This is a genomic window from Enterococcus sp. DIV1444a (assembly GCF_051712125.1).
Lineage (GTDB): Bacteria > Bacillota > Bacilli > Lactobacillales > Enterococcaceae > Enterococcus > Enterococcus faecalis.
The window spans coordinates 1,881,516-1,996,858 of sequence record NZ_JBIOOG010000001.1 but is presented as its reverse complement, the minus strand read 5'-3'; the positions used below and the strand labels follow the sequence as shown (position 1 = coordinate 1,996,858).

General features: G+C 36.7%; 92 protein-coding genes, 1 other RNA gene and 1 riboswitch (2 of these 94 cut by a window edge). Of the genes, 75 read left to right on the top strand and 18 right to left on the bottom strand.

Annotated features, from left to right (window positions below; genetic code table 11):
• Positions 1–623, top strand: partial view of a glycine--tRNA ligase subunit beta gene (glyS, locus tag IGI87_RS09570; RefSeq protein ID WP_438736830.1) — the final stretch only. Its footprint begins 1,462 nt before the window's first position; the window shows 623 of its 2,085 coding nt (coding positions 1,463–2,085); its start codon lies beyond the left edge, outside the window; the stop codon is at positions 621–623.
• A 38-nt stretch (positions 624–661) separates the two neighbouring features.
• Positions 662–853: a DNA-directed RNA polymerase subunit alpha C-terminal domain-containing protein gene (locus tag IGI87_RS09565; RefSeq protein WP_113794407.1), complete on the top strand. Its 192-nt coding sequence runs from the start codon at positions 662–664 to the stop codon at positions 851–853.
• A gap of 34 nt (positions 854–887) precedes the next feature.
• On the opposite strand, the gene yidC is transcribed toward IGI87_RS09565, so the two are convergent.
• Both yidC and IGI87_RS09555 read right to left on the bottom strand, forming a co-directional pair.
• Positions 888–1,820 carry a membrane protein insertase YidC gene (yidC, locus tag IGI87_RS09560; RefSeq protein WP_104854768.1) on the bottom strand — a complete coding sequence of 311 codons (933 nt, stop codon included), beginning with the start codon at positions 1,818–1,820 and terminating at the stop codon, positions 888–890.
• A 166-nt stretch (positions 1,821–1,986) separates the two neighbouring features.
• Positions 1,987–2,262: an acylphosphatase gene (locus tag IGI87_RS09555; RefSeq protein WP_104854766.1), complete on the bottom strand. Its 276-nt coding sequence runs from the start codon at positions 2,260–2,262 to the stop codon at positions 1,987–1,989.
• 106 nt (positions 2,263–2,368) lie between these two features.
• Here IGI87_RS09555 and IGI87_RS09550 point away from each other — a divergent pair, with 106 nt between their 5' ends.
• The 24 genes from IGI87_RS09550 (at position 2,369) to asnS (ending at position 37,848) form a co-directional block, all read left to right on the top strand.
• Complete coding sequence (locus IGI87_RS09550) at positions 2,369–3,145, top strand: TrmH family RNA methyltransferase (RefSeq protein ID WP_438736828.1); 777 nt, start codon at positions 2,369–2,371, stop codon at positions 3,143–3,145.
• Positions 3,146–3,164: 19 nt separating this feature from the next.
• Positions 3,165–3,602: a GNAT family N-acetyltransferase gene (locus IGI87_RS09545; RefSeq protein ID WP_438736826.1), complete on the top strand. Its 438-nt coding sequence runs from the start codon at positions 3,165–3,167 to the stop codon at positions 3,600–3,602.
• A gap of 183 nt (positions 3,603–3,785) precedes the next feature.
• Positions 3,786–4,571 carry a 30S ribosomal protein S2 gene (rpsB, locus tag IGI87_RS09540; protein WP_002356759.1) on the top strand — a complete coding sequence of 262 codons (786 nt, stop codon included), beginning with the start codon at positions 3,786–3,788 and terminating at the stop codon, positions 4,569–4,571.
• Positions 4,572–4,676: 105 nt separating this feature from the next.
• Entirely contained in the window at positions 4,677–5,558 is an 882-nt protein-coding gene (gene tsf / locus IGI87_RS09535) for a translation elongation factor Ts (RefSeq protein ID WP_002356760.1), read from the top strand.
• A gap of 260 nt (positions 5,559–5,818) precedes the next feature.
• Complete coding sequence (pyrH, locus tag IGI87_RS09530) at positions 5,819–6,541, top strand: UMP kinase (RefSeq protein ID WP_002356761.1); 723 nt, start codon at positions 5,819–5,821, stop codon at positions 6,539–6,541.
• 3 nt (positions 6,542–6,544) lie between these two features.
• Positions 6,545–7,102 carry a ribosome recycling factor gene (gene frr, locus IGI87_RS09525; protein WP_002356762.1) on the top strand — a complete coding sequence of 186 codons (558 nt, stop codon included), beginning with the start codon at positions 6,545–6,547 and terminating at the stop codon, positions 7,100–7,102.
• A gap of 369 nt (positions 7,103–7,471) precedes the next feature.
• Positions 7,472–8,242, top strand: coding sequence for a Fe-S cluster assembly ATPase SufC (sufC, locus tag IGI87_RS09520; protein WP_002356763.1), 771 nt, complete (start codon positions 7,472–7,474; stop codon positions 8,240–8,242).
• Between the two features lie 14 nt (positions 8,243–8,256).
• Positions 8,257–9,543, top strand: coding sequence for a Fe-S cluster assembly protein SufD (gene sufD / locus IGI87_RS09515; RefSeq protein WP_002368983.1), 1,287 nt, complete (start codon positions 8,257–8,259; stop codon positions 9,541–9,543).
• Entirely contained in the window at positions 9,540–10,775 is a 1,236-nt protein-coding gene (locus IGI87_RS09510) for a cysteine desulfurase (RefSeq protein WP_156210124.1), read from the top strand. The genes sufD and IGI87_RS09510 overlap by 4 nt, the downstream gene beginning before the upstream one ends.
• Positions 10,762–11,229 carry a Fe-S cluster assembly sulfur transfer protein SufU gene (gene sufU / locus IGI87_RS09505; RefSeq protein WP_156210125.1) on the top strand — a complete coding sequence of 156 codons (468 nt, stop codon included), beginning with the start codon at positions 10,762–10,764 and terminating at the stop codon, positions 11,227–11,229. Before IGI87_RS09510 ends, sufU begins: the two co-directional genes overlap by 14 nt.
• A gap of 18 nt (positions 11,230–11,247) precedes the next feature.
• The gene (sufB, locus tag IGI87_RS09500) at positions 11,248–12,642 is read left to right on the top strand and encodes a Fe-S cluster assembly protein SufB (RefSeq protein WP_002356769.1); all 1,395 of its coding nucleotides are present in this window, start codon (positions 11,248–11,250) and stop codon (positions 12,640–12,642) included.
• 445 nt (positions 12,643–13,087) lie between these two features.
• Entirely contained in the window at positions 13,088–14,545 is a 1,458-nt protein-coding gene (locus tag IGI87_RS09495) for a type I restriction-modification system subunit M (RefSeq protein WP_202524640.1), read from the top strand.
• A gap of 10 nt (positions 14,546–14,555) precedes the next feature.
• Positions 14,556–15,722 (top strand): restriction endonuclease subunit S, encoded by a 1,167-nt coding sequence (locus IGI87_RS09490; protein ID WP_202524639.1) that lies wholly within the window; start codon positions 14,556–14,558, stop codon positions 15,720–15,722.
• Between the two features lie 30 nt (positions 15,723–15,752).
• A complete protein-coding gene (locus IGI87_RS09485) occupies positions 15,753–19,109 on the top strand; it encodes a DEAD/DEAH box helicase family protein (RefSeq protein WP_438736823.1) in 3,357 nt (1,118 codons plus the stop codon).
• Positions 19,110–19,201: 92 nt separating this feature from the next.
• On the top strand, positions 19,202–20,137 hold the full coding sequence (locus IGI87_RS09480; protein ID WP_438736821.1) for a DUF5655 domain-containing protein: 936 nt from the start codon (positions 19,202–19,204) through the stop codon (positions 20,135–20,137).
• A 613-nt stretch (positions 20,138–20,750) separates the two neighbouring features.
• The gene (gene rseP, locus IGI87_RS09475; RefSeq protein WP_002362168.1) at positions 20,751–22,019 is read left to right on the top strand and encodes an RIP metalloprotease RseP; all 1,269 of its coding nucleotides are present in this window, start codon (positions 20,751–20,753) and stop codon (positions 22,017–22,019) included.
• 71 nt (positions 22,020–22,090) lie between these two features.
• Complete coding sequence (locus IGI87_RS09470) at positions 22,091–23,809, top strand: proline--tRNA ligase (RefSeq protein ID WP_002356780.1); 1,719 nt, start codon at positions 22,091–22,093, stop codon at positions 23,807–23,809.
• 250 nt (positions 23,810–24,059) lie between these two features.
• The gene (locus IGI87_RS09465) at positions 24,060–28,415 is read left to right on the top strand and encodes a PolC-type DNA polymerase III (protein WP_431447710.1); all 4,356 of its coding nucleotides are present in this window, start codon (positions 24,060–24,062) and stop codon (positions 28,413–28,415) included.
• Between the two features lie 209 nt (positions 28,416–28,624).
• Positions 28,625–30,082, top strand: a complete 1,458-nt coding sequence (locus IGI87_RS09460) for an amino acid permease (protein WP_002356790.1) — start codon at positions 28,625–28,627, stop codon at positions 30,080–30,082.
• A gap of 218 nt (positions 30,083–30,300) precedes the next feature.
• On the top strand, positions 30,301–31,677 hold the full coding sequence (locus IGI87_RS09455; protein WP_438736819.1) for a hypothetical protein: 1,377 nt from the start codon (positions 30,301–30,303) through the stop codon (positions 31,675–31,677).
• A gap of 180 nt (positions 31,678–31,857) precedes the next feature.
• Positions 31,858–34,647 carry an ATP-dependent DNA helicase DinG gene (locus IGI87_RS09450; protein ID WP_438736817.1) on the top strand — a complete coding sequence of 930 codons (2,790 nt, stop codon included), beginning with the start codon at positions 31,858–31,860 and terminating at the stop codon, positions 34,645–34,647.
• Between the two features lie 75 nt (positions 34,648–34,722).
• Positions 34,723–35,241: a cell wall elongation regulator TseB-like domain-containing protein gene (locus IGI87_RS09445; protein WP_438736815.1), complete on the top strand. Its 519-nt coding sequence runs from the start codon at positions 34,723–34,725 to the stop codon at positions 35,239–35,241.
• Between the two features lie 38 nt (positions 35,242–35,279).
• The gene (locus IGI87_RS09440; RefSeq protein WP_438736813.1) at positions 35,280–36,479 is read left to right on the top strand and encodes a pyridoxal phosphate-dependent aminotransferase; all 1,200 of its coding nucleotides are present in this window, start codon (positions 35,280–35,282) and stop codon (positions 36,477–36,479) included.
• Between the two features lie 16 nt (positions 36,480–36,495).
• Positions 36,496–37,848, top strand: a complete 1,353-nt coding sequence (gene asnS / locus IGI87_RS09435; protein ID WP_002376912.1) for an asparagine--tRNA ligase — start codon at positions 36,496–36,498, stop codon at positions 37,846–37,848.
• A gap of 48 nt (positions 37,849–37,896) precedes the next feature.
• Here the strand turns inward: asnS and IGI87_RS09430 are convergent, their stop codons facing one another.
• Positions 37,897–38,856, bottom strand: coding sequence for a Gfo/Idh/MocA family protein (locus IGI87_RS09430; protein ID WP_113794384.1), 960 nt, complete (start codon positions 38,854–38,856; stop codon positions 37,897–37,899).
• Positions 38,857–39,022: 166 nt separating this feature from the next.
• Between IGI87_RS09430 and IGI87_RS09425 the strand changes: the two genes are divergently transcribed.
• The 10 genes from IGI87_RS09425 (at position 39,023) to clpB (ending at position 49,747) form a co-directional block, all read left to right on the top strand.
• Complete coding sequence (locus tag IGI87_RS09425) at positions 39,023–39,547, top strand: hypothetical protein (protein WP_002382789.1); 525 nt, start codon at positions 39,023–39,025, stop codon at positions 39,545–39,547.
• A gap of 59 nt (positions 39,548–39,606) precedes the next feature.
• The gene (locus IGI87_RS09420; RefSeq protein WP_002384259.1) at positions 39,607–39,786 is read left to right on the top strand and encodes a hypothetical protein; all 180 of its coding nucleotides are present in this window, start codon (positions 39,607–39,609) and stop codon (positions 39,784–39,786) included.
• A 99-nt stretch (positions 39,787–39,885) separates the two neighbouring features.
• A complete protein-coding gene (locus tag IGI87_RS09415) occupies positions 39,886–40,527 on the top strand; it encodes a glycoside hydrolase family 73 protein (RefSeq protein ID WP_002366997.1) in 642 nt (213 codons plus the stop codon).
• Between the two features lie 19 nt (positions 40,528–40,546).
• Positions 40,547–41,233, top strand: coding sequence for a hydrolase (locus IGI87_RS09410; protein WP_002356802.1), 687 nt, complete (start codon positions 40,547–40,549; stop codon positions 41,231–41,233).
• A gap of 146 nt (positions 41,234–41,379) precedes the next feature.
• Positions 41,380–41,477, top strand: a riboswitch (purine riboswitch).
• Positions 41,478–41,631: 154 nt separating this feature from the next.
• Positions 41,632–42,213, top strand: a complete 582-nt coding sequence (locus IGI87_RS09405; RefSeq protein WP_002356804.1) for a xanthine phosphoribosyltransferase — start codon at positions 41,632–41,634, stop codon at positions 42,211–42,213.
• A 2-nt stretch (positions 42,214–42,215) separates the two neighbouring features.
• Complete coding sequence (locus tag IGI87_RS09400) at positions 42,216–43,535, top strand: nucleobase:cation symporter-2 family protein (protein WP_162782511.1); 1,320 nt, start codon at positions 42,216–42,218, stop codon at positions 43,533–43,535.
• 327 nt (positions 43,536–43,862) lie between these two features.
• Complete coding sequence (gene purK / locus IGI87_RS09395) at positions 43,863–44,978, top strand: 5-(carboxyamino)imidazole ribonucleotide synthase (protein ID WP_438736810.1); 1,116 nt, start codon at positions 43,863–43,865, stop codon at positions 44,976–44,978.
• Positions 44,979–45,020: 42 nt separating this feature from the next.
• A complete protein-coding gene (gene purB, locus IGI87_RS09390) occupies positions 45,021–46,316 on the top strand; it encodes an adenylosuccinate lyase (protein WP_002356808.1) in 1,296 nt (431 codons plus the stop codon).
• A gap of 183 nt (positions 46,317–46,499) precedes the next feature.
• The gene (locus tag IGI87_RS09385) at positions 46,500–46,871 is read left to right on the top strand and encodes a DoxX family protein (protein ID WP_192189225.1); all 372 of its coding nucleotides are present in this window, start codon (positions 46,500–46,502) and stop codon (positions 46,869–46,871) included.
• Between the two features lie 269 nt (positions 46,872–47,140).
• The gene (gene clpB, locus IGI87_RS09380; protein WP_002356811.1) at positions 47,141–49,747 is read left to right on the top strand and encodes an ATP-dependent chaperone ClpB; all 2,607 of its coding nucleotides are present in this window, start codon (positions 47,141–47,143) and stop codon (positions 49,745–49,747) included.
• Between the two features lie 35 nt (positions 49,748–49,782).
• Here the strand turns inward: clpB and IGI87_RS09375 are convergent, their stop codons facing one another.
• Both IGI87_RS09375 and IGI87_RS09370 read right to left on the bottom strand, forming a co-directional pair.
• Positions 49,783–50,262 (bottom strand): nucleoside 2-deoxyribosyltransferase, encoded by a 480-nt coding sequence (locus tag IGI87_RS09375; RefSeq protein WP_438736807.1) that lies wholly within the window; start codon positions 50,260–50,262, stop codon positions 49,783–49,785.
• 23 nt (positions 50,263–50,285) lie between these two features.
• On the bottom strand, positions 50,286–51,506 hold the full coding sequence (locus IGI87_RS09370; RefSeq protein WP_104854750.1) for a GNAT family N-acetyltransferase: 1,221 nt from the start codon (positions 51,504–51,506) through the stop codon (positions 50,286–50,288).
• Between the two features lie 246 nt (positions 51,507–51,752).
• Here IGI87_RS09370 and lepA point away from each other — a divergent pair, with 246 nt between their 5' ends.
• Together lepA and IGI87_RS09360 are read left to right on the top strand one after the other, a co-directional pair.
• Positions 51,753–53,591 carry a translation elongation factor 4 gene (gene lepA / locus IGI87_RS09365; RefSeq protein WP_438736805.1) on the top strand — a complete coding sequence of 613 codons (1,839 nt, stop codon included), beginning with the start codon at positions 51,753–51,755 and terminating at the stop codon, positions 53,589–53,591.
• A 278-nt stretch (positions 53,592–53,869) separates the two neighbouring features.
• On the top strand, positions 53,870–54,703 hold the full coding sequence (locus tag IGI87_RS09360) for a hypothetical protein (protein WP_002400814.1): 834 nt from the start codon (positions 53,870–53,872) through the stop codon (positions 54,701–54,703).
• Between the two features lie 40 nt (positions 54,704–54,743).
• Here IGI87_RS09360 and IGI87_RS09355 read toward each other — a convergent pair whose 3' ends face one another.
• Positions 54,744–55,805: a LacI family DNA-binding transcriptional regulator gene (locus tag IGI87_RS09355; RefSeq protein ID WP_002356832.1), complete on the bottom strand. Its 1,062-nt coding sequence runs from the start codon at positions 55,803–55,805 to the stop codon at positions 54,744–54,746.
• Between the two features lie 175 nt (positions 55,806–55,980).
• On the opposite strand from IGI87_RS09355, the gene IGI87_RS09350 reads away from it, so the two are divergent.
• The 8 genes from IGI87_RS09350 to trpS all read left to right on the top strand — a co-directional run bounded on the left by IGI87_RS09350 (position 55,981) and on the right by trpS (position 64,509).
• Positions 55,981–56,367 (top strand): hypothetical protein, encoded by a 387-nt coding sequence (locus tag IGI87_RS09350; RefSeq protein ID WP_002356835.1) that lies wholly within the window; start codon positions 55,981–55,983, stop codon positions 56,365–56,367.
• A complete protein-coding gene (locus IGI87_RS09345) occupies positions 56,348–58,147 on the top strand; it encodes a DUF2264 domain-containing protein (protein ID WP_438736802.1) in 1,800 nt (599 codons plus the stop codon). Before IGI87_RS09350 ends, IGI87_RS09345 begins: the two co-directional genes overlap by 20 nt.
• Positions 58,148–58,162: 15 nt before the next feature.
• A complete protein-coding gene (locus IGI87_RS09340; RefSeq protein WP_002362143.1) occupies positions 58,163–59,305 on the top strand; it encodes a glycoside hydrolase family 88 protein in 1,143 nt (380 codons plus the stop codon).
• Between the two features lie 49 nt (positions 59,306–59,354).
• A complete protein-coding gene (locus IGI87_RS09335; RefSeq protein ID WP_438736799.1) occupies positions 59,355–60,632 on the top strand; it encodes an ABC transporter substrate-binding protein in 1,278 nt (425 codons plus the stop codon).
• Between the two features lie 149 nt (positions 60,633–60,781).
• A complete protein-coding gene (locus IGI87_RS09330) occupies positions 60,782–61,684 on the top strand; it encodes a carbohydrate ABC transporter permease (protein WP_002356840.1) in 903 nt (300 codons plus the stop codon).
• Positions 61,657–62,574, top strand: coding sequence for a carbohydrate ABC transporter permease (locus tag IGI87_RS09325; protein WP_438736797.1), 918 nt, complete (start codon positions 61,657–61,659; stop codon positions 62,572–62,574). The genes IGI87_RS09330 and IGI87_RS09325 overlap by 28 nt, the downstream gene beginning before the upstream one ends.
• Positions 62,575–62,586: 12 nt before the next feature.
• Positions 62,587–63,249, top strand: a complete 663-nt coding sequence (locus IGI87_RS09320) for a DUF624 domain-containing protein (RefSeq protein WP_438736795.1) — start codon at positions 62,587–62,589, stop codon at positions 63,247–63,249.
• A gap of 255 nt (positions 63,250–63,504) precedes the next feature.
• The gene (gene trpS, locus IGI87_RS09315; protein WP_113794378.1) at positions 63,505–64,509 is read left to right on the top strand and encodes a tryptophan--tRNA ligase; all 1,005 of its coding nucleotides are present in this window, start codon (positions 63,505–63,507) and stop codon (positions 64,507–64,509) included.
• Positions 64,510–64,562: 53 nt separating this feature from the next.
• Here the strand turns inward: trpS and IGI87_RS09310 are convergent, their stop codons facing one another.
• Entirely contained in the window at positions 64,563–66,341 is a 1,779-nt protein-coding gene (locus IGI87_RS09310) for an ABC transporter ATP-binding protein (RefSeq protein ID WP_104854748.1), read from the bottom strand.
• 52 nt (positions 66,342–66,393) lie between these two features.
• On the bottom strand, positions 66,394–68,121 hold the full coding sequence (locus IGI87_RS09305) for an ABC transporter ATP-binding protein (RefSeq protein WP_438736792.1): 1,728 nt from the start codon (positions 68,119–68,121) through the stop codon (positions 66,394–66,396).
• 66 nt (positions 68,122–68,187) lie between these two features.
• On the opposite strand from IGI87_RS09305, the gene IGI87_RS09300 reads away from it, so the two are divergent.
• Together IGI87_RS09300 and IGI87_RS09295 are read left to right on the top strand one after the other, a co-directional pair.
• Complete coding sequence (locus tag IGI87_RS09300; protein WP_438736790.1) at positions 68,188–69,003, top strand: MerR family transcriptional regulator; 816 nt, start codon at positions 68,188–68,190, stop codon at positions 69,001–69,003.
• Positions 69,004–69,481: 478 nt separating this feature from the next.
• Positions 69,482–74,803 carry an isopeptide-forming domain-containing fimbrial protein gene (locus tag IGI87_RS09295; RefSeq protein WP_438736788.1) on the top strand — a complete coding sequence of 1,774 codons (5,322 nt, stop codon included), beginning with the start codon at positions 69,482–69,484 and terminating at the stop codon, positions 74,801–74,803.
• Between the two features lie 93 nt (positions 74,804–74,896).
• Here the strand turns inward: IGI87_RS09295 and IGI87_RS09290 are convergent, their stop codons facing one another.
• On the bottom strand, positions 74,897–75,484 hold the full coding sequence (locus IGI87_RS09290; protein WP_104853763.1) for a CPBP family intramembrane glutamic endopeptidase: 588 nt from the start codon (positions 75,482–75,484) through the stop codon (positions 74,897–74,899).
• A 351-nt stretch (positions 75,485–75,835) separates the two neighbouring features.
• Between IGI87_RS09290 and IGI87_RS09285 the strand changes: the two genes are divergently transcribed.
• From IGI87_RS09285 to IGI87_RS09260, 6 genes are all read left to right on the top strand, one after another.
• Entirely contained in the window at positions 75,836–76,792 is a 957-nt protein-coding gene (locus IGI87_RS09285) for an ABC transporter permease (RefSeq protein WP_164982847.1), read from the top strand.
• An 11-nt stretch (positions 76,793–76,803) separates the two neighbouring features.
• Complete coding sequence (locus IGI87_RS09280; protein WP_104853700.1) at positions 76,804–77,727, top strand: carbohydrate ABC transporter permease; 924 nt, start codon at positions 76,804–76,806, stop codon at positions 77,725–77,727.
• A 23-nt stretch (positions 77,728–77,750) separates the two neighbouring features.
• On the top strand, positions 77,751–79,217 hold the full coding sequence (locus tag IGI87_RS09275) for an ABC transporter substrate-binding protein (protein ID WP_104853701.1): 1,467 nt from the start codon (positions 77,751–77,753) through the stop codon (positions 79,215–79,217).
• A 70-nt stretch (positions 79,218–79,287) separates the two neighbouring features.
• On the top strand, positions 79,288–79,923 hold the full coding sequence (locus tag IGI87_RS09270) for a YesL family protein (RefSeq protein ID WP_113794369.1): 636 nt from the start codon (positions 79,288–79,290) through the stop codon (positions 79,921–79,923).
• Positions 79,877–81,607: a sensor histidine kinase gene (locus tag IGI87_RS09265; protein WP_438737421.1), complete on the top strand. Its 1,731-nt coding sequence runs from the start codon at positions 79,877–79,879 to the stop codon at positions 81,605–81,607. Before IGI87_RS09270 ends, IGI87_RS09265 begins: the two co-directional genes overlap by 47 nt.
• Positions 81,608–81,618: 11 nt before the next feature.
• A complete protein-coding gene (locus tag IGI87_RS09260) occupies positions 81,619–83,100 on the top strand; it encodes a response regulator transcription factor (RefSeq protein WP_438736785.1) in 1,482 nt (493 codons plus the stop codon).
• 40 nt (positions 83,101–83,140) lie between these two features.
• Here the strand turns inward: IGI87_RS09260 and IGI87_RS09255 are convergent, their stop codons facing one another.
• On the bottom strand, positions 83,141–85,282 hold the full coding sequence (locus tag IGI87_RS09255; RefSeq protein WP_438736783.1) for a GH92 family glycosyl hydrolase: 2,142 nt from the start codon (positions 85,280–85,282) through the stop codon (positions 83,141–83,143).
• Positions 85,283–85,454: 172 nt separating this feature from the next.
• Between IGI87_RS09255 and IGI87_RS09250 the strand changes: the two genes are divergently transcribed.
• Entirely contained in the window at positions 85,455–86,552 is a 1,098-nt protein-coding gene (locus IGI87_RS09250; protein WP_438736781.1) for an FUSC family protein, read from the top strand.
• 387 nt (positions 86,553–86,939) lie between these two features.
• Positions 86,940–94,298, top strand: coding sequence for an LPXTG cell wall anchor domain-containing protein (locus tag IGI87_RS09245; RefSeq protein ID WP_438736779.1), 7,359 nt, complete (start codon positions 86,940–86,942; stop codon positions 94,296–94,298).
• Positions 94,299–94,347: 49 nt separating this feature from the next.
• Here IGI87_RS09245 and IGI87_RS09240 read toward each other — a convergent pair whose 3' ends face one another.
• The 3 genes from IGI87_RS09240 to gloA2 are packed head-to-tail and all read right to left on the bottom strand — an operon-like array spanning position 94,348 to position 95,243.
• Positions 94,348–94,521, bottom strand: a complete 174-nt coding sequence (locus IGI87_RS09240; RefSeq protein ID WP_438736777.1) for a hypothetical protein — start codon at positions 94,519–94,521, stop codon at positions 94,348–94,350.
• Between the two features lie 14 nt (positions 94,522–94,535).
• Entirely contained in the window at positions 94,536–94,835 is a 300-nt protein-coding gene (locus tag IGI87_RS09235) for a hypothetical protein (protein WP_438736775.1), read from the bottom strand.
• A gap of 27 nt (positions 94,836–94,862) precedes the next feature.
• Positions 94,863–95,243: an SMU1112c/YaeR family gloxylase I-like metalloprotein gene (gene gloA2 / locus IGI87_RS09230; RefSeq protein ID WP_104853709.1), complete on the bottom strand. Its 381-nt coding sequence runs from the start codon at positions 95,241–95,243 to the stop codon at positions 94,863–94,865.
• Between the two features lie 208 nt (positions 95,244–95,451).
• Here gloA2 and treP point away from each other — a divergent pair, with 208 nt between their 5' ends.
• Complete coding sequence (gene treP, locus IGI87_RS09225) at positions 95,452–96,918, top strand: PTS system trehalose-specific EIIBC component (RefSeq protein WP_104853710.1); 1,467 nt, start codon at positions 95,452–95,454, stop codon at positions 96,916–96,918.
• A 128-nt stretch (positions 96,919–97,046) separates the two neighbouring features.
• Positions 97,047–98,051: a nucleoid-associated protein gene (locus IGI87_RS09220; protein WP_192190392.1), complete on the top strand. Its 1,005-nt coding sequence runs from the start codon at positions 97,047–97,049 to the stop codon at positions 98,049–98,051.
• Between the two features lie 37 nt (positions 98,052–98,088).
• Here IGI87_RS09220 and IGI87_RS09215 read toward each other — a convergent pair whose 3' ends face one another.
• Positions 98,089–98,442, bottom strand: coding sequence for a YxeA family protein (locus tag IGI87_RS09215; RefSeq protein WP_104853712.1), 354 nt, complete (start codon positions 98,440–98,442; stop codon positions 98,089–98,091).
• Between the two features lie 198 nt (positions 98,443–98,640).
• Between IGI87_RS09215 and IGI87_RS09210 the strand changes: the two genes are divergently transcribed.
• Positions 98,641–99,345 (top strand): zinc metallopeptidase, encoded by a 705-nt coding sequence (locus IGI87_RS09210; RefSeq protein WP_002384290.1) that lies wholly within the window; start codon positions 98,641–98,643, stop codon positions 99,343–99,345.
• A gap of 83 nt (positions 99,346–99,428) precedes the next feature.
• On the top strand, positions 99,429–99,767 hold the full coding sequence (locus IGI87_RS09205; RefSeq protein WP_002356871.1) for a hypothetical protein: 339 nt from the start codon (positions 99,429–99,431) through the stop codon (positions 99,765–99,767).
• Between the two features lie 26 nt (positions 99,768–99,793).
• On the opposite strand, the gene IGI87_RS09200 is transcribed toward IGI87_RS09205, so the two are convergent.
• Positions 99,794–100,639, bottom strand: a complete 846-nt coding sequence (locus tag IGI87_RS09200; RefSeq protein ID WP_438736771.1) for a PhzF family phenazine biosynthesis protein — start codon at positions 100,637–100,639, stop codon at positions 99,794–99,796.
• Between the two features lie 55 nt (positions 100,640–100,694).
• Positions 100,695–101,546, bottom strand: coding sequence for a PucR family transcriptional regulator (locus IGI87_RS09195; RefSeq protein WP_438736769.1), 852 nt, complete (start codon positions 101,544–101,546; stop codon positions 100,695–100,697).
• 77 nt (positions 101,547–101,623) lie between these two features.
• Between IGI87_RS09195 and tadA the strand changes: the two genes are divergently transcribed.
• Positions 101,624–102,145: a tRNA adenosine(34) deaminase TadA gene (gene tadA, locus IGI87_RS09190; protein WP_002362126.1), complete on the top strand. Its 522-nt coding sequence runs from the start codon at positions 101,624–101,626 to the stop codon at positions 102,143–102,145.
• A 39-nt stretch (positions 102,146–102,184) separates the two neighbouring features.
• An RNA gene (gene ffs, locus IGI87_RS09185) (signal recognition particle sRNA small type) lies at positions 102,185–102,271 on the top strand.
• Positions 102,272–102,358: 87 nt separating this feature from the next.
• Here the strand turns inward: ffs and IGI87_RS09180 are convergent.
• A complete protein-coding gene (locus tag IGI87_RS09180) occupies positions 102,359–103,597 on the bottom strand; it encodes an aminopeptidase (protein WP_010817478.1) in 1,239 nt (412 codons plus the stop codon).
• Between the two features lie 250 nt (positions 103,598–103,847).
• Between IGI87_RS09180 and IGI87_RS09175 the strand changes: the two genes are divergently transcribed.
• Positions 103,848–104,420 (top strand): TetR/AcrR family transcriptional regulator, encoded by a 573-nt coding sequence (locus IGI87_RS09175; RefSeq protein WP_002356883.1) that lies wholly within the window; start codon positions 103,848–103,850, stop codon positions 104,418–104,420.
• Positions 104,421–104,575: 155 nt separating this feature from the next.
• On the top strand, positions 104,576–105,049 hold the full coding sequence (locus IGI87_RS09170) for a TspO/MBR family protein (RefSeq protein WP_104853717.1): 474 nt from the start codon (positions 104,576–104,578) through the stop codon (positions 105,047–105,049).
• Between the two features lie 72 nt (positions 105,050–105,121).
• Here the strand turns inward: IGI87_RS09170 and IGI87_RS09165 are convergent, their stop codons facing one another.
• Positions 105,122–105,565, bottom strand: coding sequence for a flavodoxin (locus IGI87_RS09165; protein ID WP_104853718.1), 444 nt, complete (start codon positions 105,563–105,565; stop codon positions 105,122–105,124).
• 174 nt (positions 105,566–105,739) lie between these two features.
• Here IGI87_RS09165 and map point away from each other — a divergent pair, with 174 nt between their 5' ends.
• The 11 genes from map to IGI87_RS09110 form a co-directional block, all read left to right on the top strand.
• Positions 105,740–106,504: a type I methionyl aminopeptidase gene (gene map / locus IGI87_RS09160; protein WP_002356886.1), complete on the top strand. Its 765-nt coding sequence runs from the start codon at positions 105,740–105,742 to the stop codon at positions 106,502–106,504.
• 15 nt (positions 106,505–106,519) lie between these two features.
• Complete coding sequence (locus IGI87_RS09155; RefSeq protein WP_002383768.1) at positions 106,520–107,428, top strand: YihY/virulence factor BrkB family protein; 909 nt, start codon at positions 106,520–106,522, stop codon at positions 107,426–107,428.
• A 110-nt stretch (positions 107,429–107,538) separates the two neighbouring features.
• Positions 107,539–108,675, top strand: coding sequence for an MraY family glycosyltransferase (locus IGI87_RS09150; RefSeq protein WP_002366956.1), 1,137 nt, complete (start codon positions 107,539–107,541; stop codon positions 108,673–108,675).
• Positions 108,676–108,796: 121 nt separating this feature from the next.
• On the top strand, positions 108,797–109,585 hold the full coding sequence (locus tag IGI87_RS09145) for a glycosyltransferase family 2 protein (RefSeq protein ID WP_002359892.1): 789 nt from the start codon (positions 108,797–108,799) through the stop codon (positions 109,583–109,585).
• Positions 109,585–110,412: a glycosyltransferase gene (locus IGI87_RS09140; protein WP_070416117.1), complete on the top strand. Its 828-nt coding sequence runs from the start codon at positions 109,585–109,587 to the stop codon at positions 110,410–110,412. The genes IGI87_RS09145 and IGI87_RS09140 overlap by 1 nt, the downstream gene beginning before the upstream one ends.
• A gap of 3 nt (positions 110,413–110,415) precedes the next feature.
• Entirely contained in the window at positions 110,416–111,129 is a 714-nt protein-coding gene (locus IGI87_RS09135; RefSeq protein ID WP_438736766.1) for a glycosyltransferase family 2 protein, read from the top strand.
• 121 nt (positions 111,130–111,250) lie between these two features.
• Positions 111,251–112,117 (top strand): glucose-1-phosphate thymidylyltransferase RfbA, encoded by an 867-nt coding sequence (gene rfbA, locus IGI87_RS09130; RefSeq protein WP_104853725.1) that lies wholly within the window; start codon positions 111,251–111,253, stop codon positions 112,115–112,117.
• A 12-nt stretch (positions 112,118–112,129) separates the two neighbouring features.
• The gene (gene rfbC, locus IGI87_RS09125) at positions 112,130–112,702 is read left to right on the top strand and encodes a dTDP-4-dehydrorhamnose 3,5-epimerase (protein ID WP_104853726.1); all 573 of its coding nucleotides are present in this window, start codon (positions 112,130–112,132) and stop codon (positions 112,700–112,702) included.
• A 24-nt stretch (positions 112,703–112,726) separates the two neighbouring features.
• The gene (rfbB, locus tag IGI87_RS09120; protein ID WP_438736764.1) at positions 112,727–113,755 is read left to right on the top strand and encodes a dTDP-glucose 4,6-dehydratase; all 1,029 of its coding nucleotides are present in this window, start codon (positions 112,727–112,729) and stop codon (positions 113,753–113,755) included.
• Positions 113,756–113,845: 90 nt separating this feature from the next.
• Positions 113,846–114,688 carry a dTDP-4-dehydrorhamnose reductase gene (gene rfbD, locus IGI87_RS09115; protein ID WP_438736762.1) on the top strand — a complete coding sequence of 281 codons (843 nt, stop codon included), beginning with the start codon at positions 113,846–113,848 and terminating at the stop codon, positions 114,686–114,688.
• Positions 114,689–114,746: 58 nt separating this feature from the next.
• Positions 114,747–115,343 carry the 5' portion of a glycosyltransferase family 2 protein gene (locus IGI87_RS09110; protein ID WP_438736760.1) on the top strand. Its footprint extends 129 nt past the window's final position, so 597 of the gene's 726 nt are visible here — the first part of the coding sequence; its start codon is at positions 114,747–114,749; its stop codon lies beyond the right edge, outside the window.

Sequence of the window (115,343 nt, the reverse complement as noted above, 5' to 3'; positions counted from 1 at the left end):
GAATTATTGAAGATAAAGGCTGGACCTTCCCATTAGTCCAATTACAAACAGAAGTTGATGAAGCAGTGAATCAAGATGTTGAAAAATATGGCGTTCTACTAAACGAAGGACAAGCAGAAGTCGTTGAATTTGTAAAAGCTCGCTTACGTCAATTATTAATGACGAAAAACGTTCGCCATGACATTATCGATGCAGTGGTGTCTGCTGAGCAAGCCGATTTATCGAAATTATTTGCTTCAGCGAATATTTTAAAAAGCCGTTTTGAAGATCAAGATTTTAAACCATCAATGGAAGCCTTAACGCGTGTTATTAATTTAGCGAAAAAAGGGCAAGAACTTTTAGGCGATGCTGAAGAAGGGATTGATCCAAGTCTGTTTGAAAATAAGGCAGAAAAAGAACTATATCAAGCGGTTAACGATTTGTCAGAAGCTTTTGCGACACGCACGATTGCAGAAAACTATGAAGCACTAGTAAACCTACGTCCGTTAATTGATGCGTACTTCAATGAAACGATGGTCATGGTTGAGGATGAAAAAGTCAAACAAAATCGATTAAAACAATTAATGCAAATTGCTAAAATGGCGTTATCAATTGCTAGCTTAGATTTATTAATTGTAAAATAAAAAGCGTTGCTTTCGACCGCTAAGGAGGAACCACCAGCATGTCAGAAACAACGTTGGAACAAATTTTAACGCAATTATCAAAGCCAGCTGTTCGTGCGCTAACGAATGAAAAAATCGATAGTGTGGATGAACTCTATGCACGAGGCCGAGAAGCGTTACTTTCGTTGCACGGCTTTGGTCCTAAGTCTATTCGAACCATTGAAGAGATGACTGGCAAAGAATTGAAATAAAAAAAGGATCGCCTCTCAAACGGCGATCCTTTTTTTATTTACGTTTTTGTTTTCCAGCATTGCGACCTTTATTGCCGTTTGCTTTTGGTTGGTTCGTTTTTTGCGTTACTTTGTTTGTTTCTTTGGGTGTCACGTCCTTAATAGGAGTAACCACTTGTTTTGGTGGGTTATTTTTCAATTCTTCTTGTACTTGTTTTTTAATTCTTGGACGTAAGAGGATATTTGTGATGGCAGATTGAATACATGTGAAAATACCACCAACTACCCAGTAAAGCGCTACGCCTGCAGGTGAGCTAAAGGACATGAAAACAATCATTAATGGTGAAACAATCAGCATTGATTTCATTGTTTTCTTTTGTTCTTCAGGAATACCAATCATTGAAATATAGCCTTGAGCTAAATAGGCTAAACCAGCTAATGCCACTAAAATCATACTTGGTTGCCCTAAATTCATTCCTAAGAAGCTTGCTGTGGCAATACCTTTTGTATAACGAGCAGCAAAGAACAGAGAAGAGAAAATAGGCATTTGAATTAATAAAGGCAAACAACCAATTCCGCCAACCATACTCACATTGTTTTCTTTATAAATCTTTTGTAGTTCTGCTTGTGCGGCCATTTGTTCTTCACGCGTACTTGCTTGTTTCATTTTTGCTTGTGCAACATCCACTTGAGGTTTGATTGCTTGCATTTTTTCCGTTTGGATAAAGCTTTTTTTCGATTGATGTAAGCCTAACGGTAAAATAATGATCCGTACGATAATGGTGATAAAAATAATCGCCCAACCATAGTTCCAATTAAAGTTATCGACAAGATAAGTAATTGCATTACTCATCGGTAAAACAAGGAAGTTATAGACAAAACCTTCACCAGTTGGTTGTCCATCTGCTCCTGTTTTCACACAGCCTGATAAAAACATTACTAAAAATAGTAAGCCAGAGCCGTAAAGCCATCGGTTTAATTTACGCATGTAATTCGGTCCTTTTCTAAAAAATTTTTACATGGTTAACTATACTTGAAACAGCGCTCTTTTTCAATCAAAATCGCAAAGAAGCTCTCACAAAAATCAATAAAAAGCAGGAACTACTTGCTGTTCAAGGCTTCTTTCCAAAGGAATCAATTGTTAGAAAGTGAGTTTATTGGATCACTTTAAATTGTTCCGTCTCTTCTAACAAAGGGTCATCTTGAATATCAACATACGTTACACGTCCCGCTGGACTGGGGGAATCTTTGATTTTTTTGATAAATGTTTCCATTATGTCTTCAGGTGCAATTGCTGTGATTGAAACGGACCCGTCGTCTTCGTTCTTCACTGAACCAGTGACACCTAATTGATCTGCCACCATTTTGGTCATGTAGCGGAAGCCAACACCTTGGACACGCCCTTGTACATTCATTCTTAGTTTTTCCATGAGAGACACTTCCTTTGCTTTTTTCTTTATGATAGCGATTTTTCTTGGTTCTAGCAAGTATCCAAGCAAGCTAGAAGCATGCTATAATACAAAGGCGAGGTGACTTATGAAAGAAATTACATCAACGAAAAATAACCAATTAAAAGAATGGAAAAAATTACACAAAAAGAAGTACCGAGAAGAACTGAACCAATATATAATAGAAGGATTTCATTTAGTTGAAGAAGCCGTGAAGGCCAATGCCAATGTCCAGTGGATTTTGTTTAATCAAAGAGGTCAACAAGAATGGGGAACTTGGTTAGCTGAACAAGAAACAGAAAAATTAATTTTTGTAAGTGATGAGGTTTTAAATAGTTTGTCGGAGCTGCCAACTTCACAAGGGATTTTGGCAATTGTCACCTTGGAAACGCAACAAGAGCAGTCGCTTTCTTTTAAAGGTGGTTGGTTACTTTTAGATAATATCCAAGACCCTGGTAATGTTGGTACGATGATTCGCACAGCTGATGCAGCAGGTTTAGCAGGCGTGATTTTAGGTAAGGGCACAGCAGATATTTACAATACAAAAGTGTTACGCTCAATGCAGGGAAGCCACTATCATTTACCAGTTCTCCAACGAGAGTTGACTGAAGTGGTTCAGGCATTCAAGAAGCAAGGTCTACCAGTTTTCGGTACAGAACTAAATGAAGCTGCGATTGCTTATTATGAACAAGAGGCAGTGGAAAATTATGCGTTGATTTTAGGCAATGAAGGTAGCGGGGTTTCGCCAGAATTGTTAGCAGAAACCACGAAAAATCTTTATATTCCAATGAAAGGTCAAGCAGAATCATTGAATGTCGCTATCGCAGCGGGTGTGTTAATGTTTTATTTTGAAAATAATCAATAACAGAAACGAGTGTCAAAAAATGCTGACTATCAAAAAGACAACCCAGTTAACAGAAAAAGAATTAGAAACCATTATGGCTATTTGGCTGCAAACGAATCTAGAAGCTCATCCATTTGTCGCACCAACTTATTGGCAAGAAAATAAGGCATTAGTCCGCGCTGCGTTACCAAAAGCAACACTAATCTTAGCAGAAGAAGCGGGTCAGATAATTGGGTTTTTAGGCTTAATGGATAACTATATCGCAGGAATTTTTATAAAAAAAGCGTTTCAAGGTAAGGGCATCGGTCAGAAATTACTGGAAGTAGCAAAAGAAGAACAGGATGTCTTATCTTTGGCTGTTTACAGGGAAAATCAAGCAGCTTATGCTTTTTATCAAAAACAAGGCTTTGTCCAACAAAAGCGAACCACCGATGAAACAGGAAACGAAGAATGTCAGCTTGTTTGGCAAGCGCAGTAGGAGCGATATTTCTAGTTTTAAGACTTGCTATTTTTCTGAAAATATCTTATACTGTTAAAGGTGTGATTTTCACACACGAAATCCACATTCTTTTCCATCTGCGAAGTGGTGCTACTACGGTAGTTCTTCAAGGAGTTGACGAAAAGAAGAGGAAAATAAAAACCAAACTGGAGGAAACACAACATGGCAGTAATTTCTATGAAACAATTACTAGAAGCCGGCGTACACTTTGGTCACCAAACTCGTCGCTGGAACCCAAAAATGAAGAAATATATCTTCACAGAAAGAAACGGTATCTACATCATTGACTTACAAAAAACAGTGAAATTAGTAGATGCAGCTTACGATTACATGAAAAACGTTGCAGAAGAAGGCGGCGTTGCTTTATTCGTAGGAACTAAAAAACAAGCACAAGAAGCAATCAAAGATGAAGCAATCCGCGCTGGTCAATACTATGTAAACCATCGTTGGTTAGGTGGTACGTTAACTAACTGGGATACAATCCAAAAACGTATTGCTCGCTTGAAAAAAATCAATGCAATGGAAGAAGACGGCACTTTCGAAGTTTTACCTAAGAAAGAAGTTGCTGGCTTAAACAAAGAACGTGAACGTTTAGAAAAATTCTTAGGTGGTATCGCTGATATGCCAAGAATTCCAGATGTAATGTACATCGTTGACCCACGTAAAGAACGCATTGCTGTTCAAGAAGCACACAAATTAAACATTCCAATCGTTGCAATGGTTGATACAAACTGTGATCCTGATGAGATCGATGTTGTAATCCCTTCAAATGATGATGCAATCCGCGCCGTGAAATTAATCACTGCTAAAATGGCTGACGCTTTCATCGAAGGTAACCAAGGGGAAGACCAAGCAACTGAAGAGTTATTCGTTGAAGAAACACCAGAAGCAACTTCAATCGAAGAAATCGTTGATGTTGTTGAAGGAAACAACGAATCAGCTGAATAATAATGATTACGGAGCTGTCTCAAAGGCTAGGCGACAAAAAGCCTGATTCTCCTTTGAGATAGCTTTTTTAAAAAGAATTGATAATATCCGAGGAGGACACAAATAATGGCAGACGTTACAGCTAAAATGGTAAAAGAATTACGCGATATGACTGGCGTTGGAATGATGGACGCTAAAAAAGCATTAGTAAAAGTAGAAGGCGACATGGAAAAAGCCGTAGACTTTTTACGTGAAAATGGTATGGCTAAAGCAGCGAAGAAAAATGACCGTATTGCGGCTGAAGGTTTAGCAAACGTAGCAACTGTAGGTAACGTTGCAGCAATCGTTGAAGTAAACTCAGAAACTGACTTCGTTTCTAAAAATGAAATGTTCCAAGATTTAGTTAAAGATATTGCGACTAAAGTTGCTGAAAACAAACCAGCTACGATGGAAGAAGCAATGGCTATTAAAACTGAAAAAGGCACAATCGAATCTGATTTAATCGAAGCAACAACTGTTATCGGTGAAAAAATCAGCTTCCGCCGTTTTGAAGTTGTCGAAAAAGCTGACAATGCTGCATTTGGCGCTTACTTACACATGGGTGGCCGTATTGCTGTATTAACAGTTATCGATGGCACAACTGACGAAGAAGTAGCGAAAGATGTTGCTATGCACATCGCGGCAATCAACCCTCGCTATGTCAACGAATCTCAAATTCCTCAAGAAGAATTAGAACACGAAAAAGCTGTGTTAACTGAACAAGCATTAAACGAAGGTAAACCAGCAAATATCGTTGAAAAAATGGTTGTTGGTCGTCTACAAAAATTCAAAGCAGAAATCGCTTTGGTTGACCAACCATTTGTTAAAGATCCAGATATGACTGTCGAAAAATTTGTTGCTTCTAAAGGCGGCGAAGTGAAATCATTCGTACGTTTTGAAGTTGGCGAAGGTATCGAAAAACGTGAAGATAACTTTGCGGATGAAGTAATGAGCCAAATGAAAAACTAAGAGCATCAAACGCTCGGTTGAAAAGCCGTGAATCATAAGTATCTAAACAGACAGCGATCCCCAAAGGAAGCTGCATAAATTGATTACTGCTTGATTCAAGGCAGTCTTTCAGCCATTTGGGAACGCATAACTTTGATATGCGCTCCCTTTTTTTAGGCAAAACCAGTGGATCGCACTGCTTGGTCTAAAAAATCATTTTGGTGAAAAGTCATCTAAATGAGGAATTGAATGATTTTTAGAGAATCTTGGAGGGAATTATGATGGTTAAACCTAAGTATCAACGTGTCGTATTAAAGTTAAGTGGAGAAGCGCTAGCCGGAGAAGACGGTTTTGGCATTAAACCACCAGTCATTAAAGAAATCGTCCAAGAAATTAAAGAGGTCCATGAATTAGGTATCGAAATGGCCATCGTGGTTGGCGGCGGAAACATCTGGCGTGGACAAATTGGTGCTCAAATGGGCATGGAACGTGCACAAGCAGATTATATGGGCATGTTAGCTACTGTGATGAATGCCTTAGCATTGCAAGATACATTAGAAAATCTTGGTGTGCCTACACGTGTTCAAACATCAATTGAAATGCGTCAAATTGCAGAACCATACATTCGTCGTCGTGCAGAACGTCATTTAGAAAAAGGCCGCGTTGTTATTTTTGCCGGAGGAACAGGAAATCCTTACTTCTCGACAGATACAACGGCTGCGTTACGAGCTGCAGAAGTAGATGCGGACGTCATCTTAATGGCGAAGAACAATGTTGATGGTGTTTATTCTGCAGATCCACGTGTGGATGAAACAGCGACAAAATTTGAAGAACTAACACATTTAGATGTTATTTCTAAAGGGCTGCAAGTAATGGATTCAACAGCAAGCTCATTAAGTATGGATAACGATATTCCTTTAGTTGTCTTTAACCTAAATGAAGCAGGAAATATCCGTCGTGCCATCCTTGGTGAAAATATCGGAACAACTGTAAGGGGGAAATAAAGAATGTCTAAAGAAGTTTTAGCAACAGCCAAAGAAAAAATGACAAAAGCGGAAGAAAGCTTACGCCGTGAATTAGGTCAAATTCGTGCTGGTCGTGCGAACGCAAGTCTATTAGACCGTATTCAAGTAGAATATTATGGTGCACCAACACCAGTTAACCAATTAGCAAGTATCAATATCCCAGAAGCACGTGTATTAATGATTACACCGTTTGACAAAAATTCTATCGCTGACATTGAAAAAGCTATTCAAATGAGTGATATCGGCATTAGCCCAACCAATGATGGAAATGTCATCCGTTTAGTGATTCCACAATTAACGGAAGAACGTCGGAAAGAATTAGCCAAAGACGTGAAAAAAGAAGCGGAAAACTCAAAAGTTGCTGTTCGTAACGTTCGTCGTGATGCAATGGATGAGTTGAAAAAAGCTCAAAAAAATGGCGACATCACTGAAGATGAATTACGTTCATTTGAAAAAGATGTTCAAAAATTAACAGATGATAGCATCAAAAATATCGATGCGATTACTGCTGAAAAAGAACAAGAACTTTTAGAAGTATAAAACCAATCACTAATAAAAATTATTGAATCCAGAGAAGCAAATGCTCTGGATTTTTTTGTATAGATGAGGAAGGCGTATCTCAACGCTCTCTTTGCGAAAGTCATTCTAAAGTAATTATTTAAGAAAACGCTTTCTTGAATAAATTTTTTTATTCTACCAGAATTTTTTTCTTTGTGTAGGGAGGATCACTTAAAAATATAGAGAAACTTTGAAATATCAGCCTTTTAAAATTTTTCTTCACAAATTGAATCCTAAAATTTGATGATAAGAGTTGTTATTTTTAGCAATTGTAATTTGCGATTCATTCTCAATTAGGCTAAAATGAGTGAGAACGGAAAAACGATTAAAACAAGTTGGAGGGAATTGTACATGTCTGTGTTAGAAATCAAAAATTTACACGTATCAATTGAAGATAAAAAGATTCTAAAAGGAGTCGATTTAACAATTAATACTGGAGAAATCCATGCAATTATGGGACCTAATGGAACTGGTAAATCTACTTTATCAGCAGCAATTATGGGAAATCCCAACTATGAAGTCACAGAAGGAGAAATTCTATTTGACGGCGTCAACGTTTTAGATTTAGAGGTAGACGAACGCGCTCGCTTAGGCTTATTCTTAGCAATGCAATACCCAAGTGAAATTCCAGGGATTACCAACGCTGAATTCATGCGTGCAGCAATCAATGCAAAACGTGACGAAGACAACAAAATGTCAGTCATGCAGTTCTTAAAAAAATTAGATAGCAAAATGGAATTATTAAATATGCCTGAAGAAATGGCTGAGCGTTACTTAAACGAAGGTTTTTCTGGCGGCGAGAAAAAACGAAATGAAATTTTACAATTATTGATGTTAGAGCCAACGTTTGCCATTTTAGATGAAATTGATTCAGGCTTAGATATCGATGCGTTAAAAGTTGTTTCTAAAGGGGTTAATGAAATGCGCGGCGAGAACTTTGGTGCGTTAATTATTACCCATTATCAACGCTTATTGAACTATATCACGCCAGATGTTGTTCATATCATGATGGAAGGCCGCGTTGTGAAAACCGGTGGGGCTGATTTGGCAAAACGTTTAGAAACAGAAGGCTATGCTGGTATCAGCCAAGAATTAGGTATTGATTACAAAGAAGAAGCGTAAGGAGGACAAGATAAATGAAAAAAGTAAATCTAATGGATTATCTTGACGAAGTCACCGCTTTTTCACTAGAACATGAAGAACCAGCTTGGATGACTGAATTGCGAACAACGGCTTTAAAAAACGCTGACGAAAGTGAGTTACCACATATTGATCGTGTGAAATTTCATCGTTGGCCTTTATTAAATGTTCACATGGAAAGTTATGTGCCTTCTGAAGGAAATGTCGCAAGTTTTGATCAAATGAAAGACAATCCTTTAATTGTTCAACAAGGATCTTTTCATGCTTTTGAGCAATTGCCAGCCTCATTAGCGGAACAAGGGGTAATTTTTACAGACATTTTTACTGCTTTACAAGAGCACCCAGAATTAGTTAAAGAATACTATATGACTAAAGCTGTATTACCAGAAGAAGATAAGCTGACAGCAGCTCATGCAGCTTTCATGAATAGTGGCGTTTTCTTATACGTTCCTAAAAACGTAGTGATTGAAGAGCCCATTGAATCTTTGTTTATTCAGGATTCAGATAGCAACCAACCTTTCTTTAAACATGTTTTAATCGTTGCAGATAATCATAGTGAATTCAGTTATTTAGAACGTTTTCAATCAACTGGTCATCACGCAGAGAAAGCTTCTGGAAATATTGTTGTGGAAGTGATTGCGAAAGATGGCGCAAAAGTTAAATACTCAGCTGTGGATCAATTAGGGCAAACTGTAACGACTTATATGAATCGTCGTGGCTATATTATGCGGGATGCCTCTGTTGATTGGGCTCTAGGCGTCATGAATGATGGCGATGTTGTTGCTGATTTTGATTCTGATTTAGTTGGCGAAGGCGCTCATTCAGAAGTTAAAGTCGTTGCAATTAGTGCAGGTAAACAAACACAAGGCATCGACACACGAGTGACAAACAAAGCGCCACATTCGATTGGTCATATTTTACAACATGGAGTTATTCGTGAACGTGGTACTTTAACGTTTAACGGAATTGGCCACATTTTAAAAGGAGCAAAAGGAGCCGACGCACAGCAAGAAAGTCGTGTTTTAATGCTGTCTGATAAAGCTCGTGGTGATGCCAATCCAATTCTTTTAATTGATGAAAATGAAGTGACTGCCGGACACGCAGCCAGCGTTGGTCGAGTAGATCCAGAAGAAATGTATTATTTAATGAGCCGCGGCTTGCGTAAAGAAGAAGCGGAACGTTTGGTGATTCGTGGCTTCCTAGGTTCTGTCATTACAGCAATTCCAGTTAAAGAAGTACAAAATGAATTTGTAGAAGTAATTGAAGGGAAGTTAAACGCATGATGGATGCAGCAATCATTCGTCAATCGTTTCCTATTTTATTTCAAGAAGTTAATGATGAACCGCTAGTTTATTTAGACAATGCTGCGACAACCCAAAAACCAACGGCGGTGTTAGATGTTTTACGACATTATTATGAAACCGATAATGCCAATGTTCATCGTGGGGTGCACACGTTAGCCGAACGAGCAACGAAGGACTATGAGGCCTCCCGCGAAAAGGTTCGCCAATTTATCCATGCCAAAGAAACAGCGGAAGTTTTATTTACACGAGGAACAACAACCAGTTTGAATTGGATTGCCAAAAGTTATGGTGACTTGGCAGTTACAGCCGGGGATGAAATCGTCATATCTTACATGGAACATCATTCAAACATTATTCCCTGGCAACAATTAGCTCAACGTACAGGGGCCATTTTGAAGTATATAGACGTCACTGAAGACGGCTTTTTAGACATGGCAAGTGCACGTCAACAAATTACAGAAAAAACGAAAATTGTTTCGATTGCTCATGTTTCAAATGTGTTAGGGGTCATTAATCCAATCGAAGAATTAACACAATTAGTTCATCAAAATGGCGCTGTGATGGTGGTAGACGGCGCGCAAGCAGTTCCTCATATGCCTGTGGACGTTCAAGCCATCGATGCTGATTTTTATGCATTTAGTGGTCACAAAATGTGTGGACCAACTGGAATTGGTGTCCTTTATGGCAAACGTCATTTATTGGAACAAATGGAACCTGTGGAATTTGGTGGCGAAATGATTGACTTTGTTCATCTTCAAGAAAGTACTTGGAAAGAGCTTCCTTGGAAATTTGAAGCTGGCACACCTAATATTGCCGGGGCAATTGCCTTAGGTGCCGCCATTGATTATTTAACAGAAATTGGTTTAGAGGCCATTCATCAACATGAAGCAGCCCTTGTTCACTATGTTTTGCCGAAGTTGCAAGCTATCGAGGGCTTGACGATTTATGGTCCACAGGATCCAAAAGACCACACAGGTGTGATTGCTTTTAATATTGAAGGTTTACATCCACATGATGTGGCTACGGCGTTAGATATGGAAGGGGTCGCTGTCAGAGCGGGTCACCATTGCGCGCAACCGTTATTAAACTATTTGAGCGTGCCAGCAACCGCACGGGCAAGTTTTTATTTATACAATACCAAAGAAGACGCAGATCGCTTAGTTGAAGCGATTAAAGCGACAAAGGAGTTTTTCCAGCATGGCACTTTCTAAATTAGATAACTTATATCGCCAAGTCATTTTGGACCATTCTAGCCACCCACATCACCACGGAACGCTAGATGCGTCTAGCCAAACAATTGAACTGAATAATCCTACTTGTGGAGATGTGATTGAACTGGATGTGGCCATTGAAGACGGTGTGATTAAAGATATCGCCTTTCAAGGAAGTGGCTGTTCCATCAGTACAGCCAGTGCTAGTATGATGACTGATGCGGTCTTGGGAAAAACAATCGCCGAAGTAACGGCCTTAGCAGAGGATTTCTCTCAACTTGTTCAAGGAAATGAAGTGGCCGAAGATGAAAAATTAGGCGATGCAGCAATGTTAAGCGGCGTAGCTAAATTTCCAGCTCGGATTAAATGTGCAACCTTGGCTTGGAAAGCCTTAGAGCAGGCTGTTGATAATAACGGCCAAGGGGAAGCCGGTCATTTACATTGTGAAAAATAAAGAAAGGGTGACGACGAATTGAGTACAGTACCTGAATTAGAAGAATATAAATTTGGCTTTCACGACGATGTGGAACCAGTCTTTAGTACCGGAGACGGCCTAACAGAAGACGTCGTTCGCGAAATTTCTCGCGTGAAAGGCGAACCAGAATGGATGCTTGACTTCCGTTTAAAATCGTTAGAACAATTCAATAAAATGCCCATGCAAGAATGGGGTCCAGACCTGTCAGATATTGACTTTAGTAAAATTAAATATTACCAAAAACCGAGTGACAAACCCGCACGCGATTGGGATGATGTACCTGATAAAATCAAAGAAACCTTTGAAAAAATTGGGATTCCCGAAGCTGAGCGTGCTTATCTAGCTGGGGCTTCTGCTCAATATGAATCAGAAGTTGTTTACCACAACATGAAAGAAGAATTTGAAAAATTAGGCATCATTTTTACAGATACTGACTCTGCTTTAAAAGAATATCCTGACTTATTCAAAGAGTATTTTTCAAAACTTGTGCCACCAACAGATAATAAACTGGCTGCTTTAAACTCAGCTGTTTGGTCAGGTGGAACCTTTATTTATGTACCAAAAGGCGTTCGAGTTGATGTACCATTACAAACATATTTCCGAATCAACGCTGAAAATACCGGCCAATTTGAACGGACCTTGATTATTGTCGATGAAGGGGCCAGCGTTCACTATGTTGAAGGTTGTACGGCACCCACGTATTCAAGTAACAGCTTGCATGCGGCCATCGTAGAAATTTTCACTAGAAAAGATGCTTATTGTCGTTATACCACTATTCAAAACTGGTCAGATAACGTCTACAACTTAGTAACCAAACGTGCTAAAGCTTACGAAGGTGCCACTGTCGAATGGATTGATGGGAACCTAGGAGCTAAAACAACCATGAAATACCCAAGCGTTTACTTAGATGGCAAAGGCGCCCGTGGCACGATGTTATCGATTGCCTTTGCTGGTGCTAACCAAATCCAAGATACTGGGGCCAAAATGATTCACAATGCGCCAAATACCTCTAGCTCAATTGTTTCAAAATCAATTGCTAAAGACGGCGGCGAAGTTAACTACCGCGGCCAAGTGACTTTTGGCAAAGACAGCGCAGGCTCGATTTCCCACATCGAATGCGACACGATTATCATGGACGAAAAATCAAAATCAGATACGATTCCGTTTAACGAAATCCATAACAGCCAAGTTTCCTTAGAACACGAAGCCAAAGTTTCAAAAATTTCTGAAGAACAATTATATTATCTAATGAGTCGCGGCTTATCCGAAGCCGAAGCGACAGAAATGATTGTTATGGGCTTTGTTGAACCATTTACGAAAGAATTACCGATGGAATATGCGGTTGAGTTGAATCGCTTGATTAGTTATGAGATGGAAGGGTCAGTCGGATAGTTTTTAAATATAGGCTATAAATGTTGGTATAACAACGTTTATAGCCGTTTTTTTTTTAAAAAGAAAAGTAGGGGTTTTAAAGAAAGTGTTGAAACCTTTTTAGTGTGTGTAATTTAATTATATTAAAGTAAAATTAAGTTGATTTTATGTTACTATTTTGTAGAATGCACTGTAGAAAAATTGATGATTAGAGATGCCCATTAATAGAGATAAGTAATAAAGAACCTTGTAGGTAATAGAAGATAAAAAAATGGGGATTTTCATGGAGGATTTTCTTCTATTGAAGAATTAATAAAAGTGCTTTTCTAAACTAAAGACTAAATGTATTTCTTGTTTAATTGATGTTATAATTGTAGGGAATATATAACTAGAAGAAGTAATATGAAAAATATATGTGCCTAATAGTTTTTAGCAATTGTAAATATTAGATAAGGAGAAATAAAAAATGATTACAGGAACGATTAAGAGTAAAATTGACAATATTTGGACAACATTATGGACGGAAGGAAGTACTAATCCATTAACTAATATAGAACAGTTGACTTATTTACTGTTCATGAAAGATTTAGATCGTGCAGAACTAGAGAAAGAAAAAAATAGTAAAGTATTGAATTTAGAATACAAATCAGTATTTCCTGAAAAATACCCAGAATATCGTTGGCATACATTTAAAGACTTAGGGGATGCACAAGAGATGTTCGATTTGATGCAACAAAAAATTTTTCCTTTTATAAAAAATTTGAATGGTGAAAATGATGATACTGCTTTTTCAAGATATATGAAAGATGCAATTTTTCAAATTAATAAACCAGGAACATTACAAAAAGTGGTTGAAGCTTTAGAGGAATTGCCTACCGAAGATCGAGATATGCAGGGGGATATTTATGAGTATCTTTTATCTAAACTAGCTACTTCTGGAACGAATGGACAATTTCGTACGCCACGTCATATTATAAAAATGATGGTAGAGTTGATGGCACCTACCCCCCAAGATATAATCAGTGACCCAGCTATGGGTTCGGCAGGTTTTCTAGTTGCAGCGAGCGAGTATGTTAGAAAACATCATCCAGAATTATTTTTAGATTCAATATTAAGTAAGCATTATCACAATAATATGTTTCATGGAAATGATATGGATAGTACGATGTTAAGAATTGGTGCAATGAACATGATGCTTCACGGAGTGGATAATCCACAAATTGAATATCAGGATTCTCTTTCACAAGATAATTTGGAACGAGAAAAATATTCTCTGATATTAGCTAACCCACCATTTAAAGGTTCTTTGGATTATGAAACAACAGCAAATGACTTGTTAGCTTCTATTAAAACGAAGAAAACTGAATTACTCTTTCTGGCTTTATTCTTGAGAACGTTAAAACCTGGAGGAAGAGCAGCAGTGATTGTTCCTGATGGCGTATTATTTGGTTCATCTAAAGCTCATAAAGATATTCGGAAAGAAATTGTTGAAAATAATAAATTAGACGCAGTCATTTCAATGCCAAGCGGAGTATTTAAACCTTATGCTGGAGTTTCAACAGCCATCTTAATTTTCACTAAGACTGAAATTGGTGGTACAGACAATGTCTGGTTTTATGACATGCAGGCTGATGGTTATAGTTTAGATGATAAACGTAATCCAATAAAAGAAAATGACATACCTGATATTGTGGATCGTTTCAAAAATCGTGAAGAGGAAATGGAACGTAAACGTACAGAACAATCATTTATGGTTCCGGTTGAAGAACTGGAAGAAAATGATTATGACTTAAGTATTAATAAGTATAAAGAGATTGAATATGAAGAAGTGGAGTATGAAGAACCAGAAAATATTATCAAAAAAATAAGTATATTAGAGAAGCAAATTTTAAAGGGGTTAGAAGATTTGGCTGAGAGGATATGAAGGTATGGAAATGTCGTTAGAAGAAGTATTTGAGTTTATTAGAAATGGAGCTTCAATAAAGCAGTTCAATGGTTCTGGTGTCCCGATTACTAGGATAGAGACAATTGCTACTGGAAATATTGACCTTGATAAAGTCGGATATGCAGATATATTTGATTCTAAATACGAATCGTATTATTTAAAAGATGGAGATATTCTAATGTCTCATATCAACAGTTTAAAACATTTGGGAAAAGTAGCTATTGTTGAAAGTCTCGAAGATAATGTCATCCATGGGATGAATTTATTATGTTTGAGACCAAAAAAAATGGTTTGTCCAAAATTTTTACTCAATTACTTTAGAACTCAACAGTTTAATGCTGAGATATTGAGAATATCTAAAAAATCTGTGAATCAAGCAAGCTTTAATATAACAGATTTAAAGAAAATCAAGATTAACTTACCCAATTTAGAAATACAAAATAAAATAGCTGATACACTCGATTTATCTTCAGATTTGATCGAAAAACGCAAAGAACAAATTGCTGAAATGGATAAGTTAATCCAAAGTGTATATTGTCAAATCAATAAGAATGAGACCTTCGATACTATGAAAGTTTCTGATGTTGTGGAGAAAATTTCAACTGGAAAAAGCTACTATTCAGAAGAAATCAGTACTTTTAAAGTTTTGAAGACAAGTGCAGTCTCTTACGGATATTTTGATGATTCTCAATATAAAAATTTGCCTCGCGAATATGATCCACCTGAAAGTACGTTTGTAAAAAAAGGTGATGTTTTGGTTAGTAGAATGAATACAGAAGAATTGGTGGGGGCATCAGCTTATGTTTGGAAGGATAGCGATTTTTTAACGTTACCTGATAGACTATGGAAATTACATGTTATGGAAAATGTAGATCCAATTTATTTATGGAAAACATTACAGCAAAGTTATTTTAGAGATTCGATTCGTAGAAACGCTTCAGGGACTAGTGGTTCAATGAAAAATATATCTCAGAAACAGTTTATGTCTTTAAAAATAAACATTCCTAATATTTTGATTCAAAAAAAATTTGCTTCCATAGTTGAAGAAATCGAAGCGCAAAAGAAACTCATGGAAGAAAGCTTACATGAAATGGAAAATAATTTTTCTGCTTTAATGAAAAAAGCATTTCGTGGAGAGCTTTTTCCAGAAGAATAATTTCAGACATTGAATGAAAGGAGGAAGAAGATGGGGAATTTTGATTTTTTGTTAACAGATAAAGATTATCAAGGCTTTGCCCAAGCTTGTATTGATACAGAAAAAGCAATGAATTTCAGCACGATTATGGCAGCAATTTGCTGCCGACGTGCGCTTGAACTTTCAGTTAAGTGGGTTTATCAATTTGATAGTGAGTTGAAAGTTCCTTATCGTGATAATCTATCTTCATTAGTCAATCATCGTGAGTTTCAAGATATACTTCATCCCAATTTACTGCCTGCTATTCGTTTTATTATTAAACTCGGAAATGTTGCTGTACATAATAATGCTACAGTCAAAAGAGAAGAGGCTGTATTAGCTATAAAAAATCTATTCCAATTTATTTTATGGATTGATTATTGTTATGGCGAAAATTATCAAGATAGGACGTTCAATGAGATTGTCCTTAATTTATCAACAACTATCAAAGAAAAAGAATCACCGCGTCAACTAGGAGAGCTAACAGAAAAAATTAATGTGACTGATCCGCCACTTAAAGAATTGCAGCAAGCTCTACCAGATGAAACACGTGTAGATTTCATGAACAAACGAAAAAGTACAGTTGAATCAGGAAACTACAATTTTCATGTTGATAAAATTTCTGAAAGTGAGACACGTAAACGGTATATTGATATTGAGTTACGACTTGCTGGTTGGAAATTCGATGAAACTATTGAAATTGAAGAGAAAATTGAAGGAATGCCTAATAAATCTGGCTTCGGGAAAATTGATTATGTTTTATATGGGAAAAATGGGCTACCTTTAGCGATTGTCGAAGCAAAAAGAACGATGAAAAGTCCTAAAGAAGGGCGACAGCAGGCAAAGCTTTATGCTGAGCTTTTAGGAAAAAAGAAAGGTCAAAAACCTATTGTTTTCTATACAAATGGGTTTGAAACGTGGATGATCGAAGATCCCTATCCAGCTAGAGAAGTATCTGGTTTTTATACACAAGATGAACTGCAACTAATCATTGATCGAAGAGAAACAAAACGATCATTAAACTCGATAACTATTAACGATGATATAACGAATCGTTTTTACCAAAAAGAAGCAATTATTAATACTTGTGAAGCATTTGAGCAAAGGCAGCGTGAATCACTACTAGTGATGGCAACAGGAAGTGGAAAAACAAGAACGGTTATTTCTATTGTTGATGTATTAACACAAGCAAATTGGGTTAAAAATATTTTGTTTTTAGCCGATCGCACATCTTTAGTAAAACAAGCTTTTCGTAACTTTAATCAGCTGTTGCCAAATCTTACGTTATGCAACTTATTGGAAGCGAATACGGAGAAGAATAATCCACGTACCAGTCGAATGATTTTTTCGACATATCCAACAATGATGAATGCTATTGATTCAGTTAAACATGAAGCAAATCGACTGTTTACGGTTGGGCACTTTGATTTGATTATTGTTGATGAAGCACACAGAAGTATTTATCAAAAATATCATGCTATTTTTGATTACTTTGATTCCTTGGTTGTGGGGCTTACCGCAACACCGAGAGAAGACATTGATAAAAATACCTATGAACTTTTTAACTTAGAAGATGGTGTTCCAACATATGCTTACGATTTGGACAATGCAGTAGATGATGGCTTTTTAGTAAAATACAAAACGATTGAAACAGAACTAAAAATTCCTAGTGAAGGTATTCATTATAAGGATTTAACCGAGGAAGAAAAACAAGCTTTTGATGATACATTTGAAGATGAACCAGAGGTTAAAGATATTGATCCTGAAGCAATTAATGAATGGCTGTTTAATAAACATACAATTGACCTTGTTTTAAAAGAAGTAATGAACAAAGGAATACAAGATTCTAGTGGTGACGAGATTGGAAAAACGATTATATTTGCGAAAAATCATCGTCACGCAGAAATGATAAAAGAACGGTTTGACCTCCTTTTTCCTTATAAAGGAGACAGTTATGCTGATGTTATTGACTATAGTGTCAATTACTACCAAAGTTTGATTGATACTTTTTCAGTGAAAGAAAAGTATCCTCAAATTGCTATTTCTGTTGATATGCTTGATACAGGTATTGATGTGCCAGAGGTAGTGAATTTAGTTTTTTTCAAAAAGGTCAGATCGAAAATCAAATTTTGGCAAATGCTGGGGAGAGGGACAAGACTTTGTGAAAATCTATTTGGTCCAGGGCAAGACAAAGAAGGGTTTCTAATTTTTGATTATGGTGGAAATTTTGAATTTTTCCGAGAAGATAAGGAAATAGGAGAAGCTAGACTTGTGACTCCATTGACTCAAAGGCTCTTTAATTTAAAAGTTGAATTGATTTATGAACTTCAAGCCATACAGTATCAAGAATCTTCATTTATTTCATATCGCATCGAACTAGTTAATCAGTTGTTTTCATTTGTCCAACAGCTAGATCAAAATTATTTTATGGTTCGTATGAAAATCAAATATGTGGATAAATTCTCGCAATTAGATTCATGGAAAACACTAACCATTTTAAATGTTAATGATTTAAAAAAACATATTTCACCTTTGATTAAACCGGAAAAGGATGATGAACTTGCTAAGCGATTTGATTTATGGCTATTTACTATTGAATTATCAACATTAACAAAGAGCAATGCAACACGAGCAATCCGACAAGTAATGGAAAGTGCTCAAGAACTTCAAAAATTAGGAACAATCCCTCAGATTTTGGAGCAAAAAGAGTTGATTAAAAAAATTCAAGAACCAGAATTTTGGGAGCAGCCAACTCTTGAGGCGCTAGAAGAAGTTCGCTTAGCATTAAGAGAGCTAATTCGTTTTATCCCTAAGTACACACAAAAAGTCTATTACACTAATTTTGAAGATGTAGTTATCTCGCTACATGAAGATGATGCACCGCTTCTAAAAGTAAATGACTTGCGTAGTTACAAAGAGAAAGTCGAAAATTATATCAGAACACATTTGGATAATACTGCTGTCTACAAATTACATCACAACCGTCCATTGACCAAGAAAGATGTAGAAATGCTAGAAGAAGTTCTCTGGGAAAAACTAGGTTCAAAAGATCAATATGAAAAAAGTTATGGAGAAAAATCAGTGACTCTCTTAGTAAGGGAGCTGATAGGATTAGATAAAGGTGCTGCCAAAGCTGTATTTTCCGATTTTTTATCTACTGAAAATCTGAACTCACAACAATCAGAATTTATTAAATTGATTATAGATTATGTCGTTCAGAATGGTTATCTGGAGAAGGCGCAACTTCTGGAAGATCCTTTTAAGCGTATTGGAACGATTGTCAATTTATTTGGAGATAATCAGGGACAAGTGGATAGTTTAATTCAGTCAATAGATTTAATTAATAACAATGCTAAGATTATTAATTAACATATCTGTTACTAGCTAATTTAGGAAATGTACTTTATTAGATAAGTTCAATATGAAATTCTATGTAGTATCTTAAAAATGGAGGTGTTCTATTGGTTCTCTATCACATTAATAAACATGAAATGATAGAAATTCAAGAAGTACCATTTGCTAAAGAAAAGGAATTACAATTTTTAGTAGAATCGAATTTAGAAAAGTTGTTCAATTTAAAATTTGTGGCTACTGAATTTTCTGTAGATAATTTTCGGCTGGATACGGTAGCTTATGATGAAGAAACCAAGAGTTTTGTAATCATTGAGTACAAAAAAGGGAAGCGGTTCAGTGTAATTGATCAAGGTTATGCATATCTAAACTCATTATTAGCTCATAAAGGGGAATTCGTTTTGAATTATAATGAGCAGTATCCAGATCAACTAAAGCGTATTAGTGAAATCGAATGGTCACAAACGAGAGTCATTTTTATAGCGAATGATTACACTAATTATCAACAGGGAGCAGTTAATAATCCCGATTTACCTATTGATTTGGTGACAGTTAAAAAATATGAAAACGGCTTGATAGATGTTGAAACGTTAAACAAAACTAATTTAAAGCAGGCTAAAGTTAATAAGCAGAGTAATCAGGGAGAAGCAAACAAGAAAGGTTTATCTAAAGAAATTATAGTTTATACAGAAGAAGAACACCTTGAGAGAGGTTCAGCAGATGTTCAAGAGCTTTATGAAGAATTAAAAGAAATTATTTTGAGCTGGGATAGTAATATTCGAATCAAGCCTGTCAAATTATATAATTCTTTTAAATTAAAACGTAACATAGTAGATATTCAAATTCAGAAAAGAGCTCTAAAAATTTGGATTAACCTAAAACATGGAGAACTAAATGATCCTGAAAATATAACTCGAAATGTAAGTGAGACAGGTCATTGGGGAAATGGTGATTATGAAATTATTATGAAAAACAATCAAAATATTGAGTATATTGCTAGTTTAATTAAGGAATCTTGGCGATATCACAAGCAGCAATTAAGGTAATTACTAACACCCAAACTAGCACCAATCCCGAAAAATCATCAGAATTTCATGGTACCGCCCAAAACAACGGATGTTGAGCTAATAGCATTTAGAAGCTGTTGAAACTTGTAGAAACCACTAACCCGTTGCTGAAAGGTTCAGTCCCCTAAAACCTCAAACCAACAACATACTTCAAGAAACCAGCGTCTAACGCTGGTTTCTTTCTTTAACAACTACCGTTCTGCCTTGCAAAAAACAAATAAGAAATTCCCTTATCTACTCAAAGATATTTCTATTAGAACCAATCAACTATAGCTTATATTTTTTTCTATAACGAGCTAAACAAACCACATTCTTATTGAATTTTTAAAGCAACGTTCTCAAATTAACGGATTTTCTAAAAAAACACAAAATATCCAGACGAACTGGTCAAGTCCAATGGTTATTTATGAGTGAATATGCTAAAATAAAACTTGTCTTACATAAGGAAAGATTTGTTCACTAACAGTGGCGACTGTTCTCAGTAAACAGTTGCACTGGTTTATCGGGAAGGGAACAGAGCAAGTTTTACGAGACTTTCCCATGTAATAATAAAAAACACTGAACGTCAGTGAATGAAGGAAGAAGGACATCTATGAAAACAATTATCACATTCATTATTGTCTTCGGTATTCTTGTCCTCGTACATGAATTTGGCCACTTTTATTTTGCAAAACGAGCGGGTATTTTAGTTCGTGAGTTTGCAATCGGAATGGGACCAAAGATTTTTGCGCATCGTGGAAAAGATGGCACCACTTATACGATTCGCTTATTGCCAATTGGTGGCTATGTGCGAATGGCTGGGATGGGCGAAGACATGACAGAAATCACACCAGGTATGCCTCTATCTGTTGAGTTAAATGCCGTGGGTAATGTGGTTAAAATTAATACAAGTAAAAAAGTACAATTACCTCATAGTATTCCGATGGAAGTCGTTGATTTTGATCTTGAAAAAGAATTATTCATCAAGGGCTATGTCAATGGAAACGAGGAAGAGGAAACCGTTTATAAAGTTGACCATGATGCAACGATTATTGAAAGTGATGGAACCGAGGTGCGGATTGCGCCACTTGACGTTCAATTTCAATCAGCGAAATTATCGCAACGCATTTTAACGAACTTTGCGGGGCCCATGAATAACTTTATCTTAGGGTTTATTCTGTTTACGTTAGCGGTTTTTCTACAAGGAGGCGTTACTGATTTAAACACGAATCAAATTGGACAAGTGATTCCTAATGGCCCAGCCGCAGAAGCTGGGTTGAAAGAAAATGATAAAGTCTTATCGATTAATAATCAAAAAATCAAAAAATACGAAGATTTTACAACCATTGTGCAGAAGAACCCCGAAAAGCCGTTAACGTTCGTAGTTGAGCGTAACGGCAAAGAAGAGCAACTAACAGTGACACCAGAAAAACAAAAAGTGGAAAAACAAACGATTGGTAAAGTCGGCGTTTATCCTTATATGAAAACCGATTTACCGTCAAAATTGATGGGCGGTATTCAGGATACTTTAAATAGTACGACACAGATTTTTAAAGCACTCGGCTCACTATTCACAGGCTTTAGTTTAAACAAACTAGGTGGGCCAGTCATGATGTTTAAATTATCGGAAGAAGCATCCAATGCTGGAGTAAGTACAGTTGTATTCTTAATGGCCATGCTGTCAATGAACTTAGGGATTATTAATTTGTTGCCGATCCCAGCTTTAGATGGCGGGAAAATTGTTTTAAACATTATTGAAGGTGTGCGTGGAAAACCAATTAGTCCTGAAAAAGAAGGCATCATTACGTTAATTGGCTTTGGGTTTGTCATGGTGTTAATGGTGTTAGTTACTTGGAACGATATTCAACGCTTTTTCTTTTAAGGAGAAAGCTTAAGTAAAAAAGTGTGTAAAGAAATCAAAAATAATTGATTTTAAAATAGAGGAGAGTTTTAATGAAACAGTCAAAAATGTTAATTCCAACGTTAAGAGAAGTACCAAATGATGCAGAAGTCTTAAGTCATCAAATTCTTTTGCGCGCAGGTTATATTCGTCAAGTCGCTGCAGGGATCTATTCTTATTTACCTTTAGCCAATCGTGTTTTAGAAAAATTAAAAACGATTATGCGAGAAGAATTTGAGAAAATTGATGCAGTTGAAATGTTAATGCCTGCGTTATTACCCGCAGAACTTTGGAAAGAATCAGGCCGTTATGAAACTTATGGCCCTAACTTGTATCGCTTAAAAGATCGCAATGATCGTGACTATATCTTAGGCCCAACGCATGAAGAAACCTTTACAGAATTAATTCGTGATGAAATCAATTCTTACAAACGATTACCTTTGAATTTATACCAAATTCAAACAAAATATCGTGATGAAAAACGCCCTCGTTCTGGCTTATTAAGAGGCCGTGAATTTATCATGAAAGATGGCTATTCTTTTCATGCCGATGAAGCTAGTTTAGATCAATCATACCGTGATTACGAAAAAGCTTACTCACGCATTTTTGAACGCTGTGGACTAGAATTCCGTGCCATTATTGGGGACGGTGGTGCCATGGGTGGTAAAGATTCTAAAGAATTTATGGCGATTTCTGAAATTGGGGAAGATACTATTTGTTATTCAACAGAAAGTGATTATGCTGCCAATTTAGAAATGGCAACAAGTCTTTATACGCCGAAAAAATCACATGAAACGCAATTAGATTTAGAAAAAATTGCAACACCAGAAGTCGGTACAATTGCCGAAGTGGCAAACTTCTTTGAAGTTGAGCCACAACGTATTATTAAATCAGTACTATTTATTGCCGATGAAGAGCCAGTAATGGTCTTGGTTCGTGGCGATCATGATGTCAATGATGTCAAATTGAAAAACTTCTTAGGCGCTGATTTCTTAGATGAAGCAACGGAAGAAGATGCCCGCCGTGTCTTAGGAGCTGGCTTTGGTTCAATTGGTCCAGTTAATGTTTCCGAAGATGTTAAAATTTATGCAGATTTAGCTGTTCAAGATTTAGCCAACGCCATTGTTGGAGCTAACGAAGACGGCTATCATTTGACAAATGTAAATCCAGATCGTGATTTCCAACCAATTAGTTACGAAGATTTACGCTTTGTTCAAGAAGGCGATCCTTCTCCTGATGGCAATGGTGTCTTAGCCTTTACCAAAGGAATCGAAATTGGTCATATCTTTAAACTAGGAACGCGTTACAGTGATGCTATGGGCGCAACAGTTTTAGATGAAAACGGTCGTGAAAAATCAGTGATCATGGGTTGCTATGGCATCGGCGTTAGTCGTTTACTTTCAGCAATCGTTGAACAAAATGCAGACGAGCGTGGTATTAATTGGCCAACAGGAATTGCGCCATTTGATTTACACGTGGTCCAAATGAATGTGAAAGATGAGTACCAAACAAAACTATCACAAGAAGTTGAAGCAATGATGACCGAAGCGGGCTACGAAGTATTAGTTGATGACCGCAACGAGCGCGCAGGCGTAAAATTTGCTGATGCTGATTTAATTGGTTGTCCAATCCGTATCACAGTCGGGAAAAAAGCAGTCGATGGTGTGGTAGAAGTCAAAATCAAACGTACTGGTGAAATGTTGGAAGTACGCAAAGAAGAATTAGAAAGCACACTTTCTATTTTGATGAACACAACATCAGAAGCGGAATAATAATGAAAAGGGCGGACAGAATGATTAGGATAAACTGTTTCCGCCACTTATCAGCGTTTAAGCTTGAAGCAAAAATCTAAAGTGATTTTTGTTTCAAGCTCTTCTTAGCTCTTTTTAGAAAAGAAACAAGATTGTTTTTTTACAAAAAACGAGTATACTTAATAGAGAAGCGAATGCAGAGAAACCGAAAAAAGGCACTTGACAGATTTGTCTGAGGGCCTTTTTTCAATGATAGAAGGAGGTTCATTTTGTGACAGAAAAAGCACGCGATTTATTTGATAAACTGATGACGCAAATTCAGTTAGATGACACAGCGAAAGAACATCCCTTAATTCAAAATGGCCGGATTGACAAGGTCATTGTTCACCAACAAAGTCGCTTATGGGAATTTCATTTAAGTTTTGATGAATTGATGCCAGTGATGTTATATCAAACATTTATGCAACAATTGGAACTAGCTTTTCAACAAATTGCGCAGGTTTCCGTTCAAATAACCACAAATCAGACAACATTTACAGAGGAACAATTAACGGATTATTGGCAATTGGCCTTGTTAAATAGTCAATGCAATACCCCGTTAGTTCAGAAAGTCTTAAAAACACAGACACCACAATTTGAAGATCGGAAAATTATCTTACCTGTTGATAATGAAGCAGTTATTCCTTATTTGAAGCAACAATATTTACCAATTATTGAGAAACTTTATTTCTCTTACGGGTTTCCTAAGTTTCATATTGAACCAAAAATGGATCAACAGCAAGCTGCAGAAGTGCTGAAAAAGTTTGAAGAGCAAAAATTAGAACAAGCCGCAGCCTTTCAACAACAAGCTGCTGAATCGCTTGTTAAACATGAACAAATGAAAAAAGAAAAACAACAACAAGCGCCTGCGTTTGATGGTCCAATTCGTTTAGGTCGGAATATTCCCAATGATGAACCCATTATGCCAATGGGAAACATACTGGAAGAAGAACGTCGGATAACGATTGAAGGCTTTATTTTTGATAAAGAAGTGCGTGAATTGCGTTCCAAACGAAAAATTTTAATTTTGAAAATAACTGATTATACTTCCTCTTTCGTGGTGAAGAAATTTTCGAATGGGGAAAAAGATGAGCAAGTTTTTGATGCGATTCAACCACAAAGTTGGATTCGTGTTCGTGGTAGTGTACAAGAAGATACCTTCATGCGTGATTTAGTCATGAATGCCCAAGATTTGATGGAAGTCGCCCATGCGCCAAGAAAAGACTACGCGCCAGAAGGTGAAAAACGTGTAGAATTACACATGCATAGTAACATGAGTACAATGGATGCGACCAATAAAGTCGGTGACTTGGTGGCGCAAGCGGGGAAATGGGGTCATAAGGCCATCGCAATTACGGACCATGGCGGAGCCCAAGCGTTTCCTGATGCCCATGCTGCAGGTAAAAAAGCAGGCGTTAAAATTTTATACGGCGTGGAAGCCAATATTGTTGATGATGGTGTACCTATTGCTTACAACGAAGAACATATTGAATTAACAGATGCTACCTATGTGGTCTTTGACGTGGAAACAACGGGGCTTTCTGCTGTTTATGATACAATTATCGAATTGGCCGCTGTCAAAATGCACAAAGGAAATGTCATTGAGACATTTGAGCAATTTATTGATCCTGGCCATCCATTATCTCAAACAACGATCAATTTAACTGGGATTACAGATGAAATGGTGCGCGGTTCAAAATCCGAAGAAGAAGTTTTACGCATGTTTAAAGAGTTTTCAGAAGGAACTATTTTAGTGGCCCACAACGCTTCTTTTGATATGGGGTTCTTAAATACAAGTTATGGCAAACATGGAATACCTGAAGCGGCTAATCCCGTCATCGATACATTAGAATTATCCAGATTCTTGTATCCACATTTCAAAAGCCATCGTCTAAATACCTTATCGAAAAAATTTGGCGTCAACTTAGAACAACATCACCGCGCCATCTATGACTCGGAATCAACAGGTCATTTGTGCTGGATTTTCTTAAAAGAAGCGAAAGAGAATCATGATATGCATTTCCATGATGATTTGAATCGTCATATTGGCGAAGGAGACTCATACAAACGAGCTCGACCTTTCCATGCAACGATTTTAGCAACAACTCAAGCAGGATTAAAAAATCTTTTTAAATTGATTTCCATGTCCAATGTCGATTATTTTTTCCGAGTACCACGGATTCCTCGTTCGCAATTATCGAAGTTAAGAGAAGGGCTTTTAATCGGTTCCGCATGTTCAAACGGAGAAATTTTTGAAGCGATGATGCAAAAAGGTGTCGAAGAAGCAAAAAATCGTGCCAAATTCTACGATTATATTGAAGTTATGCCCAAACCAGTTTACGCGCCATTAATTGAACAAGAATTGGTGAAAAATGAAGCAGATTTGGAAGAAATTATTAGTAATCTAGTGAAAATCGGTGACGAACTTGGCAAACTGGTTGTCGCCACTGGAAATGTTCATTATTTAAATGAAGAAGATGCCATTTATCGGAAAATTTTAGTCGGGTCTATGGGTGGCGCTAATCCGTTAAATCGCCATAGTTTACCAAAGGTTCATTTCAGAACCACCGATGAAATGTTAACGGAATTCCAATTTTTAGGACAAGACGTCGCTAAGCGAATTGTAGTAGAAAATCCCAACAAAGTCGCTGATTTATGTGAAGAAGTTATTCCAGTAAAAGATGATTTGTATACGCCAAAAATTCCTGGGTCTGAACAAGAGATCACTGATTTAAGCTACAATCGTGCGCGCGAATTGTATGGCGATCCTTTACCAGAAATTGTCGAAAAACGGTTAGAAAAGGAACTGAATTCGATTAACGGGAATGGTTTCTCGGTCATTTATTTAATTTCTCAAAAACTGGTGCATAAAAGTAATGAAGACGGCTATTTAGTTGGTTCACGGGGCTCTGTCGGTTCGAGTTTTGTTGCGACAATGACAGGGATTACTGAAGTAAATCCTTTAGCGCCACATTATTATTGTCCTGAGTGTCAATATTCTGAGTTCTATGAAGATGGTTCATATGGTTCAGGGTTTGATATGCCTGAAAAAGCCTGTCCAAAATGTGGCGCTCGATTGTTTAAAGATGGCCACGACATTCCTTTTGAAACGTTCTTAGGGTTCCATGGCGACAAAGTTCCCGATATCGATTTGAACTTTTCTGGCGATTATCAAGCCGAAGCCCATAACTACACGAAAGTTCTTTTTGGTGAAGAATATGTTTACCGGGCAGGAACCATTGGTACAGTAGCCGACAAAACAGCGTATGGCTTTGTTAAAGGATATGAAAGAGATCATAATTTACATTTGCGCGGCGCTGAAATTGATCGCTTAGCCAAAGGTTCAACAGGGGTTAAACGGACGACTGGGCAGCATCCCGGCGGTATTATTGTAATTCCTGATTACATGGATGTTTATGATTTTACGCCAATCCAATACCCTGCAGATGATCAAGAGGCAGAATGGAAAACGACGCACTTTGATTTCCATTCTATTCACGATAATATTTTAAAACTTGATATTCTGGGACATGATGATCCAACCGTGATTCGGATGTTACAAGATTTATCTGGGATTGAACCAAAAACCATCCCAACAGACGATCCAGAAGTGATGCGTATTTTTGAAGGACCTGATGTTCTAGGTGTGGATGCAGAGCAAATTTATTCTAAAACAGGAACTTTAGGAATTCCTGAATTTGGGACACGTTTCGTTCGAGGTATGTTAGAACAGACCCATCCATCAACTTTTGCAGAATTACTTCAAATTTCTGGACTGTCTCACGGAACCGATGTGTGGCTAGGGAATGCAGAAGAGTTGATTCGCCGTGGCGAAGCCAATCTTGCTGAAGTAATTGGTTGTCGGGATGATATCATGGTTTATTTAATTCATGCTGGTTTGGACAGCGGGATGGCCTTTAAGATTATGGAAACGGTACGTAAAGGACAATGGAATAAGATTCCTGATGAACTACGGGATACGTATTTAAATGCGATGAAAGAAAACAACGTCCCTGACTGGTATATTGATTCTTGTTCTAAAATTAAATATATGTTCCCGAAAGCCCATGCGGCAGCATACGTATTAATGGCGTTGCGGGTCGCTTACTTTAAAGTTTATTTCCCAATCTTATATTACTGTGCGTTTTTCTCCGTTCGGGCGGATGACTTTGACTTAGTGGCAATGTCACAAGGGAAAGAAGCTGTGAAAGCACGAATGAAAGAAATTACGGACAAAGGGATGGACGCCTCCACTAAAGAGAAAAACTTATTAACGGTTTTAGAATTATGTAATGAAATGTTGGAACGGGGCTATAAATTTGGCATGATTGATTTGTACAAATCGGATGCTGAAAATTTTGTGATTGAAGGGGATACCTTGATTGCACCTTTCCGAGCAGTGCCAAGTTTAGGCCTCAACGTAGCGAAAGCCATTGTCGCTGCGCGAGAAGAGCAACCGTTCTTGTCGAAAGAAGATTTGGCAACACGAGGCAAAGTTTCTAAAACGTTGATTGAATACATGAATGAAAATGGTGTCTTAAAAGACTTGCCAGATGAAAACCAATTATCATTATTTGATATGTTATAAAAGAAAAATCTCTTAGAAAAAGGCCGGTGAAGCAACTTATTCATCGGCCTTTTTTAGTCATCAAATAAATTAGAAAATCATTGCTAGAAGCGTTTTAATTACTTATTAAAAAGCCATCTTTATTTAATTATGTTGAGCTTGTGCATAAAAAGTAAAATGCTTATGATAAATGAAGAGCTTTATTTTTTTATAAGAAAGGAATTGGTTATATGGACAAAAAGCAATTACGATGGTTCACCGTCGGGTTAATTGCCTTTAACATGGTCTGGGGCCTTGGAAATGTTGTGAATAATTATGCACAACAAGGGATTTCAGTGGTCACTTCATGGCTTTTGATTTTAGTTTTATATTTTATTCCCTATGCGTTAATCGTAGGACAGTTAGGTTCAACATTTAAAGACAGTAATGGTGGGGTTAGTTCGTGGGTGCAAAATACCAGTACTAAACGTCTAGCCTATTATGCAGCATGGACTTATTGGGTAGTGCACATTCCTTACTTGGCACAAAAACCACAAGCGATTTTAATTGCTTTAGGTTGGGCAGTTCAAGGGAATGGAAACTTAGTCAATACGATGCCAATTGTAACGGTATCATTTATTTCATTAATAATTTTCTTGGTTTTCTTGTTATTATCAACAAAAGGGTTAACCACCTTAAAAGTTATTGGTGGTTTAGCTGGAACCGCCATGTTTGTGATGTCTATTTTATTTATTTTATTAGCGGTAGGCGCACCATTTATTAATTCAACGGTTGAATTTGCGACACCGAACATGTCACAAGTCAGCACCTACATTCCTAAATTTGACTTTAGTTATTTTACAACCGTATCGATGTTAGTTTTTGCGGTAGGTGGCGCTGAAAAAATTTCTCCTTACGTAAATGCGACTAAAAATCCAGCCAAAGAGTTCCCTAAAGGAATGATTTTCTTAGCAGCAATGGTTGGTTTATCGGCTGTTTTAGGTTCATTTGCTATGGGAATGTTATTCTCAAGTGACAATATTCCTAAAGATTTAATGGCAAATGGTGCCTACAGTGCCTTCCAAAAATTAGGCGCGTATTATGGTGTCGGTAATCTCTTAATGATTGTTTATGCTTTAACGAATACAGTGGGCCAAGTGGCTGCGTTAGCCTTTTCAATTGATGCTCCACTGAAAATTCTTTTAGCTGAAGCAGATCCAGAATTTGTTCCAAGTTGGTTACGTAAACGTACGAAAAAAGGTACGTTAATTAATGGTTACCTATTAACAGGTATTTTAGTAAGTATTATTATCGCTTTACCAATGTTTGGGTTGAAGGACATGAACGAAGTGGTTAAATGGCTAACCAACTTAAATTCTGTGGTTATGCCAATGCGTTACTTATGGGTCTTCTTTGCCTATATGCTTCTAAACAAAGCCTACAAACAATTTAATTCAGAATATAAATTTGTTAAAAATCCTAAAATTGGTTTTGTGTTTGGTCTTTGGTGTTTCTTATTTACAGCCTTTGCTTGTATTCTAGGAATGGTGCCTAAATTTGAGTATGCCTCAGACCCTCAAGGCTGGTTGTTCCAATTAGCATCTAATATTGTGACACCAATCGTCTTAATTCTATTAGGAATGATTTTACCAGCAATTGCACGTCGCGAGAAAAAAGACACGATTTTGCCAATTGATTCAGCAGAATAATTGGTTGCATGTGCCAAGGATAAAATAGTCAGTTTAAGTATTTTACGTGAGATAAATGGTCAATAGGACTGTTTATCTCACGTTTTTTTCTGTCGAGTTTTCTCTAAAATTTCTGTTGACTCTTAAAAACATGAGAAAACCAGAAGAATTTCTCCTGTATACTAAAGGTATCTATCATTAAAAAATGGTTATTAACGGAGAAAAAGGAAGTGAACCTCATGACTAAAACACTTGAAACACAACCAGAAGAGAAAACAGTCTTTCTTTGTAAAGAAACGAATCCAGATTTTTTAGGACGAGAAATTTATGCGGATAATGTCGAAACACCGTATAATTTTTACTTAATTCGCAAGCTTTATTTAGCGAAAGAGTACCAAAATTTAGCAGAAGGGGAACAATTTTTTGAGGCTTTATGTGAAAGCTGGGATGAATCAGAACAGTTCGAAGAGTTAATTGTTAAAAAGATTTATGTCTATGTTGAAACGGAGTTAATGTACTACACTGTTTATTTTGGAAGCTTTGAGCCGACCACTCGTGACTTACGATTCGCGCTGAAACAATGGATGCGCGAAATACCGACAACTAAAAATAAAAAAACAGTCCGTACGAATGAAGCTAATGTGCAAGTAGTGCCACAAGAAAATCAATTAACGGAATTAGCTGGTGAAATTGCTGTCTTACGGGAAATGTTGACACTTTTAAAAGAGAATTTGGCCTCCTTAAATAATGCCGTTAATCAAACGAGAAATCCCGTCATTTCTAGACAAATAAAAACGATCCATTTGAAAAGAGCTTCTCCTGTGATAGCCGCAGAACAGGCATCGCTGAAAATATCAGAGGATACTAATCTGGAACAACCAGACGTCAATCTCTCGCCTAATAATCTGGAAAAGCAAGAAGTTGAAACAACTGTAGCACCAAGTGAAGCAGTGCTTCCTGTTAACAAACCAGCGCTTGAAGAATCAGCGAAAGAACCAGTGTTATCTGAACCAGCGCCATTTGAAGAAGCGCTGCCAGAAGAACCTCAAGAAAACCAGCAGAGCACCGCGGCAAAACCTTTATTTACTTTTCTACAAGAAACAGAAAAAAGCTCGCTAAATTCAGTGAATGAATCTGCCGAAAAAGAAGAGGAGCAGAAGCTAGAAAAAGAAGCTGTCTCTATGGAAAGTGAGGAAGAAAATTCATCAAGTCGGACAATTCCTGCAGACTTTCAACGACAATTGGACGAATTAGAAGAGGAAATTTATCGTCGCTTTATGAGTCGCCAGTTAGAGGATACTGATGGAAATCAAGCAGTACCGAAAATAACGATTGAAAAAAGACAGTTAGAAGCACAAATGTTTGAAGCAAAAGCATTCTCACAATCATTTAAACAAGTTCAAAAGAAAAAGGCAGGAGACGTGCGAATTTGCAATCAGTTAAGTTGTATGAAACTAGAAAAAGGATTAGATAAATTTTTAGACGAAGTTACAGAATATGTTGAAAAGCGGACACTATTTAATAAAAAGGTTCGTTGTCCGCTCCCAGTAATCAGAGAATTGGAAGGCTATGGGCAATTAAACCAGTATATGCAGAAAATCCTTGACTGTTATTAATCGTTTATTTAGGAGAAGGTAAGACAAAACCGTTAAGTTTATCAGCTTTTAAGCCTGAAACAAAAATCACTTTGGATTTTTGTTTCAGGCTCTTTCTTATTATCTCTGGAAAAGATTTCAAGAGAATTTTTGAAATACTAGTGAAAATCCTATAAATTGTAGTATAATTTTCAAAGATGAATGAAAGGCGTGAAGTCATTGAAAGACAAACAAGTGTATGCAGTAGTTGACCTTGAAACGACTGGAACAGATCCTACAAGTGATCGGATCATTCAGTTTGGATGCGTTCTCGTTCAAGATGGAAAGATTATTGCGAACTTTGCGACAGATGTGAATCCCAATCAAGTAGTACCAAAACAAATTCAAAGTTTAACGGGGATTAGTAATACGCAAGTTCAAAAAGCGCCTTATTTTGAAGATGTAGCACATACAATTTATCATTATCTGGAAGATACTATTTTTGTGGCGCATAACGTCCACTTTGATTATAATTTTTTAGCTCGTGAACTGGTACGGTGTGGCACGCCGCCACTTACTATTCCAGCCATTGATACAGTGGAATTGGCACAGATTTTTTTACCGACAGAAAAAAGTTTCCGTTTAAGCGATTTGTCCGAAAGCTTAGGTTTATCTCATGAGAATCCCCATCAAGCAGACAGTGATGCGCAGGTTACAGCCGAACTTTTGTTATTAATTCAAGAAAAAATGAAATCTTTACCATTAGTCACTATGGAAAAAATTGCGGAATTAAGCCAACAGACAGCGCGGGAAACCAGTGCCTTTATTCAACAAACATATGAACAAATGAAAAAACAAGTGACACCATTAAATCCAGCTTATCAAGTGGTCAGTGGCATTGCTTTACGCAAAAAAGAAGTCCCTCTTTTTGAAGAAACGTTCTATCAGACTAGTACGTATCCCAAAACTAAAAAAGCCAAAGAAAAACTATTTGGCGAACGTTTCGCTTATCGTACGGAACAGAGTCGGATGATGAATTTAGTCTATGATCATTTTACAGAGGGAACGACAAAAGATTTATTTATTGAAGCAGCGACTGGAACGGGAAAAACATTAGGCTATCTGTTGCCAATGAGCTATTTAGCAACGCCAGAAAAACCAGTCATTATTTCAACTGTTTCGATTGTTTTACAAAATCAATTAGTGGAAAAAGATTTACCGTTAGCTAATCAAATCTGCCAAGGAAAATTACGAGGCATTGTTATTAAAAGCCATCGACATTATCTTGATTTACAACGCTTTAAGGCAACCTTGAATCAGCCAACACCGCAAAAACAATACGCTCTTTATCAAATGGGCGTTCTCGTCTGGTTGCTAGAAACAGAAACGGGCGATTTAGATGAACTACAATTGACGAATTTAAATCATTTATTCTGGAAAGAAGTTACACATCGCGGGTTGGATTTTCTTTCAAAAAAAGATGAACTTTATGAAGTTGACTTTTTAAGACATCTGTATAAAAAAGTCGCTCAAAGTAACGTGTTGATTGTTAATCATGCATTTTTGGCGCAAGAGTCGCTAAGAAAACAACCGTTATTACCTGAAAGTCCGTGGCTAATTATTGATGAAGCACATCATTTACCAGACATCGCTAGTCGGATGGCAAGCGAACGAGTAAACAGTGTGATACTAAAAAAACAAATCACGCATTTTATTGAAAAAGAACAACTTTTTGTTGCTTTACAGCAAATTTTTCAACAGTTTTCTGAAGAGCAGCGGTTTGTAAAAATTTATCAGCAAGGTTTACTGGATTTTGTGGATGAATGGCAAGATTTTCTTTTTGAATTGCATCGTTTATTTAGTAAAACACAGAAGCGGATAGACCATCAGGAGTTGCTTTTAACCAAAGAACGCATTGATTATTTATCTGCTGCAGGAGAAAAACATAGTCAAACGCTCCAGCTTTTACTGCAGGAGCTGTTAACTATTCAAAGTAAGTTACAGCAAACAATTATGAGTCAGTTGGAAACCTTTAGTTTGGCTGATCGCATCGTTTTTGTTCGCTTATTTCAATTTTTTGATGAAATTGAACGTATTCAGCACTGTTTTACCATTTATCTTGATGATTGGCGTCCACGTTGGGTAAAAGAATATTTACCACAAAATGAAGACCATGGCTTGATTGAAATTCATGACTTAGAAGCTAGTTTGCTTCCTGAAACAAAGTGGTATCCGCGGTATGAACGAATTATTTATACAAGCGGCACATTGAAGTTTGGCAACAATAAAAAGTATTTACCGCAACGGTTAGGTTTAACAGAGGTGACGTTCAAAACCCTGCCAACGCCATATAACTATGCAGAAAATGCGCGAGTCTATGTACCGGAAGAAGCAGTAGCCATTCAAAATGCCTCTTCCTATGAAATGGGTCAATACATTTCAGATACCATTGAAAAATTGATGGCGCAAGAGGAACGTTCGATGTTGGTTCTTTTTACTTCGCATGAATTATTGTCCACCGTGTATCATCAAGTCCAGCCAAGATTATTGGAAAAAGGACAAGAGGTCCTCGCCCAAGGGATTAGCGGCAGTCGTGAAAAAATTCTTAAACGGTTCTCTAATGGAAAACCAAATGTCTTGCTAGGAGCCGATAGCTTTTGGGAAGGTGTGGACTTACCAGGAACAACTTTACAGTTATTGATAGTTACGCGTTTGCCTTTTGAAAACCCGAAACGACCACTTGTGCAAGCAAAATATGCGTATTTAGAAGCAGAAGGGATACAACCATTTGCTCAAGAAGCGGTACCGAAAGCAGCCTTACGTTTGCGACAAGCACTGGGCCGTTTAATCCGTTCTGAAGAAGACAGAGGGGCATTGCTGATTCTGGATCGTCGTTTAGTCACTGCAAAATATGGCAAACGATTAATCAAAGCGTTTCCCAAGGGACTCTCAGTAAAAGAAGCGCCCATGCCTGAAATTTTAGAAGAATTAAAGGAATTTTTAAACAAATAATCGATTATTTTTAGGTCATATTTGTGAAAGGCCGCTATTTTTCTGCTATAATAAGACCCAGTAAGTTTAGAGAGGATGGAAGGATTTTTGGAGGAATTAGAAGAAAAGAAAGAGAAGAAACGGATTACTGTCCTTTTAACCCTATTGGCAATCCTTTTAGCAATTCTTGTTACAATAATTATCTTTTTTGTACGAACCAATCAACCAATGGCTCAAGCCAAAAAAGAAGCAACCGCAATTGCCAAAACTTCTGCTAATTTAGAAACAGTTGATAAATTTTACTGGTTTACACGCAAAAATACGTATTTTACTTTAACCGGCAAAAATGATAAAGGCACAGAGATTGTCGTGATTGTCCCTAAATCGGGAGAAAAAGTCACGGTCTTAAATCAAAAAGATGGTCAAACAGAACAACAAATAACAGACATTGTTGCTAAAGCCCATCCCGATGAATCGGTAATGAAAGCTACGTTGGGTCTTTATGATAAGCGCCCTGCATGGGAAGTGGTCACCGAAAATGATCAAGGAGTCCTGACGTATTATCTTATGAGCTTTGATAAAGGCGAAGAGATCAACGTTATCAAAGATATTTAATTTAGATAGGTTTTGATGAAAGTGGGAGTGAAAGGTGTATGAACGTATCAAATCGAGCACAGCAATTGACTCCTTCTGTTACATTAGCAGCTGCCGCCAAAGCGAAAGCATTAAAAGCAAAAGGTGTAGATGTTTTAAGCTTAACGGTCGGGGAACCAGATTTTGTAACCCCAAAAAATATTCAAAAAGCAGCAATTGCTTCAATTGAGGATGGAAGAGCAAGTTATTACACACCTTCTGGCGGCATTCCTGAATTAAAGCAAGCAATTGTTTCTTATGTGGAACGAGAATATCAACTTCGTTATCAACCCAATCAAGTTATTGTGACAGATGGTGCCAAATATGCGCTGTATCTATTATTTCAAGCCATTTTAAACGTTGGGGACGAAGTGATCATCCCTGTCCCTTATTGGGTAAGTTATGGTGAACAAGTCAAGTTAGCAGAAGGCAAGCCAGTATTTGTATCAAGCACGCAAGAGCAATCATTTAAAGTGTCAGTCGCACAATTAGAAGCTGTACGAACAGACCAAACAAAAGCAATCATTTTAAATTCACCATCTAACCCAACTGGCGTTATTTATACGGAAGAAGAATTACGCCAAATTGGTGAATGGGCAGTTGCCCATAATATCCTCATTATTGCAGATGATATTTATGGTCGTTTGGTGTACAATGGACATCGGTTCACACCAATTGCAACCATCTCAGAAGCAATTCGTCAACAGACAATCATTATTAATGGCGTTTCCAAAACATATGCAATGACAGGCTGGCGCATTGGTTTTGCAGTTGGGGATGAAAAAATTATTCAAGCAATGACACAACTCGCTTCACAATCCACCAGTAATCCAGTCGCAGTTAGCCAATATGCGGCAATTGAGGCTTTAACAGGTGAACAGTCGACAGTCGAAGACATGCGTCAGGCCTTTGAAAAACGCCTGAATCATATCTATCCAAAAGTAGCAGCTTTGCCAGGTGTATCGCTAATAAAACCTGAAGGAGCCTTTTATTTATTCCCGAATGTCAAAAAAACGTTAGAAATTTGTGGGTATGATAACGTGACTAACTGGGTGGAAGATTTATTACAAGAAGCGCATGTTGCTCTGGTAACGGGAGAGGGCTTTGGTGCGCCAGAACATGTGCGGATGAGCTATGCGACAGATTTATTGACGTTAGAAAAAGCGATTGAGCGAATGAACGACTTTATAGAAAAGAAACGAATTCAGCACAACGCCTAAAAGAATAAACTAAGAAATGAACGGAGAGACAAACGTGGAACAAATTCAAATTATTGATTCAAACAAACATGTTGGAGAAACAGTAAAAATTGGCGCTTGGATTGCTAACAAACGTTCAAGCGGAAAAATTGCTTTTTTACAATTACGTGACGGGACAGCCTTTTTCCAAGGTGTCGTGTTCAAACCAAACTTCATTGAAGCCTTCGGTGAAGAAGCTGGTACAGAAAAATTCCAAGAAATTAAACATTTATCACAAGAAACAGCAGTCATGGTTACTGGTGTTATCAAAGAAGATAGCCGTTCTAAATTCGGCTATGAAATGGATATCACTGATTTAGAAGTTGTTGGCGCTTCAGAAGATTACCCAATTACGCCGAAAGAACACGGCACAGACTTCTTAATGGATCATCGTCATTTATGGTTACGTTCAAGCAAACAACATGCGATCATGTTAGTTCGTAACGAAATTATTCGTGCTACTTACGAGTTCTTTAACGAACAAGGATTCATTAAAATTGATAGCCCAATTTTAACAGGCTCAGCACCAGAAGGCACAACAGAATTATTTGAAACAGATTACTTCGGACAACCAGCCTTCTTATCACAAACAGGTCAATTATATGCAGAAGCTGGTGCGATGGCATTTGGCAAAGTCTTTACTTTTGGACCAACCTTCCGTGCGGAAAAATCCAAGACTCGTCGTCACTTAACGGAATTCTGGATGATTGAACCAGAAATGGCATACACAACTCATGAAGAATCACTAGATATTCAAGAAGCCTACGTAAAACATTTAATTAAATCGGTATTGAAAAATCAACAATATCCATTGGATGTTTTAGAACGTGATACAGCGTTACTAGAAAAATATGTTTCGGAACCATTCAAACGTATTACTTACGATGATGCGATTGAGTTATTACAAAAAGAAGAAGCAAACAATGATTATGATCACATTGAATGGGGCGAAGACTTTGGTAGTCCACATGAAACCTTTATTTCAAATTACTATGGCGTCCCAACGTTCATTTTAAACTATCCAAAAGCAATTAAAGCCTTTTATATGAAACCACATCCAACACGAGAAGATGTTGTAATTTGTGCCGATTTAATTGCACCAGAAGGTTATGGTGAAATTATCGGTGGTTCAGAGCGTGCAACTGATTATGATTATTTGAAAGAAAAAGTAGCTGAGTTTGGCTTATCAGAAGAAGAATACAGCTGGTATTTAGATTTACGTAAATACGGTTCTGTGCCACATTCTGGCTTCGGGTTAGGTTTAGAACGTGCTGTTACGTTCATTACTGGTAATGAACATATTCGTGAAGCGATTCCGTTCCCACGTATGTTAAATCGTATTTATCCATAGAGAACAAATAAAAAAAGAGAACTTCAGCTTTTGCTGAAGTTCTCTTTTTTACGCCTGCCATAATTTTTGCATCTGGTCCAAAATATCAATGACTTCTGTCGTGAAAAATAAGGAACGGTTGGGTTGTGTACCTTTGATTGCTTCAACCATATTGTAGATTTCGTAATTCATGGCTTCAGCTGAGTACCCAGAAACAATGGTCTCAACCGTACCGTCGTTGTAGTGAACAATCGCTTCATCTGCGCGTGGATAATCTGTAATGGTAATATAGGCATCCTCAAAAGCAACAATTCCTTGCTTTGGCATTTTTGCTTGGAATGTTAATGAAATAGTAGCCAACTCATTTTCTTTATTGCGAAGCAACGTCACCGATTGTTCATCAACGCCAGTAGAGAAGGGAACCATGCTAGAAGCTAAAACGTCTGGCTGTGAGCTGAGAAACCAACGAGCAAACGAAACCGCATAAGTACCAATATCTAACAATGCGCCGCCTGCTAGGTCAGGATTAAAAAAACGATTTTTAGGATCGGGTTCTTTGTAACTTCCAAATGGTGCTTGAATCATTTTTAACTGACCAAATTTGCCAGCATCCATCAAGCGACGTAATTCGTCGTATAGTGGCATGTTAAAAATAGTCATGGCTTCTGCTAAAATAAGGTTATTTTTTTCTGCAACTGCCAAGGCTTGTTTTAATTCTGCAGCGTTCATCGTAATAGCTTTTTCACACAACACATGTTTTCCAGCCTGGAGCGCTTTTAAAATGTGTTCAGCATGTTGTTTATTTGGCACTGCTATATAGACAACATCGATCGTTTCATCTGCTAGTAATTCTTCATAAGAACCATAGGCTTTAGGGATTGAATAATCAGCGGCAAATTGTTCTGCTTTAGCCAATGTCCGTGAAGCAACAGCTGCAAGTTGGCTAGTTTCTTGTTTAAACGTTGAAGCAAATTCGTGGGCAATCCCACCTAATCCTACGATGCCCCATTGATATAATTTTTTTGTCAAAAGAAGTCCTCCTAATCTATGCAATTTCTTCAAATCTTCTTCATTATTTATTATACTGTAAACAAGAGAAATTAGAAAACAAGGACAATTTTGTAAATATGATAAAATCCAGAGATAAAAAGATGCTTTTTTTAGAGAATTTCAGTAAAATAGAAAATGGAGGCGAATGATTATGCATCAAGTTTATGTAGATATTATTGTTGACGCAATTATTGAACAGTATCAAACAGAAGAAAATTTTTACTCCGCTTATCAAATTCAAGCAGCCGATTGGCAAGCTTGGAAAGAAGGCCAATTTGGTTTGGACAATGAAGTCATGCAAAAAATTAAGAATTTGTTTACGGATTATGAGTGGATGCTGACTCAAAAAATACTCCGTCAAACCATCTTATTTCCGGAAAAACGTAACCTAGCTGTTTCGGAATATAAACGGCTAAAAACAACAATTGCCAAAAAATGGCTGCAATCTGATTTGGGCGTTGTAGAATTGATTCCTAACAATAAACAGGAACAAGAAATTGCCGCTGGTTATATCGATTTGAAAGTGACACTGGCCTATGGGGAATGGGGTTTTGATGATATTATTACATTCCGGTTACCCGCTACGATTCAACGACAATTAGAAGGCTCAAAAGTTGAATTATTAGATTGGGTCAATGAAAATCTGATGGATACTTACGTAGGTGAATAACGAATAGGAAGGATGGTCTTTTGAAATACACAATTGCTGGGATTTTATCTGTGATTATTATGTTTGGTGCGGTAATTTTTGTCTTTTTTGGCAAAAAGCCAGTTGAAGAATCTGTTCACACATCAACTGAAACAACAGTGAAATCATCCACTAAAATTTCTGAAAGTAGTACAGTTTCTTCAACTGCTACCACTGAATCAAGTACTGAAATCACGAGCGTAAGCAGTGATGAAAGTTGATAATTTTCTGTGAAAATGATACAATTATTCGGTTATAGTAACAAATGAAATCAATCACGAAAGTGAAAGATAGTGAAACATTTTATCGGAAAATAAAAGATGAAGTGGGGAATTAATGAAGTGAGCAACTATCAGAAAAAAAGAAAAAAGCAGCTGAATTTGCCAAAGTTATTCTTAGGCGTAGTTGTCGTCGGTTTGGCCTTTGTCTTTTCGTTATCTGTCCTTTCTGATTCAGATAAGGGACAAAGCGAGTCAGTCAATCGCCAAAATGAAAACATCTCAAAAGAAGAATTTGTTGCTGAAATCACACCGTATGCACGTGAATTACAAGAATCTTACGGGGTGTTACCAAGTATTATTATGGGGCAAGCAGTTTTAGAATCAAATTTTGGACAAAGTCAATTAGCATCGAAATATAACAATCTTTTTGGGATTAAAGCATATGGCAATCAACCAAAAGTCAATTTAGAAACAAAAGAGTATGTCAATGAGGTCTGGATTACGATTCAGGGTGATTTTCGAGTTTATGACAATTGGGAAGAATCCATGCGAGATCATACCAAGTTATTTGTTGATGGGGTCGATTGGGATCCAAATTTATATGAAAAAGTCTTGTTAGCCAAAAATTATAAAGAGGCTGCACAAGCGCTTCAAGATGCTGGATACGCAACGGATCCTACATACGCTGATAAGATCATTCATGTAATTGAAGAATACAATTTAAATAAATACGACCGTTAAGCATGGAGGAACGATGACAATGAGCGAAAAGTGGATTCCAGAAATTATGACGCCGCTGAAACAAGATATTGTAAAAATGCCAGAGATTATTCGGCAAGCCAGTGGCATTAAAATTTTTGGCCGTAAAATAAAATCAATTATTTTTACGACAGATATTGCGATTATCCGCAATACGGATGCACAGGCAGTGATTGCTGTATATCCTTTTACACCGCATCCAGCGATTACAAAAGGCATTATTGAAGCAGCGGATATTCCTGTCTTTTCAGGAGTCGGCGGCGGTTTAACGCAAGGCATGCGTTCTGCTTATATGAGTTTATTTGCAGAAGCACAAGGCTCAATGGGTGTCGTTTTGAATGGTCCTACACCAATTGAAACAATTAAAATGGTGGATGAAGCAATCGATATTCCTATTATCAGCACAGTAACTTCTATTCATACGCCAATTGATGAAAAACTTGCGGCTGGCGTGGATATGATTAATATCAGTGCAGGAAAAGACACTGCAGCCACTGTACGCTATTTCCGCGGCAAGTATCCAGAATTACCGATTATTGCAACAGGAGGACCAACTGAATCGAGTATTCATGAAACCATTATCGCCGGAGCGAATGCTATTACATATACGCCCCCTAGTAACGGTGAATTATTCAGCAAAAAAATGAAAAAATATCGTGAACAAGAAAAAGCAACCGATGAAGAATAAAAAACGCTTTGGCAGTCTATCCTGCCAAAGCGTTTTTGGCTATTTAATGTTCGCTTTTACGGAACAATGGAAGAATGAACCAATTATTTGAAAATTCTAATGAAAAAAAGTTGTTAAACCATTGAAAGTTAGAGATTTTTGTACTATCCTAGAGAAACATAGAAGCTTGTATAAGGTCAAAATACGGTTGACCGTCTCTACCCAGCACCGTAAATGCTGGTCTATAAGTGAAGAAGAGCGGATAGCCCTTTTTTGCTTTGGCAAAATGGGCTTTTTTCTTTTGTTAGAACACGAATATAAATAGCACTTTGTTTTATTTCGTTCGTTTTTAACGAACCGTCCTTTCCTCAGGATGAGAACAAAGCATCTATCGAAAAATAAGTAAAGGAGTTCATATTGTGAAGGAATTAGTCGAACGTATTAAAAATGATGGCCGTGTATTAGGTGAAGGTGTTTTAAAAGTAGATAGTTTTATTACGCACCAAGTGGATCCAGAATTGATGGAGGCTATGGGTAATCGTTTTGCTGAGGTTTTCGCAGAAGCAGGCATTACCAAAGTAATTACAATTGAAGCATCAGGAATAGCTCCTGCCTTATACGCAGCGCAAAAATTAGGCGTGCCAATGATCTTCGCTCGTAAGGCAAAAAGTTTAACCATGGATGAAGAGCTTTTAACGGCTTCAGTTTATTCATTTACAAAACAAGTGACAAGTCAAATTTCAATTTCAAGAAAATTTTTATCTGATGCTGATAAAGTGTTGATTATTGATGACTTTTTAGCTAACGGACAAGCTGCCAAAGGATTGGTAGAATTATGCCAACAGGCTGGCGCGAAGGTTGAAGGAATTGGTATCGTAATTGAAAAATCATTCCAAGATGGTCGTCAGTTATTAGAAGACATGGGCTTAAATGTAGTCTCTTTAGCACGTATTGCTTCATTAAGTGAAGGAACGGTGACGTTTTTAGAGGAGGATGCATAATCTTGGAAACAAAACAATTGAATACACCACAACAGACGGAAACACCAAATGGGAAAGCCGCCGTTTTAGGATTGCAACATTTATTAGCGATGTACGCTGGAGCAGTTGCCGTTCCTTTATTAATCGGAACCGGCTTGAATTTTGATTCGCAACAAATGACGTATTTGATTTCAATCGATATTTTTATGTGCGGCGTTGCGACACTTTTACAATTAACGGTGAATAAGTTTTTTGGGATTGGCTTGCCAGTCGTTTTAGGTTGTGCCATTCAAGCGGTTGCGCCTTTAATCATGATTGGTACGAACAAAGGAGTTGGTGCAATTTACGGTTCAATTATTGCTTCGGGCATTTTTGTCGTTCTGATTGCAGGATTTTTCTCAAAAATTAAACGTCTATTTCCGCCTTTAGTCACCGGCACAGTCATTACAGTTATTGGTTTGACCTTAATTCCTGTTGCTGTTGAAAAAATGGGTGGCGGCTTAGCAACGGACAAAAGTTTTGGTGATCCTAAAAACTTGCTCCTCGCATTTGTAACAATTGCCTTAATCATTGTTGTGCAAGTTTGGGGACGTGGCTTTATCAAGTCAATTGCCGTGTTAATCGGCCTAGTCGGCGGCACAATTTTAGCTGCGTTTCTGGGATTAGTGGATTTGTCTCCTGTTGGTCAAGCTACGTGGTTTCATTTTCCGCAACCATTTTATTTTGGCAAACCAACGTTTGATCTTTCTTCTATTGTGTTGATGATTATTATTTCAATTGTTAGTATGGTTGAATCAACAGGTGTTTATTTTGCCTTAGGAGACATTACAGGGAAGAAAATTGGCGAAGATGATTTACGTCGTGGGTATCATGCAGAAGGTTTAGCCGTTATTTTAGGTGGGATTTTTAATACTTTTCCTTATACAGGTTTTTCTCAAAATGTCGGGTTAGTTCAATTATCTGGCATCAAAACACGTCGACCAATCTATTTTTCTGCTTTTTTCTTAATTATTTTAGGCTTATTACCAAAAATTGGTGCGATGGCCCAAATTATCCCAGAGCCAGTTTTAGGCGGCGGAATGCTGGTTATGTTTGGAATGGTGGCTGTCCAAGGAATGCGCATGTTGTCAAAAGTTGACTACTCAAATGACAAAAATTTATTAATTATTGCCATTTCGATTGGCTTTGGTTTAGGCTTTAATATTATGCCGACGCTCTTTAATAAAGTACCAGAAACTGTTAGCATGTTTACTGGTAATGGGATTGTCATGAGTAGCATTACCGCGATTGTTTTAAATCTTTTATTCAATGGTTTAAAAGAAACCCCAGAAAGTAACGAATAGTTTCAAAAAAGTATGATAGATAAGGTCAGGTGGCTTTTCTTTCATACTTTTTTGGCCTAATCATCGTTTAGAAAAATTTAATGTTTTCATCAATTTGAAGAGAATAAGAGAAAAAAGCTTGGTTCCAAAGAGAAGAGTAGTAAGTTACCGCTGTTTTATCCTAAAGTACGTTAATAAATTCTGATGAGAAAACCTAAGGGAAACACTACTGGCACTTGAAGTTGAGCCTTTTTCCTTGTATCATGTAAAAAGAGCACTCTTAAAGGCTAGACTGCGACGAGAAACCGCAGAAGGATTTTAAGGATAAAACTGTGATGGAAAGTTGTGATGAACTTGGATAAACCACTATTACCTGGTCAAGTGATTGGTATCATTGGTGGCGGACATTTAGCAAAAATGATGGCCCTTAGTGCAAGAGAAATGGGGTTTCGAGTGGGTGTGCTAGATCCACAAATTGATTGTCCAGCTGCACAAGTTGCCGATTGGCAATTATTAGGAGCATATAATGATCCTGAAGCGTTAGAGAAATTGGCAAAACGTGCCCAAGTGATTACGTATGAATTTGAACATGCAGATGTTGATGCGTTAACAGCGATTCAACATTTGGCGAATATACCACAAGGAACAGACATTTTAGCGATTACGCAAGATCGCTTAATGGAAAAAAGTTTCTTGGAAGATAATAATATTGTGATTGCACCTTATGCAACGATTGTTAGTCCGACTGATATTCAGGAAGCAATTGATGGCATTGGCTACCCGTGTATCTTGAAGAACACGCGAGGGGAAGGTCGTTATGTACTACATAGTACTTCAGACTTAGCGCCATCCATGAATCTTCTGAGAGAAGGAACCTGTGTCTTAGAAGCTTGGATTCCTTACGAAAAAGAATTATCTGTTCTGATTTCTGGTAATGGTCGTGGCGAATTTGCGACATTTCCAGTTGTGGAAACAATAAAAAAAGAGCGTAAGCTACATGAAACGATTGCGCCAGCCCGAATTGATGAAGAAGTCAGTAGCGAGTTGCAACGAATTGCTAAGGTGATTGCTAAAGCAGTTGGTTTAGTCGGTACTCTTTCAATTGAAATGTTTTATACAGAAACAGGCGGGATTTATGTAAATAAAATTTTACCTCGTCCAGAAGATGCCGGGAATTTTTCAATAGATGCTTGTTCTTTTAGCCAATATGATACGCATATTCGTGGTTTATGTAATTGGCCAATGCCAACGATTCAACTGTTGTCTGAAGCAGTCACGGTCAATGTGCTTGGAAATGAAGCCTATGAAACGATGGACATTATTAATGAACATCCAGATTGGCATTTCCACTATTATGGCCATAGTGAAGCAAAAGCGCAACGAGCGATGGGGCATATTACTATATTAACCAAAGAAATCGATGAAACACTGGAAGAAATTAAAGAAACAAAGATTTGGTCGTAATTATTTTTCAAAAATTGAGGAGTAAAGAGGGGATAAGGCACAATGATTGATCGTTATACAAGACCCGAAATGGGCGCAATTTGGACAGATGAGAACCGTTATAAGGCATGGCTAGAAGTTGAGATTTTGGCGGATGAAGCTTGGGCAGAACTTGGCGAAATTCCTAAAGAAGATGTACAAAAAATCCGAGAAAATGCATCATTTGATGTTGCACGTATTTTAGAGATTGAAGCAGAAACACGTCATGATGTTGTCGCTTTTACTCGTGCCGTTTCAGAAACGCTTGGTGAAGAGCGAAAATGGGTACACTATGGGTTAACCAGTACAGATGTTGTGGATACTGCCTATGGTTATCTATTGAAACAGGCGAATGATATTTTACGGAAAGATTTACAAACATTTACGGAGATTGTCGGAGCCAAAGCCAAAGAGTATAAACATACGGTCATGATGGGAAGAACGCATGGTGTTCATGCAGAACCGACTACATTTGGGTTGAAATTAGCGTTGTGGTATTCTGAAATGAAACGCAATATTGAACGTTTTGAACATGCAGCCAAAGGTGTCGAAGCAGGTAAAATCAGTGGAGCCGTAGGTACCTTTGCCAATATTTCACCATTTGTTGAAGAATATGTTTGCGAACATTTGGGGATCCGTGCTCAAGAGATTTCGACACAAGTTTTACCACGTGATTTACATGCAGAATATGTTTCTGCCATGGCATTAATTGCGACAAGTATTGAAAAATTTGCGACAGAAATTCGTGGTCTACAAAAATCAGAAACACGTGAAGTAGAAGAATTTTTTGCAAAAGGACAAAAAGGGTCCTCCGCAATGCCGCATAAACGGAATCCAATTGGTTCTGAAAATATGACTGGTTTGGCACGTGTGATTCGTGGTCATGTCATTACTGCCTTTGAAAATGTGAGTTTGTGGCATGAACGAGATATTTCTCACTCGTCTGCTGAACGGATTATTATTCCCGATACGACGATTTTGCTAAATTACATGTTGAATCGTTTTGGTAATATTGTCAAAAACTTAACGGTCTTCCCAGAAAATATGAAACGTAACATGGATGCGACCTATGGACTAATTTACAGCCAACGTGTCTTATTAAAATTGATTGACCATGGCATGACACGTGAAGAAGCGTATGATCTGGTCCAACCAAAAACAGCTTACGCATGGGATCATCAAACGGCGTTCCGTCCGTTGTTAGATGCGGATGAAAAAATTACTTCTGTCTTATCAAAAGAAGAGCTAGATGATGCCTTTGATTACCATTATCATTTAAAAAATGTTGACACGATTTTTGAACGTGTTGGTTTAGGATAACAAGAAAGCGAGAAGAAGGAGGATTCTTCTCGCTTTTCTCTTATAATGTTATAAACTGAAGGATTAAAAAACAAACGTATTGTTAAATACGTTTGTTTTTTGCTATACTTTTTTCTATTTATCCTTTACAATGTAACTTGAATAGTTACATTAGCTATTTAATGCAAACAAAGGAGGAGAAGTATGGATAAACAACAACGAGGCATTCAAGTGATTAGAATTTGGCTAGGGGTGACGATGCTAATTCATGGAGTGATGAAAGTAACGTCATTGGAAGATACTTTAGCATTTTTTGCTAGTATTGGTTTGCCAAGTCTTTTTGTTTATGGTGTAGCGGCAATTGAATTAATTGGTGGATTATTTATGATTATTGGCTTTTTAATTCCATTGGTATCAGTAGGATTCATAGCAGTTTTAGTCGGAGCTATTTTTTCTTTTGGTTTGGCAAGTGGTTTTAGTGGTTATGAGTACGAATTATTTTTAGCAATAACCAGTTTGGCTATTTTGGTTAGCCATGCCGATAAAAAGTATCTTACGTTAAAACTTTATTTTTAATAAATCAAAACAATGGAGAGTTGATCAAACTAGTTGTTATTGCGAAAAAGGCCCTAAAACAGTGATAGTTAGCTGTTTTAGGTTTTTTTATTAAAAAGGTCAAAAAAGGTCAATTTAGTTATTGACCTTTACTGACCAATAGAGTATAATAAATTTATAAGGTTTACGAATACCTTAACTTTTGAAGAAATCCATCAAAAGTCGGATAATAATAATTGTAAAGAATGTTAAAATAAAAAAGACAAAACAATAAACGGGAGGGATCGTTTATGAATATTGAAAAAATGACAACCACGCTACAAGAGGCGATTGCTGAAGCTCAAAAAGTTGCGGTGACACGGCAACATCAAGAAATTGATATCGCACATTTATGGAAAATTTTTCTTCAACCAAACCATTTTGGGCGTAATTTTTACACTGATGCTGGTTTAGATGTTGACGCATTTGAACGAGAAGTAGATAACGCGTTAGATGAATATCCAAGTGTGGCGGGCGGTAATGTGCAATATGGTCAAAATTTAAGTCAAAATTTGTTCCATTTATTGCAAGAAGCTGATTCACTTCGAGAAGAATTTCAAGATGAATTTTTATCAACCGAAATTGTACTTTTAGCTTTAATGAAATTGAAAAATTATCGTTTAACAAAATATTTAATGCAACAAGGCATTACTGAAAAAGAGTTAAGAAAAAATATTGAAGAGATGAGAGGAGGAGATCGTGTGACTTCTCAAAACCAGGAAGAACAATATAAAGCACTAGAGAAATACGGTGTCGACTTAGTACAACAAGTAAAAGCAGGAAAACAAGATCCAATTATTGGTCGTGACGAAGAAATTCGTGACGTTATTCGGATTTTATCAAGAAAAACTAAAAATAATCCAGTCTTAATTGGTGAACCAGGTGTTGGTAAAACAGCGATTGTTGAAGGATTAGCACAACGAATCGTTCGTAAAGATGTTCCTGAAAATTTAAAAGATAAAACCATTTTTTCTTTAGATATGGGCGCCTTAATTGCGGGAGCAAAATTCCGTGGCGAATTTGAAGAACGGTTAAAAGCTGTTTTAAAAGAAGTGAAAAAAAGTGATGGCAAAATCATTTTATTCATTGATGAAATTCATAATATCGTCGGAGCTGGTAAAACAGAAGGCAGTATGGACGCCGGGAATTTATTAAAACCGATGCTAGCACGTGGTGAATTGCATTTAATCGGTGCCACAACGCTTGATGAATATCGCCAATATATGGAAAAAGATAAAGCCTTAGAGCGTCGTTTCCAAAAAGTATTAGTCAAAGAACCAACAGTAGAAGATACAATTTCTATTTTGCGTGGCTTAAAAGAACGGTTTGAAATTCACCACGGTGTGAATATTCATGACAATGCTTTAGTTGCTGCTGCTACTTTATCCGATCGCTATATTACTGATCGTTTCTTACCAGATAAAGCGATTGATTTAGTCGATGAAGCAAGCGCAACGATTCGAGTGGAAATGAATTCGATGCCAACAGAGCTCGATCAAGTAACACGTCGGTTAATGCAACTAGAAATTGAAGAAGCGGCCTTGAAAAAAGAATCGGATGACGCAAGTAAAAAACGGTTAGCCAACTTGCAAGAAGAATTAGCAGATTTGCGTGAAGAAGCCAACTCAATGAAAATGCAATGGGAAACGGAAAAAGAAGAAGTTAATGCGGTTTCCAACAAACGTGCAGAGATTGATAAAGCAAAACACGAATTAGAAGATGCTGAAAATAATTATGATTTAGAACGAGCTGCTGTTTTACGTCATGGAACAATTCCGCAATTAGAACATGAATTGAAAGAATTGGAAGAAAAGAACGCCAAGGATAACGTCAAAATGGTACAAGAATCGGTTACTGAAAACGAAATTGCGCAAGTGGTCGGTCGTTTAACCGGCATTCCTGTGACAAAATTAGTTGAAGGCGAACGAGAAAAATTAATGAAACTGAATGAAACATTACACAAACGTGTGATTGGTCAAGATGAAGCTGTGGATGCGGTTAGTGATGCGGTGATTCGTTCAAGAGCAGGCTTACAAGATCCAAATCGCCCACTTGGTTCGTTCCTTTTCTTAGGACCAACTGGGGTTGGTAAAACAGAACTTGCTAAAGCTTTAGCTGAAGATTTGTTTGATTCTGAAGATCATATGGTACGGATTGATATGAGTGAATACATGGAAAAACATGCCGTATCTCGTTTGGTGGGTGCCCCTCCAGGCTATGTTGGTTATGAAGAAGGTGGCCAGTTAACGGAAGCTGTTCGTCGAAATCCATATACAATTGTCTTATTAGACGAAATTGAAAAAGCGCACCCAGATGTCTTTAATATCTTATTACAAGTTTTAGATGATGGTCGTTTAACAGATTCTAAAGGTCGGGTCGTCGACTTTAAAAATACAGTTTTAATTATGACAAGTAACATCGGTTCTCAGCTTTTATTGGAAGGTGTGACACCTGAAGGAACAATTCCAGAAGAAGTTGAAAATCAAGTCATGAATATTCTAAAAGGACACTTTAAACCAGAGTTCTTAAACAGAATTGATGATACCATTTTATTCACACCATTAAGCTTGGATAATGTGAAAGGAATCATTGGTAAAATGACCGCACAACTTGCTCATCGTTTAGAGCAACAAGAAATTGTATTGGAAATCACTGATGAAGCTAAAACATGGATTGCTGAAAATGGGTATGAACCAGCTTATGGGGCTCGTCCATTAAAACGTTTCATTACTCGTGAAGTCGAAACACCATTAGCAAAAGAAATTGTTTCTGGTCGAGTAATGCCAAAAACGAAAGTCACGATTAGTCTATTAGACAATCAATTAGTTTTTGAAAATGAACCGATAGAAGAAGTGTAAAAAAAGAACGAGCGCATGCGCTCGTTCTTTTTTTATTATGACAATCGTTGCTTAATTTCTTCCAACAAGTCCTCTTCTGAAGAAACTACCCGACCATTCAATTTAATCAAACCAACTGTGTAAAGGTTTAAATAATGAAATTGATTTTCAGCGACTTCGTTCAAAGCGGCAAGCTTTTGGTGATTATCAGCACCTTGTTGGCGGCTGTCTGTGTAAAGGGCAACCACCGGGATCCCTTTGGCATAAGCAACACCAATTTCGGAAGCTACGCCCGCATCAATGGTTGGGCCATCTAATAAAGCAACCAATAAGTCGCTAGCAAGGACGTTTTCTGTATCTGCTAAGGCAATCATTTTACTATCGGCATAAGCAGATTTGTCGTTAATCGCCGCATTTTCTTGTGGTAAATAAAGATCGATTGTTTTATCCAATTGTCGAATTTGTTCGACTAAATAAGCATTATAACGTAAGTCAGCTTGCGAAAATAAAGGTCCTGCAAAATAAATTTTTGTCATTTGTCTGTCTCCAATCCAAGGGTTTAGAAATAATCACTGAAATAAGCTTCTTGGTCAGGAAAAATCCGTTCCAAAGAATTTAAAGTTTCTTTATCTGTATCAATGCGCTCAATTCGATGTAAGTACGAAGGGCGTCGGTAATTCATGACTAAACAAGTTAGTGTTTGAATATCTAAGTGAACGGAGGTGCCTAGAGGTTCATCCGTAATGGTTACTTGATCATTTTCATCCCAAATTAAGCCAAAAATACCATTATTCCACTCAGCGACAGGATCTTTAACGACAAAATGGAATGGCTTAGCCGTACTTTCAAAAGGAAAATTTTCTAAAAAGGCTTTGACATCAACAATTCGAGCCATATAATAGGGCTCAATGCTTTCTTTAATTTGACTATCTTCTAAAAGAAAGGCTAATGGTTCGTTTTTATAGATATCGCCCTTGACCCAATAAACCATCGAAAAATGCGCAGTAATAAAATTCCACAAGCCATTTCGGGCTTCTTGGTTTAAGTAAAACATTTCCTTAATATGGAACACCTCATCGGCCACCCAATAGAAAAGTACTCCTAAAGGTTCTTGATTGGCACCATAATAGACAGCAGCAGTCCGTTCTTCCTCGTTTTCGAAACGCCAATATTCTTCCCAGTTGAAGGCACTACGAATGAGCGCGCCGTGATTTTGACGAGCGAATCGTGCATAGACATCAAAGACATCCGGGTGATCGACTGCTAACCGTTCAATCATTCCTGGAACGGGAACGGTTTTTGGTAATTGCGTATCCCGAATTTTAAAAGATAACTTGTCAGACATGATTTCCCAACCTTTACGTCGGTAATAAGGAATGTTGTAAGGGAAAAGATAAGAAATCCACTGTTTATCTTGGCGCATTTCTTCTAATGCCGTTTGAATCAAATCTTTCATTAAACCGTGGTTGGCATATTCAGGATAGGTACCGACACCAGTAACGCCGCCCATTTTATACAAAGCACCATGGATATTGACTTCGCATGGATAGATAGCAATTTGTGAAATTAATTGATTTTCGTGAAACCAGCCAAATACTTTTGAAAGTTCTAAAATCGGTTGTTTTGATTTGATAAATGCGCGTTTGTTTTCAAAACCACTTTCTTCAATATCTGCTTCAGTCACTTGAAAAACATAGGAAAGAAGTTCATTAAATTGATCAATGTGTTCTTCCTCAACAGGCTTTAAGGTCAGTTGCTTGCGAAATTCTTGTTCATCCATTTTTCCATCTCCAATAAATTTACTGTTTTTAGTATACCAAATTTTTCGAAACTCTGTCAGCCTTTCGATACCAAAAGAATAAAAGGGAAGTGCTTTAAATCTTCTTCAAAAATTGGTATAATGAAAAGTGCTGATTATCCTAGACCTTTAAACATGATAATTTGATAAAAAAGGCAACTAAAATATAACAATTGATTGATGAAGCTAGCAGGGAGCTAGCTTTTCTTAAAAGAAATGAGGCAAAAAATGAACAGTAAAGAAATGAAAGCAAGACAAGAGAAAATTCGTAATTTCTCGATCATTGCCCACATTGACCATGGGAAGTCAACTTTAGCCGACCGGATTTTGGAAAAAACAAATACAGTTAGCAGTCGAGAAATGCAAGATCAATTACTTGATTCAATGGATTTAGAGAGAGAACGCGGCATTACCATCAAATTAAACGCAATTGAATTAAACTATACAGCCAAAGATGGTGAAACCTATACTTTCCATTTGATTGACACACCAGGGCACGTCGATTTCACCTACGAAGTTTCTCGTAGCTTGGCAGCTTGTGAAGGGGCTGTTCTAGTTGTTGATGCGGCGCAAGGAATTGAAGCGCAAACGCTAGCAAATGTCTATTTGGCATTGGATAATGACTTAGAAATTTTACCTGTTATTAATAAGATTGACTTACCCGCCGCTGATCCCGAGCGTGTTCGGACAGAGATTGAAGACGTAATTGGAATTGATGCATCGGAAGCTGTTTTAGCAAGTGCAAAAGCAGGGATTGGGATTGAAGATATTTTAGAACAAGTGGTGGAGTATGTACCAGCTCCATCAGGCGATATTGAGGCTCCTTTAAAGGCTTTGATTTTTGACTCTATTTACGATAGTTATCGGGGGGTCGTTTTAAATATTCGTGTAATTGACGGTGTCGTTCGTCCTGGGGATAAAATCCAAATGATGAGTAACGGTAAAACTTTTGATGTAACAGAAGTCGGCGTTTTTTCACCGAAACCAATCGCTCGTGATTATTTAATGGTTGGCGATGTGGGTTATATCACCGCTAGCATTAAAACGGTTCAAGATACACGGGTCGGGGATACAGTGACTTTGGCCGACAATCCAGCAGCAGAAGCACTACCAGGCTATCGCAAAATGAATCCAATGGTATATTGTGGCTTATATCCAATTGATACATCGCGCTACAATGATTTACGGGAAGCATTAGAAAAATTACAATTAAATGATGCGGCGTTACAATTTGAACCGGAAACATCGCAAGCTTTAGGGTTTGGTTTCCGTTGTGGTTTCTTAGGTTTGCTACACATGGATGTTGTTCAGGAACGTTTGGAACGAGAATTCAATTTAGAGTTAATTACAACAGCACCGTCTGTAATTTATCATGTTAATAAAACCGATGGCACAACCGTCGTTGTTGATAACCCAGCTGAATTTCCAGAACCAGTAACAATCGAATCTGTGGAAGAACCTTATGTTAAAGCACAAATCATGGTGCCAAACGATTATGTAGGAGCAGTAATGGAATTATCACAACGTAAACGTGGCGAATTCATTACAATGGATTACTTAGATGATTATCGTGTAAACGTAGTTTATGAAATTCCGTTATCTGAAATCGTGTTTGACTTTTTCGATAAATTGAAATCAAGTACAAAAGGGTATGCATCCTTAGATTACGAAATGGCTGGCTATCGTACCAGCCGTCTAGTGAAAATGGATATTCTATTAAATGCTGAAAAAGTGGATGCGTTAAGCTTTATTGTTCACCGAGATTTCGCATTTGAGCGTGGGAAAGCGATTGTTGAGAAACTGAAAAAACTAATTCCACGTCAACAGTTTGAAGTCCCAGTTCAAGCGGCGATAGGTCAAAAAATTGTGGCTCGTTCAGATATTAAAGCCTTACGCAAAAACGTACTGGCTAAATGCTATGGTGGCGATGTTTCTCGTAAACGTAAATTGTTAGAGAAACAAAAAGAAGGGAAGAAACGGATGAAACAAATTGGGTCCGTGGAAGTTCCTCAAGAAGCCTTTATGGCGGTTCTGAAAATGGATGAAGATGATCAGAAAAAATCATAAATTTATTCTTTTTTAATTGAAAGTGGGACATAAGTCATTTCGACTTGAGCCGACCTCCAAAAGTTAGATTTCTAGGTCTAACTTTTGGAGGTCGGCTCAATTTTATGTCCCACTTTCTAAATCTTAAGATAATCAGTTGAACAAAAGAAGACTTTTAAGAAAATCCTTTTTATTTCTTAAATCTAAACATTTATTCTTTAACCATACATTATTTTAGTAAAAAATAGATTAATTTACTAAAATAATATATAATAAAGGTAAAATTAGGAGGGAAGCATATGACGTGTATTTCATTATCGATTTTAAATCAAGAACAAGAAGTTAGAAAAGCTAAGATAGATGATTCAGATTCTTTGAAAGAGTTAACTATTACAGGAAAAGATTTTGTTTGTTTAGCTGCTCGGGATTGTCAATTACAAGACGGCGATGTGATTCAAGTTTGTTTAGATACGCCCAATACTTATTTAATGGTGAAGTTAGATGCTACGCTTGATAGCAGTTTAATTTATGTTCCAGAACAAAAATGGACGTTTCCAATCACAAAAAATGAAAACGCTATCGAAGCGCGAGCAGCGTATCGTTTTGAAACCAAGAAACCTTATATAAGTGTGCGTGTTGCCACTAAAGAAGAAATTAAGAGTTATCGTAATTGGGCGTTAAATCCACATGATTTACAACATTTTACTGGTGCGTATCCTCATGCATCTGCCAACGTGGAAACGCGAAATGATGCCACTTTTTTTGCTTGCAATGCGATTGACGGTACCTTCGCTAATCTTTATCATGGACCGTATCCTTATCAATCATGGGGGATTAATCAGCAATTAGATGCCGCATTAAAAATTGAATTTGGGCGTGAAGTCTTGTTGGATAAAGTGATCTTAACATTACGAGCGGACTTTCCTCATGATAATTATTGGCAACAAGTGACTTTAAAATTTTCCGACGGTACACATGAGGTCTTTAAAACTGTTAAGACTGAGCAACGCCAGAGCTTTACCTTTGCGAAACGGGCAGCGGAGTGGGTGATACTAACAGAGTTAATTCAAGCAGATGAACCATCACCATTTCCAGCATTAACACAAATTGAATTATTTGGTCAAAACAAATAAAAAATAAGGACGGTTCCTTTATAGGAGCGGTCCTTATTTTTTATTTCTGGCGTGGGCTAGTTGTCGATTGGCGGACAACCAATTCTGTGTTTAACAGGACTCTACGAGGAATGCTAGGCATTTGAATTCGTTTGTGCAATAAATTAATGCCTGTCTCGCCCATTTCTTCAGTAAAGGCATGGACAGAGGATAGCGGCGGTGAGACATATTGAGAAATAGAGATATCATTGATCCCCATGACACTAATTTCTTCAGGAACCTTTATACCGTGTGCGGCTAACGTATGTATCACACCGATTGCAAAGGCGTCATTATAAGCAAGAATCGCAGTAGGTAAATCATTTCCCCATTTTTCTAACGCTTCTTCTGTCAATTGTTCCCCCGTTTTGACATCCAACATGCCATTTTCTTTTAAGATAAAATAATCTTCGTTAAACAAGTGATAATGCTGCATAATGTCAAGATAAGCGTTGGTTGTCGGTGTTTTATAGCGACGGAAACCATACATATTTTCGCTTTCTTCGGCACCAATAAAGGCAATTTTTTCGTGGCCCAATTCCAAAAGATGGGTTAAGGCAATCTCGGTTGCTTGATAAAAATCAGTATTTACAGAATCAAATTCTTCCAGGGGAAAATTACTGCCAATTACACAAAGATTGGGATGTAGTTGCTGCAACTCTTGTAACGTCTTTTGAGTGAATTTACCAATTGCCAAAATGCCATCAATCCCTTGAAGGTTATGTTGTTCCAATTGAGAAACTTTTAGAATATTGTAACCTAACTCTTCGGCCCGTTTTTCAGCGCCTAAACGAATCGACATATAGTAAATATCCGTTAGTTCTTCGTCATCTGAACGCCACTGAACGACGGCAATCGAAGGCTCTTGCGGAGCTGTTTGTACGGAAAGGTTAGGTGTCAGTTGCTCCTGCTGTTTGTTTTTATTTTTAGTTTTATATTTCGTATAATTCAGGGTTTCTGCTGCTTCAAAAATTTTTCGCTTGGTTTCCTCTGTAACGGATAAGTTTGGATCATAGTTCAGAACTCGCGATACAGTTGAAATTGAAACATTCGCGACTTTTGCGATATCTGTGATAGTTGCCATTCTAAATGCCTCCTTCTCAAGTACTATTATAGCATATAGTATATTTCTTTTTAGTAAAAAAAAGCAAGAAAAAGCTTTTTTTACTTTTTTTTAGCAAAAACTATTGATTTTTTGACTAAAAAAATATACTATAAAGTCAAAGAAAGCGCTTTAATTCGATGGAGAAGGTGGTTTAGTGAAAAGATTTTCACTTTTTTTACTAATTTTACTTGCTTTAACAGGTTGTAAATCCGGTGAAAAAGAATTTGATGAAGAATCTCTTCAAAATCTAAAGGAAACGGCACAGTCTTATTCAGAAACAGAATTACAAAATGGTGACGTTCGTTTAAATGAATATATTTCTTTGAAAGGGGAGATTGTTGAGAGCGACAGCCGTTCCAGTTTAATAAAAAAAGGTGATCGTTTTATTTTGAAAAGTGGTTCTAGTAAATATCAAGTTTTTAATGAGCAAAAGAAAAAATTGAAGATTGGTGACGAAGTGACAGTTTACGGAGAATATTACGGCTTTTTGAAAGGGACATTAATTGAAAGTGAGGAGAATCATGATTCAGCCACGAATTAGACAGAATTCTTTTGAAACATACGAAGAAGTTGCAGAAGGATTTGAAGATTTATTAGCGCCACTGGAATTGTTTTTTGATCGAGAGTATCAAGGTCATCTGGATTTAGGGACACACGGGACAGTTTATTCTAAAGGAACACGTGATGCGGAGGCATTTTTACGACCATTATGGGGACTAGGTCCTTATGTAACGCAAAATGAAAGTGAGTATTTGAATGACTTTCTAACGGGAATTATCGAAGGAACCGATCCTGAGAGTTCATCTTATTGGGGAAAAACAAAAGATTATGATCAATTGATTGTTGAGATGGCAGCATTAAGTACATTTCTTTTGTTAAACAAAGAAAAAACGTGGGACCAATTAACAAAAGAACAGCAAAACAATTTACACAGTTGGCTGATACAAGCCAATGAAAACATTATTCCGCCAAATAATTGGCATTTCTTTAGAGTGTTGCTGAATTTAGCGATGAAACATTGTGAAATGCCGTATTCAAAAGAACAGATTGCTGTTGATTTGGCTGTAATTGATCGTTTTTATGTCGGTAATGGTTGGTATTATGACGGAGTCGAGACACAAGTTGATTATTATGTTTCTTTCGCTATTCATTATTATAGTTTATTGTATTGTCGTTTTGCCCCGGAAGATACCACAAGAGTGGCTATTATGAAGGAACGAGCAACTTTGTTCGCGCAAGAGTTTAAATATTGGTTTACTCAGCCAGGAGAAGCGATTCCCTTTGGACGTAGCTTAACGTATCGTTTTGCTCAAGTGTCATTTTTTAGTGCCTTAGTTTTTGCAGATGTTGAAGCATTGCCGTGGGGTGAGATCAAAGGTCTAATCAGCCGACATCTTCATCAATGGATGAACAAAGATATTTTTACAACAGATGGATTATTGTCGGTAGGTTATGATTATCAAAATATGGTCTTTGCCGAAGGCTATAATGGTCCTGGTTCACCTTATTGGGCCTTTAAAACATTCATTTTGTTAGCGGTTCCAAAAGATCATCCTTATTGGCAAGCAGAAACACAGCCTATTAGCTTTCCAGAAAAACACTTACCTTCACCAGAAAGTCGGAACTACTATCAAGTAAATGATGCAGGGACACATGGTTTAATGTTTCCAGCGGGACAATTTATTAATTATCAAGCTCATGCGCATGATAAATATAGTAAATTTGTTTATTCTTCCCATTTTGGTTTCAGTACTATAAAGAGTGATTATTGGTATTACGAAGGTGCTTATGATAATTGCTTGGCTTTAGCTGAAGACGACCATTATTTCCGCACGAAAGGATTAGATGATCAGTACGAAATTCTTGATGATCGTATCATTCATCAATGGCATCCTTGGTCCGATGTAGCAATCAAAACGACAATTGTACCATTAGAAGGCCAACATTTACGGATCCACGAAATTGAGACACAACGTGCATTAGTGGCTTATGAAGGTGGCTTCTCAATCCCGCTCTTCGATGAAAAGGTCACTTGTGTTTCTGATCAAATGGCTGAGGTAAAAAATGCAAAAGGTGTGTCAAAAGTAGAAAATATCAACGGTTTTTCTGAAGCTGCGATTATTCGGACAGAACCGAATACAAATTTACTTTATCCGTTAACGGAGTTGCCATATTTGAAAACAAACTTGTCGAAAGGGAAACATCTTTTAATTTCATTGGTGACAGGCGTACTACCGAATGAACAAATTGAGTCAGTTAAAGTTAGGTTAAAAGAAAATCAGCTTTTAGTTGAAGAAAAAGTTGTAATTTTGGGGAATTAGGGGGAGAAATACACAATGACAGAAAATGGACAGATTGAGTGGTTGCCGAAGCAAATCAGTTTTGCTTTAAACAAAGTTCGAGGAAATTTAGAGACATTTAAAGAATTAGTTCCACCCGCGGCAAGTTTAAATCAAATTTATTATCCTGAAGAAAATATTGACTGGACGGCCAGCTTTTGGCCAGGAATGTTATTTTTAGCAAAGGAATTAACAAATTCAACAGAGTTCGATGAGGTGATTGCCACACAGATGGCTTCTTTTCAACATCGCTTGGATGAACAAATTGAGCTGGAAACACATGATATAGGCTTTTTGTATATTTTAACAGCCATTGCTGATTATCAAGTCAATGGTCATGAGGCCTCAAAAGAAATGGCCTTGCAAGCTGCGGACTTATTAATGAAACGTTATTCACCAAAAGCCAAGATTATTCAAGCTTGGGGGAATTTAGACGATCCAGAGCAACGAGGTAGAATGATTATTGATTGTTTAATGAACTTACCATTATTATACTTTGCAGCAAAAATGACCGGCAAGCAAGAGTATTATGAAGCTGCCTACAATCATGCGAAACAAACACAAAAATATATTGTGCGAGAAAATCACACCACGTTCCATACGTATTATTTTGATACGGAAACAGGCGAAGCCTTGTACGGAAAGACACAGCAAGGATATTCAGATGATTCTTGTTGGGCTCGCGGCCAAGCCTGGGGAATTTACGGCTTTACGTTAAGTTATTTATATACAGGAGATAGTAGTTTTCTGGAAACAGCAAAAAATGTTGCTGATTACTTTATTCAAGAATTACCAGAGGACAAAATCTGTTACTGGGATTTAATTTTCAATGAAGGGAGTGAAGAAGAACGTGATAGCTCATCTGCTGCAATTGCTGCATGTGGCTTACTAGAATTATCTCGTCAGCTTCCATTAAATGATGAAAAACATGGCTATTATGAAAAGGTTGCGCTAGAACTATTACAAGCATTAGCGGAAAAGTATACAACGGTTTTACGACCAGAGTCGAACGGCCTATTGCTTCATGGTGTCTATGATAAAAAAACAAATACAGGAGTCGATGAATGCATGATTTGGGGCGACTACTTTTATTTGGAAGCGTTAACTCGTTTAGCGAAAAGCTGGTATTCTTTTTGGTAATTCATGGAGGAAAACTCCTAAAAAATAATAAATAGCGGAGGTAGTACAAATGAAATTTTGGAAAAAAGGCCTAACAGCGGCAGCGTTGTTAGCGGTGGCGGCAGTAACTTTAACAGCATGTGGAGGTTCAAGTGAAAAGAAAGCAACTGAAAAGAGTGAAGATGGCAAAACAAAATTAACAGTAACTACTTGGAATTATGACACGACCCCAGAATTTGAGAAATTATTCAGAGCTTTTGAAGCGGAAAATCCTGATATCACTATTGAACCGGTGGACATTGCTTCAGATGATTATGACACAAAAGTAACAACGATGCTTTCATCAGGAGATACGACGGATATTTTAACCATGAAAAATTTACTTTCATATTCTAATTACGCGCTACGCAATCAATTGGTGGATTTAACCGATCACGTTAAAGATTTAGATATCGCACCTGCCAAAGCAAGTTACGAGATGTATGAAATCGATGGCAAAACCTATGCTCAGCCTTACCGTACAGATTTCTGGGTATTGTATTACAATAAAAAAATGTTTGATGAAGCCGGAATTGCCTATCCCGATAACTTAACTTGGGACGAATATGAAGCGTTAGCGAAAAAATTATCTAAACCAGAAGAACAAGTATATGGTGCCTATCAACATACTTGGCGCTCAACCGTTCAAGCGATTGCTGCTGCTCAAAACAATGCCAATTTGATTGAACCAAAATACAATTATATGGAAACTTATTATGATCGCGCATTGAGAATGCAAAAAGATCAATCACAAATGGATTTTGGAACAGCAAAATCAACAAAAGTAACGTATCAATCACAATTTGAAAATTCAAAAGCGGCGATGATGTACATGGGTAGCTGGTACATGGGGACTTTATTAACCAACATTGATGATGGCAAAACAAATGTGGAATGGGGGATTGCCGAAATACCACAACAAGAAAAAGGCAAAGCAACTACTTTTGGCTCACCGACAAGTTTTGCAATTAATAAAAACAGTAAAAAACAAAAAGCTGCTCAAAAATTCTTAGACTTTGCTTCAGGTAAAGAAGGTGCAAAACTTTTAGCAGAAGTAGGAGTGGTTCCTTCTTATAAAACAGATGAAATTGACAAAATCTACTTTGCAAGAAAAGGAATGCCTTCAGACGAAGTCTCACAAAAAGCCTTTAACCCAGATACAATTAATTTAGAATTCCCATCTGATAAAAACGGTGCCGCAATTGATAAAGTATTACAAGAAGAACATGACTTAATTATGGTCGGTGATGAAAAACCAAAAGATGGTATTGCTAACATGGAAAAACGTGTCAAAGGAGAGATAGACTAACTATTATTTCCTGCAAAAACACAAAGGATTGATGAAAAAATAAGCTGAAATGAGTAACCTACAATGAATTTCGGCTTATTTTTTTAAATAAAGAATGTAGCTTGAGTTTGGAAGGAGGGCCTGTTAAGTTTACTTAACAGAATACAATTATGGAAATTACTTCAAAAACAAAAACAGCAAATAAATTGAGACGAAAAAATACGTGGACTGCGTTATCTTTTATCGCACCAAACTTTATTGGCTTTTTCCTCTTCACTTTAATCCCGGTTATCTGTTCACTGATTTTAGCTTTTATGAGTTGGGATTCTTTTTCAACTCCTGAATTTGTTGGAATGAAAAATTTCACCAAAATGATTCATGATGATACGTTTTGGATTTCGTTAAAACAAACGTTCATCTATACGATTGGTGTTGTTCCGTTAACATTGATTTGCTCATTAGGACTAGCGATTTTGTTGAATCGTAAAATTAGAGGGATGAAATTTTTTAGAACGGCTTTTTTCTTTCCTTATGTAACGTCATTAGTTGCGATTGCGGTCGTTTGGAATATGCTATTTCATCCAACAATGGGACCAATTAATCAATTTTTGAAATTGTTTATTGAAAATCCTCCTGGCTGGACATCTAGTTCTACTTGGGCTTTACCAGCAATTATCATCGTTAGTGTGTGGCGCTTTATGGGGTATTATATGATTTTGTATTTAGCTGGTTTACAAAGTGTGCCAAGAGAATTATATGAAGCAGCGTCAATGGATGGAGCGGGTAAATGGAATCAATTTTTAAATGTTACCTTACCTTCACTACGACCAACGACCTTTTTTGTGACTATCATGCTTGTAATTAACTGTTTTAAAGTGTTTGACTTAGTTCAAGTTATGACTGGTGGTGGACCAGGACGTGCAACGAATGTGTTAGTTTATGAAATTTACAATGAAGCCTTTGTGAAATTTAATTTTGGTTATGCATCAGCCATTGCGATGGTCTTATTCATCATCGTTCTAGCGATTACTGTGGCTCAATTTAAATGGAATCAACATCAAGAGAAAGTTTAGGAGGAGAAAAGATGGAAGCAACTTTTTCAAAAAAAGAAAATACTCGAAAAGCAAAAACGAAAAAAGCAGAAAAAGTCACACTTGGTGGGATCCTTGTAATCATTCTCTTATCTTTACTTGCGTTAATTACTTTGGTGCCTTTCATTTGGATGGTTTCAGCATCATTTAAAACAAACAATGAAGTTTTCACTATTCCAATTCAATGGATACCTAAAAGTTGGCATCCCGAAAACTATTCCGTTATTTGGGAACGCATTCCGTTGTTAACTTTCTTTAAAAATACGTTATTTTTAAGTATTGTGATTACAATTATTCAACTATTTACTTCAAGTTTTGCGGCATATGGCTTTTCAAAAATGAATTTTAGAGGAAGAGATACACTTTTTATTACGTACATCGCAACAATTGCTATTCCTTGGCAATCGTATATGATTCCACAATTTATTATGATGCGTCAATTAGGTTTGACTGACACGTTATGGTCACTTGTTTTATTACAAGCATTTAATGCATTTGGGGTCTTTTTACTGAAACAATATTACAGCAGTATTCCAGATTCACTATGTGAAAGTGCGCGGATTGATGGGTTAAGTGAGTGGGGAATTTATTGGAAAATTATTTTACCATTAACCAAACCAGCTTTAGCCAGTCTCACGATTATTACTTTTGTGAGTACATGGAATGACTACATGGGCCCCTTCATTTATTTATCTTCTACTGAGAATAAAACGATTCAGTTAGGTTTGAAAATGTTCGTCGGTTTATTTGATGCCGAATATGCCTTAATCATGGCCGCATCAGTGGTTTCTATTTTACCAGTAGGGATTGTCTTTTTAGCAATGCAAAAATACTTTGTTGAAGGCATTGCTACATCTGGAATGAAGAATTAGGAGGAAGTTCGAATGTTTACTAAGCAAACCTTTGATAATAATATCTATATGAAAATCTTTCGCTGGCTTTACATTTTATTTATCGGTAATCTAGGGCTTCTCTTAGTGAATATTCCTTTTTTTATAGCGGTGATTAGCTTAGACATTGATCCACGAAACCTCCCCCTTTTTGTAGTAACGTTGTTGCCGATGGGGGCAGGGATGATTGCACTTTTAGGCTTAATCGATACTTTTAAAGAAGAAAAGGAGCTGGATCCGTTTAAAACTTTTTTCCAAAAGTTTCGTCAGTTTGGGTTAAGAGGCTTTCTTATCAGTTTGCTTGGCTTAGGAAGTAGCATTATCAGTGTGACAGATATATTCTTTTTTGCCAAAACAACGATTGGTAAATGGTTTATTCCATTAATGGTCCTTCTGCTAATTTTTGGATTAGCTATTATGCTGAATGCTTGGTATTTTCAAGTACGAAACCCGCAAGCTTCTTTTAAAGATGTGTTTCGAATTTCTGTTTACTATGGACTGCGAAAATGGTATGTCAGCTGTCTAAATATTTTTTTACTATTTTCAATGTTTGCAATGATGTTTTTGAAGCCACAGTTTGGATTTGTTGTAACCCCTGTCCTTTTCCTAGGGATTATTTATTTAAACACTGGGAAATTGCATGAAAAGCAACAGTAGTGAATCTATAATGAATAAAGGTAATTCGACAAAGAAAACGGTATACCTCTTTTAAAGATTAAGCTATGGCAAATACTTGTGATAAAAAGTCAAATTTGGCTGTTTGAAAAGACTAAAGCAAGAATTGCTACTTTTCCAAATTTACTCAGTCTCTTCAATTGTCTATAATCAATAAATATTCTATTGCCTACTATTCATTCTTTTTAAAACAAGGTAAAATAATAAATGAAAGTAAATGATAAAGGTGTGTAGACAATGAATACTATCTTAACAGGTGATCGTCCAACTGGTAAATTGCACTTAGGACATTACGTAGGTTCTTTAAAAAAACGAGTAGAAATGCAAGCAGACCCTACAAATCAATTATTTGTCATGATTGCAGATTTACAAGCATTAACAGATAATGCAAAAAATCCTGAAAAAGTTTCAGCCAATGTTTTAGAAGTTGCTTTGGACTATTTAGCAGTTGGTTTAGATCCTACGAAAACAACAATTTTTATCCAATCGCAAATTCCACAGTTAGCTGAATTAACGATGTACTATTTAAATTTAGTGACCACATCACGTGTTCGGCGGAATCCAACGGTCAAAGCAGAAATTGAGCAAAAAAAATTTGGCGAAGGTGTTCCGACAGGATTTTTTATTTATCCCGTTTCACAAGCTGCTGATATTACTGCCTTTCAAGCGAGTTTAGTCCCAGTTGGGGAAGATCAAAAACCAATGTTGGAACAAGCGCAAGAAATTGTGCATAGTTTTAATCAGACCTACGGTGAAGTTTTAGTTAGACCGGAAGCAGTTTTACCACCAAAAGGTATGGGACGCTTGCCAGGAATTGACGGCAACGGAAAAATGAGCAAGTCTTTAGGCAATGGTATTTATCTTTCAGATCCAGCTGAAGTGGTCCAGAAAAAAGTAATGAGTATGTACACCGATCCAAATCATATTCGTGTAGAGGACCCAGGACAAGTTGAAGGAAATATGGTCTTTACTTACTTGGATGTTTTTGGGAAAGATAAAGAATATATTGAAGAATTAAAAGAACACTATCGTCATGGTGGTTTAGGTGATGTGAAAATTAAACGTTACTTAATTGAGGTCTTAGAAGAAGAACTTGCACCGATTCGTCGACGTCGTGAAGAGCTAGCTAAAAATCCAGAAGCAATTATGGAAATGTTGCATAAAGGGAGTCTTGCTGCTGAAAAAGTGGCAGCACAAACCTTAACGGAAGTCAAAAAAGCAATGGGAATTCAATACTTCTAAGCAACAAAAGAACTGGAACGAGTCAAAAGAAGAATGACTCGTTCCAGTTCTTTTTAAGTGGTTTGAAATTGACTATTATATAAGCTGGCGTAAAGAGTTGGTGCTTGTAATAGTTCCTGATGCGTTCCTTTTTCAATAATATCGCCATTTTTCATCACTAAAATTAAATCAGCATTTTCAATAGTGGATAATCGATGAGCAATGACGAAGCTTGTTCGATTTTCTGTGACAGTTTCCATAGCTTTTTGAATATGAGCTTCTGTTCGTGTGTCCACACTCGAAGTTGCTTCATCTAGAATAACAACAGGAGGATTTGCTAAAATGATTCGGGCGATGGTTAATAACTGTTGTTGCCCTTGTGATAATGCGCCATTTTCACTAGAAATGATTGTGTCATATCCTTGAGGTAGAGTCCGAATAAAATGATCACATTGGGCAATTTTAGCCGCTTCAATTATTTCTTCACGAGAAGCGTCCTTTTTGCCATAGGCAATATTATCTGCTACAGTTCCTTCAAATAACCAAGTGTTTTGTAAAACCATGCCAAATAAATTTCTTAGATTTTGTCGAGAAAGTTTCGTAATATCAATCCCATCAAAAGTAATGGTTCCATGATTTATTTCATAGAAACGCATTAATAAGTTAACTAATGTTGTTTTACCAGCGCCAGTTGGTCCCACAATGGCTACTGTTTTTTTCGGTTGAACGGAAAAATCAACATTCTTCATTAAAATTTTCTCTGGTGTATAGCCAAATTGCACATTTTTAAATTCAATGGCTCCTTTAGGAGAAGAAATAGTTTCTAAATGAGTCGCTTCTGGCTGTTCATCAGCTTCATCTAAGATAACAAAAATCCGATCAATGGAAGCCATTGCTGCTTGAATTGAGTTAATGACATAAGAAGCGGTAGAAATCGGCTCAGAAATTTGGTTGATATATTGCAAATACGCTTGCAAGAAACCAATCGTGATACCACCAGATAAAACGAGCATTGCGCCTAAAATAGCACTAATGATAAAAGCCAACTGATTGATAAAACGAATGGCTGGATAAATCGCAAAATTTAGAAACTGTGCTTTTTTAAAGGCACGATAATGTTGTTGATTAACGGCACCAATTGTTTTTTCAGCATTTTGCTGTTGGTTAAAGGTTTTTGTGACTAAATTTCCTGCTAAATATTCTTCCATTTTATTATTTAATTGACCCAATTCAGCTTGACTTTGATCAGCAAATACCTTATTTTTATTCGCAATTTTTGTTGTAATGAAGGTACTGCCGCCAATTAGGAGTAAGACTAAAATGGTTAATTTTGCATCAATATAAAATAACATAATGCCGGCAGAAAGGATAGTCACAACGGAAGTGAAAAATTGGTTGATTCCTGTTAATAGAACTTGCGACAATTGGTTTAAACCGCTTGTCGAGCGACTAATGATATCGCCCACTTGATGACTGTCAAAGAAAGCCATTGGTAAAGTTTTAAACTTTTTTGTCACTTCTTTTCTAATTCTTAAAGTAACCCGTTCGCTTAAGGAAGCCATTGCTCGTTCCTGAATAAAAGAAGCGATACTACTTATGATTGAAAAGAGAATTAAAAGCAAGACAGGACCTAAGAGCGCTTGCTCAACTAAAGGAAGCGTCATGCCTTTGAGGCCGACACGTTTGATAGTTTCCAAGAGATTATCAATCCCGATTGCCATAATAAAGGTCATGGCAACAATTAATAAGTTTCCAACTAAACTGCAGATCATTAGACCATAAAAGATTGGATGCTCAGGTTTAATCATTTTCCAGAAACGTTTAAAGCTTTGAAGATTCATTGTGTTTTTCATTGTATGGCTTGAAAAGAAAGCTTCCTTTCAAGCAGTCACATCCTTTCTTTAGTTATTTGGGTAAGATACCTTGCGATTTAGCAAAGTCTTGGTAATAGCTATTAGTGGCCAGTAAATCAGCGTGAATACCTTGACCAACAATTCTTCCTTCATCTAGGACGATAATATTGTCCGCATTCATGATGGTACTTAACCGTTGAGCATCAATGAGTAAAGTTTTGTCCGACATTTGTGCATGTAAAGCGGCACGTAGAGCGGCATCAGTTTTGTAATCTAATGCGGAAAAGCTGTCATCGAAAATATAAACGTCTGCCGGTTTGATTAAGGCTCGCGCAATACACATTCTTTGTTTTTGACCACCAGAATAGTTGGAGCCACCTTGTGCTACGAAACTTTCAATCCCTTGTGGTAAGGAATCGATGAACTCAGAAGATTGAGAAATTTCTAGGGCCGCTTTTATTTCTTCTGGAGTTGCTTCAGCGTTTCCCATTAATAAGTTTGATAAGATTGTCCCACTGAAAAGAAAGGCTTTTTGTGGCACATAACTGATGACTTGGCGAATCGTTTGCTGAGACAATGAGCGGATATCTGTGCCAGAATAGCTAATCGTGCCAGCTGTGACATCGTTTATTCGTAAAAGTAACTTAACTAAAGTACTTTTACCAGCGCCAGTTGCACCAACAATCGCCGTTGTTTTTCCTTTAGGGATGACAAAACTAACATTTTCTAAAACAGGATCAGCTGTTTCTGTGTATTTAAACGTGACTTGATCGAAGCGAATCAAGGCTTTCTCAGGATGATAAGTAATGGTTGCTTCAGTAAGAGGATCGCTAATTTCAATTTCTTCTGACAAAACTTCCTGCAATCGATTCAAGGAAGCAACGGACCGTGGAATGACAACTAATACCATAGCTGCGATCATTAAGTAGGCCAAAGTTAGAAGCGTATATTCAATAACAGCTGTAACGGTACCAATTTGTAGGGTGCCTACCGCAACTAAATTACCGCCAAACCATAAAATAGAGGCGTACACAATGCCCATTAATAAAAAGGCAACGGGAGTAATCCAAGCAAAGATTTGATTCACTTTACTCATGCGTTCAGCGTAATTTTTAAATGTTTGATTGGTTCGCTGCTCTTCAAAGTCTTGATTATTGAATGCACGAATCATATTAATTCCAGTAAAGAACTCTCGTAAAGTCGTAGTAATTCGATCCATTTTTGGTTGGATTTTTAAAGATAAAGGGGTGCCTTTTTTCATTAAGAAATAAACGACGACTGAATAAAATACGATTGAAGCCAATGTTACCCAAGCTAATGAGATTGAATAAGAAAATGTCATCACTAAGGCAAACAAACTAATAATAGGCGCTGGAAAGATTAATTGGCAAAACAACACAATCATTGTTTGAACATTGTCTACATCGTTGGTCATTCTAGTTAGCAAAGAATTTGAACCAAATTTATCAACATTTTTCATCGAGAATTGTTGAAATTTTTTAAAGAACAATCCTCTAACTTGAAAACCGAATTTAGCAGCTACTAAAGCAGACAAATAGCTAGAAATAATTGCAGCAATTGTTCCAATGAATGCCACAAGTAACATTTGTAAGCCAATCGCTTTAATCACTTGTTGATCACCACTAACGATGCCCACGTCAATCAACTTGCCAACTAATTTAGGGACGCCAAGGGTTCCTGCAATTTGCAAACAGATGCTTAAAGTTGTTGCAAGAACAATCCATTTATTTTCTTTAATAAATTCTTTCATTAATTTCATGAAACTTCCTCCTTAAACACTTCCGTTTTAGCTGTTACAAGGAGTCATTGTACACGTTCAAGTAACTTGAATGTCAACAGTAGAAATGCTAAACTTTTTGATGGAGGGAATAGGATGGAAAAAAATTACACAATAAAAGATGTCTCTGAGTTGTTAAATATCCCCAAGTCCACGATTCGTTATTGGGACGAACAAGGGTTGATTAGTACAACACGCAATGAAGAAAACGGGTATCGAACCTTTGATTTAGAAGATTTATTTAAAATATATGATATTGATTTTTATCGAAAAATGGGGATTCCTATTAAGGATATGTTGAATTTATATAAAAAGACACCTACCGATCTTTATGCCACAATGGAAGCAACAGAAGAACAACTAGGACAGGAAATAAAAAGGCTTCAACATAAATACCAAGAAATCAAAAAAAGAAAGTTACATTTACATGCGTTAATTGATTTAGAAACATTGGTTTTTTCAGATGAACCAATTCCTTTTGATAAAATTGTTGTTGTCGATATTGAGAATCCAGAAGAGATGAAGGTTTACATGGAACATATTTCAACTTTAGGAATCTATGGGGATTTAAGTAAATCAAATGAACTGACATATGGGATTTGTTTGGCGAACCATGTGAATAAAAAAAGTTTAGACAAAGTGATTTGGCACAAAGGATCAAGTAGCCAATACAAAGGCTTTATTTTAAAAGTCAATACGCAAGATACCCGTTTGAATAATATTGAAGAAGTAAAGAAGCGTTTAGCAAAAGAAGGATTTGAAACAGGCGTTGTTGTCGGAGAACATATCTTGACACAACTAGAAGAGGATAATCAATATATTGAATATTATTGTGGTTGGATTGAAATTTTAGAGGAAAAGTAAAACAATTTAAACAAAAAAAGGAACTAGCAATGGCAAATGTAGCTAAGCTAGTTCCTTTTTTTGGTAAATGTAATGAAAATTACATGAAAAAAGTTTTAGTTTTTAAAACAATTTAGAACGAATGTTATTAAAGGGAAAACAATAAAAAAATTGCTTTTGAAGTTAGAACTTGTCTATACTTGTGCTTTTTAGGAAAAGTCAATATATTTGCTTGACATAAAATATGTTATTTAATTTTTGATATTTTGTTGAAATATCGGTCTTTTTTCTTTTTTTAGATAATAAAATATGTTACTTTTTGGTTATAAGGAGAAACGGAAAATTGTACGTTTAAAAAAGTTGTTGTAGCTAAATAAATAAAAAATTGAAGGTTGAAAAAGTATTTCATGGAGGTGGATATTAAGAACTAATTAGTAATTATAAAAGTTGCTTGAAGATTATTTGTTTAATTAAATAAAAAGAACGAAGGAGAATGTAAATGAATAAAGCAGTTAAAAATTTTGTCAGCTATCTAATGATCACATTGCTATTTATTTTAAATTTGTTACCAATGATGAGTGCGTTTGCTCAAGAAGTAACAGATGATACTAGCAATACTGTTGAAAAAGAAGGACTTAAAGTAACAGGAAAAGTAAAAGATACATCAACTAAAGAAGATTCTAAAACAATTACTTATGAGATTATGAATATACAAGATGTACCAATCAAAAACATCATTTTAAAGCAAAAAAATAACAATGATAGTCCAATCAAATTTGTATTAGATACTTTAAGTGAAGAGCGAGGTCCTACGGCTCTAGAAGAGCAAGTAAAAGTTGAAACAAATGAGGAAGATCAAACAACTGATATTATGATTCCTAACCTTCAACCAAATACAACAAGAAAGATTACCATAAATGGGCAAATAACGACAAAAACGACAAGCAAGTTATTAGTGAGCGTACTAGTAAATGATAGTGAAAAAGGAACGCTAGCAGTTGATTTACTCACTAAAGATATATTAGCAGACAAAGAATTAGTATCGAAGGAAAAACAGGAAACTTCTGAAATAAAAGTAGAAAATCAAGTAAGCGAAACAGTTTCTTCTACAAATGAAAAGACCTCAACTAATAGCAACGAAACAAAGCCTGAAGCAGGAAAGGCGACAGAAAGAATCCAAGAGACAGTACCAACAGAGGATACCGAAAGTGCTGAGCAATCTCCGTTAAAGGCACAACCCACTGGGCCATTAGTACCACCAACACCTGGACGGGGCTTTGATACACCAATTTATCAAAGTGTTCATAGAGGAGAACTTTTTTCAACGGGAAATACTAATCTAAAAATTGCGAATGAAAATACGGCAGCTGCTCAGACGTTTTTAAACACACGAGGAGCAAGTAGTGGTTATGCAATTAACAATTTTCCTTTAGAATTTGCAGATGTTGACAATGATCCAAATACGTATAACTCTAGTCGGGCTTATATCGATTTAAATGGTGCAAAAGAGATTGCTTGGGCGGGCTTATTTTGGAGTGCGTCTAGATATAAAGGTCCTGCTTACGGAACGAATCTTTCTGATGAAGAAATTAGTGCACCAGTACAATTTACAACACCAAATGGAACTGTACAGCGCGTTTCGCCCCAAAGGTACCATCGTATCGATCAAGATGCAACAAACCCAGGACAACGTTTCGGTTACAATAATACTGGATTTTCTAATTATGTAGATGTAACTTCAATTTTACAAGGAGATAAAAGTGCGACTGGAAGTTATACGTTGGCAGATATTCCTATGACAAGTAGTTTAAATGGTCAATATCAATATTATAACTTTAGTGGTTGGAGTTTATTTGTTGTTACGAAGGATCAGGCAAGTAAATCAAGAGCTTTTAGTATTTACTATGGAGCACGTGGCAATGCTGCTGGAACCAATAATGAATTTACTATGAGCAACTTTTTAACAGCAAAACAAGGAAAGCTTGATCCAATTGTGACCTGGTTTACTGTTCAAGGAGATAAATACTGGACTGGAGACAACGCACAGATTAAAAATAGCGCAGGAACTTGGGTAAATATTTCGAACACGCTCAACCCAGTTAATAATGCTATGAACGCAACTGTGACAGATAACGATGAACATATGGTAGACAAATATCCAGGGAAATTTGCACCAGATTATCCTAATTTTTTAGATATTGATATCGATCGTATGGCAATTCCCGAAGGTGTTTTAAATGCTGGACAAAACCAAATTAATTTTAGAACAACAAGTAGTGGTGACGATTATTCTACGAATGCGATTGGTTTTGCTGTAAACGCAGAAACGCCTGAATTTGAAATTAAGAAAGAAATTGTGGAACCAAAAGAAACTTACAAAGTTGGTGAAACGATCACGTACCGTGTCTCACTAAAAAATACAAAAGCTGATTCAGAAGCGATAAATTCAGTCTCGAAGGATGCACTAGATACTCGCTTAAATTATGTGCCAGGCTCTTTAAAAATTATTAGTGGACCAAATTCTGGTGAAAAAACGGATGCTTCAGGCGATGATCAAGCTGAATATGATGAAACCAATAAAGAAATTATAGTCCGTGTCGGTAATGATGCAACTGCTACACAAGGAGGTAGCTACAAAGCTGATACAGCAGAAACAATTTACGAATTTAAAGCTCAGATAAATGAACGAGCAAAAGCAAATGAATTAGTGCCTAATAGCGCAACCGTTGAGGCAGTAGATATTTTAACATCTGCAAAAATCAACGAAACTTCTAATATAGTAGAAGCAAAAATTGCAGACGAAGAAGTAACTGGCAAACTAACCGCTACAAAAACCGTTAATAACGCTAAACCAAAACTAGGCGAAGAAATCGAGTACACTATCAGCTTCCGCAACACTGTCGAAAACGGCGTCTTAAACAAAGTGGCTATCACAGACCAACTACCAAAAGGACTGACATATGTCAAAGATAGTCTGACAAGTGTCGGTGATGAACCCAAGCCAACCAGCTTGACAGAAACCAACGGCACAATCACAGCGGAATACTCAAGTATCACGGATACGAAAGAACGGAGTATTCGTTTCAAAGTAATTGTTAACGAAGAAGCCAAAGCGGGCGAAACCATTCTCAACAAAGCCAAAGTAGATGACACAGTCAATCCACCCGAAGAACCAGAGGTACCGGTGGTGCCAGAAGCGAAAGCAGGGAAATTAACCGCTACAAAAACCGTTAATAACGCTAAACCAAAACTAGGCGAAGAAATCGAGTACACCATCAGCTTCCGCAACACTGTCGAAAACGGCGTCTTAAACAAAGTGGTTATCACAGACCAACTACCAAAAGAACTGACGTATGTCAAAGATAGTCTGACAAGTGTCGGTGATGAACCCAAGCCAACTAACTTGACAGAAACCAACGGCACAATCACAGCGGAATACCCAAGTATCACGGATACGAAAGAGCGGAGTATTCGCTTCAAAGTGATCGTCAATGAAGAAGCTAAGGCAGGCGAAACAATTCTTAACAAAGCCAAAGTAGATGACACAGTCAATCCGCCCGAAGAACCAGAGGTGCCGGTGGTGCCAGAAGCGAAAGCAGGCAAACTAACCGCTACAAAAACCGTTAATACCGCCAAACCGAAACTAGGGGAAGAAATCGAATACACCATCAGCTTCCGCAACACTGTCGAAAACGGCATCTTAAACAAAGTGGTTATCACAGACCAACTACCAAAAGGACTGACGTATGTCAAAGATAGCCTGAAAAGTGTCGGTGATGAACCCAAGCCAACTAACTTGACAGAAACCAACGGCACAATCACAGCGGAATACCCAAGTATCACGGATACGAAAGAACGGAGTATTCGCTTCAAAGTGATCGTCAATGAAGAAGCTAAGGCAGGCGAAACAATTCTTAACAAAGCCAAAGTAGATGACACAGTCAATCCGCCCGAAGAACCAGAGGTGCCGGTGGTGCCAGAAGCGAAAGCAGGCAAATTAACCGCTACAAAAACCGTTAATAACGCTAAACCAAAACTAGGGGAAGAAATCGAATACACCATCAGCTTCCGCAACACCATCGAAAATGGCGTCTTAAACAAAGTAGTTATCACAGACCAACTACCAAAAGGACTGACATATGTCAAAGATAGCCTGACAAGTGTCGGTGATGAACCCAAGCCAGCCAGCTTGACAGAAACCAACGGCACAATCACAGCGGAATACCCAAGTATCACGGATACGAAAGAGCGGAGTATTCGCTTCAAAGTAATCGTGAACGAAAAAGCTAAGGCCGGTGAAGTAATTCTTAACAAAGCCAAAGTAGATGACACAGTCAATCCACCCGAAGAACCAGAGGTGCCCATTACACCCGAAGAACCAATCACACCTCGAGTAAAAGCAGGGAAACTAACCGCAACAAAAACCGTTAATAACGCTAAACCAAAACTAGGGGAAGAAATCGAATACACCATCAGCTTCCGCAACACTGTCGAAAACGGTGTCTTAAACAAAGTGGTTATCACAGACCAACTACCAAAAGGACTGACATATGTCAAAGATAGTCTGACAAGTGTCGGTGATGAACCCAAGCCAACTAACTTGACAGAAACCAACGGCACAATCACAGCGGAATACCCAAGTATCAACGATACGAAAGAACGGAGTATTCGTTTCAAAGTAATTGTTAACGAAGAAGCCAAAGCGGGCGAAACCATTCTCAACAAAGCCAAAGTAGACGATGGCATCAATCCGCCCGAAGAACCAGAGGTGCCCATTACACCCGAAGAACCAATCACACCTCGAGTAAAAGCAGGGAAACTAACCGCAACAAAAACCGTTAATACCGCCAAACCAAAACTAGGGGAAGAAATCGAATACACCATCAGCTTCCGCAACACCATCGAAAATGGCGTCTTAAACAAAGTAGTTATCACAGACCAACTACCAAAAGGACTGACGTATGTCAAAGATAGCCTAACAAGTGTCGGTGATGAACCCAAGCCAACCAGCTTGACAGAAACCAACGGCACAATCACAGCGGAATACCCAAGTATCACGGATACGAAAGAGCGGAGTATTCGCTTCAAAGTAATCGTCAACGAAAAAGCTAAGGCAGGTGAAACAATTCTCAACAAAGCCAAAGTAGATGACACAGTCAATCCGCCCGAAGAACCAGAGGTGCCGGTGGTGCCAGAAGCGAAAGCAGGGAAATTAACCGCTACAAAAACTGTTAATACCGCCAAACCAAAACTAGGGGAAGAAATCGAATACACCATCAGCTTCCGCAACACTGTCGAAAACGGCGTCTTAAACAAAGTGGTTATCACAGACCAACTACCAAAAGGACTGACATATGTCAAAGATAGCCTGACAAGTGTCGGTGATGAACCCAAGCCAACCAGCTTGAAAGAGACCAACGGCACAATTACAGCGGAATACCCAAGTATCACGGATACGAAAGAACGGAGTATTCGTTTCAAAGTAATTGTTAACGAAGAAGCCAAAGCGGGCGAAACAATTCTTAACAAAGCCAAAGTAGATGACACAGTCAATCCGCCCGAAGAACCAGAGGTGCCCATTACACCCGAAGAACCAGCGGAAAATAAAAAGGAAACAAAAAAAGTTGTTACAGACAAGAATAAACCTACAAAAAATAGTAAAAATGAAATTGCCATAAACAAGAAAGAAACGTCTAAAACATCCTATTTACCAAAAACAGGAGAAAAAGTCCAAAAAATATTTGCGTATCTGGGTGTAGGACTGATCTTAATTGTATTAATTCTCTATGTTATAAAGAAAAACAAAGAAAAAGAGGAGTAAACAAAATCGATTGCTTTAGAGCGACTAATTAGCTGAAAATTTAAGAGTTGGAAACATAAGTCAAAATGACCTATGTCTCCAACTCTTTTTGATTTATAACAAGAAACCCAACATATTATTAATAATATGAATAGCCATGACAAATACAATCGAGCGATTTGATTTTAAATAAGCCGCAGATAATAAAATAGCTCCAGGCAGATAAACGAGAAAATCAAGAGGCTGTTGTATATGCATAAAGGTGAACAGGGAAATTGAAATCACGGTTGCGAAGGCTATACCGATTGTCTCTGATAAACAATTCATTAGCACTTGTCGGAAAACTAGTTCTTCGACAATTGGCCCTAATATCGCTAAAAAGAATAAAATAACCAATAAAGGCACTTGATTACCGAATGAAAGAACTTCTTGTTGATTACCGCTTTGATAATTACTCATTATTTTTTGAATAATGACATCGACTAAAAAAATCAGTCCCACCCATAAGAAAATGCTAAAAATACGCCAAAGGGTCTCTTCTTTAAAATAGTCGAACCCTGCAACAATTTCTTTCCAAAATAAAACTATTCCCACAATAGCAGTAATAGTCAAGCCTGTTACGAGATTTGCAAAAGATGATTCTACTAAATTATTATTAAATAGTAGTGAAATAGCTAATAATAATAAAGAACCAGCTTGCATTAAAACTGTGAAAAAATAAACCACAATTAAAATAATTGCTCTAGTGTTTTTACGGATAAAATTCAAAAATAGTCCTCCTCAAAAATAATTAGATAATATCCTTTGTGAAAATAACAAGTTCTCAGCTTTTATACAACAAATACGCACTAGCGAAACCGCTTTATGAGTGAGATTTATCCAATTATTTTTAAGGTTCTTAAGCAGTTGTTAAAAAAATATCAGATAAACGTTTTCACAAAGAAAAGTCTATTCGGCAAATTTTCACCTTAAAATGACACAAAATCTATAATTTGTTTCTCAAATCCTATAATTTGTTCCTTAAAAAGCTATTATGAAAACGCTATTATATTTATGAAAGGAGCGAAACGAATGAAGAAGAAAAACGGGTTTTTTCAAAATGTATGGCGTTATAAGGCCTTAGTCCTTATGGCGTTACCAGGATTTATCTGGTTTATATTTTTCTTCTATATACCAGTCTTAGCTAATGTGGTCGCATTTAAAGATTTTCATATTTCGCCAGATGGTTTCTTAGCTAGTTTAAGAGAAAGTCCTTGGGTTGGTTTTGAAAACTTTAAATTTTTATTTGCATCAAAAGATGCTTGGTTAATTACTAGAAACACCATTTTGTACAATGTCGTCTTTTTAGCCTTTAACTTATTCTTCGCGATTGCTTTTGCTATTATTATGAGTGAATTAAGAAATCGTCGCTTGGTTAAAGTTTATCACACGATGTCATTGCTACCATATTTCTTATCTTGGATGGTTATTAACTATTTTGTTTATGCCTTTTTAAGTCCGGATAAAGGGATTTTGAATCAATGGATTACTGGTAATGGCGGCACAATGATTAACTGGTATGCAGATCCACGTTGGTGGCCAGTAATTTTTGTCTTCCTAAATGTTTGGAAGAGTCTAGGCTACAACAGTATTATCTACTATGCTTCTGTGATGGGGATTGATCCGACATACTATGAAGCAGCGATGGTAGATGGTGCCAACAAATGGCAACAAATAAAAAATGTTACGATTCCACAAATTTTACCAATGATGTCTGTTTTATTAATTTTAAACATCGGCGGTATCTTCAGAGCAGACTTTGGTTTGTTCTACATCGTACCAAGAAACTCAGGTGCGCTTTACAACGTGACAAGTGTGTTAGATACCTATATTTACAATGGCTTAACGGCTACTGGTGATGTAGGCATGACGGCAGCTGCAGCGTTATATCAATCTGTCGTTGGGGCATGTTTGTTATTAATTGCGAATTTAGTTGTTCGTCGAATTGAACCAGATTCAGCACTATTTTAGGAGGAAGGATTATGAAAAAGAAAAAAGTCACTAGCGTTAACGTTCGATCCTTCAATCCGACAGCGAATTTGATTTTCAATATTGTCATTGCTATTTTTGCTATTTCCTGTGTGGTTCCGTTTTTCTTTGTTATTATGATTTCATTGACAAGTGAAGGATCATTAGCAGCAAACGGCTACCGGTTTTGGCCAAAAGAATTTTCATTGGAGGCCTATCGTTACATTTTCCAAGGGGCAATGAGTCAACGCATTATTCATGCCTTAGGGGTAACGGTCTTCATTACGGTGACAGGGACGATTGTCAATGCAACAATGACGTCATTATATGCCTATGTCATTTCTCGTTCCAACTTTCCATTTAAAAAATTCTTTACATTGTTTGCGTTAATTACAATGTTATTTTCACCAGGGATGGTTGCGAACTATTTAGTAATGACAAACTTATTGCAATTGAAAGATACAATTTGGGCGTTAATTTTGCCTTTAGCTTTAGGACCATTTAATATTTTAGTGATGCGAACGTTTTTCAAGAAAACCGTGCCTGACAGTATTATTGAATCAGCGCGTATTGATGGCGCAAGTGAAATGCGCATTTTTGTCAGCATTGTGTTACCACTAGCCGTTCCAGGGATTGCCACAATTAGTTTGTTTGCGGCTTTGGGTTATTGGAACGATTGGTTCAATGCATTACTTTACATTCAAAAAGATTCCTTGGTACCATTACAGTACTTATTGATGAAAATTCAAAACAACTTAGAGTTCTTATCAAGAAGTACGGATATGGGTGCAGCAGCACAAGAAGGGTTAGGCGTTCTACCAAGTGAATCGGCTCGAATGGCGATTGTTGTCTTATCTACGTTACCAATTGCGTTAACTTATCCATTCTTCCAAAAATATTTCGTGGGTGGTTTAACAATCGGTGGCGTGAAAGAATAAAATTGTACAGGAGGAAATAAGGAATGAAAAAATGGCAAAAAGGATTAGCCGTAGCTGGCGCAGCAGCTTTAGCTGTAGGATTGAGCGCGTGCGGTAAATCTTCAAAAGATGCAGCGTCAAAAGGTGATGATAGTACACCAACGTTATTAATGTATCGTGTTGGGGACAAACCAGATAATTATGACCAATTAATCGATAATGCGAATAAAATTATCGAGAAAAAAATTGGGGCAAAATTAAAAATGGAATTTGTTGGTTGGGGCGATTGGGACCAAAAAATGTCAACAATCGTTGCTTCTGGTGAAAGCTATGATATTTCATTAGCACAAAATTATGCAACGAATGCACAAAAAGGCGCCTATGCTGATTTAACTGAGTTAGCACCTAAATATGCCAAAGAAGCCTATGATCAATTGCCAGATAACTATATTAAAGGAAATACGATCAATGGAAAACTGTATGCGTTCCCAATTTTAGGTAACTCTTACGGTCAACAAGTTTTAACTTTTAATAAAGAATATGTCGATAAATACAATTTAGATATTAGTAAAGTTGATGGTAGTTATGAAAGTGCAACGGAAGTTCTAAAAGAATTCCATAAAAAAGAACCAAATATTGCTGCTTTTGCTATCGGCCAAACATTCTTTGCAACAGGTAATTATGACTTCCCTATTGGTAACCAATATCCATTTGCAGTAAAAACAACTGATACTGGCTCACCAAAAATTATTAACCAATATGCCGACAAAGACATGATTAATAATTTAAAAGTCTTACATCAATGGTATAAAGATGGCTTAATTCCAACAGATGCTGCTACAAGTACAACACCATATGACTTAAATACCAATACTTGGTTCATGCGTCAAGAAACACAAGGACCTATGGATTATGGTGATACAATCTTAACACAAGCTGCTGGCAAACCACTTGTTTCTCGCCCACTAACAGAACCATTAAAAACAACATCACAAGCGCAAATGGCTAACTATGTTGTTGCCAATACGTCTAAAAACAAAGAAAAAGCTGTTGAATTGCTAGGCTTATTAAACAGCAATCCAGAATTGTTAAACGGACTTGTTTATGGTGAAGAAGGCAAACAATATGAAAAAGTTGGCGATGATCGCGTGAAATTATTGAAAGATTACACACCAACAACTCATTTGAGTGCTTGGAACACAGGAAACAACTTAATCATTTGGCCAGAAGAATCTGTCACTGAAGAAATGGTTAAAGAACGTGATAAGAGCATCGAAGAAGCAAAAGATTCACCAATTCTTGGTTTCACTTTTGTAAATGATAAAGTGAAAACTGAAATCACTAACGTTGCTACAGTTATGAACCGTTACGCAGCAAGCTTAAATACAGGAACTGTTGATCCAGAAGAAACACTTCCAAAATTAATGGATGACTTGAAAACAGCTGGCTGGGATAAAGTTCAAAAAGAAATGCAAACACAATTAGACGAATATATCCAATCTCAAAAATAATCACAGGAGGCTGAGGCATTAGCTGAGCGCTTTTGGCTCAGTCTTTTACATAATAGAAAGGAAGAGGAAGATGGAAAGTACAGGGATTCAGCGGTTGTTTTACCTTTCCTGGACAGTAATCAAACTAAATTTACTGTTTGTGTTATTTAGTTTAGCTGGAGGGATTATTTTTGGTGTTGGTCCAGCACTCCAAATGATGACTGATTTCATTTTGGAAGAGGGCATGAATTATCAAGCAATCACCGTTAAACGAGCATTTGAATCATGGAAAGCATATTTTAAAAGAAGTAACTGTTATTTTTTACTTTTTCTCTTCACTTTAGGATTTGTTTTTTATAATATTTATTTAGCCGTTCAATTTACTGGGATAATGTGGTTAATTATTACTTTTATTTTATTTTTTGTTTCCCTAATACTCGTTATTTTTTATATTTATATGCTACTATATGAAGGAAGCTATTTTATCTCAACTATTGATTTAATGAAGCTTTCATTTATCAGTATCTTTTTAAACCTCGGTGTATTTTTTAAAGTCTTATTCGGTGTAATTAGTATCGTTGCTTTAACTTGGAAGATGAAAGGACTGCTACTATTTGCTTCGTTTGCCTTAATTATGATGTGGTGTGCCTATGTCACGCGTAAAAATCGCCAGTTTATTGATGGAAAGTTGGAACAAAATGAAGCGAATCTTCAAAAAACTGTTTAAAAAAAAATATTTATTAAATCGATTAGTACAAAAATACAGTCTACTGTTAACAAGTATTATTTTGTTAACGGTGGCTGCTTTGTGCGTTTATGTTACTTATACAATTAAGTTATCCATTGATTCACAAAAAAATAACGCCGTTTCCCAAATTGACAGCTATGTAACGAATAAAAATAATGCGGCGACCAATATGATTAATGAATTAGCTGGCTCTGCAAGTAAAATTGAAAACATGCGAAAATATATGGAACTTTCTCCTCCTGAGTATTTTGACTATACGTACAGCCAATGGTCGGAAGATCGGGTCAGTACCCACTTTGGAAATAATTTAAGTACATTATTTAGCACCTTTCCTGACTTAGAAGAAGTGATTATTCGCTTAGATGAATTTGATCAGGTTTTGTTCGCCAATCGCACAGCTACAAATGGGAAAAAAATGGATATGTCATCAATTAAAAAACATGGCTTTCAACTAATGCGAATTATCTCCGATCCTTATACAGGACAACCGCTGGGAGAATTATACACTGTGTTTTCAAGTCAAGAGTTGCTAGGCAACCAAGCAGACTTATTGAAAAAATCAGGTATTAATGCGTTTATCTATGATAGTGCTGGGAATCAAATTTTTTCTGAAAAAGCGCAATTTACTAAAGAAGAAGAGCAGCAACTAGATAAAAGAATGCACACCGATAGTGACATCCAACAGGTTTTTCATACTCGCTATGATATTACGGAAATAGAAAGCAGTGGCCGGAGCACCATTCTCTTGTTAACAAGCCGCCGAGTCTTATTTCAACAATTGTTTATGAACTATGCGGCCATTTTAGGGATTGGTTTACTTTTGATTGTTATTTTATTAGTGGGCTTAAACCGCTTGTTTAAACGCTATTCTCAACAAGTCCAATTAATTTTAGAAGCGACACGAGCCATTGGCGATGGCAATTTAAAAGAACGAATTGATACGAATCAAGTTCAGGAAGAGTTGAATGATATTGCTTCCGCGATTAATTTTATGGTAGACAGTTTAGATCAATACATTCACGATATTTATACTTTAGAAATTAAGCAACGTGATGCCCACATGAGAGCGTTACAGTCGCAAATTAATCCTCATTTTCTTTATAATACGTTGGAATATATTCGCATGTATGCCTTGAGTCGGCAACAAGAAGAACTAGCTGATGTTGTCTATGCTTTTTCAACACTACTTAGGAATAATATTAACCAAGAAAAAACCACGACTTTGGCAGAGGAAATCTCATTTTGCGAAAAGTATGTGTATTTGTATCAAATGCGTTATCCCGATCAATTTGCCTATAAGTTCGAAATAGAAGAAACAATTGCTGATGTTGAAATTCCTAAGTTTATCATTCAGCCGCTTGTCGAAAATTATTTTGTGCATGGAATTGACTATCAACGACAAGACAATGCTATCAAGGTCCACGCCTACCGAGAAGGCGAAAAAATTATTGTGGCTGTTGTGGATAATGGAAAAGGAATTACCGCCAATCGGTTAGAGGAAATTCGCGAACGTTTAAATCAAACAGAAATAGAAACGGAACAATCCATTGGGTTAAGAAATGTTCATGAACGTTTACAACGCTTTTTTGGGGAGAGTTATGGTTTAACGATTGAAGGGAAAGAAGGAGAAGGGACGACAATTCGTCTTTCTTTTGTAGCATAAGGGGTGAAAAAATGTATCGAGTGATGTTTGTTGATGATGAATATATGATTTTAGAAGGCTTAAAATGGATTATTCCTTGGCAAGAGTTAGGCTTTGAAATTGTTAAAACAGCGCGTAGTGCGCAAGAAGCATTGGCTTTTTTAGAAACAGAATCCATTGATGTTTTATTAACAGATATTACGATGCCGGAAATGAGTGGGATCGAATTAATTGAGCAAGCAAAGAAAAAAGGGCATCAATTTATTAGTTTAATTTTATCAGGTTATCAAGAGTTTGATTACGTCAAAAAAGGCATGGCTTTGCAGGTCCAAGATTATCTTTTGAAACCAGTCAATAAGCAAGAACTATTAGCCAATATCCAGAGAATTAAAACAGAATTGGACCAACAAAAAAAATCCCATGCCCGCGTGCGTCTATATCTAGAAAATGGCTTGATGCGTTGGCTTAATGATGAAATCAGCGAAGGGGAATACGAAGAGTTAATGCAGCAATTTGCGACTATAAAACTAGGTGATTTCACCGTTTTATTGGTTGAAGCTGAGATGCCATTTTTAGAAACAATCAAGGAACTATTTATGAAAAAAGGCCAACTGTTATTCATTGAAAGTTGGATGAGTACGTACCACCAATTGTTACTTATCTATAAAGGGGCCAGACAAGAAGCGTTCTTATTTATTCGTGAAATAGAAGCTATTCTAGCTGGTCAAGGTCAGATTTTTGTAGGGGAATCTGTCAACGAATGGGAAACGGTTTATGAAAGTTATGAGAAAGTAAAACAGTTGCAAGCAATTGAAACGTTCTATCAAGAATTTCTGCCAAATAATCAAAAAGAACAAATGAATCGTTCGGCAGAAGATTTTACTTTTCTAGCGTTTAACCAAGCCTTGATGATTGGGGATATGCAGACCATTCAACGGGAATTAGATGCCATTTTCAATCAGTTAAGTCAACAACACGCTACACCAGAATATGTACGCTATGTAGTCTTTTTACTTTTTTCAGATATTTCTCGTCAGTATCCAACTGTGTTAGAAGAAAACTATGAAAAAATCGTGGAAGAAATTCGAGCTAGCAACAATCTTAATACACTGTATGCGTTAATGCAGCAAGTCCTAGCAGAAGTGAAAAATAAACCTAAAATAAAAAAATATTCAGAAAGTGTTAGCCAAGCTGTAGAAAGAATTGAACAAGGCTATTTAGAAGAATTAAACTTAAAAACAGTGGCGGATGAGCTTCATTTGAACCCTAGTTATTTAGGCCAAATTTTCAAAAAAGAAACCAAGCGGAGTTTTTCTCAGTATTTGAATCAAGTGCGTACCAAGCATGCCCAGAAATTATTATTGTACACGGATGATACAATCAACGAAATTTCAGAAAAAGTAGGGTTCAATAATACCAATTATTTTTCAAAAATGTTTAAAAAATTAAATGGAATTACGCCAAAAGAATTTCGAGAACAATACCAGTCAAATTACGCAGGTGTCGAAGAATAAAAAGAAAGATGTTCATAAAAATTGAACATCTTTCTTTTTATTATTTTTCCGTACTTAATGAAAACGGTCGTTCTGCTGTGTTTTGTGGATTCGGGACGATCCCTAATTGATAATCTAAAGTCCCGCCGTTTAATAGTTCTTGATGAGTAAAATAAGGTGCAGTATGTTTTTCTTGGTTTAACTGAATTTCATGAATAAATTGTTGTTGGACTTTGTTCGGTGATGTCTGAATGGTTAAGTGTTTACCATTTGACAGTTTTACTTCCGCCGTCTGGACTAAAGGCATCCCGATTACATATTCACCAGTTCCTGGTGTGACTGGATAAAAGCCTAAGCTATTAAAAATATACCAAGCAGACATACTACCATTGTCTTCATCGCCTGGATAGCCAGTTGGTGAAGCATTAAATGTTTGCATCAATTGTTTTAAAAGTGGTTGAGCCATCTCTGGTTTACCAATGTAGCTGAATAGAAACGGATAATGGAAACTTGGTTGATTTGAGATAGCTAATTGACCAAAATCAATTGCCGCCATTTCACTCATTTCATGAATTTCAAAACCATAGCCTTCAACGTTAAAGTTAGGCGCTTGATTGCAAAGCTGAATTAATTTTTTTTCGAAAGCTAACTCGCTACCATATAGCTTAATCAAACCTGCAAAATCTTGATAGACCGCAAAACTTGATTGCCAAGCACTTCCTTCGGCGTAATCTTTGCCCCAACGAATATCTAAAAAGTCAGGACGGAAATTGCCTTCAGTATCCTTTGCTTGCATAAAGCCAGTTTCAGGATTAAAAAGTTGTTGATAATTCAAGGCTTGTTGACGATAAAACGTTGCTGTCTCTAAATCATTCAATGTTTTTGCAACTTGTGAAATACAGAAATCGCTATACGCATAGTCTAAGGTATGATTGACAGATTCATGATAGGTTGAAGGAACATAGCCATATTTTAGATAATCCAGAGTTCCTTGACGTCCATAATTTTCTCGTTCGCTTTGTTGTGTGGCGCCTTTTTTCATCGCTTCTAGGAACTGAGGCATCAAGTCAGGACGAATCTTTTTCACGGCAGCATCAGCAATGACAGCGTCAATCAAGGTGCCAGGCATTAAACCACGCTCATCTGGTGATAACCATTTTGGCAAGAAACCTGTTTCGCTGTAACTATTTAAAAAGCCTTCTAACATCTCTTCGTATTTTTCCTGAGCAATCAGCGAGAACAATGGGTAGACCGTTTTGTAAGTATCCCAAAAGCCATTATTGGTATATAGCACACCAGGGCGAACAGTTTGTGAAAACGTATCATAATGAATCGGCTGCTGATTTTCGTCCAATTCATAAAAGGTTTGCGGAAATAGGAATGTTCGATACAGTGTATGATAAAACGTTTTAGTATGTTCAGGATTTTCATGCGTTACTTTAAGACGATCGAAATAATTCTGCCAATCTGCGATTCCTTGTTGTAGCATCTCAGTAGAACGCAAAGAGATTTCTCGCGCTAAATTTAACTGCGCTTGTTTTTCAGAAATAAATGAACTACTAAAATGAACAACTTGTTGAGCAATATTTCCAAAAGAAAGAAGGATTTTGCCATCTTCGCCTGAAGAAGGGGCAAACCATTTGGTCAAAGGCTGTTCAAAATGAAGCACAAAATAAAAACGAAAATCTGGATCTTCACAACCAGAATAGTTGATGACTTTTACAGCCACTTGATGGTCATCTAATTGTTTTACTTGATAACGTCCAGGCAGAGTTAGTAGTAAGTGATTATCTTTTTGTTGATAATCCATGGTTAAGATACCACCATACATGCTTGGGATTAATTGAGAAGTTATTTGATAGCGTAATTGAGTTAAGTTAATTTCGACAGGAGAAAAAAGGCTTTCTTCTGGACGATAAGAACTTTGGGCATGGAATAAAGAAAGTTCCGACAATGAACCACTGACAGGGGTCATTAATAAATGGCTAAAATCACCTATCCAAGGACTTGGTTGATGCGTTACTCGATAGCCTTGAAATGTTCGATCTTCTGGATGAAACCACCAGCTGCCTTTTTGGTCGGTTGTTTGCGGGGCGTAAAAGTTCATCCCAAATGGCACGCCAGTATAGGGTAGACAATTCCCATTTGAAAAACTATGTTGGTTGGCAGTTCCGTGTCGCGTATCAATCGCTTGAATATTCATGAAAGTAGCTCCTTTGTTTTAAATGATATATCATATAGGCTGATTATAGCACAAAAAGCGAGAAATGAAAGCGTATTTATTTGCTTTTTTATTTATTTTTAAATAATTGGTATATTCAATTTAGGTGAGGAATTGACAAGCATGTTACAATGGATAAGGAATCGATATTGGAGTGATTGTTATTTGTTTTTTTAGTACAAAAAGTCAGCAATTTTTTGCGTATGTTGGGGCCATTTTCCCAGTCATCGCCTTTTTTTTGGTTAGTTTTTATACATTGGATTTTTTATTTTCCCCAAGCTATTTAATTATGGTGCCTGTATTTACTATTATGTTTAAAATTAACTATAAAAAAGATTATTCGTTTGTAGCGCTGCTCAAAATGAGTATCAGGCAATTTGTGATCAGTTTTTTAGCATTTATAGCTAGTAGTTCCTTTAGCTGGTCTATTATTTTAAATAGTAGTGTGACATTTTTAATTGTTTATTTATTTTATTCATCTGCGACGCCGATGCGGTATCATAGTTACTTGATGATGTTTACGTTTTGTCAGTTAATCCAGGTTAAAGGAAATACATTTTTGATGCAATCTCAAGTTGTGGCCTTTTTAATTGGTCTTTTTTTATTGGCTTTAACACTAAACGCTTGGTGGCAAACAGGATTAAGTCAGCTAACCACCTTAAAGAGTAGAGGCCATAAAAGCATTCAATTAAATATGAAGCAAAAGAAATGGGTGATTATTAATTTTTGGCACGACTTACAACAGACATTTTTTGGTATCACGAGTTTCAAACAATTTTTGGAAAGTCCTGACGAAAGGGTGCAACGATTTCGTTTAGCTGTTCGGATGAGTTTCACTATTACGCTGAGCTTTGTTTTAATGTGGAGTGTCGGAGGTATTAAAATAATTTGGGTTCCGATGAATGTTTTTCTACTCCTGCATCCTGTGAAAGCAGAAATGAACACACGTATTAAGACGCGTTTTTGGGGAACTCTTTTAGGGTGTTTTCTTAGTTTGTTTGTCGTGAATTGGCTTCAATTGCCACTGACACACCTGGTTGTTTCTAGTTTGATTGGCATTTTTGTTTATGCGCTAAAACCAGGAACTGTGTTACAAGTGACAATGGCAACGATTTTTGGGTTATGTTTGGCAACAATTAGTTTGCGAGGGATGTACGCTGCAGAATTGCGGGTCTCTTTTGTATTATTGGCAATTTTTGTTGTTTGCTTAATTGATTTAGTTGTTTACTTATATTTTCGTTTGCTAGAATAATAATATTAATATACTAAAAAAAGATTCGTTTTTAAAACGAATCTTTTTTTGTTCAAAATAATGTGGGTATTATGAAGATAATAGAAGAGTATAATGAGGAATTCTCAATGGTTTTTTTATGCTTCAATTGCTAATAAAATAGTAATTTTAATTTTTTTATGGAATGAATAGACAATTTAATTGTATTGTCTAAAACGATCGTTATATAAGAAAGATTGATTAGGATATTATTTATACTCCTAGTAAAATAGATATACTCACCTTTCAGTATAAAAGAAAAGATAACGAATAATTGAGAAATAGTGGTAGCTTTTTGTCTACGATTATCCTAAAAACGTGCCTGAAAATTGAGTGTTTTGTTAGAAAAATTATTTGGGAGGAATTTTAATGACAATCAACAACAAACAAAAAAAGGAGACGAAGAGCCGCAAAGTCTTGCTTTGGTCGAGTGTTTTATTAACGTTAGGCACCTATTCAGCAACTACCTCAAGCCTGGTTGCTCATGCAGAAGAAGAACGGAATTTTACAACGGTTGCCAATGAAATTGTACCGAAATTTCCCCCGTCCCCTCGAGGTGTTTCGATCACTGGGTTGGATACATTACGTTCAGGCTATTTCAAACAGCCAATGAGTACCGTTGCTGATATTAATACGACAGTAACTTTAAATCCTTCTGCTGATTGGACTTTATTAGATAAGCCAAATCTTTTAGCCGTTTCAAAATATCAATGGTATCGTTCCACAGATGGAAAAACATGGGAAGTTGTGCCGAAAACAGAAGGTGGCGAGAGCAAAAAATTAACAGTCACTTCTGATAAAGTCAAAACCACTTATTATCAACAACATACTTGGTGGGAAGGACGGTTGATTGGTCGTGGTGGTGACTTGTATTCTAATGTTGCTTCGATTGAATTTATTGTGGAACATCCTGTCTCAAAAATTGTTGTCGACACGCCACGTGATTACTATGTGAATAACCAATTAACGACAGAAGCGTTACGTGAAGGGATTTTAAAAGGCGGTTTTGATAATATTCAGGCTGAATCGATTGTTGTTCAGCCTAGCGTGCAAATTATCCCAACAAATGGTCAAGGAGAAGTTAAATGGTCGATTGATAATCCTGAATTAGGAACAATTGATCCCAAAACTGGTCGTTTGGTTTTAACTAACGATAAAACGAAGTTTGGTCCCTTAACGATTACAGCGACTGTTGATATTGGTGATGGAAAACCAATTTCTGGTTCAAAAACAATTTTAATCGGAAACGGAATTGATCCAAGTGCCGACAATCAACGTGTCGTTGAAGGAGATGACGCCAAGTTCACTATTTCAGGATATGATGAAGAATGGTTCCAAGATGCCAATGACCCAAATGTGAAAAATGGGTATTATATTCAATGGTTTAAAGGCGACCCCTCTCAAAAGAACAAGGGACAAAAAATTATTGGTGAAACTGGACGTACATTGGTGTTAAAAAATGTTCAATTAACTGATGATTTTAGTCAATACTATGCCCAATTAATTGTGAAATCAAACGGAGTGAAAGCGACTGATGTTTTAAGTGAAGACCAAGCAAGTATTTATACGAATGCTGGTGTTTTGACGGTTATCCCCTTAAGTGAAGCACAAAAAGATGCGATTGAAGCAATTCAAAAATTACCGAATTTATCACAAGTAGAAAAAGATGAATTTGTTCAAAAAGTGAACCAAACGAAAAATGGTCAAGAAATCAAAGACGTTGTTAAAGAAGCTAATGAAAAAGATGCACAGAATTTAGCTAATGCAAAAAAAGAAGCCAAAACAGAAATCAACCAATTGGTTTTACCGAAAAATTGGCAAAATAGTTTTACAGAACGAATTGAAAATGCCGAGACCATTGCGGAAATTGAAACCATTATCAAAGAAGCCGAAGAACGTGCAGAAGCCATCAAAGTCTTTGAAGAAGCGCAAAAACAAGCGATTGATGCAATTAACCGCTTGAAAGCTTTAACCAATGAAGAAGGAACCTTTAATGGCTTAACACCAGAAGAAAAATCACAATATATTGAATGGGTAAAAGAAGCCAAAACAATTAACCAAATTCAAAATATTGTCGTAGAAGCAATCGAAGAAAATACCCAAAAAATCTTGTCGCAAGTCCAAAAAGATGCTTCTGAAAAAATTGATAAATTGAATTTAACCAGTAAACAAAAGACGGAATTTAAAGAGAAAGTAATGAATGCCAAAACGGTTGAAGAAGCGCTAAAAATCTTAGAAGACGCACGTAATTTAGCAGATCCAACGCGTAAACCGAAAATGGACGCAAAACAAGAAATCAATCAGCTGCCTGGTTTAACAGAAGAGGAAAAAGCCGGCTTTGCGAAAAAGATTGATGCAGCCAAAGATAACAAAACCATTTCGACGATTCTGGAAGAAGCCACAAAATTAAATGATACAAGAATCGAAGCGGCTATTAATGAAGTCAATCAGTTGAAGAATTTAACGAATGAAGAAAAACAAGCAGCCGAAAATAAAATTGATGAAGCGACGAATTTAGACCAGATAAATAAAGTAGTTGAAGAGATGAAAAATTTGGATGCTGCTCGCCAAGCAACGCGTGATAACGCGCAACAAGAATTAGATAATTTAAAAAATCTAACAGAAACAGAAAATAATCACTTTAATGAACGTTTAAACGAAGCCAAAAGTGTCGAAGAAATCAATCAAGTTGTGGAGGATGCACGACAAACCGATGAAGCTAACCATTTAGCTAAAGAATTAGAAGCAGCGAAAAAAGATGCGCAAAATAAAATCAATGAATTAAAAGACTTAACAACTGAAGAAAAAGCTGACTTTGGTGAACAAGTCAATAACGGCAAAACAGTCGATGAAGTCAATCAAATTGTTGAAGAAGCAATCAAACAAGACGATACAACACGTCGTGAAAAAGAAAAACAGTTTGAAGAATTAAAAAACAAAGGAAAAGACAAAATCAGCAATGAATTTGTCGACTTAACGCCAGCGGAAAAAGAAGGATTCATTGAACAAATCGAAGCATTAAACAATCCTGATAACGATTTAGACGCGTTAAAAAATATCATCGATCAAGCACAACAAAAAGACGAAGCGAATCGTTTAGAAAAACAATTAAACGAAGCCAAAAATAAAGCAAAAGATATGATTAATGGTTTGGATAATTTAGATAAAATAATAAAAGAAAAGCTGATTGAACGTATCAATAATGCACAAACAGTCGATGAAGTAAATGGTATCCGTCAAGAAGCGTTAGATCAAGATGAGGCTCTTCGTCAAGAAAAAGAAGTAGCTAAGGATAAAATTGCCAAAGAATTAAATCATTTAACGGCAGAAGAAAAAAATGAATTTATCACTAACATTGATAAGGCTCAAACAGTGGAAGAAATTCAAGGGATTTTAACCGATGCAGAAACAAAAAATCTTGAAAATCAAGAAGCACAAAAACGCAAAGAATTAAATGAAGCAAAACAAAAAGTTCAAGAAATTTTAGATGGCTTAGAAAATCTATCACCAGAAGAAAAGGATCGCTTTGAAAAAGAAATAAAAGAAGCCACAAACCAAGAACAATTGGAAAAAATCAGTAATGATGCAAAAAACAAAGATACAGAAAACTTCATTCATCAAAAAAATAACACCAAAGATACCATTAATAATAATGAACATCTAACTGATACTGAAAAAGAAGAGTTGAAAAAACAAGTAGATGAAGCAAAAAATAGTACAGAAGTCAAAGGTATCGAAGACAAAGCCAACAAACAAGGCGAAGCTAACAAAGCCGAAAAAGAAGCGAAAGAGTTAGAAGACGCTAAAACTAAAGTTAAAGATTCAATTAATAACAATAACGACTTAACTGAGTCAGAAAAAGATTCACTAGCTAAAGAAGTGGACGACTCAAAAACAATTGAGGAAGTCAACTCAGTTGAAGACAAAGCCAACAAACAAGGCGAAGCTAACAAAGCCGAAAAAGAAGCGAAAGAGTTAGAAGACGCTAAAAATAAAGTCAAAGATTCAATTAATAACAATCCTGACTTAACCGACGCAGAAAAAGATTCACTAGTCAAAGAAGTCGAAAATTCAAAAACAATTGACGAAGTTAATTCAATTAACGATAAGGCAAACAAACAAGGTGAAGCTAACAAAGCTGAAAAAGAAGCCAAAGAGTTAGAAGATGCTAAAAATAAAGTCAAAGATTCAATTAATAACAATCCTGACTTAACCGACGCAGAAAAAGATTCACTAGTCAAAGAAGTCGAAAATTCAAAAACAATTGACGAAGTAAATTCAATTGCAGATAAAGCGGATAAACAAGGTGAAGCTAACAAAGCTGAAAAAGAAGCGAAAGAGTTAGAAGACGCTAAAACTAAAGTTAAAGACTCAATCACTAACAATCCTGACTTAACCGACGCAGAAAAAGATTCACTAGTCAAAGAAGTCGAAAATTCAAAAACAATTGACGAAGTTAATTCAATTGCAGACAAAGCTAAAAAACAAGGCGAAGCTAACAAAGCCGAAAAAGAAGCCAAAGAGCTAGAAGATGCCAAAACCAAAGTTAAAGATTCAATTAATAACAATAACGACTTAACTGAGTCAGAAAAAGATTCACTAGTCAAAGAAGTGGACGACTCAAAAACAATTGACGAAGTTAATTCAATTAACGATAAGGCAAACAAACAAGGTGAAGCTAACAAAGCCGAAAAAGAAGCGAAAGAGTTAGAAGATGCTAAAACTAAAGTTAAAGATTCAATCACTAACAATCCTGACTTAACAGAGACCGAAAAAGATTCCTTAACAAAAGAAGTGGAATCGTCAAAAACAATTGAGGAAGTCAACTCAGTTGAAGACAAAGCTAACAAACAAGGCGAAACTAACAGAGCCGAAAAAGAAGCCAAAGAATTGGAAGACGCCAAAACTAAAGTTAAAGACTCAATCACTAACAATCCTGACTTAACCGACGCAGAAAAAGATTCACTAGTCAAAGAAGTCGAAAATTCAAAAACAATTGACGAAGTTAATTCAATTAACGATAAGGCAAACAAACAAGGTGAAGCTAACAAAGCTGAAAAAGAAGCCAAAGAGTTAGAAGACGCTAAAAATAAAGTCAAAGATTCAATTAATAACAATCCTGACTTAACCGACGCAGAAAAAGATTCACTAGTCAAAGAAGTGGACGACTCAAAAACAATTGACGAAGTAACTTCAGTTGAAGACAAAGCCAACAAACAAGGCGAAGCTAACAAAGCTGAAAAAGAAGCCAAAGAGTTAGAAGACGCTAAAAATAAAGTAAAAGATTCAATTAATAACAATCCTAACTTAACCGAATCGGAAAAAGATTCTCTAACAAAAGAAATGGAGTCATCAAAAACAATTGACGAAGTAACTTCAGTTGAAGACAAAGCAAACAAACAAGGCGAAACCAACAAAGCCGAAAAAGAAGCGAAAGAGTTAGAAGACACCAAAAGCAAAGTCAAAGATTCAATCAATAACAATCCTGACTTAACCGACGCAGAAAAAGATTCTCTAATAAAAGAAGTGGAATCGTCAAAAACGATTGACGAAGTAACTTCAGTTGAAGACAAAGCTAAAAAACAAGGTGAAACCAACAAAGTTGAAAAAGAAGTGAAAGAGTTAAATGACGCTAAAAATAAAGTTAAAGATTCAATCACTAACAATGAGAATTTAACAGAAACTGAGAAAGAATCGTTATTGAAAGAAGTAAACGACTCAAAAACAATTGACGAAGTAACTTCAGTTGAAGACAAAGCCAACAAACAAGGTGAAACTAACAAAGTTGAAAAAGAAGTGAAAGAGTTAAACGACGCCAAAAATAAAGTCAAAGATTCAATCAATAACAACGAAAACTTAACAGAAACTGAGAAAGATTCGCTAATCAAAGAAGTCGACGACTCAAAAACAATTGAAGAAGTCAATTCAATTAACGATAAGGCAAACAAACAAGGTGAATCTAACAAAGCCGAAAAAGAAGCAAAAGAATTGGAAGATGCCAAGAACAAAGTCAAAGACTCAATCAATAACAATTCTGACTTAACTGATACAGAAAAAGATACTTTAACGAAAGAAGCTGAAGGCTCAAAAACAATTGACGAAGTAAATTCGGTTGAAGACAAAGCTAAAAAACAAGGTGAATCTAACAAAGCCGAAAAAGAAGTGAAAGAGTTAGAGGACACTAAAAACAAAGTCAAAGACTCAATCAATAACAATTCTGACTTAACCGATACAGAAAAAGATTCTTTGATCAAAGAAGTCGAGGATTCAAAAACAGTTGACGAAGTCAATTCAGTTGATGAAAAAGCAAACAAACAAGGTGAAACCAACAAAGCGGAAAAAGAAGCGAACGAATTAAACGACGCCAAGAATAAAGTCAAAGACTCAATCACTAACAATGAGAATTTAACAGAAACTGAAAAAGATTCGCTAATCAAAGAAGTCGAAGAATCAAATTCTCAAGACGATTTGAAAGTAATCGAAGAAAAAATTCAAGACATTGAAAATGATCGTGAAAAACCAGAACCGCCAGTTGATCCAGTTGAACCAACCGATCCAGAAGAAAAAAATCCAGAAAAACCAGAACCGCCAGTTGATCCAGTTGAACCAACCGATCCAGAAGAAAAAAATCCAGAAAAACCAGAACCACCAATTGATCCAGTTGAACCAACAGATCCTGATAATAAAAATCCAGACAGCGGTGATAAAAATAACGAAAACAATCCTTCAAAAGTAAACAAAGAGCAGTTAAAAGAATTTTATAACAAAGTCATGAACCTGGTTTCAACAGAATATACACCAGAATCATGGCAAGCTTTTAAAGAAAAACGTGAAGCAGCTTTAAAAGTGATAAATGATGTTAATGCCACACAAGAACAAGTCGACACTGCCTTGAAAAACTTAACAGAAAGTCATGCTGGTTTGAACAAAATCGTTCCTGTTAATAAAAACGAACTAAGAGATTTTTACAATAAAGTGACAAATTTAGATTCAACAAACTATCAACCAGAATCATGGGAAAAATTCAAAGCAGCTCGCGAAGCAGCCTTGCAAATCATCAATGATACAAATGCAACACAAGCGCAAGTGGATCATGTGCTGAAAGAGTTACAAGCTGCTCATAAAGGCTTACAAGCACGTGATGTTCAAGTAAAAGTGAACAAAAATGCCTTGCGTTCTTACTACAATCAAGTCACAACTCTACGTTCAACTGATTATACTCCTGAGAGCTGGAACACCTTTAAATCAGCTCGGGAAGAAGCTTTACGTGTCATCAATGACGCCAATACCACACAAGAAGAAGTTGATCGTGCTTTGAAAGAATTACAAACTACGCATAATCAATTACAAGAAAAACCAAAAAAAGTCCCAACAGAAACACTTCCAGAAAAAGAAGAAAATCAAGGTTCCGGAGATTCACATGTAAAGCCAAGTGAAGAACCAAAGTCAGAAATTGAAAACAAACATCCAAAATCAACCATTGACGAACCGACAATTTCTTCAGAAAAAACTGAAACAAACACAACTGATTCAGCAAAACCTGAATCTACAACAGACCTGAACCCACAGAGCAAACCATCAACACCACTCTCAGCAGTTCAACCAAAAACAGCTGGAACATTACCAACAACCGGTGAAAGAAATTCTTCATGGTGGACCATTTTAGGTTCAGCAGTGTTAGCAATGACTGGCTGGTGGACACTGTCCAAAAAGAAAAAAAATAATTAAAAAAATGCGAGCAACGTTAGAATATCGATCTAGCATTGCTCGCGTTTTTTTATTGAATTCGTAATAATTCAGTTACTTTTTCTAAATATCGTTGTTCAATGGAGGAGAAATCAGGTTCGATAAAGTCTTTCTCGGGAGATTCAATTGCTTGTTTTAATCGTTGTAAAACAATGAACCAACCAGCAATATCTCGAAAACGTTCAGTAGTAAAGCTGTCAGGCAAATAGTCACGAAAGGCTAATTCTGTTTCCTGAGTATCCTTTTTTTCAAAATAAATTGAATATTTCCCGTATCCCAAGTTACATTTAATTGTTTCATTGGTTTAAAAGTGATAAATGGCAATAATTCTTCAAAATCATCGATTACAAAGCGCCAAGCAGTAGGTCTTTCGTTTTGAACAACTTGAAGTTCAGGAAACCATTTAATGATGTTTTCTGTTTCGGTAAAAAAAGTCCATAAATGTTCAGGTGAAGTTTGTATCGTCATAGTGGTTTGATAAATTATGGTTGTGCCTTCTAAAGTAAGTCTTTCAGTCATAAAAATTTCTCCTAACATTTAAAGTAGTTATTCATGAAGTTCTAAAGGTAGCCCATCTGGATCAAAAAAGAAGGTCATTTTTTCACCCGTAAAATCATCTACTCGTAGCGGTTCTGTTTCAATTCCTTGTTCATTTAAAAAAGCAATCACTTCTTCAATATGTTCAACTTTAAAAGCTAAATGACGCAATCCTAAAGCTTCAGGATAAGAGGGACGAGCTGGAAATTGATCAGAAATGAAAATTTCCAATTCATGGCTACCTAATTTTAAATCTAATTTAATATCGTTTTTTTCGGGACGATGATTTTCGCGAAGAATTTCAAAGCCCAACTTTTCGACATAAAAATTTTTAGTTGCTTGATAATTTGAGGCATTAATTGCCACGTGATGAATTTCTTTAAAAAACATTTTCGTACTCCTTTTCGTTTTTTCCTCTGTAGTATAGCAATAAAAAAGCAGCTAAAAAAGCGTTCTGTTTGACTCTTTAAAAAAAGGCAAGGGACTTGTAAAAAATAAAATTACTTTTTCGGAAGAAAGCGCTTGCCAAAAAAAGAATAATAAAGTATGATGTATATACAACTTAATTGTATATACAAGTTTGAGAGGAGAATGTAAAATGGGTAAGTTTCAAAGCGATGCACAACAGTTGTTGAAAGCAGTAGGAGGCAAAGAAAATATTTCAGCTGTTTCTCATTGTGCAACTCGAATGCGTTTTGTATTAAAAGATCCAAAAAAAGCGGATGTACCTGTGATTGAAGATATTCCTTCTGTAAAAGGAACCTTTACAAATGCTGGACAGTTTCAAGTAATTATTGGGAATGAAGTCCCACAATTTTATAATGATTTTTCTGCAATTTCCGGTTTAGAAGGGGTTTCAAAAGAAGAAGGGAAAGCAGCTGCCAAAGATAATTTGAGTCCTGTTCAACGAGTTGTTTCTGTTTTAGCTGAGATTTTTACACCATTAATTCCTGCACTTGTTATCGGGGGATTGATTTTAGGGTTCCGCAATATTTTGGAAGGGGTTCCATTTGGTTTTCTTGATGGTCAAACAATCGTGGAAGTTTCTCAATTTTGGAACGGAGTCAATTCATTCTTATGGTTAATTGGCGAAGCAATTTTCCACTTCTTGCCAGTTGGGATTACGTGGAGTATTACGAAAAAAATGGGGACCACACAAATCTTGGGGATTGTCCTAGGGATTACATTAGTCTCACCACAACTTTTGAATGCTTATTCAGTTGCGACGACTAAAGCAGCAGAAATTCCTTTCTGGGATTTTGGGTTTGCTCAAGTTAACATGATTGGTTATCAAGCGCAAGTTATCCCTGCTATGTTAGCTGGCTTCTTGCTTGCCTATCTTGAAATTTTCTTTAGAAAAGTGATACCTCAAGCAATTTCAATGATTTTTGTACCATTGTTTGCTTTAGTGCCAACAGTGTTGGCTGCACATGTCATTTTAGGACCAATTGGTTGGACAATTGGTAGTTGGGTTTCTGATATCGTAAATGCAGGATTAACGTCAACATTTAATTGGTTATTTGGTGCTGTCTTTGGCTTTATGTACGCACCATTAGTCATCACCGGGTTGCATCATATGAGTAATGCTATTGATTTACAGTTGATTGCTGACTTTCAGTCAACCAACTTATGGCCAATGATTGCTCTATCAAATATTGCACAAGGTTCAGCGGTTTTAGCGGTTATCTTTATGCATCGTGGAAACAAAAAAGAAGAACAAGTTTCGATTCCAGCGATGATTTCTTGTTACCTAGGTGTGACTGAACCAGCGATGTTTGGGATCAACTTAAAATATGTTTATCCGTTTATTGCAGGCATGATTGGTTCGGCAATGGCAGGTATGTTTGCCACTTTAATGGGCGTTCGTGCGACAAGTATCGGCGTCGGTGGTTTACCAGGAATTTTATCCATTGTCCCACAATATTACTTGCCGTTTTTAGGCGCAATGGTGATTGCCATTATCGTACCAATGGGCTTAACTTATATTTTCAGAAAGAAAGGCATCTTTAATAAAGTCGATCCAGTTGATGAAGCAACAGGTATGTTATATAGCGAAGAAGGATAAGCGCTTTTGGGAGTGAAGAAGAATTCGTAGACAAATGTCTACGAATTCTTCTTCTTTTTATAGAAAGTATTGGCTTTTTTCTCTCTTTCAGTTAGACTAAAAAGGTTGAGAAAAGGAGAGCATACAAAATGGATATTTATTTAAAAAAAGCAATTTTACACATTATTGATCGAGAAACTGGGACACCTGTTTTTTCTGAAAAGGAATTAGATTTAACCACTGAATACATTCGAACGTATTTAACTGCAAAAATTTCAAAACTTTCGACTGCACAAACAAAGACTGGAACATTGGCGGAAAATAGTTCCTTTGTGGATACGTTACGTGGGATTCCTAGTGATTTTGTAAAGAAAAGCCAAGAAGTTACCCAACATTGGTATGATGTTTATTCAGGAAGCGAGGATGCGCCTAGCGCCGATATCTTGTTCATTTTATATGAATTAGATACGGTGTTACATGTCGCAATGATTAAATTAAATTATAAAGAAAGTTACACACATTACGTCGATTATGAAGAAGAGTCTGTTTATAACAAATTGATTATCAACCGAGCAATTTTGTCTTCAAAATCACAAAAACCAGATGAAGGAATAACGGTTGACTTAGATACATTAGCGTTTGAATTACTAGAGAAAAGATATGAATTTTCAGGAGAAAAAATCTGGTATTTCTCTGAAAAAGTGATAGAAACGCAAGTAGCACCATCAATGGAAGAAAATATCAAAGAAATTAAAAAAGCAGTCAAACGCATTGGAAAGAAATTTAACGAAGATGAGTTTGAACTAATGGCTTCTGTAAAAGAAGCGGTGTATGATAGCATTGAGGAAACGGGAACGATTGACAATGAGCAGATTGCTGAGCAAGTGTTTAAAGAAAATGTATCAGCTAAATTAGCTTATCAAGAAGAAGTGAATGAGTCGAAGTTTGTCGATAAAACACCGCCAGTCAGAGAATCTCGGGAAATTTCTGAAAAGAAATTTGGCAAACAAAAGTTAAAAATGGATAACGGTATTGAATTAATTGTTCCGTTAGATGTTTACCGCAATGGCGATTTAATTGAATTCGTTAATAATCCAGATGGCACAGTGTCCATTATGCTAAAAAATATTGAAAAAATTAGTAATCAATTATAAAGAAAAAACCGTTGGTCGTTTGCCAACGGTTTTTTCTTTATTTTAATTTTTCTAACGCTTTTTCAGGGACTTCTTTTTCTGTCACTTCATTCCAACTAATCACGCCTTTACGGGGATTGACTTTCAATTTTAGATAGGCTTTCATACGCAACGGTTGATCACGATATTCGTTTAATTCTATGGTCTTTTCTTCGCCATTTTTATTAAACGCGGGTTGTTGATAATAATACATGGTCATCGGTTCACTAGTAGCGGATTTTTCATCTTTCTTTTCACCAGATGTTGTGATTTGTGTATAATAGGCTTCTCCGCCGTAATAGTAATTATAAACGCCCCAGCTACCACCGGCTAAAATGACTAAGGGGATTAATATTTTTAGTAATGTTTTCATTTTCCTCACCTCAAGGAATAGTATGCCTTTTTTTTAGGAAATTTGCCATATTTTTTTCCGTTAATTGAGTGACACTTTTGTTAGTTTTGGTACTTTCTTGAAAAATTCATCATTTTTTTAAACAAAAGACAACGTTTGTCGCTCCCTTTTTTTCACTATCATGCTACAATAAAGAAAAAAAGATGGAGGTAGAGGACAATGATGCCCTTTTATTTTGGAATCGATCCAACCTATATATTGGTAATTATCGGAATTGCGATTTCTGGTGCGGCCTCCGCATATGTTAACAGTACCTTTCGTAAATATGATCAAGTACGAAGTAGTAAACATGTTACAGGCACGCAGGCAGCACAGTATATTTTACAAAAAGAACAAATTAATGATGTCGGAGTTCAGCAAATCGCTGGCGATCTAACTGACAATTATAATTCTGGAAACAAAATGTTGAGTTTATCTGAAGCAACTGCTCAATCGACATCGGTCGCGGCTATTGGCGTGGCAGCTCATGAATGTGGACATGCGGTACAAGATCATACGAACTATGTGCCTTTACGTCTTCGTGCAGCCATTGTTCCAGTTGCCAACATCGGTTCAACCATTTCCTTTCCACTAATTTTGATTGGTGTTTTATTTAGTTGGAATCAAACGTTAATCAATATTGGAATTTTGGCTTTTTCATTAGCCTTGATTTTTCAATTGGTGACTTTACCGGTGGAGTTTAATGCGTCGAGACGTGCGTTAAGTATTCTTTCTGAAGGTGGTTTATTAACTGAAGAAGAAGTACCAATGGCCAGAAAAGTTCTTTTTGCAGCTGCACTTACCTACGTAGCAGCAGCGCTTTCGACCTTTTTACAACTTTTACGTTTGGTTATTTTATTTGGTGGCAACAACCGACGGGACTAAGTGCTAGCAAAGGTCTTTCTATTACGCATAAAAGTAATAATATGTTATGATTAAAGTAGAAAATAACAGAGGAGCTGAAGGAAATGAAAGCATCAACAAAAATTGGTATCGGTTTAAGCATTGCTGCAGTTGCAAGTGTCTCCGTTGCAGTCATCGCTTCTGAAAAAATTATTAAGAAGGTATCTCATGTTTCCAATCGTTATAAAGTTAAAAAGTTTGTAGACGATAAATTTGATGGAAACCAAAAATTATTATCGATTGTCGATGATTTATCCGATGATGAATTAGATTCTGTTTTAAATGTTGTCGATCGTGTGAAAGATGGCGGTTCAAAATTAGCTGAATATGGCGAAAAAGTTAAAGACAATACAGATTCTTTAAAAGAACGTTTTTTCACATTTATTGAAGATGCAATGAAGTAAAAAAGATGGCCTAGGCCATCTTTTTTTTATAAAAATAATTCTTTTGTTTCGACATAATAGCCTCTACCACCAACTAGAACTTGATCAATTGTCTTTTGGGGTGTAGTGTTCAAACGCACTAAGACTTCTGAAGGAGCGTTTAAGTTATCACCTTGGGTAAAGGTATAATTTGATTTTTGCAAAATATGGTGATGGTGAAGATAACAAGCTAACGCGCCATTTGATGTACCAGTAGCGGCTTCTTCATCAATGTCATAAAGGGGCGCAAAATTTCTACAATTAATATTTTCCTCAGACAAAGCAAAAAGATGCATCCCAATAACTCCATACTTTTGGCTAAGTAACTTAATTTTTTCAAAGTTTGGTTGTAAATCGTGTAATGATTGCGCATTTTTAATGGGAACCAAAATATCTTTTAGTCCCGTTGACACAATCTGGATAGGAAAAGCTGTTGTCACTGCGTTTAAATCAAAGCAGCCGCTCAATTCTTCTAAAGTGAGCGTATCATAAAAAGTTGGGACAGTTTGTTCCATAAATAGTTGTTCATTGTTCGCCGTGATTGCGAGCAAACCGCTGTTGGTTTCGATTGTATATTCTGTTTGCAATAATCTATTTAAGTGCTTCATGATGGTGAAAGCACCAATTGTCGCGTGGCCACATAAGTCGACTTCTTCTTTTGGTGTAAAATATTCAAGGCGAAAATCAGCAATCTTTGAGTCTGAAACAAAAGCAGTTTCCGCAAATCCTAGTTCTTTGGCGATGGCCATTTTTTGGGTTCTCGTTAATGGCTGTGTTATAAAAACAACGCCTGCTTTGTTGCCACCTTCGTGGTTTTTACTAAATGCACTAGCGACATATGCGGTAATTTTCATTGGAATGCCTACTTTCTAATTGGGAATAAAAACATACAGTAGAAAAATGGACGTGCTACTTTCTTAATAACAAATAACAAAAGATTAAATCATCTATTTTTTTTAAAGATAAGCCAGTTTGTTCAAAAAACTTTTCCAACCGATAGTGTAAAGTATTTCGATGCATAAATAAATCTTTTGCAGTGGAGCTGATATTGCCTTGATTTTTCCACAAAGCGCTGATGATTGGCTGAATATCGGTGTCTTTATTTAATAAACGACGATAATACTCAACAAGTACATTTTGGCTCATGGCTTCCTTGGTAAAATAGTGGAGGGCGACATCGGTTAAACTAAAAACAGTCGTCCGACTAGAGGAATTAAGTTCTTCTGAAAAAATACGTTGTTCTTCATGGAAACAACGGCGAAGAATATCTTCAGAGGAATAAAAATTACCAACAAAGACAGCACTAGCGCAATCAAAGTCTGTATCTAATGTTAAAAAGATTCCTTGAATTTCTTCTTGTTGAAAGGTATTTTTTGACTGTTCTTCAACTAAAATATACATATTATTGCTTGGACTGAAACAATCAACAGTATCTGGAAACATCTTCGTTAAATTAAATTGCCATTCAGCTTGTAATTCTTTTGTGATATTCGTTTGAATTTGCAACATACGAAAGGTCCCTTCGATAGGTAATTTTGCTTGTTGAAATAAGTAACTGAACCAAGGATGGTTACCAGTTATTGTTGGATTTTCAGAAACAGGAAAAAGCGCTTCCAACAAATGCTGTTCTTTAATACTTAAAAAAGCTTTATTCACAATGAAAAATTGGTCGTCAACAGGAATTGAATAGGCGGCTTCGGAACCAATTGTCTTTGATAAATAGCCTTTAGGATAAAGCTGAGATAAATTTTCAATAATCATAGACACACCTCACTGATTTATTGTACCATGAAGCAAGACAGAAGTTTAGTGGGAAAAAGCCGAAAGGTGGAAATTAATTGGGAAAAAAAGAAACAACGTTAACACAAGAAGAAAAAGAATTTTTTATGCGAGAAGCCATTGCAGAGGCGAAAAAAGCAGAAGGTTTGGCTGAGGTGCCTATTGGAGCTGTAATTGTTCGGCAAGGGGAAATTATTGGCCGCGGGCATAATCTAAGAGAAGCACGTCAAGAAGCAACGGCGCATGCAGAAATGTATGCAATCCAAGAAGCGTGTCGCGGGATAGAAAATTGGCGTCTAGAAGAAACCCAATTATTTGTAACTTTAGAGCCTTGTCCAATGTGTAGTGGGGCGATGCTTTTAGCACGAATTCCAGAAGTTTATTATGGCGCAACCGATCCTAAAGCAGGCACTGCTGGCACATTGATGAATTTATTAGAAGATGAACGCTTCAATCATGTGGCCTATGTCGAAGCAGGAGTCTTAGAAGAAGAGTGTCGCTTATTATTAGTTCAGTTCTTTAAAAAGTTACGGGCAAAGAAAAAAGAAGAGAAACTTTTAAAAAATCAAAAGAAAGACTAGTCAAAAGAATAAAAATACGTTATACTAGGTTTTGCCGAAAGGCTAGGACAATGGCGGGCTAGTGAATTGTGTCAGATCCGGAAGGAAGCAGCACTAAGCAAGTGCCGCCATGTGTCTGATTGAATAAGGAACGTATCAAGGCTGAGAAGCCTTTTTTTATTTGAAATAAAAAGAAGCAAGCCGTTATTTTTTACGGCTTGCTTCTTTTTAAATTTATGCCCAATCGCCATTTCTGAAAACTGGAACAATCGTCCCGTCTTCTTTGATACCATCAATATTCATTTTGTCAGATCCTACCATAAAGTCCACGTGTGTTTGGCTACGATTTAAACCAGCTTCAGCTAATTCTTCTTCGCTCATCTCAGTGCCGCCTTGTAAGTTGAACGCATAGGCGGAACCAAAGGCTAAATGATTAGAGGCATTTTCATCAAACAATGTATTATAAAAAATCAAACCGGATTGTGAAATTGGTGAAGGATCTGGCACTAAAGCAACTTCTCCTAAGTGTTTGGCACCTTCATCAATAGCTAATAGATTTTTCAATGCTTCTTCGCCTTGTTCAGCTGAGAAGTCAACAACTTTGCCATCTTTAAATGTAAATTTCATTCCCGAAATGATTGTGCCAGCATAACTTAGTGGTTTTGTACTAGAGACATAGCCATCAACGCGGCGACTATCTGGGGCAGTGAAAACTTCTTCTGTTGGCATATTAGCCATGAATTCTTCCCCACGTGCGTTATAACTACCAGCGCCTTCCCATAAATGGTTTTTAGGTAAGCCAATCGTTAAATCTGTCCCAGGAGCTGTGTAGTGTAAAGCAGTAAATTGTTGTTCGTTTAATTCAGCCGCTTTTTCTTGTAATTTTTTATCATGAATATCCCAAGCAATGACTGGGTTTTCTTCGTAAATTCGTGTTGTTTTGAAAATTTCATTCCAAAGTGCATCGACTTGTTCTTCACTTGTTGCTAATTCTGGAAAGACTTTAGCTGCCCAGCCTTCACTAGCAGCAGCTACAACAGTCCAACTTACTTTGTTGGCTTGTGTTGCTTTTCGTAGGTTGACCAATGCTTTCCCATTAGCCGCTTGGAAAGTAGCTACACGTTGTGCATCCACGCCAGCTAATGCATCAGGATTAGAAGAAACCACGCTAATTCGGCTTGCGCCTTTAGCAATCCAATCGTCGGTTTGATCAATTTTATATTGAGGAACATTTTCAATACGATCAGTTGCAGCATGAGCTAAAAATTCACGTTGAATGGTTTCGTCGCTCCATTGAACAATTACTTCGGCAGCGCCTAAGCGATAAGCTTCTTCCGTAATTAAGCGGGCAAGGGGCGCTTGATCGACACTGATTTGTAAAACAACCGTATGATTGTCCTGAACATTGACACCCGTTTCAGCAATTAAACGTGCATATTTCTTTAGATTTTCATTAAAATTCTCTAAGGTCATTCGTGATTCCTCCTTCATTTTGATGGGTAATGACTGCTCATATCATAACACGGAAGAGCAGGTAACTCAACGAAATAACGCCTTTATCAACTGTTATTTTAAGTCGGGGTAAAAGTTGTCGTGCTCCCGCTCAGTGAACTTTTGTACAAAGAGTTGTTCTAATTTTGCATAATAGAAAAATCGTGTTACAATAACCATAAGCATTTATTTGGAAGCGTTGTATATGAATGAATAAAGGGGATAGGGAATTATGGCAAGAAAAAAAACCATTACGAAAGAGCAGATTTTAACAGCTGCCTATGAAGTAGTCGCCACTGAAGGATTTTCGAAGTTCACTGCACGTAATATTGCTAATAAAATGAAATGTTCCACCCAACCGATTTATTTGGAATTTAAAAACATGGATGATTTACGCGATGCTTTATTCCAAAAAATTCATAAATACTTAGCGAAAGAAGTATTTCCAGTAAAACATACCGGGAATACAATTGTTGATTTGGCTTTAAACTATATTCATTTTGCGACAAGTGAAAGTAAGTTATACCGTGCGCTTTATTTAGAAGAATATGGTGGCGGCAAAAAAATGCAAGAATTCTCTTATCACTATTTTACTGAAGCGGTAAAAGCTGATCCTGAGTATGCTAATTTAAATGATGTTCAAATTGACTCTTTACACATGGGAACATGGGTGGTCGCAACTGGTGTGGCTGCATTGATGACTTCTGGAATTATCCATCCTTCAGAAGAACAAATCATTCATTTAATGAAAGATAGTATTGAAGCAATTCTTGAACGAGATGAACCAATTGATATTGATTTATAAAAATTAAAAAAAGTGTAACCTCATGCTGATAACTTCTGTGAGGTTACAACAAAAGGCTGTTTCTTAAAAGAACGGTCTTTTTTGTTAAGTGTATTAATGGTAGATTATTCGCAACCATGCTACAGTAAAGAGGAGAAATAGAAAGGAGAAAAAATATGAACATATTAAAAGATAAGCGTTTATGGATAAGTATTGTAGGAATTACTGGGCTAGGACTCTTGTCGGGCTTATTTTCAGTAAATGCGAGAGAATATTATCAAGCGTTGAGATTACCAAGCTTTGCTCCGCCAGGCTGGTTATTTGGACCGATGTGGTTGGTATTGTATATTTTTATGGGCATTACTTTTTATTTCATCTTAATTCATCCAAATAAACAACAGAAAAAACGGATGATTACGCTCTTTATTTTACAATTTATTGCGAACTTTTTCTGGACATTTTTCTTTTTCTCTTTACAAAATAATTTAGTATCTGTGATTGATATCTCTTTGTTATGGCTATTATTAATAGTTCAACAGTGGGACTACTTGCGTTATAAATTAATAACGCGTGGTTGGTTGATGATTCCTTATATTCTATGGGTTACTTTTGCGGCAGCTTTAAATTACAGTATTTTATTTTTAAATTAGGAATATCAAAACACCAGAGAAAAAATGGTTATTTCCATTTTTCTCTGGTGTTTTTGATTTATTTCAACGTAGTTATTCTGCGGCCGTTGCTAATTTTTTCGCAAATTCTTCTAAACGTTGGATATCGTCTTCTTCGGCGGCTAAATCAACTTTAACGCTGTCGGCGCCTTTTTTTGCCCCAATTTGAGTAAAGACTGCTTCGAAGTCGTCCACCGATTTACAAAAATCATCATAAAACGTGTCTCCGGAACCACAAACGCCGAAGATTTTTCCTGATAAATCAATCTCTTGTAAGTCTTCATAGAAATCGACAATTTCATCAGGTAAATCGCCATCACCGTACGTATATGTAGCCACTACACAGATATCGGCATCTTCAAAATCAGTGGCATCGACTTGCGTACACTCATCAATTTCGACCTCTAATTCTAAATCTTCAAATGCTTCTGCAACAATGTCGGCAATTTCTTCTGTATTCCCAGTCATGCTTGCATACACAATTTTTGCTAACGTCATAAACTTTCTTCCCCCTCATACAATTCTGTCACTTATTATAGCAGATGCGTATTTCTTATAAAAGACTAGCGAGTGCTTTTATTACGGGACTTTTTGAAAATTGGTGTTTGAACAATCTTTTTTGCAAAAAATGTGATAAAATAATTTGAATGAAACAAGTTTAGGAGAGATAGTATGATTACATTAAAATCACCACGAGAAATTGAAATGATGGATGAATCTGGCGAATTATTAGCGGATGTTCATCGTCATTTACGGACGTTTATTAAACCTGGTATTACAAGCTGGGATATTGAAGTATTTGTGAGAGACTTTATTGAAAGTCATGGCGGCGTGGCGGCTCAAATTGGCTATGAAGGCTACAAATATGCTACTTGTTGTAGTATCAACGACGAAATCTGTCACGGATTTCCTCGTAAAAAAGTATTAAAAGATGGCGACCTAATCAAAGTAGATATGTGTGTCGACTTAAAAGGTGCAATCTCTGATTCATGTTGGTCTTATGTCGTAGGTGAATCAACACCTGAAATTGACCGTTTGATGGAAGTAACCAAAAAAGCGCTATATCTTGGGATTGAACAAGCACAAGTAGGAAATAGAATTGGCGACATTGGTCATGCAATTCAAACGTATGTAGAAGGGGAAGGCTACGGGGTTGTGCGCGACTTTGTAGGCCATGGCATTGGCCCAACTATCCATGAAAGTCCAATGATCCCTCACTATGGTGAAGCAGGTAAAGGACTACGTTTAAAAGAAGGAATGGTTATTACCATTGAGCCAATGGTTAACACAGGAACTTGGCGTATGAAAATGGACCCAAATGGTTGGACTGCTTATACTGAAGATGGTGGTCTAAGTTGTCAATATGAACATTCATTAGCGATTACGAAAGAAGGTCCAAGAATCTTAACGTCACAAGGCGAAGAATTGACTTATTAATAAGGAGCGTGTGTGATGAAGTTTCTCGACAACATCAAAAAGAATCAATCTTTGATGCGTTTTATTGAGACAACGCAAAGTCACATGGTCACAGCCGAAATAGGCAACAGCTCAGTGGTTGTTGCCTATTATTTATTACTTTCGCTGTTTCCATTACTGATTGCGGTAGGTAATGTTTTACCTTATTTAAGAATTGACCCTAATTCTGTGTTACCTTATATTGCGGAGGCCATTCCCAAAGATGTTTACAAGAACTTAGAGCCAGCGATTCGTTCGCTGTTGACTCAGCGTTCAGGTGGTTTACTTTCTGTTTCCGCTTTAGCGGCATTTTGGAGTGCCAGCCAAAGTATTAATGCACTACAAAACGCGATGAATAAAGCCTTTGGTGTCGAACAAAGGAAAAACTTTATTCTCGTAAGAGTGGTCTCATTTTTAGTTATTTTGTTATTTATGGTAGCGATTGTTGGTGTAGTAGTAATTTTAGGTCTGGGTCAGTACATTATTGAATTACTGCAACCAATTTTCCATTACTCAACATCTGTGATCGATACTTTCCAAGCGTTAAAATGGCCGTTAACGACCGTTGTTTTATTAGTGATTATGTGTTTGATTTATGCGGTCGTTCCTAATCGGAAATTATCGTTACGTTCTATTTTGCCAGGGGCTATTTTTTCGACAGTCGGTTGGATGCTATTATCACAAATTTTTGGTTTGTACGTAAAATATTTTAGTTCTAGAATCGCAAGTTATCAAATCATCGGGAGTTTTATCATCTTGATGTTATGGTTGAATTTTGCTGCCACGATTATTATTTTAGGAGCAATTGTCAACGCTGTCGTTGATGAATACTTATCTGGAGATAAAGAAAAAAAACAACCAAGTTTTGAACAACGCTTGTTTAGATGGTTTAAAAAGAAAAAATAAATGGATTTCTTTAAAAAAGTCTAAACCGTTGCCAGAACACATGTTTCAGCTTGTAAATGCTTCAGTTTACGGTATAATATACCCTGAACGAGAAGAAAGTGGGTTCGACTATGTCACTATTTATTTATGAAGTTTTGATACGTTTATTTATGACATTTATCTTATCTTTGCTATTAACACCACTTGTTAAGCTTCTAGCGTTTCGGATTGGCGCCTATGATGCACCAGGAGAGCGACGAATCAATACCAAAAATATGCCTACAGCAGGAGGACTTGCAATCTACATTGCTTTTGCTAGTTCATGTTTATTGATTTTTCGTTCGATTATTCCACAAGATTATATTTGGCCGATTATTTTGGCTGGTGGAATGGTTGTTTTGACAGGCCTCATTGATGATATTAAAGAGATTACTCCAATGAAAAAAACAATCGGTATTTTGTTAGCAGCATTAGTTATTTATTTTGTTGCTGGAATTCGGATAGATTTTGTGACGTTGCCAGTTGTTGGAATGATTGATTTACGCTGGTTTAGTTTACCACTAACTTTATTGTGGATTTTAGCGATTACGAATGCAGTAAATTTAATTGATGGTTTGGATGGTTTAGCATCAGGCGTATCCATTATTGGATTAACCACGATTGGTATTACAGGGTATTTTTTCCTACATGCTAAAACGGTCTATATTCCAATTGTTATTTTTATTTTAGTTGCGAGCATTGCGGGATTTTTCCCATACAATTTTTATCCGGCTAAAATATTTCTAGGAGATACCGGGGCGTTATTCCTCGGGTTTATGATTGCAGTAATGTCGTTACAGGGCTTGAAAAATGCTACGTTTATTACGGTAATTACGCCAATGGTGATTTTAGGTGTGCCAATTACGGATACGGTTTATGCAATTATTCGACGGCTATTGAACAAGAAGCCCATTTCCTCAGCAGATAAAATGCATTTGCATCACCGCTTGTTATCTTTAGGTTTTACCCATAAAGGGGCGGTCATGACTATTTATGCGTTAGCGTTAGTTTTTTCCTTTGTCTCTTTATTGTTCAGCTATTCAAGTACAGTAGCATCAATTTTATTAATTGTCTTTTGTTTAATTGGCTTAGAACTATTCATTGAACTAATCGGTCTAGTTGGCGAAGGGCATCAACCGTTGATGTATTTGTTACGGATTTTAGGGAATCGTGAATATCGTCAGGAGCAAATGAAAAAGCGACTTGGCAAGCACTCTAAGAGAAAGTAAAGAAATCTTTAGGTTGCTTTGCGAGAGCGTAAACCTATGATATAATTCCATTAAACTTAAAAAAGTATATGTGTGAAACATATGCTTTTTTTTTAAGACGATGTTTCAGTAGTAAGGAGAAATGAGCATGCAAGAAATGGTAACAATCTCGATTGTCACTTATAATAGTCGTTACATTTTTAATGTACTAGACCAATTAAAAGCCGAACTAGGTACTGATAGTATCTATGATATTCATATCTATGACAATCATTCTGAAACAGCGTATCTTGAAAAATTAACAACATATGAACCATTTATTACTATCCATCGCGCTGAAGAAAATCAAGGGTTTGGTCATGGTCATAATCAAGTGTTATTCAATGCTTCGACAAAGTATGCAATTATTTTTAATCCCGATGTTTTGGTTACTAAAGACGTGCTTGATCGTCTATTAGACCGTATCAAAATAGATAAGAACATTGCAGTCGTTAGCCCTAAAGTGTTAAATGAAGATGGCACGACGCAATATTTAGTTCGTCAAAAATTAGATGTCTTCGATTATATGTTACGTTTTATTCCCTTTCAATTTGTAAAGAAAATTTTTGATAAACGTTTGAGTATTTATGAATGTCGCGATTTGTCGGATACAGAAACAACGGATATTAAAATGGGCTCAGGCTGTTTTATGTTGATTGATCGTGAAAAATTCGTTGAAATTGGTGGGTTCGATGAACGTTTCTTCATGTACTTTGAAGACAACGATTTATGTTTACGTTTTGGCAAAGCAGGCTATCGGATTCTCTATACGCCTTTTGAAACGGTTGTTCACATGTATGAAAAGGGCGCCCATAAAAGTCGGAAATTGTTTAAAATCTTTATGCAATCAATGGGGAAATTTTTTAACAAATGGGGCTGGAGGTTCTTTTAATGAGTCAAAGATTAGCGGTAGTCATCGTCTTATATCAAATGAAAATGGCTGATACGCCGAATTATTTGTTATTAAAAGAAGTGGTAAATCATCCCGAATTGCACTTATTTATTTATGACAACAGCCCACTTCCTCAAGAAGATGCATTATTTTTACAACAAAATGTTACTTATCGACATAATCCTGATAATCCAGGCCTAGCGACCGCTTATAATGAAGCGATTGCTTTTAGTCAAGCGAATCAATGTGAATTATTGTTGCTCCTTGACCAAGACACAGAAGTGCCAGCCTCTTATTTTGATACGTTGATTATCATGCCGTTAGATCCGACTGTGGCAGTCTATGTTCCAATTGTAGAAGCAAATGGACAACAAATTTCGCCAGTATATAGTGATCAATATGTTGGACTTAAAGGAGCAAAGCCAACAGCAGGGATAGCCAACCAACCGTTGATGGCTATCAATTCTGGTACAGTCATTACGGCAGAAACACTGCGCTGGTTGGAAGGATTTTCGGAAGAATTTCCTTTGGACTATTTAGATCATTGGTTCTTTTATCAATTGAATCAAGCCAATAAAAAGATTGAAGTCTTACCAATCCACCTAAAACAAGAATTGTCTGTTTTAGATTATCGTACAATGAGTCCTCAACGTTATCGCTCTATTATTGAAGCAGAAACGTTATTTTATCGTCGATATGATCAAGAAAAGTTTTCCCATCATCGACGCCATTTATTTTTACGCAGTAGTAAGCAATTTTTAACTGTCAAAAATCGCCAAATTTGGCGGCAAACATTGGCAGAATTTCTCAAGTTAATGAAAGGATAATCTATGATCTCAGTTTGTATTGCGACATATAATGGAGAAAAATATCTCGCGGAACAATTAGATAGTATTCTTTTACAAGTCAGTGAAGAAGATGAACTAATTATTTCAGATGATGGTTCTACTGATCATACGTTGGAAATTTTGAGGACGTATGCAGCGAATTATCCCCAAATTCAATTGTTACAAGGTCCAGGGCAAGGAGTGATTGCTAATTTTGCATTTGCGCTTACGCATACGAAAGGCGAAGTGATATTTTTAGCAGATCAAGATGATGTTTGGTTGCCAAATAAAGTAACGACGGTGACAGAATATTTTGAAACGCACCCTGACATCCAAGTGGTTATTAGTGACTTGAAAATTGTTGATGCGGATTTACAAGTTACCAATCCCTCTTATTTTAAGTTTCGAAAAGTCAAACCAGGGTTTTGGCGAAATGCAATAAAAAGTGGCTATATTGGGGCAGGTATGGCCTTTCGTCAAGAGATGAAAAACGTCATTTTACCCATTCCGCCAGAAGTTCCGATGCATGATATGTGGATTGGCTTATTAGCTGCACGGAAGAAGCAAACGGGTCTCATTAAAGAACCATTAGTGCTTTACCGAAGACATGGAGCGAACGTCAGCCCCATTATTACCAAAACAAGTTTCCGCCAAAAATTAAATTGGCGTGTGAATTTATTAAAAGCTTTACATCAGCGTTTAAAGGAACAGCGCTAAACTTTTACAGATTTGTAAAATTTACGTAAAAAACATGACAAACCCTATGCTTAATGCGATAATAGGGAAGGATATTTGGTTTTATAGAAACTAAAAATAGAAGTATTTAAGGAGATTGTTCATGAAAGGAATTATTTTAGCAGGCGGAAGCGGGACACGCTTATATCCGTTAACAAAAGCAACATCAAAACAATTAATGCCAATTTACGACAAACCAATGATTTATTACCCAATGTCAACGTTAATGTTGGCGGGAATTAATGAAATTTTGATTATCTCTACACCAGAAGATACACCACGTTTTGAAAGTTTATTCGGCGATGGCCATGATTTAGGCATTCATATCGAATACGCGGTGCAAGAAAGCCCAGATGGTTTGGCGCAAGCATTTATTATTGGTGAAGATTTCATTGGTGATGATAGTGTCTGCTTAGTTTTAGGGGACAATATTTATTATGGTGGCGGCTTATCAAAAATGTTGCAACGAGCGGCTTCTAAAGAGTCAGGGGCAACAGTCTTTGGTTACCATGTAAATGATCCAGAGCGTTTCGGCGTGGTAGAATTTGATGAAGAGATGCGGGCACTTTCTATTGAAGAAAAACCAGCACAACCGAAGTCAAATTACGCAGTGACAGGTTTGTATTTTTACGACAATGAAGTGGTTGAAATTGCGAAAGGGATCAAACCGTCAGAACGTGGGGAATTAGAAATAACAGACGTTAATAAAGTCTACCTTGAAAAAAATAAACTTTCTGTTGAGGTCATGGGCCGTGGCTTTGCTTGGTTAGATACAGGCACACACGAATCCTTGTTAGAAGCGTCAACATTTATTGAAACAATTGAAAAACGTCAAAATTTAAAAGTCGCTTGTTTGGAAGAAATTGCTTATCGAATGGGCTATATTACAAAAGAACAATTGGTAGAATTGGCACAACCATTGAAGAAAAATGGCTACGGCCAATACTTGCTACGTTTAGCAGCAGAATAGGAGCGAAGAAACGTGAAAGTTATTGATACAAAATTACAAGATGTCAAAATTATCGAAATGGATGTTTTCGGTGATCATCGTGGCTTTTTTACAGAAAGTTATTCCAAAGCTAAATTTGCAGAACATGGTTTAGACTTTGACTTTGTCCAAGATAATCATTCATTATCAACAGAAGCGGGTGTCTTGCGTGGGTTGCACTTTCAAAAAGGCGAAGCTGCGCAAACAAAACTAATTCGCGTTGTAACTGGTGCGGTATTAGATGTGATTGTTGATATTCGTAAAGGGAGTCCAACCTATGGTCAATGGGAAGGCTACATTTTATCAGAACATAATCACCGTCAGCTTTTAGTACCAAAAGGTTTTGCTCATGGCTTTGTCACCTTGACACCGAACGTGAACTTTATGTACAAGTGTGATAATTACTACAATGCAGCAGCGGACGGCGGTATTGCTTTTAACGATCCAGAGTTAGCTATTGATTGGCCAATTGCGCCAGAAAAAGCGATTACGTCGGAAAAGGATCAAAAACATCCAACCTTAAAAGAATTTGAAGCGGAAAATCCGTTTATCTATGGCGAAATTTAAGAAAAAAGTAGGAGAGTTTCAATTATGAAAAAAATCATCGTAACAGGTGGAGCTGGTTTTATCGGCTCAAATTTTGTTCATTATGTTGTAAAGAATCATCCAGAAGTTCATGTAACTGTGTTAGATAAGTTAACGTATGCAGGAAATGAAAAAAATCTTGAAGGTCTACCGAGTGATCGTGTGGAATTAGTCGTAGGAGATATTGCTGATGCTGAATTAGTTAATCGTTTAGTCGCTGAAACAGATGCGGTCGTTCACTATGCTGCTGAATCGCATAACGACAACTCATTAAACGACCCATTCCCATTTGTTCAAACCAATCTGATTGGGACATACACATTGATTGAAGCTTGCCGTAAAAATAATGTCCGTTACCACCATGTATCGACTGATGAAGTTTATGGCGATTTACCTTTAAGAGAAGATTTACCAGGACATGGAGAAGGCGAAGGGGAAAAATTCACTGCCGAAACGCCTTACAATCCTTCAAGCCCTTATTCTTCAACGAAAGCAGGATCTGACTTGTTAGTCAAAGCGTGGGTTCGTTCTTTCAACTTACAAGCAACAATTTCAAATTGTTCAAATAACTATGGTCCATATCAACATATTGAAAAATTTATTCCTCGTCAAATTACCAATGTTTTAAGTGGTATTACACCAAAACTTTATGGTGCTGGCAAAAATGTTCGTGACTGGATTCATACAAACGACCATTCTTCGGCTGTTTGGGCAATTTTATCAAAAGGGCAAATTGGCGAAACGTATTTAATCGGAGCCGATGGTGAAGAAGACAATAAAACAGTGATGGAATTAATTTTAGAATTAATGGGACAACCTGTTGACGCCTATGAACATGTCAATGATCGTGCAGGACATGATTTACGTTATGCGATTGATTCAACCAGATTACGCGAAGAATTAGGTTGGGAACCAGAATTCACGAATTTCCGTGAAGGCTTGGCAGCAACAATCAAGTGGTATACAGAAAATGAAGACTGGTGGCGTGCAGATAAAGAAGCTGTTGAAGCGAAATATGCACAAAATGGTCAGTAAATTTTCTGACATGCGAGATAAAAGTCGAAAGGCGATGGCAAAGTACAAAGCTACTTTGCCCTGCCTTTTTTTCAAGAAGGAGCGAAAAAAATGATTTTAATTACTGGTGGAAATGGCCAATTGGGTACAGAATTACGTCACCTATTAGACGAACAAGGAATTGAGTATGTCTCAACTGATTCCACAGAATTAGATATTACTGATGCTGATAGTACGTTGGCAAAAGTGCAAGAAATTCAACCAAGCGTCATTTATCATTGTGCTGCCTATACAGCTGTTGATAAAGCAGAAGACGAAGGCAAGGAATTAGATGAAAAAGTGAATGTAGATGGCACACGTCATGTCGCAGAAGCTGCTAAAGCAGTAGGGGCAACGCTTGTTTATGTAAGTACAGATTATATTTTTGATGGAACTAAAAAAGAAGGCGTCTATGCGACCGATGATCAACCGAACCCTTTAAATGAGTATGGTCGGACGAAGTTATTAGGTGAACAAGCGGTACAAGAAATCTTGGACGACTATTATATTATTCGAACATCGTGGGTATTTGGCCAATACGGTCATAACTTTGTCTTTACCATGCAAAAATTAGCGGAAACAAGAGACCAACTAACGGTAGTGGACGATCAGTTTGGCCGTCCAACTTGGACAAGAACGTTAGCTGAATTTATGGCATTTGTTATTGCAGAAAAAGTGCCATTTGGTGTTTACCATTTGTCTAATGAAAACAGCTGTAGCTGGTATCAGTTTGCTAAAGAAATTTTAAAAGATACTGAAGTGGAAGTACTGCCAGTGGATTCAACTCAATTTCCACAAAAGGCGCAAAGACCACAATATTCTGTCATGGATTTAAGTAAAACAGAAGCGTTAGGCTTTAAAATTCCTACTTGGCAAGAAGCCTTAGCACAAATGTTAGAAAATGTTCAACAATAAATTGCTTTGTGTAAGTGAGGGGTTTTGTTAGAGAAAAAGTGGAAAGGTGTTTCTCTTTATGAAGGTACTTTTAATCATTCCTGCTTACAATGAGGAAGAAAACATTTTGCGGACGATTGCTTCCATTGAAACATTTAAACAGGAAGTTACGCATTTTCAACATGAATTGGATTATGTGGTAATTAATGATGGCTCGACAGATGGAACCAAACAAATTTTAGAAGTCAACCAAATTAATGCCATTCATTTAGTGTTGAATTTAGGTATTGGCGGGGCGGTACAGACCGGCTATAAATATGCCTTAGAAAATGAGTATGATGTGGCGGTTCAGTTTGATGGCGATGGTCAGCATGATATCAATAGTTTACCTGTTTTACTGGAACCATTAGCAGAGGATAAATGTGATTTTTCGATTGGCTCTCGTTTCATTCCTGGAAACGAAGCGGCTTTTCAAAGTACGAAAATGCGCCGTTTTGGTATTCGTTTGTTATCCTTTTGTATTCGAATGGCTTCTGGTAAAACAATTTATGATGTGACTTCTGGTTATCGAGCAGGAAATCGGAAAGTGATTGCTTTTTTTGCAAAGCGTTATCCGACAAATTATCCTGAGCCAGAATCGATTGTTCACTTAATTAAAAAACGTTTTGTGATTGTT

Excerpts from the sequence above, each read along its gene's own strand:
- IGI87_RS09565 (WP_113794407.1), top strand. The coding sequence starts at position 662 with ATGTCAGAAACAACGTTGGAACAAATTTTAACGCAATTATCAAAGCCA.
- yidC (WP_104854768.1), bottom strand. The coding sequence starts at position 1,820 with ATGCGTAAATTAAACCGATGGCTTTACGGCTCTGGCTTACTATTTTTA.
- IGI87_RS09555 (WP_104854766.1), bottom strand. The coding sequence starts at position 2,262 with ATGGAAAAACTAAGAATGAATGTACAAGGGCGTGTCCAAGGTGTTGGC.
- IGI87_RS09550 (WP_438736828.1), top strand. The coding sequence starts at position 2,369 with ATGAAAGAAATTACATCAACGAAAAATAACCAATTAAAAGAATGGAAA.
- IGI87_RS09545 (WP_438736826.1), top strand. The coding sequence starts at position 3,165 with ATGCTGACTATCAAAAAGACAACCCAGTTAACAGAAAAAGAATTAGAA.
- rpsB (WP_002356759.1), top strand. The coding sequence starts at position 3,786 with ATGGCAGTAATTTCTATGAAACAATTACTAGAAGCCGGCGTACACTTT.
- tsf (WP_002356760.1), top strand. The coding sequence starts at position 4,677 with ATGGCAGACGTTACAGCTAAAATGGTAAAAGAATTACGCGATATGACT.
- pyrH (WP_002356761.1), top strand. The coding sequence starts at position 5,819 with ATGGTTAAACCTAAGTATCAACGTGTCGTATTAAAGTTAAGTGGAGAA.
- frr (WP_002356762.1), top strand. The coding sequence starts at position 6,545 with ATGTCTAAAGAAGTTTTAGCAACAGCCAAAGAAAAAATGACAAAAGCG.
- sufC (WP_002356763.1), top strand. The coding sequence starts at position 7,472 with ATGTCTGTGTTAGAAATCAAAAATTTACACGTATCAATTGAAGATAAA.
- sufD (WP_002368983.1), top strand. The coding sequence starts at position 8,257 with ATGAAAAAAGTAAATCTAATGGATTATCTTGACGAAGTCACCGCTTTT.
- IGI87_RS09510 (WP_156210124.1), top strand. The coding sequence starts at position 9,540 with ATGATGGATGCAGCAATCATTCGTCAATCGTTTCCTATTTTATTTCAA.
- sufU (WP_156210125.1), top strand. The coding sequence starts at position 10,762 with ATGGCACTTTCTAAATTAGATAACTTATATCGCCAAGTCATTTTGGAC.
- IGI87_RS09495 (WP_202524640.1), top strand. The coding sequence starts at position 13,088 with ATGATTACAGGAACGATTAAGAGTAAAATTGACAATATTTGGACAACA.
- IGI87_RS09490 (WP_202524639.1), top strand. The coding sequence starts at position 14,556 with ATGTCGTTAGAAGAAGTATTTGAGTTTATTAGAAATGGAGCTTCAATA.
- IGI87_RS09485 (WP_438736823.1), top strand. The coding sequence starts at position 15,753 with ATGGGGAATTTTGATTTTTTGTTAACAGATAAAGATTATCAAGGCTTT.
- rseP (WP_002362168.1), top strand. The coding sequence starts at position 20,751 with ATGAAAACAATTATCACATTCATTATTGTCTTCGGTATTCTTGTCCTC.
- IGI87_RS09470 (WP_002356780.1), top strand. The coding sequence starts at position 22,091 with ATGAAACAGTCAAAAATGTTAATTCCAACGTTAAGAGAAGTACCAAAT.
- IGI87_RS09460 (WP_002356790.1), top strand. The coding sequence starts at position 28,625 with ATGGACAAAAAGCAATTACGATGGTTCACCGTCGGGTTAATTGCCTTT.
- IGI87_RS09455 (WP_438736819.1), top strand. The coding sequence starts at position 30,301 with ATGACTAAAACACTTGAAACACAACCAGAAGAGAAAACAGTCTTTCTT.
- IGI87_RS09450 (WP_438736817.1), top strand. The coding sequence starts at position 31,858 with ATGAAAGGCGTGAAGTCATTGAAAGACAAACAAGTGTATGCAGTAGTT.
- IGI87_RS09445 (WP_438736815.1), top strand. The coding sequence starts at position 34,723 with ATGGAAGGATTTTTGGAGGAATTAGAAGAAAAGAAAGAGAAGAAACGG.
- IGI87_RS09440 (WP_438736813.1), top strand. The coding sequence starts at position 35,280 with ATGAACGTATCAAATCGAGCACAGCAATTGACTCCTTCTGTTACATTA.
- asnS (WP_002376912.1), top strand. The coding sequence starts at position 36,496 with ATGAACGGAGAGACAAACGTGGAACAAATTCAAATTATTGATTCAAAC.
- IGI87_RS09425 (WP_002382789.1), top strand. The coding sequence starts at position 39,023 with ATGATTATGCATCAAGTTTATGTAGATATTATTGTTGACGCAATTATT.
- IGI87_RS09420 (WP_002384259.1), top strand. The coding sequence starts at position 39,607 with ATGTTTGGTGCGGTAATTTTTGTCTTTTTTGGCAAAAAGCCAGTTGAA.
- IGI87_RS09415 (WP_002366997.1), top strand. The coding sequence starts at position 39,886 with ATGAAGTGGGGAATTAATGAAGTGAGCAACTATCAGAAAAAAAGAAAA.
- IGI87_RS09410 (WP_002356802.1), top strand. The coding sequence starts at position 40,547 with ATGAGCGAAAAGTGGATTCCAGAAATTATGACGCCGCTGAAACAAGAT.
- purK (WP_438736810.1), top strand. The coding sequence starts at position 43,863 with ATGAACTTGGATAAACCACTATTACCTGGTCAAGTGATTGGTATCATT.
- purB (WP_002356808.1), top strand. The coding sequence starts at position 45,021 with ATGATTGATCGTTATACAAGACCCGAAATGGGCGCAATTTGGACAGAT.
- IGI87_RS09385 (WP_192189225.1), top strand. The coding sequence starts at position 46,500 with ATGGATAAACAACAACGAGGCATTCAAGTGATTAGAATTTGGCTAGGG.
- clpB (WP_002356811.1), top strand. The coding sequence starts at position 47,141 with ATGAATATTGAAAAAATGACAACCACGCTACAAGAGGCGATTGCTGAA.
- IGI87_RS09375 (WP_438736807.1), bottom strand. The coding sequence starts at position 50,262 with ATGACAAAAATTTATTTTGCAGGACCTTTATTTTCGCAAGCTGACTTA.
- IGI87_RS09370 (WP_104854750.1), bottom strand. The coding sequence starts at position 51,506 with ATGGATGAACAAGAATTTCGCAAGCAACTGACCTTAAAGCCTGTTGAG.
- lepA (WP_438736805.1), top strand. The coding sequence starts at position 51,753 with ATGAACAGTAAAGAAATGAAAGCAAGACAAGAGAAAATTCGTAATTTC.
- IGI87_RS09360 (WP_002400814.1), top strand. The coding sequence starts at position 53,870 with ATGACGTGTATTTCATTATCGATTTTAAATCAAGAACAAGAAGTTAGA.
- IGI87_RS09355 (WP_002356832.1), bottom strand. The coding sequence starts at position 55,805 with ATGGCAACTATCACAGATATCGCAAAAGTCGCGAATGTTTCAATTTCA.
- IGI87_RS09345 (WP_438736802.1), top strand. The coding sequence starts at position 56,348 with ATGATTCAGCCACGAATTAGACAGAATTCTTTTGAAACATACGAAGAA.
- IGI87_RS09340 (WP_002362143.1), top strand. The coding sequence starts at position 58,163 with ATGACAGAAAATGGACAGATTGAGTGGTTGCCGAAGCAAATCAGTTTT.
- IGI87_RS09335 (WP_438736799.1), top strand. The coding sequence starts at position 59,355 with ATGAAATTTTGGAAAAAAGGCCTAACAGCGGCAGCGTTGTTAGCGGTG.
- IGI87_RS09330 (WP_002356840.1), top strand. The coding sequence starts at position 60,782 with ATGGAAATTACTTCAAAAACAAAAACAGCAAATAAATTGAGACGAAAA.
- IGI87_RS09325 (WP_438736797.1), top strand. The coding sequence starts at position 61,657 with ATGGAATCAACATCAAGAGAAAGTTTAGGAGGAGAAAAGATGGAAGCA.
- IGI87_RS09320 (WP_438736795.1), top strand. The coding sequence starts at position 62,587 with ATGTTTACTAAGCAAACCTTTGATAATAATATCTATATGAAAATCTTT.
- trpS (WP_113794378.1), top strand. The coding sequence starts at position 63,505 with ATGAATACTATCTTAACAGGTGATCGTCCAACTGGTAAATTGCACTTA.
- IGI87_RS09310 (WP_104854748.1), bottom strand. The coding sequence starts at position 66,341 with ATGAAAAACACAATGAATCTTCAAAGCTTTAAACGTTTCTGGAAAATG.
- IGI87_RS09305 (WP_438736792.1), bottom strand. The coding sequence starts at position 68,121 with ATGAAATTAATGAAAGAATTTATTAAAGAAAATAAATGGATTGTTCTT.
- IGI87_RS09295 (WP_438736788.1), top strand. The coding sequence starts at position 69,482 with ATGAATAAAGCAGTTAAAAATTTTGTCAGCTATCTAATGATCACATTG.
- IGI87_RS09290 (WP_104853763.1), bottom strand. The coding sequence starts at position 75,484 with ATGCAAGCTGGTTCTTTATTATTATTAGCTATTTCACTACTATTTAAT.
- IGI87_RS09285 (WP_164982847.1), top strand. The coding sequence starts at position 75,836 with ATGAAAGGAGCGAAACGAATGAAGAAGAAAAACGGGTTTTTTCAAAAT.
- IGI87_RS09280 (WP_104853700.1), top strand. The coding sequence starts at position 76,804 with ATGAAAAAGAAAAAAGTCACTAGCGTTAACGTTCGATCCTTCAATCCG.
- IGI87_RS09275 (WP_104853701.1), top strand. The coding sequence starts at position 77,751 with ATGAAAAAATGGCAAAAAGGATTAGCCGTAGCTGGCGCAGCAGCTTTA.
- IGI87_RS09270 (WP_113794369.1), top strand. The coding sequence starts at position 79,288 with ATGGAAAGTACAGGGATTCAGCGGTTGTTTTACCTTTCCTGGACAGTA.
- IGI87_RS09265 (WP_438737421.1), top strand. The coding sequence starts at position 79,877 with ATGGAAAGTTGGAACAAAATGAAGCGAATCTTCAAAAAACTGTTTAAA.
- IGI87_RS09260 (WP_438736785.1), top strand. The coding sequence starts at position 81,619 with ATGTATCGAGTGATGTTTGTTGATGATGAATATATGATTTTAGAAGGC.
- IGI87_RS09255 (WP_438736783.1), bottom strand. The coding sequence starts at position 85,282 with ATGAATATTCAAGCGATTGATACGCGACACGGAACTGCCAACCAACAT.
- IGI87_RS09245 (WP_438736779.1), top strand. The coding sequence starts at position 86,940 with ATGACAATCAACAACAAACAAAAAAAGGAGACGAAGAGCCGCAAAGTC.
- IGI87_RS09235 (WP_438736775.1), bottom strand. The coding sequence starts at position 94,835 with ATGACTGAAAGACTTACTTTAGAAGGCACAACCATAATTTATCAAACC.
- gloA2 (WP_104853709.1), bottom strand. The coding sequence starts at position 95,243 with ATGTTTTTTAAAGAAATTCATCACGTGGCAATTAATGCCTCAAATTAT.
- treP (WP_104853710.1), top strand. The coding sequence starts at position 95,452 with ATGGGTAAGTTTCAAAGCGATGCACAACAGTTGTTGAAAGCAGTAGGA.
- IGI87_RS09220 (WP_192190392.1), top strand. The coding sequence starts at position 97,047 with ATGGATATTTATTTAAAAAAAGCAATTTTACACATTATTGATCGAGAA.
- IGI87_RS09215 (WP_104853712.1), bottom strand. The coding sequence starts at position 98,442 with ATGAAAACATTACTAAAAATATTAATCCCCTTAGTCATTTTAGCCGGT.
- IGI87_RS09210 (WP_002384290.1), top strand. The coding sequence starts at position 98,641 with ATGATGCCCTTTTATTTTGGAATCGATCCAACCTATATATTGGTAATT.
- IGI87_RS09205 (WP_002356871.1), top strand. The coding sequence starts at position 99,429 with ATGAAAGCATCAACAAAAATTGGTATCGGTTTAAGCATTGCTGCAGTT.
- IGI87_RS09200 (WP_438736771.1), bottom strand. The coding sequence starts at position 100,639 with ATGAAAATTACCGCATATGTCGCTAGTGCATTTAGTAAAAACCACGAA.
- IGI87_RS09195 (WP_438736769.1), bottom strand. The coding sequence starts at position 101,546 with ATGATTATTGAAAATTTATCTCAGCTTTATCCTAAAGGCTATTTATCA.
- IGI87_RS09180 (WP_010817478.1), bottom strand. The coding sequence starts at position 103,597 with ATGACCTTAGAGAATTTTAATGAAAATCTAAAGAAATATGCACGTTTA.
- IGI87_RS09175 (WP_002356883.1), top strand. The coding sequence starts at position 103,848 with ATGGCAAGAAAAAAAACCATTACGAAAGAGCAGATTTTAACAGCTGCC.
- IGI87_RS09170 (WP_104853717.1), top strand. The coding sequence starts at position 104,576 with ATGAACATATTAAAAGATAAGCGTTTATGGATAAGTATTGTAGGAATT.
- IGI87_RS09165 (WP_104853718.1), bottom strand. The coding sequence starts at position 105,565 with ATGACGTTAGCAAAAATTGTGTATGCAAGCATGACTGGGAATACAGAA.
- map (WP_002356886.1), top strand. The coding sequence starts at position 105,740 with ATGATTACATTAAAATCACCACGAGAAATTGAAATGATGGATGAATCT.
- IGI87_RS09155 (WP_002383768.1), top strand. The coding sequence starts at position 106,520 with ATGAAGTTTCTCGACAACATCAAAAAGAATCAATCTTTGATGCGTTTT.
- IGI87_RS09150 (WP_002366956.1), top strand. The coding sequence starts at position 107,539 with ATGTCACTATTTATTTATGAAGTTTTGATACGTTTATTTATGACATTT.
- IGI87_RS09145 (WP_002359892.1), top strand. The coding sequence starts at position 108,797 with ATGAGCATGCAAGAAATGGTAACAATCTCGATTGTCACTTATAATAGT.
- IGI87_RS09140 (WP_070416117.1), top strand. The coding sequence starts at position 109,585 with ATGAGTCAAAGATTAGCGGTAGTCATCGTCTTATATCAAATGAAAATG.
- IGI87_RS09135 (WP_438736766.1), top strand. The coding sequence starts at position 110,416 with ATGATCTCAGTTTGTATTGCGACATATAATGGAGAAAAATATCTCGCG.
- rfbA (WP_104853725.1), top strand. The coding sequence starts at position 111,251 with ATGAAAGGAATTATTTTAGCAGGCGGAAGCGGGACACGCTTATATCCG.
- rfbB (WP_438736764.1), top strand. The coding sequence starts at position 112,727 with ATGAAAAAAATCATCGTAACAGGTGGAGCTGGTTTTATCGGCTCAAAT.
- rfbD (WP_438736762.1), top strand. The coding sequence starts at position 113,846 with ATGATTTTAATTACTGGTGGAAATGGCCAATTGGGTACAGAATTACGT.